Consider the following 111,288-nt stretch of genomic DNA (forward strand, 5'->3'; position numbering starts at 1 on the left):
CGACGCATTCCAGGTCGCCGAGACCGGCGTCGACATCGTCGCGATCGACGGCACCCGTCGGGAGCGACCCGACGAGCGCACGCTCGCCGAGACCGTGCTGGGGATCAAGGAGCGCTTCCCCGAGATCCTCGTCATGGCCGATTGTGGTTCGCTCGGCGACGCGGAGGCCGCGATCGAGGCGGGCGTCGACATCCTCGGCACCACGCTTGCCGGCTACTCGGGCGAGCGCGAGAAGACCGAAGGCCCGGACTGGGAGGTCGTCGACCAGCTCGTGCGGCTCGATCGGCTCCCCGTCTTCGTCGAGGGCCGCGTCCACACCCCCGAGCAGGCGGCCGAGGCCATGCGCCGCGGCGCCTGGGCGGTCGTCGTCGGCACCGCAATCACGCACCCGACCAGCATCACCGGCTGGTTCGCGAAGGCTGTCGACGAGGCCAACTGATCTGGGGTCGGGTCCTGACTTGAGCACTTTTCCGGGTTCGTTGTGTCCAGACGGTCGTTTGCATGTTCCAGTCGGCAACGAGACCCGATAAGTGCTCAAGATGACACCTGACCAGCGCTGACATCCGGCGGTCCCGCTCCTGCGGGGCCGCCGTCGTCGCTCACTGGCACGACGCGCTCGCTCGGCGCGGGCCCGTCGGCCGGCTCAGCCGACCAGGGGGCCGAGCACCATGCTGGCCAGCTGATCGTTGGGGCGCTCCTGGTCGCTGTGCTGCCCCCGGAAGGCGGCGCTGGCGTCGGTGCCGCAGAGGCCGAGAATGCGATCCTCTCCGCCCGGGTGCAGCGCGATCCACTGGGTCAGGTCGTAGACGTTGCCGTCGACGGCGGCCCAGCAGCTCTCCCGCGTCGCATGCTGGGCGACGTCGTCCATCGTGTAACCGGTCGGCTGCGACGGCGTCGGGCTCGCCTGAGCAGAGGTTCCGGCCGTCGGCGTCGCCGTGGCGGCCGGGCTGTCTGCGGGGCTCGCGGCGGGTCCGGGCTCGGCTTCCTCGCTCGTCGTCGGCTGCGGTGTCTGGGTCGCCACCACGTCGGACCAGGCGGCGGTGGCGCCGGAGTGGCCGACCAGGCCGGTCAGCACGATGATCCCGACGGAGCCGAGGGCGACGACCCAGCCGAGTCCCTGCTGGGCGCCGGTCGGCTCCTCGGATTTCCGGGTCCACAACAGCCAGCCGCCCGCGACGACAAGGAACACAAGCGACGAGATCACGAGGCTCACGCCGTAGGTCTGGTGCGTCGCGGGGATTCCGACGCGCTCGCCGAGCGCGTTGCCCGACAGCATCGCGGCGACGGTGCCGAGGGAGCCGATCGCGAGCAGCACGAGCACCGGCATCGCGAACCGGCTGCGCCATGCGGGCCGGAACGCCAGCAGGATGAGTGCGACCGCGACGAGTGGCAGCAGCACGACGGGCGCATGCACCACGAGGGGATGGACGGGCAGGCCGAGGATCGTGTCGAACATGGCCCAAGCGTAGGTGAATATTCAAGCAAAACCCGGTGTCGGAGCGAATCGTGACTCAATCGTTGCCCTCGGAGCTGAGCCGATTTCCGGGTTCGTTGCACGTTGTGCTCGTTCATATCCGCCCGCGGCGCAACGAACCCGGAACAGTGCTCAAGGTCCCACGTTCGCCAAGCGGCGGAGCGGTCGGCAAGATGGACCCATGAGTTCCGAGTTCCGCCTGAACGGGCTGATCGTCTGCCTGCCCGACGCCGCCGTCGACGACTACGTGGGAGTGATCGAGACGCTGATCCAGGAGGGGCTGACGACCTTCGCGCTCCCAGCGACGGCGCAGGACTTCTCCGAGGTGCTCGGCATCTTCGGCGCCCGCGCCACCTTCGGGGCGTACCGGGTGAGCGCTGTCGACCAGGTGTCCACCGTGATCGACGCGGGGGCGCGGTTCGTGTTCGCCGATGTCGACGGCGACCCGGTCGACGCCGCCGTCGAGCGCGGCGTCGCCTGCTACGCCGCCGCCATGACGCCGACCGAGGTCCGTCGCGTGCTCGACGGTCGTGCCACAGGTGCGCTGCTGTGGCCCGCCGACGTCGTGGGCCATGCGATCGGCGCGCGCTTCGCCGAGATCGGACTAGCCGAACGGGTGATCCCGCTCGGCGGCATCGGCGCCTACGCGGCGGGGGAGTGGCTGAAGTCGGGCTCCCCTGCCGTCTGCATCGACACGACGCTGATCGGGGACGCCTTCACCGGCGGATCGCTCGTCCAACTGCGCGACCGGTGCGGCTCGTTCGTGACCGTGCGGGACAAGCACGCCGCAGGGTGAGCCTGGAGCGCCCGCGCGACCCGGGCCCCGGGGCAGCGTCCCGCAGAGGTCGCGCCTTGGCCCGGTCGGGGCGATGTGCGCGGCGAGCTCAGTCGGTCGCAGTAGTGCCCGTCATGACGGCGTCTCGAGCAGTTGGCCGGTCGGCCGGGCTCGCGCCCGGGGTGAGTCGTGCCCGGCGTGACGCGGGCCTCCGGGGCAGTGCCCGCCGGGGTCGAGCGTCGGCACGTCTGTGCGATGGTGTGGTGAGCGGCAGGCTCAATCGGCGGAAGTCGTACCCTTCATGACGGCGTCCCGAGCGATGGGCCCGCCGGGGGAGTCGCATCGTGGCCGGTCTCGAACCGGTCAGTCGGCGGGAAGTCCGCGTCGCGGTCTCGGTGGGGCCTCGAACGGTGCGGGATCGTCCTGCGCAGGGGCCTCGCCCCTGGCCCACTCGCTGTACGTGCGCGACGGCCCCGACCCGGCGGGCGGCGTCGGCTCGGAGGGGACGTCTGTCGTTGCATCGACGGGTGCGTCAGGTCGGCGGAGCCACTCGTCGTCGACGCTGTAGGACTCGGTGGGTTGGGCGAGCTCCAACTCCTCCTCCTCCACCGGCTCGTAGCGCTGCGTGGGCTCGTCGCCGTCCTCTGGGCCCACGATCAGTTCCTCATCGTCGAGGATCGCCAGCGCAACGGAGGAGCCGCGACGGCGGCGACCGAACACGGCGCGGGCGACCATCACCGTGAGCACGACAACGGCAACGGCCGAGACCCCGATCAGGGCGGCGAAGAACACGGTCATGGGCCCGGCGCCTGCCTGCGCCTCCACCGTTCCCGAGGCCGCAGGGGCCTCGGCCTCCTCGGTCGACGAGCGGCTGGCGGCTGGCGCCTGTGGCTCGGAGCCCGCGGTCGGCGTCGGTTCGGCCGACTCGGCGGGTGGCTCGGATGCCTGCTCCTCCTCGAGTTCCATGAAGGAGATCGGGATGCTCAGCCTGCTGCTCGCGTCGGACCCGTCGACCTGCACGGTCAACCGCAGCTCGCCGTCGGGCTGATCCTCTGGGATCGAGTACCAGGTGGAGAAGCCGCCCGAGTCGTTGGTGAGGGTGTAGGAGTCGGCGACCTCTCCGGACTCGTCTCCCACCGAGACGCCGACGCCCGCCGCGGGGTTGCCTTCGCCGTCGACGACCTTCCCGCTCAGTTCGACGACCTCGCCGTTGTGCGCGTCCTCAGGGCCGCCGACCGTGATCGTGAACGTGGGTGCCGGGGGAGCGGAGGTGGCAGGGGCTGCCGGGGTGCTGGACTCGTCGGCGACCGGAACCTCCGGCGCGGCCTGGGGGGCGTCGCCTTCGTCTCCACCGATAATGAAGTCCGAGGCGGTGGCGGCCGGGCCGGCCTGGCCGCGCCCGTTGAAGCGGACCATGACGGTGTGTCGCCCAGGAGCGAGCGGGGTGCCGAGGTTCGCGGAGATCGTGAAGGCGCCGTTGCCGCGGGTTCCGCTCCGCCCGACCTCAGCCCCGTCCACATGGGCGATGACCTCTTGCTGCTTGACCGGCTTGTCGCCGTCCATCAGCGTGCCGGTGACGGTCACCTGCGTGGCGGACGCGGAGACGCTGCCGATCTCAAGGCGCACATCATCAGCAGTCGCCACCGGGGCGAGCAACGCTGAGAGCGCAATGAGAAATGCCCCAAGAAAGCCGAGGCGAATCGAGCGTCGACGCATGATCTATCCGTCAGACCTTTCTATGCTGTGGGCAGAGACTAGCCCATGGCAACGGCCATGCGACAGGTACTCCCCGGGAGCGACGCGCGGGCGTTTGGTGATTGCCACCTGGCCGCGTACCCTGAGAGCACCTTAGATTTTCTCAGGAAGGTGTTCATGATGGCGGAAGCGAGGCGAGCAGCCCAGGTCGACGCGGAAACCGGCGAACAGGTGGCTGAACTCGGCACCGTCGCCCCCGCGCGTCGTGCAACCGGCGGCGTCGTTGCCCCGAAGACCGCGCTCAGGTTCGTCCTGGCCCCACTGGCGATCGTCTCGGTCGTCGGGTTGGCTGCCGGTCTGATGTTCCTTCCCCCGAGCGACGCGGCCAGCGACCACACCGACCCGAGCGGCTTCTCCACCGCGGCCCTCGGAACCTCCCGTGACCTTGCCCGGCCGAAGCTGTCGCCCAGCCCGTCGCCGAGCGCCTCACCCTCGGCGAAGGCCAGCCCGTCCGTCAGCCCCAGTGCTGTCGCGTCGACCCCGGCCGCCACCCCTGCGACGGCGACGCCGACCCCCACCCCGTCGCCTGCCGCAGCCGCGCCTGCGGTCGAGGCCACCCCGACGCCCACGCCCACGCCAACCCCCACCGTCGACTACGACGAACTGGGCGATAGCGCAGGCACCCAGTACGCCACCGGCACCGTCAACGTGCGCACCGGGCCGGGAAGGGACTTCGACACCCTCACGACCCTCTCGGAGGACGACGACGTCGCGGTCACCGACCGCGAGATCGAGGGATGGCGTCAGGTCATCATCCGCAAGGAGTCCGGCTGGGTCAGGGCCACCTTCCTGACCAAGGAGGAGCCGGCCGAACCCGCCACCACCTCGCGGTCGTCCAGGTCCACCGGCACGTCCTCGAGCGACTCGTCGGCCAGCTCGGATGACAGCTCGGACAGTGGGTTCTCCAGCGCCTCGTGCCCCAAGGCGGGCAACCTCGAGTCCAACGTCACGGCGCGCACTGCCAAGGTGCTGCGCGCGGTGTGCGCCAAGTTCGACGGTGTCAGCAGCTACGGCGGGTACCGGCCCGGCTCCGGCTCCTACCACGGCTCCGGCCGCGCCATCGACGTAATGGTCTCCGGTGAGTACGGCTGGGAGATCGCACGCTGGGCCCGCGCCAACGCCTCCGAGCTCGGCATCATCGAGGTCATCTACCAGCAGAAGATCTGGACCACCCAGCGCTCCGGCGACGGCTGGCGCAGCATGTCCGACCGTGGCAGCACCTCGGCGAACCACTACGACCACGTGCACCTGAGCATCGGCGGCTGACGCCCCGGGGTCCGGCGCCGACGTCCCGAGGCTGAGCGACGCCGACGCCGACGCCGACCGACCGCGCTTCTGCCAACCCGCTGACCCATCAACCCCTGTTCATCGAGGTTGCCTGGGCGTGCCGCGTGGGCGAGCCCTAGTCTTGGGGGCATGAACACTCCGGTTGATCCCACCACCACCGAAGCCTGGGCTGATCTGCAGACCCTGAAGGATGCGCTCGTCCCCGACCTGCGCGGCTGGTTCGAGGCCGACCCCCATCGGGCGGAAGAGCTGACCTTCGACCTCGCCGACCTGCGCGTCGACCTGTCCAAGAACCTGATCAACGAGGACGTCGTGGCCGCGCTGCTCCGCCTCGCCGATCAGGTCGGCCTGCCGGGACGCCGCGAGGCGATGTTCTCGGGCGAGAGGATCAACACCACCGAGAACCGGGCCGTGCTGCACACCGCGCTGCGGCTCCCCTCCGACGCCGAGCTGGTCGTCGACGGTCAGGACGTGGTCGCCGACGTGCACGCCGTCCAGGACAAGATGTTCGCCTTCGCGGAAAAGGTCCGCTCCGGGGAGTGGAAGGGCGTCACCGGAAAGCCCATCTCCACCGTGGTCAACATCGGCATCGGCGGTTCTGACCTCGGACCGGCCATGGTCTATGAGGCGCTGCTTCCGTACAAGCAGGACGGCCTGACCTGCCGCTTCGTATCCAACATCGATCCGAGCGACATCGCGGAGAAGGTCGCCGACCTCGACCCGACCACGACGCTGTTCATCGTCGCCTCCAAGACCTTCACCACGCTCGAGACTCTCACCAACGCCCGGATCGCGCGCGACTGGCTGCTGAATGCGCTCGTCGATGCCGGAGCGATCGAGGACACCGACGAGGCCCGCAAGGCGGCCATCGCCAAGCACTTCGTGGCCGTCTCGACGGCGTTGGACAAGGTAGCCGACTTCGGCATCGATCCGGACAACGCTTTCGGCTTCTGGGACTGGGTCGGGGGCCGCTACTCCGTCGCCTCCGCGGTCGGCCTGCCGGTCGTGATCGCGATCGGCCCCGACGGCTTCCGCGACCTCCTCTCCGGCTTCCACGCCGTCGACGAGCACTTCCGCACGGTCGCTCCCGAGGGCAACGTCCCGCTGCTGATGGGCATGCTCAACATCTGGTACGTCAACTTCTGGAACGCGCACAGCCATGCGGTGCTGCCTTACGCGCAGTACCTGCACCGCTTCCCTGCCTACCTGCAGCAGCTCACCATGGAGTCCAACGGCAAGTCGGTGCGCTGGGACGGCTCGAAGGTCACCACGGACACGGGCGAGATCTACTGGGGCGAGCCGGGAACCAACGGCCAGCACGCCTTCTACCAGCTGATCCACCAGGGCACCCGGCTGATCCCGGCCGACTTCATCGGCGTGGTCAACCCGGCGCACCCGATCAAGGACGGCGACACCGACGTGCACGGCCTCTTCATGGCCAACTTCTTCGCCCAGACGGCCGCGCTCGCGTTCGGCAAGACGGCTGACGAGGTGCGCGCCGAGGGCACCGACGAGGCTATCGTCCCTGCCCGGGTGTTCGCGGGCAACAAGCCGACCACGTCGATCCTCGCTCCGGTGCTTTCGCCGTCGGTGGTCGGCCAGCTGATCGCCCTGTATGAGCACATCACGTTCGTGGAGGGCATCGTCTGGGGTCTGGACTCGTTCGACCAGTGGGGCGTCGAGCTCGGCAAGAAGCTCGCCCTCGAGATCGCGCCCGCCGTCTTCGGTGACGCGGAGGCGCTCGCCAAGCAGGACCCGTCGACCCAGTCGCTCGTGAGCTGGTACCTCGAGAAGCGTGACTGACGGCCGCTCACGGCGACGCCGGTGGCTCAAGGCCGTCGGTGTCGCCGCGGCGGTGGCGCTGATTCCGGTCGCCGCCAGCTGGATCCATCTCGCCTCCGTGTCCGCGGGGCGCACGCACAGCGCGGACGACGTGCCGCAGCGCGGGGTCGGGATGGTGCTCGGTGCCAAGACCCATCCGGAGCGACCGTCGGCGTTCCTCGCCGCGCGCCTCGACGTGGCGCTCGAGCTGTTCAAGGCGGGCAAGATCAGGGCGATCCTCGTCACCGGCGACGGGCTGGAGCGGTCGAACTTCGAGACGAAGGTGATGCGCGAGTACCTCGTCGAGCGGGGAGTGCCGCCCGAGCAGATCGTCGAGGACCCCGCCGGGTTCGACACCTACGACTCGTGCGTGCGCGCCCGCGACGTCTTCGGGGTCACGGAGCTGACCGTGATCACGCAGGACTACCACGTGGGACGGGCGATCGCGATCTGCGAACTGGTCGGCGTTGACGCCGTCGGGGTCGGGGACACCACCATGCTCGGTCGCTTCCCGTACAACTGGGTCAAGGGCGCCAGTCGGGAGTGGGCGGCGAACCTGAAGGTCGAGTGGGACACCCTGACGAAGCGGCAGCCGCAACAGGATTCGTACGACCCGTCGCTGCTGGAGGCGGCCGGTCGCTGAGCCTCGACGGGGTCGCCGGGCCGGCAAGGAGACGGGCCTGCCAGCTTCCGGACGTGGGATGGCGCGGAGGCAATGCCTGCATCTATGAGCGCACCTTCGCGCTGACCTGCGGGGGTGGTCGTCGTGCCGCTGCTTGACGCCGTCGCGGATCGCCTGCGACTTGAGAGGAGCGAGGTCCTCGACGTCGGCTCCGGAACCGGGCGGCTGGCCGCTGCCGCGCCCGTCGTGGTGCGGTCGTCACGGCGGTCCCGATCCGGCGATGATCCGGGAGGCACAACGGCTCCGACCTGACGCGGCCTCGCGCTGGCTCGTGGCGGGGGCGCCGACGCTTCCCTTCCCCGACGGGGGCTTCGACGTGGTCACCCTCGCCTTCATCTTCAACCACGTCCCGTCGCCCGAGTCCACGCTTCGTGACTGCGCGAGGGTGCTGCGACCAGGTGGCGTGTTGGCGATTGCGGTCTGGGGCGACTCGGGTCTCGTCGAGGCGTGGGACGCCGTCCTCGGGGTACCCGGGGCGGTCCGCCTGCCCACCCCGCAGCTGCCGCCGGAGGAGGACTTCGCGCGCACCGCCGAAGGGCTCGCCGAGCTGTGCGGGCGCGCAGGCCTGAGGGTGCTCGGTCGGTCGCAGCCCGCGTGGACGGTGCGGATCTCCGTGGACGAACTCTGGCAGGCCCCGCTCGCGGGGCTGGCGAGGATCGGGCGGCAGGTCGCCGCCCAGACGCCTGCCGTGCAGGCGGCGATGCTGCAGCGCTGCGGTCGCATGCCAAGCGTGCCGGGTCGTCGGAGTTCCTCACCGTTCGCCCGTCCGCCCCGGTCGTGCTCGCCCGCGCCAGCGGCTGATCGCGTCGTGGGGGCGGCGGATCCATGACACTCCAAGCCGGGTAGCCCCATCCTGACTATCATGCGCGGCAGGCGACACGAGGAGTCAACCGCATGCAGCACGACGACGCGCCACCACTGGCCGGGCACATCTCGGTGCGTGGGGCGACTGAGCACAACCTGCGCGACGTCAGCCTCGACATCCCTCGTGACAGGGTCGTTGCCTTCACCGGCATCTCAGGCTCGGGCAAGTCGTCGCTGGCCTTCGGGACCATCTACGCCCAGTCGAGGCAGCGCTACCTGGAGTCCGTCTCGCCCTATGCCCGGCGACTGATCGACCAGGGCTCCGCCCCCAAGGTGCGCCAGATCGTCGGCCTCCCACCGGCCGTGGCGCTGCGTCAGCAGCACAGCGCTGGCTCGGCTCGCTCGACCGTCGGCACCGTAAGCCGCGTCTCCAACGTGCTGCGCATGCTGTACTCCCGCGCAGGCGACTATCCGCCCGGCTACCGGCCTGCCGATCTGGCAGGCAGCTTCCCCCGCGACGCGGCACCGCTCGACTCGGACAGCTTCTCGCCCAACACCGCCGTCGGGGCCTGCCGGACCTGCTCGGGGATCGGCAGGCTGCTCCAGGTCGACGAGGACCTCCTCGTCGGAGACCCCGACCTCAGCATCCAGGACGGAGCCATCGCCGCCTGGCCCGGGGCCTTCGGCGGCGCCAACTACCGCCGCATCCTCGCCATCCTCGGGATCGACATCCACGTGCCGTTCCGCACCCTCCCCGCGGACACGAGGCGGTGGGTGCTCCTCACCGACGAGCAGCCCACCGTTGACGTCGAGGAGTTCCACTACAAGGGCACCTACATGAGCCCGAAGCGATGGGTCGAGCACACCTTCCACGACTCGCAGTCGGCGCGGATGCGGGCGAAGGCCGCCGAGTTCATGACCGAGCGGTTGTGCCCCTCGTGCCACGGTAAGCGGCTCAACCCCGAGGCGCTCGCGGTCACCATCGCGGGCCGGGACATCGCGCACGCCACCGCGCTCCAGCTCACCGGGCTGCGCGACTTCCTGCACGAGGCCCTCACCCATCCCGACACCCTCGCCCTCCCGGCGGAACGCAGGCAGGCGGCCCACGCGCTGATCGACGTCCTGGACGACCAACTGCGCACCCTGATCGATCTCGGGCTCGGCTACCTCGCGACCGCGCGCCCGACCACCACGCTGTCGGGTGGCGAACTGCAGCGGCTGCACCTGGCGACACAGCTGCGCAGCGGCCTCTTCGGCGTGCTCTACGTCCTCGACGAGCCCTCCGCCGGCCTGCATCCGTCTGACACCGAGGTGCTGCTCGGCGCGTTGCACCGGCTCCGTGACGAGGGGAACACGCTGTTCGTCGTCGAACACAACCCGCTCGTCATCTCGGCCGCCGACTGGATCGTCGACCTCGGGCCAGGCGCCGGTCGCTACGGCGGCGAGGTGTTGTTCAACGGGCAGGCGGCGGAGCTTCCAGGCGTCGAGGGATCGGCCACCGCCCGCTATCTCGGGGGGGGGAACCGCCGGCGGCCCCCTCCCCGCCGCGTCCCCGCCCCACGGGCAACTTCCTGCGCCTGGGTGGCGTCCGTGGACACAACCTGCGCGGCGTCGACGCGGCCATCCCGCTCGGCTGCCTCACAGCGGTCACCGGGGTGTCGGGAGCAGGGAAGTCGACGCTGCTGCAGGCGCTCGCCGACACCGTCCGAGCGCATCTGCACCCGGACCTGTCCCCGGAGGTGACGGAGGAGGGTGAGGAACTCGTCGAGGGTGTGCCGGTGTGGGACGTCGAGGCCGACCGCGTCACCGTCGCAACGGTGGCACGCATCGACGGTGTCGACCGGCTCGTCGTGGTCGACCAGAAACCGATCGGCCGCACCTCGCGCTCCAACCTGGCCACCTACACCGGCTTGTTCGCGACCGTGCGGCGGCTCTTCGCCGCCCAGCCCGAGGCGAAGCGGCGCGGCTTCGGCGCCAGCCGGTTCTCGTTCAATCTCCCGGCCGGCCGTTGCCCGCACTGCCTCGGTGACGGCGAGGTGAGCATCGAACTGCTGTTCATGCCGACCGAGACGGTGCCGTGTCCCGTCTGCCTCGGCTCGAGGTACAACCCGGAGACGCTCGAGGTGCACTACCGCGGCCACACGGTCGCCGACGTGCTCGCGATGAGCGTCGACGAGGCACTCGGGTTCCTCGGCGACGTGCCGACAGCAGGCCGGATCCTCGACCTGCTCTCCGGGATCGGGCTGGGCTACCTGTCGCTCGGGCAGAGCGCGACCACCCTGTCCGGAGGCGAGGCGCAGCGGATCAAGCTGGTGAGCGAGCTGCACCGCGCCCCGGCCGGGCACAGCCTCTATCTGCTCGACGAGCCGACCAACGGCCTCCACCCCGCGGACATCGACCTGCTCGTCGGGCGGCTGCAGGCGCTGGTCGATGCGGGCAACACGGTGGTGATCGCCGACCACGACGTGCGCACCATCGCCGTGGCGGACTGGGTGATCGACATGGGGCCGGGGGCAGGCGGTGACGGCGGGCGGATCGTCGCGGAGGGCAGGCCAGGCGAGGTGGCGGACGCGCAGGGCAGCCGCACGGGTGCCCACCTGCGTCGATGGATCGGGAGCTGAGAAGGTGTCGGCCCCGCCCGGACGAACCGGACCGGGCCGCAGGGCCTTGGGGGTCAGCCCTTCTCCGCGCCCTCCGTCGTCGACATGATGCGCCTCTGGAAGATGAAGAACACCCACGGCGACGGGGATGGTCATCAACACCGCGGCGGCCAGCTTCAGGGGGAACTGGTTGCCGGACCCGAGCTGACCCGAGACGAGCGCGCCGACACCGGTGGTGAGGGTGTGCAGTTCGGGACTCTGCCTGGAGATGATGAAGATTCCCGCCGCGTCCACGAGCAGGGCAGGATCATGCCGAAGTAGGTGTCGAACATGCCCAGTTCCGTGATCACGAGGAAGCGGGGAATCATCAGCACCACCGACGGAACGGTCATGACGGCGATGAACAGCCCGAACACCACCGAGCGGCCGCGGAACGGCAGCCTGGAGAGGGCGTAGCCGGCGAGCGAGTTGAAGAACACGCGCGAGATGGTCACGACTACGGCGATGACCGGCTGAGCCGGAGTGACGGTCAGCGGCAGCGGACCTCACTCGGCGGGCTGGTAGCGGTACTGCAGGTCGGCGTAGTCGGGGTGCTTGACGATCCAGGCCTTGATGAACGGGCAGATCGGCAGCACCTTCCGGGTTCCCTGTCCGCGGATGTCGTCGAGTGCGAACCGGGCGAGCGCCCCGCCGACTCCGCGTCCTTCGAAGGCCCGGTCGACCTCGGTGTGCGTCATCACGACGAGCTCGTCGGTCAGTTGGTACTCGGCGAATCCGGCGAGCGCACCGTCGACGGTGGCCTCGTAACGGTTCTCCTGTGGGTTGTTCGTGACGGTCACGTCGCTCATGGTGCCTCCCTGCCTCGGCTGTCTCGAGCCTAGCCGCGTCGGCGTCACCAGATGCTGACCCCGCGGCCCATCCCGTAGTAGTTCCAGCCCGCGTCCGACCAGCGCTTCGGGTCGAGCACGTTGCGACCGTCGATGATGTTCGGCGCGGCCACCAGGTCGCGGATCGACGTGGGGTCGAGGTCGACGAAGTCGCGCCACTGGGTCAGGATCATCACGGCGTCTGCGTCGGTGACCGCCTCCTCGAGCGTCTCCGGGACGCGGAGGTCGGGACGGCGCTCGCGCAGCTTGTCTCCAGCCGCCGGGTCGACGATCGCCAGATCGGCCCCCGCCGCCCACAGCTTGCTCGCGATGTCGAGGGCAGGGGAGTCGCGCAGGTCGTCGGTGTCGGGCTTGAACGTGATCCCCAGCACGGCGATCTTCTTGCCGGAGAGGCTTCCTCCCACGACCTCCTCCGCGAGGCGGACGGCGTGGTCGCGGCGGCGCAGGTTGATCGTGTCGACCTCGCGCAGGAACGTCAGAGCTTCGTCGACGCCGAGCTCTCCCGCGCGGGCCATGAACGCGCGGATGTCCTTCGGCAGGCACCCGCCGCCGAAGCCGATGCCCGCCTGCAGGAATTTCGGACCGATCCGGTCGTCGTAGCCGATCGCCTCGGCGAGCCGGGTCACGTCTCCGCCGGTGGCGTCGCACAAGTCGGCCATGGCATTGATGAAAGAGATCTTGGTTGCCAGGAAGGAGTTCGCCGCGACCTTGACCAGCTCGGCGGTCGGGTAGTTGGCCACCACCAGCGGGGTCTCCGCCTCGAGCATCGTGGCGTAGCACTGGTTGAGCACCTCGCGCGCCGCCTCGCCCTTCGCGACATCGTCGGGCAGGCCGTAGACGATCCGGTCGGGATGCAGGGTGTCCTTGACGGCGTAGCCCTCGCGCAGGAACTCGGGGTTCCAGGCGAGGACGAGGTTCTTGCCTGAGCCGTCGAACTCGTCGGAGATCAGCTGGGCGGTTCCGACCGGGACCGTCGACTTGCCCGCGACCAGCACCGGACGCTCCGTGCCGGGTTCCGCGTGTTCGATGATCGTGCGGACGGCCTGCGCCACGTAGCTCATGTCGGCCCCGAGGCGTCCGGACAGCTGTGGGGTGCCGACGGCGATGAAATGGATCTCTGCGTCGGCGATGGCCGCCGGGTCGGTGGTGAAGCCAAGTCGCCCCGACTCGACGCCGCGCTTGAGCACCGCGTCGAAGCCCGGCTCGTGGAACGGGGCCACCCCGGCCGCGAGCTTGGCGATCTTGTCTTCGTCGACGTCGAGACCGACGACGTCGTGGCCCAGCTCGGCCATGCAGGCGGCGTGGACGGCACCGAGGTAGCCGCAGCCGATCACGGAGATACGCATGGGGCCAAGCGTAGTGGGGAGTCGTCAGGGGCCGCCGAGACAATGCAGCGGATCGACGCAAAGGGGCTTCGGCAACCCCGGCATGTACTTATCGCCCTCGGCAGGCAAGAATGGGGCCACACCGATTTGGAGGTCAACGTGGATCACGACACCACAGCCAGTGAAGCAATTGTGAACGGTCACACTGCCTTGGGTATCGAGTTCGGCTCGACCCGCATCAAGGCGGTGCTGATCGGCCCGGACCAGCAGCCCCTCGCCACCGGCGGCCACGACTGGAAGGCCAAGTTCGAGGACAATGTGTGGACCTACGACCTGGATGCGGTCTGGGCCGGGGTGCAGGCCGCATATGCCGACCTGGCCGCGAACGTGGAGCAGGCCCACGGCCTGCCGCTCGAGCGCGTCGGAGCGCTCGGCGTCTCGGCCATGATGCACGGCTACATGGCCTTCAATGCCGAGGGCGAACTGATGGTGCCCTTCCGCACCTGGCAGAACACCATGACGTCGGAGGCCGCGGGGGAGCTGACCCAGCTGTTCCAGCACAACATCCCGCAGCGCTGGAGCATCGCCCACCTCTACCAGGCCATCCTGCGCGGCGAGGAGCACGTCGCGGACATCGACTTCCTCGCCACCCTCGCCGCCTACGTGCACTGGCGCCTGAGCGGCGAGCGCCTGCTCGGCATCGGTGATGCGAGCGGCATGTTCCCGATCGACGTGGCCACCGGCACCTACGACACCGCGATGCTCGCGCAGTTCGACGAGCTCGTCGCCGAGCGCGGCTACCCGTGGAAGCTCGAGGCGATCCTGCCGAAGGTGCTCAAGGCAGGCGAACAGGCGGGCAGCCTGACCGAGGAGGGTGCGCGGCTGCTAGACCCGTCCGGCACGCTCCAGGCAGGAGCGCCGCTCGCTCCTGCCGAGGGCGACGCCGGCACCGGAATGGTCGCCACCAACTCCGTTGCCCGTCGCACGGCCAACGTCTCCGCAGGTACGTCAATCTTCGCCATGGTGGTCCTCGAGGGCCCGCTGAAGCGGCTGCACGAGGAGATCGACCTCGTCACCACCCCGGCGGGCGATCTCGTCGCGATGGCCCACTGCAACAACGGCACCATCGACCTGAGCGCCTGGGTCAACCTGTTCGGCGAGGTCGGCAAGGCCCTCTGCGCCCAGTTCGACACCAAGCAGCTCTTCGAGACGCTGTACCGCTCCGCCCTCGAGGCGGCGCCCGACGGCGGCGGCATGTTGGCCTACAACTACCTCGCGGGCGAGCACGTCACCGGGCTCGAGGCCGGTCGCCCGCTTTTCGTGCGCACCCCCTCCAGCGAGTTCACGCTCGCCAACTTCATGCGCACCAACCTGTTCGCCTCGCTCGGCGCGCTGCGCGTCGGCATGGACGTCCTGCTCCGCGACGAGGGCGTCCAGCTCGACTCGATGTTCGCCCACGGTGGTCTGTTCAAGACGAAGGGCGTCGCGCAGGGCTTCCTGGCCGCGGCCATGAACACCCCGGTCTCGGTCGGTGAGGTCGCGGGCGAGGGCGGCGCGTGGGGCATGGCGCTGCTCGCAGGCTTCCTGCAGGCCGACGGCGCCTCGCTCACCGACTGGCTCGCGACCGAGGTCTTCGCCGACGCGGAGATCGAGACGGCCGAGCCGGTCAAGGCCGACGTCGACGGCTTCGACCAGTTCATGGAGCGCTACCGCAATGGCCTCGTGATCGAGAAGACCGCGGTCGAGGCGCTCTGACCCCGTTTGGCGCGGGTTATTTCGTTGACGCCTGGCGCGACTTCGTAGGCCGAGGCTGCTCAAGGAACGGGGGCGCGGCTCCGCCGCCAGACTGCTCAACGAACGCCGGACGTGGGGTTTCGCGCCTACAGTCTGTGTAGGAGAGGAGCCGAGAGATGCGTGACTGGGTGTCCTACCTGCTGTGGCTGCTCGTCGGCGCCGGGGCTCGTCGGCATCGCGTCCATCGGGGTCTTCGTGCTCCCGGCCACGGTGGTGGTCTTGTCGTCGCGATCCTCTACTCGAAGGGCCGAGGGGCCGCCGGGCTGTTGCTCGGCGCGGGCCTCGTCCTAATGTACGTCGCCTTCCTGCACCGCCAGGGCCCTGGCGAGGTGTGCACGTCCGACGCCGTCAGCACCACGTGTGTGGACCAGTTGAACCCGTGGCCCTTCCTCGCCGTCGGTGCCATCTTGGCTCTGCTCGGAATCGGCCTGCAGGCGCTGGCGCGTCGCCGATCCGCCACCTGAGGGCTGCTGAGCTCCTGGCCGGGCCGGCCCGGGCTCCCGAACCGCATCGACCGCGCCGCGGCGTCGACCGTCGCTAGGTTCCCCCGAGCCGGGAAGCTACGATGGAATCGTCACATCAGGGTTCGCGCGTGACGGGAGGCTGGGACGTCGCGCAGGTCGCCTCGGCGACCCGACCTGAGGAACCCCATGACCACCACCGTCAATGACGCTGCCGTCGCGCCCGCTGAGACCCCCGGGCCGGCCGGCTTCCGTCGCCTCGTCTCCGTGATGGGCTGGCCCTACTTCGTGGCCTCGGCCCTCGCCAGGTTGCCCCAGTCCATGCTCACCATCGGAGCCCTGACCTACGTCGCGGCCGGTGCCGACGACTTCACCACGCCCGGCGCGGTCGCCGCCATCTCCGGCGTCGGCGTCGGCCTCGGCGCCCCGATCATGGGCGCGGCCTCCGACCGCTGGGGCCAGCGGAAGGTACTGCTCGTCTCGACCGTCGCCTACGTGCTCGCCCTCGTCGGGCTGCTGTGGGCCGGCTCGCCGCGCGACGGCGCCGTGCACCTCGACCTGCCGCTCGGCGCGTTCGCCGTGCTCGCGGGCATGGTGGTGCCGCAGATCGGGCCCATGACGCGCGTGCGCTGGATGCGCCGCCTCACCGGCGCGCGGGACCGCTCGAGCGTCGACCTGGCGATGGGCTACGAGAGCACCGTCGACGAGATGGGCTACGTGTTCGGCCCGGCGCTCGTCGGCATCGTCGCGGCCGCCGCGGGAGCCCCGATCCCGCTCGTCATCGCGGGCGTGCTCGCCATGCTGGCCGTCCCAGCCTTCGCCTTCGACCGCAGCTCGGCGGCGGGCGCCCCGCTGCGGCACGAGGAGGCCACGGGCGTGGCCGGTCCGACCCGCATGTCCTTGGGCTTCATGGCGCTGGGCATCGCAGGCATGCTCGGCATCGGCACGGTCTTCGGCTCCCTCGCCACGACGATGACGGTGTTCGCCGACGAGACCGGCCACCCCGGCACCGGAGGCCTGATCTACGCGGCGATGGGCATCACATCAGGACTCGCGGCGCTGACGGTGTCGCGCTGGCCCGCCAGGTGGGGCGCCGCCTTCCGCTGGGTGCTCTGCGCCGCCCTCGCCGTCCCCGCGACCGCGCTGCTCCTGCTGCCGACCGAGCCGTGGCAGATGGCACTGGGCATGCTCGCCGTCGGCGCACCCATCGGTCCGATCCTCGTCACGATCTTCGCAGCCTCCGGCCCCCGCACCCCTCCGGCGCGGCTCGGCCTCGCGATGACGCTGCTCCCGGCGGCTATCACGCTCGGCACCTCCGTCGGCAACCTCCTCGGCGGCACCGTCGCTGACGGGGCCGGCCACCGCGCAGCGCTCGGCGTGACCGTCTCCGCGGCGGGCGTGCTGCTGGTCGTCGGGCTGCTCTTCGCGCTCTACGTGCGAAGGGAGAACAGCCGCCGCTGAACCCGAGGCTGTGCGATCGGTGCGACGCGAGGCCCCGGGGCGGGGCTGAGGGGCGTCGATTGAGGGGAACTGACTGCTGGTGAGACAATGTTGACCATGCAATCGCTCCCCGCGCTACTAGACGCACGCCTGCGGGCTGTCACCGGCGTCGACCCTGAGATGCGCCCCGCCACCAAGCCCCAGTTCGGTCACTTCCAGTCCAACGTGGCCCTCCGCCTGGCGAAGCAGGAAGGTCGACCCCCGCGCGAGGTGGCCGCCGACATCATCGAGCGCCTGGACGTCGCCGACCTGTGCGAGACCCCCGAGATCGCGGGCCCCGGCTTCATCAACTTCCGGATGCGTTCCGACGTGCTGGCCGACTCCGTCACCAGCCTGCTCGAGGATCCCGACGGCGGAGTCAACGTCACGGCCTACCCGCAGCGCGTCGTCATCGACTACTCGGCCCCCAACGTCGCAAAGCAGATGCACGTCGGCCACCTGCGCACCACGATCATCGGCGACTGCTTCAACCGCGTGCTGACCCGGATCGGCCACACCGTCATCCCACAGAACCACATCGGCGACTGGGGCACCCAGTTCGGCATGCTGATCGAAGAGGTGCTCGACGAGAACCTCGACGTCACGGCGCTGACCCTCGACGAGGCTGACGCCCTCTACAAGCGGGCCGCGGCACGGTTCCGCGACGACGAGGAGTTCGCCACCCGTGCCCGAGCCCGCGTCGCCACCTTCCAGGGCGGCGACGAGCAGTCGCTTGCCATCTGGCAGCAGCTCGTCGACATCTCGAAGCCGGCGTTCAACCGGGCCTACGAGCGGCTCAACGTGCTGCTCACCGACGACGACCTCGCCGGGGAGAGCACCTACAACGACGACCTGCCCGTGCTGGTCAAGGAGCTCGAGGAGTCGGGCGTCGCCGTCTGGGACCAGGGCGCGCTCTGCATCTTCGTCGAGGGCTTCGATGCGCCCCTGATCGTGCAGAAGTCCGACGGCGGCTACGGCTACGCGACCACCGACCTCGCCGCGATCCGCCGCCGCGTGCGGGAACTGCACGCCGACCGGATCATCTACGTCACCGACGCCCGCCAGGCTGGCCACTTCGCCCAGGTCTTCGCGGCGGCGCGGATGGCCGGGTTCCTGCCCGACGACGTGATCGCCCAGCACGTCGGCTACGGCATGGTGCTCGGCCCGGACGGCAAGCCGTTCAAGACCCGCGACGGAAAGGCCGCCACCCTCGACTCGCTGCTCGACGCGGCCGAGCAGCAGGCGGCTCCCAACATCGCGCTGGCCGCGATCAAGTACGCCGACCTGTCGAGCGGGCTGCAGAAGGACTACACCTTCGACGTCGAGCGCATGGTGCAGACCACCGGCAACACCGGCCCCTACCTCCAGTACGCCCACGCCCGTGCAGGCCAGATCCTGCGCAAGGCGGAGGCCGAGGGCATCCACTTCGCGTCCGTCACCGTCCTCGACCAGCCGATCGAGCAGCAGCTCGCGCTGACCCTCAGCGGCTTCGGTGACGTGGTCGACGACGTGGCCCAGCAGCTCACCCCGCACAAGCTGTGCGGCTACCTCTACGACCTGGCCTCCACGATGGCCTCGTTCTACGAGGAGTGCCCCGTGCTGAAGTCCGAGGGCGACGTCCGCGCCTCACGGCTCGCGCTGTGCGCGGCCACGAAGCAGGTGCTCGCCACAGGGCTCAACCTCCTGGGGATTGACGCGCCGGAGCGCATGTGAGCCGGATCCGCAACATCGCGGTCGGGCTCCCGGTCAGGGACGGGCATGTGCTCGCCCTGCTGGGGTCCGACCCCGTGCGCGGGGCGGGAGATAGTTGGCGCTACTCTTTCCCGCATGAGCATTTTCCTGGGTATCGACGTCGGCGGGTCCGGCATCAAGGGCGCACCGGTTGATCTTGAGACCGGCGAGTTCATCGGCGACCGGCTGCGCATCCCCACCCCCGCCAAGTCGACCCCGGACAACGTCGCCGCGGTGGTCAAGGAGATCATCGAGGAGTTCGCCCCGGTGATCGGCGACGCCCCCGTCGGCCTCACCATCCCCGCCCCGGTCGTGCACGGCGTCGTGCCGTTCATCGCCAACCTCGACAAGTTGTGGACCGGAATCAACGCCGACAAACTCTTCGAGGAGAAGCTCGGACGCCAGATCCACCTGGTCAACGACGCGGACGCCGCCGGCCTCGCCGAGGTGCACTTCGGCGCAGCCAAGGGCAACGACGGTCTCGTCATCCTCACCACGCTCGGCACCGGCATCGGCTCGGCCCTGATCTACCGCGGGACGCTCGTGCCGAACGTCGAGCTCGGCCATCTTGAGCTCGACGGCCACGACGCCGAGACCCGCGCCGCCTCGTCGATCAAGGACAAGGAGTCGCTTTCCTACAAGAAGTGGACCACCGAGCGCCTGCAGCCCTACTACTCGCACGTCGAGATGCTGTTCTCGCCCGACCTGTTCGTCGTCGGCGGAGGCGTTTCGAAGGACTGGGACAAGTTCGGCCCGCTGCTCGAGCTGCGCACCCCCATCGTGCCTGCCACCATGCGCAACCGCGCGGGCATCGTCGGCGCCGCCCTGTTCGCGAAGGACCTGGCAGAGCACCCCGATCCGCTGATCGAACAGGCCTGAGCCTCACGCAAGGAGCCGCCCGCGACGAGCTCGTCGAGCAGAGCGCGACGCCGCCCTCACCGGGCGGACCTTCGTCTGACCGGCCGCGAAAGGCGCGGGTGCGGCTAGTCGGCCGACTCGCGGGCCCGCTTCGCGCGGGCAAGCTGGTCCTCGAACACCGACCGGGCGAGCGTGGCGTCGAGGTGGTACATCCGCAGCGTGACCGGGCCGTCGGTGGTGTGCACGTAGATCTGGGCTAGATCCAGCCTCCGCTGCAGCGGACCCTGCTCGATGCTGGCCGACTGCATCCGACGGTGGGGGACGATGGAGCGGACCTGGTTGATCAGGCCGTGCTGGGCGATCACCACGTCGTCCCCGATGCCCCACGTGTGGGTGGAGAAGGTCAACGGTGTGAGCCAGCGCGCCCGGTCGGGCTGGCCGTGCACCTCGATCGCGGCGAGCTCGAGCCCGGGCCAGATCACGTGCAGGACCCGCAGCACGTCGTCCCAGGTGCCGTAGGGAAGCACGATCGCGTTGCTGGCCTTGTCCTCGTCGGTGAGCGGGTTGCCGTAGCCGAGCACTGTGACGCTCATCCGGTAGAGGCCGGTGGTGCGCTGCAGGAGGTCCTGTTGGATCGCGACAGCCTGGATCCTGCCCGTTCGGAGCCCCTGCGCCGAGGTGCTGAGCAGGCCCCGCCGCAGCCGCAGGGTGTCGCCGCGGCGCGTCATCACGAAGCCCCAGTTGGCCCCGGTCTGCGCCCAGATCCAGCCGACGACGGCGACCGCGCTCGCGATCAGCGTGACGGGCGATCCGGACAGGATCGTGATCACCACGAAGAAGGCGGCGGCGACCAGTGCCCCGAGCGCCCCGGTCGACACGAGGGAGCCGAGGATCAGGTTGCGCGGCGGCACCTTGACCACGATCTCCTCGGACTCGGGGGCAACCAACGCGCCGTCGGTCGTTCCTTGGCCGGGTGTGCCATCGCCGAGGCTCGCGCCGCCCTCGACGGCTGTGGGGGCCACGCCCGAGACGATCCGCGCCCGCTGCATGTGCTCGAGCAGGTGTTCGCGCAGCGACTCCGCCCGCGCCTTCGTCAGGAACTCGAGGTCGACGCCTCCGGCCCCTCCGACGTCGATGTGGACCTTCGCCAAGCCGAGCAGGCGGGCGATGAACGGCTGCGAGATGTCGATCGACTGCACCTTCGTGTAGTCGACCCGCGTCGACGTCTTCGACAGGAAATTGCGCTCGACCCGGAACTCGTCGTCGTCGGCGATGAAGGTCGTGGTCTTCCACGTGACGATGCCGCTCAGCCCGGCGATGACGGCGATGCCGAGCGCGATCAGGCCGAGGATCGGGACGCCCTCGAAGTCGGCGCCATTCTCGAGGAACTCGCGGCCGACGATGATGATGGCGATGCCGACGGCGATGCCTCCGCGGGCGATGCCGGTCAGCGGACTCGGATGCTCGACCACCTTCTCCGGGACCGGAACCGGCACGGGCGGCGGGGCTGCGGCCTCGGGATGCTCATCGCAGGTCATCAGATGCCGGCCTGCTGCTGCTCTCCTCGCGCGATGAGACGGTCGCGCAGGGCGGCCGCATCAGCGGACGCGAGACCGGGAATGTTGACCGTGCCCGCCGTCGAAGCGGTGATCATCTGGACGCTTGAGATGCCGAAGCGCTGCTCGAGCGGGCCCGACTGCACCTCGACCAGCTGCATCCGGCCGTAGGGCACGCACTGCAGCGACCTGCTGAACAGGCCTGAGGTGACGTAGACGTCCTCGTCGCGCTCGGCGTAGCCCCAGCGGCGGAAGACGCGCGGGGCGCGCAGCATCCGCCAGGCGATCCACACGACGGCGACGCCGAGCAGGATCCACAGCGTCCAGCGCGGGGCGAAGAGGAACAGCGGCACTCCGGGCACGACGAAGAACAGCGTCCAGTTGATCGGGATCAACAAGAGCTTCAGCTTCAGATAGCTCGGGGACAGCCGTTGCCACGGCGTCCCGGGTGGCGCAAAGAGGTCGTCCAGGCTCACTTCACAAACTTCTCGTACTTGGTCTTCTTGGTGTCCGGTCCGCAGACCTTCACCTCTCCCATGACCACAGTACCCACCAGGTTGATCCGGATGCCGTCGGGCCGCGGGCTGGTGCCCTCGACCTTGGTGTCGCCCATCACCGTCGACAGCCCCGAGACGTTGACGTCGACGCCGGCGGGCACGCGGATCCGCACCTCGCCCATCAGGCCGCCGACGTTGATCGTGGTCTCGCGGTCGGCGAAGGTGGCGTCGACCAGGTCGAGCCGCACCTCTCCGAGCCACGCGTTGACGGTGACCTCAGGGGCGACGGTGTCGATGCGTCCCGGCTTCAGCGTCGAGAGCACCGCGTTGCCTCCGGTGTACTGGCCTGGGGCCGCGGGGACCCTTGCGGCCGCTGCTGGGGCGACGGCGGCCGAGGGGGCCGGCCGTGGACGTGGGACGGCGACCAGGTCGCCGGTCAGCTCGTTGAGGTCGCCGAAGGTGAGGGCGTCGTAGGCCTTTGCGATCCGCTCGGCGTGCTCCTCGAAGGTGATCCGCCCTTCGGCGTAGGCGTTGTTGAGGACCTGGGCGACCAGCTCGCGGTCCTGGTCGGCACAGCGGAGGGACTCGAGACGGGGCGCTTCGGGAGACATGACATGAGTCTAGGCTGAGCGGCCCCGATCGGACCCTGCGGGGAGGGGCATCTGGGTGTCCTCTCGGGGGCGGATCAGGGAAGACCCTGGACGGTGATCGTGAAACCGTGTCCGGGCACCGTCGCGCGGCAATAGGGTGAAGCAAACGAGGAGGATCGATGACCAAGCGAGTGGGAATTCTCACGGCCGGCGGCGACTCGCCGGGCCTCAACGCCGCGATCCGCGGCTTCGGCAAGGCCGCGATCGGCCAGCACGGCATGGAGCTGATCGGGTTCCGCGACGGCCTGCGCGGCCTCGTCGAGGACCGCTGGCAGGACCTGGACGGGGAGGCCCTCGCAGGCATCCTGACGATCGGAGGAACCATCCTCGGCACCTCCCGGGACAAGCCGCACAAGATGGTCGTCGACGGTGAGGTCCGCGACATGGTGCCCACCATCGTCGAGAACTACGAGCGCAACAAGCTCGACGCGATCGTCTGCATCGGCGGTGGCGGGACCGCGAAGAACGCCAACCGGCTCGCCCAGGCGGGCCTCGACGTCATCCACCTGCCGAAGACCATCGACAACGACATCGCCCACACCGACACCAGCTTCGGGTTCTCCACCGCGCTGGGGATCGCCACCGAGGCCGTCGACCGCCTGCACTCGACGGCGCACTCGCATCACCGCGTGATCGTGGTCGAGATCATGGGCCACAAGGCGGGCTGGCTTGCGCTGGGCGCAGGCATCGCGGGCGGGGCGGACATCATCCTCATCCCCGAGATCCCGTACTCGATCGAGTCGGTCGCCGACTCGGTGAAGGCAAGGGCCGCCTCCGGCCGCAACTTCTCCGTGATCGCACTCGCCGAGGGGGCGCGCAACCAGGAGGACGCGGCCGACCTGGCCGCGGCGACCGCGCTGGTGAAGGGTGCGGGGACCCCTGAGGCGAAGGCCGCTGCGAGCAAGCACAAGGCATCGGTCGAGGCCGCCCACCGGGACAACCCGTTCAAGGTGGCCTCGGCCCTCGAGGAGGCGACGGGGCTCGAATCGCGCGTGACCATCCTCGGCTACGTGCAGCGCGGCGGAACGCCCGACGCGAACGACCGCCTGCTCGGCACCCTCCTCGGCTCCGCCGGGGCCGACCTGATCGCCGAGGGCGTCTCGGGTGTGACGGTGGCGTCGCAGGCGGGCCGTGCGGTCCCCGTCCCCCTCGCCGACGTCGCGGGCAACCTCAAGACGGTGCCGCTCGACGATCCGTGGATCGCCGCGGCGCGCGGTGTGGGCACCGGCCTGGGCGACTGACGAAGATCGAGCGCGTCAGCCCTCCCGGTAGCCGTACAGGTCGCTCTGACGCTCGTTGACCCACAGTTCGACGCCGCCGTCGGGATCGTCGATGCGCAGCGAGCGGCCGTAGGCCTCGTCGATGACCCGGGAGTCGAAGCCGCGTGACTTCAGGACCTCGGAGAGGCGGTCGACGTCGCCGTCCCATTCGAAGGACAGGACGACCTCGGCCTCGCCGCCGTGCACCGCCATCAGGCCGTCGGTGAGAGTGAAGTCGACCCAGTCGCCCGAGTCGCTCGACAGCCTGCGCTCCGCCCCGATGGCGAGCATCGCCGCGGTGGCCGCCTCGACGTCCGGGGTCATCCAGAGGGGCAGCACCGCGAGCCGGACGTCTGCGCCCTCAACGTTCCCTTCGCCGTACTGCCATGCGTCGAAACCGAGCGTCACGCCGTCGGGCATCGTCGCCATCCAGAAGTTCTGCTCCTTACCGTCGGCGACCTTCTCCTCGATCCTGCCGCCGGTGGCTTCTGCGGCGGCGCGGTGGTCGTCCGACTGGAACCAGGCCTCGCTGCGTGGCTCATCGGCGGCGTGCAGGCAGAACACGCCGCGGCCGGCGCGGGCGACCTTCCAGCCCGGCTGGTCTGCGACGAAGGTGCAGCCGAGCGCGAGCAGCAACTGTTCCCAGCGCTCGATGTGGGGGGTGAAGCGGATGGGTGCGGTGCGGATCATCGTTCCTCCTTTGGTGCGCGGTCCAGGTATTCGGTGAGCGCCTTCTCCACGAGCGCGGAGAGGCTGAGCCCTTCGTCGATCGAGCGGTGCTTGATGTCTCGGACGAGTTCCGGTGGCAGATACACGTTGCATTGCTGCTTTGTTGTCATGCTAGCAATCTAGATAGCGATGTCGTGACTGTCAACCCTCCAGTTCGCGCGGGACCTCCAGTAGCCTCGACCCATGCACAGTCGCCGCCGCTGGCCAATCGTCCTAGCGATCATCCTCGTCGTGCTGATCGCCGCGGGGATCGGCGGCTACTGGTATCTGCGTCCTCTGCTTCGCACAGGGACCGGCTACGCGGCGCACAACCTCTGCGCGATCACCCAACTCGTCGGCCGCGACGACGCCGAGGCCGACCTGCCGCCCAACCCGCTCGCTGACTACCTGACGCCCTGGAACGACCCTGCCTCGGGCCATTCGCGGGTGGCCGTTGCCGGCTTCCTCGCCGGACAGGACGCCTGGTACACGGAGGGCTTCGGCTGCACGGTCGGTGACGAACGGCAGGAGTTCCCCGCGCCGGTCGAAGCGACCCCGGCCGTCGAGTTCCCGACCGCGGAGCTGAGTCCCGCCATCGAGGAGGCGATCGACAGGGCCTTCGGTGAGGACCTAGACGACACCGAGCGCCTGGCGCTTGGCACCCGCGCCGTCGTGATCGTCCGCGACGGGGTCGTGATCGGTGAGCGGTACGCCGACGGCTTCACCCCGGACACCCGGCAGCTGGGCTGGTCGATGACCAAGTCGGTCACCAACCTGCTGACCGGTCGGCTTGTCCAGCAGGGCAAGGTCGATCTCGACGACCGCAACCTGCGCACCGAGTGGGACGACGAGCGGGCCGACATCACCGTCGACGACCTGCTGCGGATGACGAGCGGACTCGAATGGGACGAGACCTACGACCTCGGCACCCCCATCACCCAGATGCTCTACGCCGAGCCCGACATGGCGGGCTTCGTCGCGGCGCAGCCGGCAGCTCACGCGCCCGGCACGTTCCAGCAGTACTCGAGCGGGTCGACGACTCTGCTGTGTTCCGTGCTGAACGCGAAGGCCGGGCTCGGGCCGAACCTTCCGCGCGAGCAGCTCTTCGCACCGCTCGGCCTCGGCTCCGCCGTCCTCGAACCGGACGTGACCGGAACGCCGGTGTGCGGGAGCTACCTGTGGGCCACGCCGAGGGACTGGGCCCGGATCGGGCAGTTCGCCCTGGACGACGGCGTGGTCGACGGGCAACGACTGCTCCCCGAGGGATGGATGGACGAGTCCACGACCGTCGAACCGGTCGCCGAGAGCGACGCGAAGGGGATGGCCGCCTCCTGGTGGGTCAACGACCTCGGTGGCGGGGAGATCCTCAACCCGGAGCTTCCGGAAGACGCCTACTGGGCCAGCGGCCACGATGGTCAGAACCTGTTCGTGGTCCCGAGCGAGAACCTCGTCGTCGTGCGGATGGGCTTCACGCCGGTGGTGGACGACAACCGGGCCGCTGCGCTGGTCGCCGATGTGATCGCCGCGGGCTGAACGCTCAGCGGGTCGCCTGCTCCAGCAGTTCGAGGATGTGGCGGTACGGCTGGCCGGTCGCCTGGGTCATGCCGATCTCGCAGGTGCGGTTCACCGAGGCGTAGCCGTCGTAGTGGTGCCGGTTGATCTCGGCGGCCATGTCCTGGGTGGCGCTGGCCGTCAGTTCGGGGTGCAGCAGTCCGCGGTCGCCCGCGAACCCGCAGCACGACCAGGAGAGCGGCACCGAGACGTCGTCGCTGATAAACTGTGCGACCTCCATCAGGTCCTCGTTGATCCCGAGCCGCGTCGATGCGCAGGTCGGGTGCACCATGACCGAGTCGAGCGGCCGGGTGACGGTGAGCCGGGGGAGCAGTTCGTCGGCGGCGAACTCGATCACGTCGAGCACGGGCACGCGCCAGTGCCGGACCATCTCGGCCAGCGACTGGGTGCAGCTGCTCGCATCGGTGATGATCGGCAACTGGTCGCGCATCACCACCTGGTCGCGCACCTTGCGGCGCATCACCTCGTAGCCCTCGCCGATGCCCTTTGCCGACCAGGGTGCCCCGCAGCACAGGTCCTCGACGTCCAGCATCGTCACCCGGATCTCGGCGCGCAGGCACAGCTCGCGGAAGGCCGCGAAGACGCCCTCGCCGGTCGTGCCGAACATCGTCTGGAGGCAGGAGGGGAAGTAGGCGGCGACCCCGGCGTGGCCCTTGTCGCGACGGCGGGGGCGACGGTGCACGTTCGATCCGCGAGGCAGTCGGGCGTCGTAGCGGGGGACCACCTCGGAGCCGAGGCGCCGACGGCCGAGGTCGGTGGCGGCGTTGGCGAGCGGTGCGGCCGCCTTCGCGAGCGTGAGCGCTGCCGAGCCCATCCGGGTGACGAGGCCCCAGGTGCGCGCCGCCTGGTTCCAGCCTGCCTTCTCGACGGCGCTGATGTTGTCGGAGCGCTGCCTGCGCACGAGCGTTCCGGTGTCGATCCCGAGGGGGCACGCGACCGAACACATGCCGTCGACGGCGCACGTCTCGACCGCCTCGTACTCGTAGCTCTCGGCGATCTGCCTGAGCAGGTCGTGGTCGTCGCGGCGGGCGGCGATCTCGCGACGCAGCACGATCCGCTGGCGCGGCGTCAGCGTCAGGTCGCGGGAGGGGCAGCCAGCCTCGCAGTAGCCGCACTCGATGCACGCGTCGACCTCGGGTTCGACGGTCGGCATCAGCTTGAGGTTGAGCAGGTGCTCGTCGGGGTCGTCGGTGATGACGACGCCGGGGTTGAGCACGCCTCTCGGATCGAACAGGAACTTGATGGCGCGCATCACCTCGTACAGCTCGTCGCCGTACTGGGCCCGGACGAACGGCGCCATGGCCCTGCCTGTGCCGTGCTCCGCCTTCAGCACGCCGCCGCGGCGCAGCACCTGACGCACCAGGTCGCGGGTGAACTTGCGGTACCGCAGCAGGCCCTCCGGCTCGTCGAACCGCTCGCTGAGCAGGAAGTGAATGTTGCCGTCGCGGGCGTGGGCGAACAGCGGCACGTTCAGCACGCCGTAGTCGTGCTTGGCGAACAGGTCGTCGAGCGCCTGGCACATCTCGGCGAACCGGTCAAGGGGAACGCAGATGTCCTCGAGCAGCGTCGTGGTCCCCGACGCGCGGGCACCCGCGACCAGCGCATAGAGACCCCGGCGCAGCTCGATCAGCGAATTGCGCCGGTCGCGGTCGGTCGTCATGGCGATCAGGTCGATCACGTCGAGCCCGGCCAGCCTCTGCTCGGCCTCGGCGAGCCTCGCCTGCAGGGTCGCCTCATCGGTGTCGTGGAGTTCGACGAGCAGCGCCGCCTGCGTGGTCAGGTTGAGGGAGCGTAGCTGGGCGGGCGCCGTCGGCTGCCGCACGACGACGCGCAGGGACGCCACGTCCATCAGTTCGACCGACTCGAAGCCGCCCTCAACGAGCTCCGGTGCGGCCTTCGCGGCAGACGGCAGGTCGGGGAAGATGGCGAGCGCCGCGGCCGTGTGCCGGGCGAGGGGGACCGTGCGGAAGGTGGCCTCGGAGATGAAGCCGAGCGTCCCTTCGCTGCCGATCAGCAGGTGGGAGATGATGTCGACCGGCCGGTGGAAGTCGAGCAGGGCGTTGATGCCGTAGCCCATCGTGTTCTTGATCGAGAACAGGCGGCGGATCTCGGCCATGGCGTCGGGGTTGGTCCGCAGCCGCTTGCGCAGCATGTGCAGGCCGCCGGAGAGTTCCGGCTCGTCGAGGCGCAGCGTGATGTCTGCCGACGGGTCGGCGGTGTCGATGATCCGTCCGCTCGGCAGCACGAAGACCATCGACTCGACGGTGTGGTAGCTGCTCTGCTCGATGCCCGAGAGCATGCCGCTGGAGTTGTTGGCGAGGATCCCGCCGATGGTGCAGGCGATCGCGCTCGTGGGATCGGGGCCGAGGCGCCGGCCGTACCTGGCGAGTCGGGCGTTGACTGCAGCGAGCGTCACGCCGACTCCTACCCGGACGCGTTCGCCGTCGTCGAGCACCTCGAGCGTGCGGAAGTTGCTGCGGGTGTCGACCAGCGTCGAGTCGGTGACGCCCTGCCCGCACAGGGAGGTGCCTCCTGAGCGGAAGGTCATCGGCTTGCGCCGCCGCCCAGCCTCACGCATCAGCGTCGCGACATCTTCGGCGGTTCCGGGAGTGACGACCTCGGCCGGGGTGAGCAGGAAGTGGGAGGCGTCGTGGGCCATGGCGAGGCGCCTGATGGCGCGGTCGTCGCGCACGATGGAGTTCTGCGCGCTGCCCATGGGGAAAGCCTACTCAGCGTCGGGCGCGAAGAGTGCCTCGTCACAGCGGGCGGACAGCGTCCCACTCGGGCGGGCAGGCTGTATCCCTCGGCGGCGTGCTGCCGGTCCCGTCCCGTGACCTGTCGGCTTCTCGACGGGTGGACGCGCGGGGAGGGGAGGCGCGACGTCGCCCAACCCTGCTAACCTGTGTTCCACGCGGGCGTAGCTCAATGGCAGAGCGCTAGCTTCCCAAGCTCGATACGCGGGTTCGATTCCCGTCGCCCGCTCGACTGGCCTGACAAGGCCGAACGGCCCTCGACTAGGCCTAGTCGGTGATCCCGTGGAAGGCCAGACGTCCAATAGGGGTCCGTAGCGACCGTTTCATTCGTTGCACCGCACGCCCTGCGGGCCGCGTCGATGACGCAGTAGTGGCCGCGCCCGCTGGGCCGCGGGGCTACTCTCGTCGGCGGTGGGCACTCGCGCGCTACATGGTCCTGCCGGATCCGCCACCGTCTACCGACTAGTTGCCGCCACCTCGCAGGCTTGCTCCTTACCATGCGCGTGTAGTTCCTCGTGCGGAGCCTTCTGGAGTACCCATCGCGGGGCGATACAGGTGCCCATGAGGTGATGCTCGGCAGCCAACGCTGAGGGTACTCAAACTGTCAGGCGTGCACTCTATGCTTGTGTGATGATCTCCGATGTGTCCGACCAACTCGTACCATGCGCTGTTGTCGTCGACCACCGAAACCTTGTGGGGCAGGCTAGGCGTGTGTTCGGTCGCCCTCATACCCTCAGCCTGCCTGGACTGGGCGTGGCGCTTGCCCGATATGGCCTCAGGCCGGTCGACGTGCGCGTCGGGATGGCGACGAGGGTGCTGCAAGAGAAATGCTCCAATCAGGTGCACTCCATGCTTGGGAGGAACCGAGAGCTAGCCGAGCAGTACCGCCAAGGTGGAGCGCAGGTACTCGAGGGGTATCTGGTTGAGCGGGCAAAGGGACCCGAGGAGAAGCAAGTCGACGTTCTGTGCGCTCTGGCCGTGGCCGACATCGCTGACCGCATTCAGGACGGGAGTGCTGAAGCGCGCTGCATCGTAACCCTCTCGGAGGATGCGGACTTTGTGCCCTCCTACGACTTCGCCGCGACCCGAGGGGTTTCGGTCTACGCGGCCTCAGTCGACCGCGTGCATGAGAGGTCCCTGACTTCGTGGATCCTCTTGGACGAAGTGGCCATGGCTGACATCACGCCGCCTGGTGGGAGATTCCGTGGCAAGGAGTTGCGCGCGTGGATCGCCAAGGTATCGCTAGAAGGGTCTCAGATCGCTGGGCAGTGGGCAGCAGGCTACCGCTCAGGGGCCGCTGTCGAGATGGTGCGAAACAACGGCGCCGTAGGAAGCTGGGTACCTGGCAGGGCTGTTAACCGTGGCGAGAAGGTGAGCCTCTACGCGAATGGAGTCCGTCCAGATCCCACGAACGAGTCGTTCCCTAACCTGGTCCTGGCCGAGGAGCCAGTCGACGGTACCTTCCCGGGTGTCGTGGAGGGAACGGTGAGCTACTGGACCCATCAGACACGCGTCCGAGTGGAGTTGGAGGGCGGTCAGGTTTTCGCCTCCTGGGCGCCGCCTGGCAGTTACTTGCCTGGACAGCGCGTTGCGGTGCAGACGTCGGGCTCAAGACCCTTCCTTGTCGGCGAACTCGAGAAGCCCGCGGTCCCGACCTCCTGGCAAGGGTCTAGGAGTCTGCGCACTCTCGTTCAGGTCGTGCGCTCAGCTGGTCCGGCCTGGGTAATTGGGAGAGACCTTGCCTCAGGCCAGGAAGTTGCGCTGGCGCGCAAGAACTATGAGCCAGCAGTCGGTGACATTGTGTACGCCGTGCTCGTCGGCGAGCATCCAACATGGGAGCTACCGACTCTGTTCCCACTCACGACATCGCTTCAACAAAAACTGAGTATCTGATTATCTCTTCGAGTTGAAAACTGAGCCTGTTTGCATGCAAGATAGTTGTGCGCACGGAAACGTGACGCAACTAGCTGCACCGGACGTATGGGCCGGGAAGCAACGGGCCAGCCTACGGCTGGCCTGTTGTCATTTCTGACACGCCGACGCAGCCCCGCGATGAGCTATGACGTTGTGCGAGCCAGGCCTTCCCAAGCCGTGGTTCCCAAGCTCGATGGGCGGGTTCGTCGCCCGCTCCACTGATCCCCGGATCGACGCCCCGTGGCCCGCCTGCGGGACGTTCTTGTTTGTCGGGAGGCCTTCGGCCAGCGGCGAACCAACTTTGGTATCCGATCACCCCCGAGGCCTTTTGCCCTCGATGGGCGCGTGGAAGAATCGCTCCAACCGTCGAGGGGAGCCGTCATGGGCCTGTTGGATTCGCTGCTGATCAGCATCTCGGTCGTCGGGGTCGCCACCCTGATCGCCATCCCCAAGCGACGCTCGGCCCGGGTCATCGCCACCCTGCTCACCCTGGCCTCGTTCCTCGCTGCGATGCGCTGGGAGGCGACGCTCGACGAGGCGGTGCCCCAGTTGACCAGTTTCGCCGTCGCCGCCGTCGCGCTCGGGCAACTGGCCCAGCTGTGCGTCGAGGTCTACAACAGGTTCGCGGTGAGACCCCTCGAGCAGGCCGAGGGGGAGCGCTCTCCAGACGTGGAAACCGTCTGACAAGGGGCTTCGGAAACTACATCGGAGAAGTCTCGAGAAGGGCTTCCGGACGCGCGCCCGCGCCCGCTAGCATCGTTTCGTCCAGCAGCGTCCTTGGAGGGAGACGGGAACCGCATGAACGTGAATCCGTTGGTCCTGCACCGTGTGGGCACGCTCATGGTCCTACTCCTGATCGGCCTCACCGCCATCCTGTTCATCGCGGGCTCCGACTACTCGTGGCTCGGCATGGGCGCCACAGGGCTCGCGCTGCTGGCCTGGGCCCTCGTCGACCTGGAGTTCGGCTCCCGACGGCGCGCGGTCATGGCAGCGCTCGGGGTCGCCCTCTCACTGTTCGGTCTGCTTCCCTGGTTCGATCTGCTCAGCGCCCACGCAGCCTGATCGCCGCCCGTTGCTAGGGTGAGGCCCAAGCGCCGAGCGAGGGGGGCAGATGGCGGGCTACGACCTGTCGAACCGACTGGTGATCGGCATCGCCTCCAGCGCGCTGTTCAACCTTGACGAGTCGGGGCGTGTGTTCAACGAGCAGGGCCCGGCCGCCTACCTCGCCTACCAGCGCGAGCATCTCGACGACACCCTCCGGCCAGGCGTTGCCTACCCGTTCGTGCGACGGCTGCTCAGCCTCAACGACCTCAGCGCCGACCCGGACGATCCGCTCGTCGAGGTGATCGTCCTGTCCCGCAACAGCCCCGAGACCGGCCTGCGCGTGATGCGCTCCATCGCAGCCCATGAGTTGCCGATCACCCGGGCGATCTTCACGGAGGGCCGCGCACCGTTTCCGTACATGGAGCCGCTCAACATGGCGCTGTTCCTCTCCGCGGACGCCGCCGACGTGAGGCAGGCCGTCGAGAACGGGCTGCCCGCCGGCCATGTGCAGGAGTCACCGGGCCTCGATGACGACCCGCTCGACCGCGGGCTCCGGGTGGCCTTCGACTTCGACTCCGTGCTCGCCGACGACGCCTCCGAGCAGGTCTACGCCTCGGGTGGACTGCACCGCTTCCAGGAGCACGAACTCGCAAACCAGAACCTCGCCCACGAGCCGGGTCCGCTGCGGGAACTGCTGCGCAGGCTCAACCAGATCCAGGCGGAGGAGGAGAGGCGCCGCGAAGATCTGCCGGGCTACCGGATGCGCCTGCGCGTCTCGGTGGTCACCGCGCGCAGCGCGCCGGCCCATGAACGCGCGCTGTGGTCGCTGCGGGAGTGGGGGCTGCGCGTGAACGACGCCTTCTTTCTTGGCGGGATCGCCAAGGGGCCCATCCTCGAGACGCTGCGCCCCCACATCTTCTTCGACGATCAGCAGCTGCACCTGACCTCCGAGTCGGTGCCAAGCGTCCACATCCCCTTCGGCGTGCGCAACGCCGAGCCCAGGCCAGGCCGAGGCGGGCCGCCGACGTCGAGGACTCCGCCGCCGTCTGACACCACGATGCAACACACTTGGCTCCCATGAGCGACTACCACGACGAGGCCGTCCCCCGCAGCTTCTTCCGCAGCGAGTACGCCCAGGACGAACTGGTGCGCCAGACGGTCAACGACCAGGCCCGCGCGCTGAGCGCCATGGGCCGCGACGCGTCCCGGATGCGCAAGCAGCTCGAGAACATCACCGGTAACGTCGAGCGGCGCCTCGGCAACCTGACGAGGGCCTTCTACGCCTTCGTCGAACTCGACGCCATCCGTGCCCAGTTGGCAGCCTTCCCCGACAACGCGAAGGCGCGCCGCTTCGCCGCGCTCGACCTCGAGGAACTGATGGCAGGCCGACGGCCAGAGCCCCGGCCCGACGTTCCCGGCTACTGGCTGCCCGCGGCCGTCGCCGCGCTCGGCCCCGACGGCGAGGTCGATCCTGAGAGGGCGGCCATCGCCATGGAGCGGGGCGACGACGCCGAGATCTTTCTGGTCGCGGCCCAGGCGCTGCTCGGGCACCGCGCCGACCTCGTCCCGCGCCTGCTCCCGCTGCTCGACAGCCCCCGGTGGAGACCTGTCCAGGCGAAGCTGTGGACCGCCGTCCTCCAGGGTGCGTTCGGTCAGGACGCGCTCGCCCGGCTCGAGCCGATCCTGCGCAGCCGCCTGGCGCAGACCGACACCGACGCCTGGAAGGCCTGGGTGGGTGCACAGTCCACCGTGGCACGGCGTCAGGAGAACGCCGTCATGCTCGAGTGGGTGGAGGGACAGCTCTCGCCGCTGACCGCCGACCCCGCGGGTCCCGACCATGCGGCCTGGGGACTTGCCATGCGAGAGTCGGCTGACGAGGACGCCGCCCCCGCCGTCACCTACAGCACCGACGACCCAGCAAGGGCCGACGCCGTCCAACGCGCGACGCTCGGCGAGATCATCTCGCTGAGCATCGAGAGTGGAGACCGCGGCGAGCGGGACCTGCTGGAACGCGCAGAGCAGCTGCGCAGACAGATCGCCGATCCGGATGCGCCGGCACCCGAGGCGACGGACGAGGTCGAGGAGGGGCTGGACCCCCTTCAGCTGATCCGCGCCTCTGCGATGGACCCCACCGTCAGCCTGCGCGACCGGCGCCTGCTGTGGAAGGTGATGCTCGATCAGCTGCGTCCGTGGCTCGACGAACTGACCGCCTCGGCCGAGCCGAGTGCCAAGGAGGTCGCCGTCGTCGGCATTTCCGGCCTCACCGCCACAGCCGACGGCCTCGACGAGGCGCAGGTCAGGGCAAAGGCACGCGAGATCTCCCGCGAGGCGGAGCAGGACCTGGACAAGTCGACCTACGCCAAGCCGGTCATGATCGCAGGCATCGCGCTCGTGGTGGCAGGCTTCGCGCTCTCGGCGGCGTCGGCCTGGTTCCTGGCGCTCGTCGTGCTCGGCTTCGTCCTTGGCTACTGGGGCTACATGCTGCTGACGACCCGCAAGGAGGTCAAGGCGAGGCAGGAGCGCCAGCTCGCAGATCTCGACCGCAACGTCGCGTCGGCGATCGACCAGTCCAAGCGCGACCTCGACCGGGAGGTCAAGCACTGGAGCGAGACACAGGAGGGGCTCACCCGAGTGGAGGCGGCCATCGCCCAGGCTGGGATCTGACCGAGGCCCCGACCGGCTCCGGCCCGGGGTGATCCGGCGCAGCGAAGCCCGTCATGACGGCCCGGGACGAATGGGGGAGCAGCCCGGCTGGAGACGGCCATCGGCGGTTGGGCAGGTGAAGCTCTTGGGCGGTTGGGTGCGCCCGGCCGCGGCTCCGACCGACGGCCGGGGACGGCCTCCGCAGAGGGGTCGGGTCGCGATAGGTGCCCGAGCCGAGGGATGCCCGACGATCAGACCGTGGTCTTCGACCGTGCCGTCACCTTGGAGGTGAGGTGCCCGGCTGCGTAGGGTGGTCCCGGTTGACCAACGAACGAGACGAGCACCGCATGGCCGAGCCGACAGCCCCCGCTGAGGACATTGAGACCGACGTCACCCGACCCGATTCGGTCGGACGCTGGTTCGCGCGGCTGCTCAAGGGCATCGCTGTAGGCGTCGGCGCGATCCTTCCCGGCCTCTCGGGCGGAGTGCTCGCCGTCATCTTCAAGCTGTACGACCCGCTGATCCGGTTCCTGGCGAACCTGCGTCGCAACTTCGTGCAGAACGTGCTCTTCTTCATCCCCGTCGGCATCGGCGTTGGCGCAGGCATCGTGTTGTTCTCCGTCGTGGTCGAGGCGGCGTTCGGTAGGTACGCGGCACAGTTCATCTGCCTGTTCATCGGCTTCGTGATCGGCACCTTCCCCTCGCTGTTCCGGCAGGCGGGCAAGCATGGGCGCAGCACGCTGGACTGGGTGATCATGGCCATCGCCGCCGTCGCCATCTTCGCGCTGATGTACCTGGGTGGCGAGAGCACCTGGCTGCAGGTCGAGCCGAACATCCCCGTCTGGTTCGGCTCCGGGGCGCTGATCGGCCTCGGCCTGATCGTGCCGGGCCTGAGCCCATCGAACTTCCTGATCTACTTCGGCCTCTACGACAAGATGGCAAGCGGCATCAAGAACTTCGACATGTCAGTGATCATCCCGCTGGCGCTCGGACTGATCGCCTGCGTCCTGCTGCTCGCCAAGGCCGCGGAGTGGGCGTTCCGCAAGTACCACTCGCAGATGTACCACCTCATCCTCGGCATGGTGGTCGGCTCGTCGATCGCGATCTTCCCGACCGTCGTGTTCCCCGCGTTCACCGAGCAGGGGCTCGCCGCCTCCGGGCTCAGCCTGGGTGGGGCGATCGCGTTCGCCCTTGCCATGCTTGTCGTCGGCACGATCGCCTCGTTCCTGTTCAGCAGGGTCGAGGACCGCGTGTCCGAACAGCGCGAGGAGATCGACGCCGCGGCCAAGGCGAAGCCGACGCAGTAGCGGGCCGCCTCGCGTCCTGCCGGCGGTCGGCTCGGGTGCTCCGGGCTCTCGTGCCGCCCACCGTCGAGCCTGCGCTCGATGGAGAGCCGGGCGGTGGGTCGAGTCCCACTCCCAGGTCGGGAAATCGTCTGCCGTGACCCGGATCGGGATCGTCGGATCGGTTGTCAGCGCCCCCTGCGTGTGACAGGGTTTTCACCATGATGAGGTAGAGCCACTGGCCAGCCGGAGCGTCGCCACCGACGGCGACCCGCTCGTCCACGCCCAGACACACCCTCCAAGGAACCAGCATGCTCGAGATCATCCATTTCCCCCTGCCTGAACGCCACGACGACCGGGTGTGGCTCGACTACCAGGAACTGGCCCGCACGCTCGACCACGAGCTGGTTGGCGGCCCCGGGCTCAGCGTCAGCCCCGAATCGGCCTGGGAGACCGCGAGGCGAGTGACCGAGACGCGCCTGGAACGCCTGATCGCGTATGCCGACGGCACCCCCGTCGGCTACGCCAGCCTGCGCATCGAGCTCGTCGATGAGCCCACCAGTGGCAGCGTCTACGCCTATGTCCTGCCCGCGCACCGTCGGCGCGGCATCGGTTCGGCGCTCGCCGGGCGGATGAGGGAGATCATCGCTGAGGCGGGCCTCACCAAGCTCACCGCCTGGGCCATGGTGCATCCCGAAGGGGAGCGGCGCCTCGTGCCCGCCTCGGGCGTCGGGTCGGTGCCCGCCGACGACCCTGGCATCCGCTTCGCCGTCGTCAACGGCTTCACGCTCGAGCAGGTGGAGCGGGTGAGCCGCTACGACTTCGACGCCCCGCTCGTCGACCCGATGGAGGCCATGACGCAGGCGCGGCGCGCAGACAACTCCGACTACGAACTGCTGACCTTCGAGGGCTTCGCCCCCGCAGACATCGTCGGAGACCTCGCCGTCATGCGCGAACGGATGATCACCGATCCGCCGTCGGGCGGGATGGAGGTCGTCGAGCAGAAGTGGGACGCGGAGCGGCTCAACAAGCGCGACGAGCGGCTGCTGGTCACCAACTGGTTCTGGCGCGCCGTCGTCCGCCACGTCCCGTCCGGACAGTTCGTCGCGCTGAGCGAGATCCTGCGCAACCGGACCAACCCGGACGCGTTCCTCGAGCAGTGGGACACCATCGTCCTCCCGGAGCACCGTGGACGCAGGCTCGGCATGCTCGTGAAGGCAGCCAACCTGATCCAGGTGCACCGGGCGGCCCCCGACGCCACGTCGATCCTCACCTGGAACGCCGAGGAGAACCGTTACATGCTCGACGTGAACGAGGCGCTCGGCTTCCGCCAGGTCCTGGTCGAGGCCGCCTTCCAGCGCAGGCTGTAGCGCGCGTCATGAGCACTTCTCCGGACTCGTTTCGTCCGCGAGAGGCCGCTGCGATCCAGCGCGAGGACATCGACGCCTGGGCCGCCTCCAACGACATCGTCACGACCCACGGCGAGGCCACCGAGACCGGCGCGCGACGCCGACGTCGCGCGGCCCGTTGGGCGGCGCGGACTCGGCATCAAGGGCGCTGAGCCTGCGATCGGGTGATCCGCGTGCGCCCGCCGGTGCCCTGGGGCGCGCCGTCCCAATAGGCTGTCGGGCATGAGTGACTACCTTGACGTCAACCGGGCCAACTGGGATGCGCGGGCCGAGGTCCACGTCGGGCCCGGCGGCTACGCCGTCGATGAGGTCGTCGATCCCGAGTGGATCTCCGGAGTCGTCCGCTTCGACCAGCCGCTGCTCGGAGACCTCACGGGCCTCGACGGAGTCCATCTCCAGTGCCACATCGGTACCGACACGATCAGCCTTGCGCGGCTCGGGGCGAAGATGACCGGAGTCGACCTGTCGCCCGGGTCGCTGCATCAGGCACGCAGGATCGCCGAGCGGGCCGGCATCGGGGTCGACTACTTCGAGTCAGACGTCTACAACGCTCCCGAGGCCCTCGGCGGTCAGCGTTTCGACCTCGTCTACACCGGCATCGGCGCGCTCTGCTGGCTGCCGGACATCAGGCTGTGGGCGAAGACGGTCGCCGAACTGCTCCGCCCGGGAGGCCGGCTCTTCGTCCGTGACGGGCATCCCGTCCTCAACTCGCTGCTGCCCGTCACCGTCGGCGAGGTGCAGCCCGATTCCGACCAGCAGGAATGGCTCACCGGCGTCGGCGCGCTGACTCCCGCGCTGGAGCTGCCCTACTGGGAGCAGCCGGAGCCGATGGTCTGGAACGACGCCGTGAGCTACGCGGGGACCGAGAAGGTGACCTCGCCCGAGTCCGTCGAGTGGAACCACGCCATCTCGCAGATCGTGATGGCGGTCCTCGACGCCGGGCTGAGCCTCGAACTCCTGGTCGAACACGACAGCGTTCCGTGGGAGGCCCTCCCCGGGATGATGATCCAGGACGAGACTGGCGAGTTCCGGCTCAAGGACCGCCCCGAGCGGCTGCCTGCCTCCTTCACCCTGATCGCGCGCGCCGCCGGCTGATTCCCGGACCCCGGGCGGTCGGCCGATCCCGCAATCCGCGACCGTGGAGCACCGGGGTGAGACCAAGGGGAGACGCGATCTTCAGCCTCGGCGCCTAGATTCGAGACATGGCACCGCGTTCCCGACTCCGCATCCTCGCGCTGATCCCGCTCGTCGTGGTCGCCGGCCTGCTCGGCCGGAAGCTGCCCGCGTTCGCGGGTGACTTCGCGGGTGCACTGCTCTACGCGGTGCTGATCTACCTCGTCCTCGCCCTGTTCGCCCCGAAGGCGTCGGCGGTCGCGCTCGCGTTCTGGACGGGCGCCGTCGGCATTCTGATCGAGGTGCTCCAGGCCACCGGCCTGCCGGCCTTCCTCGCCGACCGTTGGGAACCGTCGAGGTATCTCCTCGGCTCGACCTTCGTGCCGCTCGACCTCGTGCTTGCCCTGCTCGGTGCCGGTCTGGCGACCATGACCGACCGGCTGACCCGGCCCGCCAGGCGCAGCCACACCTACTAGCGGCCGGGTCGCCTCGTCAGTCGCCGGAGGTGTGCTTCGCGCGCCGCACGATCAACGGATCGGGCGCGTAGACGACCGAGTCGTCGCGTCCCTCGTAGTCGAACTGGTACAGGAAGGAGCGCATCGCGTTGATCCGGGCCCGCTTCTTGTCGTTCGACTTCACCGTCGTCCACGGGGCGTACTTCTTGTCGGTGCGCAGCAGCATCTGCTCCTTCGCCTCGGTGTAGGCGTCCCAGCGGTCGAGGCTCTCGAGGTCCATGGGGGAGAGTTTCCATCTGCGGACCGGGTCGAGCTGGCGGAGCGCGAACCGGGTGCGCTGCTCGTCCTGGGTCACCGAGAACCAGAACTTCGTCAGGCTGATCCCCGAGTCCACGAGCATCCGCTCGAACTGCGGCGCCTGGACCATGAACGTCTCGTACTCCTCGTCGGTGCAGAAGCCCATCACCCGCTCGACGCCTGCCCGGTTGTACCAGGAGCGGTCGAACAGCACCATCTCGCCGGAGGTGGGCAGGTGCTCGACGTAGCGCTGGAAGTACCACTGGCCCCGCTCGGTGTTCGAGGGGGCAGACAGCGCCACGACTCGGGCGGCCCGCGGGTTCAGATGCTCGTTGAACCGCTTGATCGTGCTGCCCTTGCCTGCGGCGTCGCGTCCCTCGAAGACGAGCACGTGCTTGGCGCCGGTGTCCTGGGACCAGTACTGGAACTTCAGCAGCTCGACCTGGAGCAGGTACTTCTCGCGTTCATACTGCGCCCGGTCCATCAGCTCGTCGTACGGGTACCCGCCGTCCAGCCACGTGTGGACCGCCTTGCCGTCGGGAGCGATCAGCTCCGGGTCGACCCCCTCCGCGCCCTCGACGTGATACCCCTCGTCCTTGAGGTGGTCGATGTACTCGCGCAACGACATGTTCTGGGTCATGCGCCCATGCATACCGCGTCAAGGTGTCCTGCGGGTGAACGGGTCCAGATCTGGGCGTCCGTGCGTTGACGCGACGACCCGGCGCAAGGAGACCCGCCGGGAGGCGATCCGACCACCTGGCCCTGGACGCGGCGCGACAGTTCCAAGCCGTCGCCCTTCAAGACTGCCCGACGTGCCGCGTGCATCTCGGTGCCGCCTGGGATGGCTCAGATCGTCGGGCCCACGAGACGGGCGGTGACCTCGTCTGCGGAGTCGACGACGATCTCTGCCCCGGCCGCCAGCAGGGCCTCGCGGGGCGAGGCGCCCGTCGTGATCCCCATGGCGCGGGTGCCAGCGGCCATCGCCATCTCCATGTCCGAGGCCGCATCACCGACGTACCAGGCCCCCTCCAGCGGGGCGTCGAGCAGCCGCAGACCGAGCAGGACGGAGTCCGGGGCCGGCTTGCCATTTGCCACCTGGTCGTTGCCCACCACCACCTCGACGACGTCGCGGATGCCGATCCGCTCGAGCAGGTGCACCGCCTCGGGGGTGGTCTTCGCGGTCACCACGGCGATCCGCCAGCCGTCCTCCCGCAGCGCCGTCAGCATACAGTGGACCCCGGGCAGGAGCAGTTCGTCGCCCTGCTCGTTGATCGCCCTGCGCCAACTCTCGTGATAACCCGTGACCATGTGGCCGATCCGCTCGTCGACGGCGCCGAAGCCACTCAGCTCGGCCAGCGCGAACTCGAGCGGCCGCCCGATGTAGGGCACCACGGAGATCGGCTCCACCGCAACGCCGAAGGAGGTGATCGTCGCCGCGATGTGCTCCGAGATGAGAGGGACGGTGTCGGCGAGGGTGCCGTCGAGGTCGAACAGGACTGCCTTTGTGCTCACCATTTCACCCTAGCCAGCGATGTCTGCGGTTCCGCCTCCGGCTCCGAACCTGGGCAGATGCCCACGTGGCTGTGCACAACCTTGAGCACTTATCGGGACTCGTTGCGCGACACGCCGGGTGAAGGGGTTGCAAGGCGCAACGAACCAGGAATTGTGCTCAAGTCTCCACAGGCACTCAGGCCGATCGACGCGCGACGGCGGGGCGACCCGATCGGTCGCCCCGCCGCCGGGGATCAGCGCAAGGGAAGGCTCAGCAGGTCACTCCCGCGGGCTTGACCGCGGTCGCGCCGTTGTTGCGGCACAGGCCGACCCCCTTGTTGGCGAGGCCGTCCTTCATCTGCCGCACTGCCGAGGCGTTGAAGCCGTTCCACTGCATGTGCATCAGGACGGTGTCGCCGCCCTTGACGTTGTTGACCACGTAGCTGACCAGCTGCGAGCTCGACTTGCCCCGCCAGTCGTTGGTGTCGACGGTCCACGTCCAGATCCGCATGCCGACGGCCGCGTAGGCCTCGCGCACGGTCGAGTTGTAGGCGCCGTAGGGCGGGCGACCGTAGGTCGTCACCACACCGGGCGAGCCGAGCTGACGGATCACGGCCGACTTGCTCAGGTCGGTGAGCTGTGGGTGGCTGACTGAGTGGTTGAACACGTAGTGGCCGAGCGACCTGGCGTACGACGCGTCGAAGCGGCCGGCGGTGATGCAGTCACCCGTCGGGAACAGGGCGACGCTGATCCCCATGTCGGCGAACGCCTTGACCGTCGTCTTGAAGGAACTCAGCGACTTCGGGCAGTCGTCGAAGGTGAGGATCGCGCGGTTCGAGGTGTTCGGCCCGCGGGTGATCGAGTAGCTGCCCGACGGCGGGGGAGTCGGCTTCGGATCCGCCGGCGGGCGGTACCTGTACAGCGACTTCAGGTCGGAGCGGATGGCGCCGAACTGGACCAGGTTGTTGAAGACGTAGTTGCCGCGCCCCGTCGAGTCGATGTACGAGCGGCAGCCGTTGCGGCCGGTGCGTGCGGTGTCGCACTCGGTGAACCACTTTCGCCCGGCGACCGTGTGGTAGCCGGGGGTCGCCAGCGGGTTGCCCTTCCACAGGGTCCTCGGCGACGGGAGGTAGGTGAGGTTGTTGAAGGTCCACACGCCCGCGACCTTGATCTGCGTCGTGCAGCGCGCGGTGCGCGAGTACGGCTCGCACCAGGTGCGCCACTGGCGGCCGTTGATCGTGTGCTCGCCGGGTGTGGTGTAGACGTTGATCTCCGCATTGGCGGCCGGCGCCGTGACGCCCATGCCCACGAGCAGGGCAAGGGTCGAGAAGGCGCCGGTGATGATCCGTGAGATTCGCATGCTTCCCCCAGGGGTGTCGGTTCGCCTCGACTCTAAACCCGGTGAAGTGCGTAGAGAACCTACTTTCGGACACGAAAAAGGGCCGCCACGCCGATGCGTGACGGCCCCTTCCGGACCTAGGGTGTCGGATCAGCCGGGGATCACGTCGCCCGAGGGCCACTCCGTCTTGATGAACTCGGCGACCTCGTCGGAGTGCAGGAGTTCATCGAGCTTCTTGATCGAGGCGTTGCCGTCGTCCGCGGTGCGCCACACGAGCATGTTGGCGTAGGGGTTGCCCTCGACCTTCTCGATGGCGATCGCGTCCTCGGCCTTCAGGCCTGCATTGAGGATGAAGTTGCCGTTGATCAACGCGGCCGCCACCTTCGGATCCTCGAGCTGCTGGACGACGACCTCGGGCTGCGACTCCTCGAAGGTGAGCTTCTTCGGGTTCTGCTCATCGGTCAGCGTCAGCACGGTGGTGTCCTCCGCGATGTCGTTGAGCAGGCCGTTCTCTTCGAGCAGCTTCAGGCCGCGGTACTGGTTCGACGGATCGTTGGTGATCGCGACGACGCCGCCCTCGGGGATGGCGTCGGCGGAGTCGAACTCGTTCGAGAACAGCGCGAAGGGCTCGATGTGGATGCCCTCACCGTGCGAGAACTCGTAGCCCTTCTCCGCGATCTGGTTCTCCAGGTAGGGAAGGTGCTGGAAGTAGTTCGCGTCGAGTTCCTCGTTCGCGAGCGCCTCGTTCGGCAGCACGTAGTCGTCGAACTCCTGGATCTCGATCTCCAGTCCCGCGTCGGCGGCGAGGTTGTCGCGCACGAACTCGAGGATCTTGGCGTGCGGAACGGGGCTCGCGCCGACGACCAGCTTTGTGGTGCCGCCGGAGGCGGGGGCCGAGCCGTCGCCGGGGGCGGACGACGGCGTGGCGTCACCCGAACCGCAGGCGGTCAGGGCCATGGTGGCTGCCAACGAGGCAGCGACTGCAGTCAGAATCTTTCGCATAGGGTTTCCTCCTTGCTCTGGGCCAACAACAAGTTGGCCGCCTGGGTGGCCTTGTGGCCGTCCCGCCGAGGCGGGAAGTAGGTGGGGCTCAGCGATGGTCGATCGCCTTGGACACTGCGTCGCCGATCCACTGGATCAGCTGGACGAGGACGACAAGCAGCACGACCGTCATGATCATCACGTCGATCTGGTAGCGCTGGAAGCCGTAGTTGTAGGCGAGCCGGCCGAGGCCGCCGCCGCCGATCAGGCCGGCCATCGCCGAGTAGCCGACCAGCGTCACGACCGTCGTCGTGAAGGAGGCGACAAGCGAGGGCATCGCCTCGGGGATCAGCACCTTCGTGATGGACTGCAGCTTCGTCGAGCCCATCGCGTGGGCCGCGTCGAGCTTGCCTGAATGGACCTCGCGCAGCGACGTCTCGACGAGGCGCGCGAAGAACGGGATCGAGGCGATCGCCAGCGAGACCGAGGCCGCGATCGGGCCGAGCGAGGTGCCGACCAGCCAGCGCGTGAACGGGATCAGGGCAAGCATCAGCACGGCGTAGGGGATCGAGCGCGTGATGTTGACCACGACGCTCGACAGGATGAAGTTCAGCGGCCGGTTGGCGCTCATCGCGCCCGGGCGCGTGATGTAGAGCAGCACTCCGAGCGGGAGCCCGATGACAAGCGTGACGAGGGCGGAGATGCCCACCATCTGCAGCGTCTCGCCGAGCGCCGGGAGCAGCGCCTTCTGGATGGCTGGGTTGGCGAACCAGGTGTTCTCGAGCGGGATCATGCGAGGTCCTCCACCTGGGAGAGCGAGTCGGTCAGGGCCGCGTCGGCCCCGAGGGCGCGCAGCTCGTCGATCACGCGCTGCGGATCCACTCCGTCCGGGACGGAGAGCCGCAGGTGCGAGAACGTGGTGCCCGCGAGGTGTTCGACGCTTCCGGCGAGGATCGCGATCTCCGCTCCGACGGCGTTCGACACGTGCGCCACGACCGGCTGCAGTGCCTTCGGACCGGAGGACAACACATCGACCTGCGTTCCGTCGCCTCCTAGATCGGCGTGGGGCGGGATGCCGAGCAGCGCCTGGCTCAGCCGGCCGTCCAGGCGGTTCACCACGTCGGTCAGGGCGCCCGACTCGACGATCCGGCCGCCCTCGAGCAGCGAGACCGAGTCGCAGATGCGCTTGACGACGTGCATCTCGTGCGTGATCACGAGCACGGCAAGCTCGGCGTGCGTGCGCAGGGACTGGATCAGGTCGAGGATCTCGTCGGTGGTGCGGGGATCGAGCGCCGAGGTCGGCTCGTCGAACAGGAGCACGTCCGGATCGGTAGCGAGCGCGCGGGCGATGCCGACCCGCTGCCGCATGCCGCCCGAGAGCTGCGACGGATATGCCTGCCCGGCGTCGGTGAGGCCGACCAGCCCGAGCAGTTCGTCCACCTTCGCCTTCGTGCGTGCCTTGTCCGCGCCGATGATCTCCAGGGGGTAGGCGACGTTTGCCGCGATGGTGCGCGAGTCGAAGAGGTTGGCCTGCTGGAAGACGAGACCGATCCGTCGGCGTGCGGTACGCAGCGCATCGGAACGGGCGGCGGTCAGGTCGACGCCGTTGATCTCCACGGTGCCCGAGGTGGGCCGGTCCAGCATGGTGAGGCAGCGCACGAGGGTCGATTTGCCAGCTCCCGAGTGGCCGATGATCCCGTGGATCGAACCGGCGGGAACGGTGAGGGAGACTCCGTCGAGGGCGCGCACCTGGCGCTTGCCCTGCAGGTAGACCTTCGTGAGGTCCGACACGGTGATCATGGTGCGGCTCCTGTTCTGCCGGACAATATTCAAGCAGCCGGGATGGTGTTCAACGAATTGCCGGGCCCTGTGTCCAGCCCGCGTTCACCGATGGCGAAAGGCCGGTCCTAGGCTTGGCACATGCCAGCACCCGTCGTGTTCGTCCATGGCCTCCGCACGTCGTCGAGCATGTGGGATCCACAACTGCGGATCCTGGGCGACCGTGGCTGGAGGTGCGTCGCACCCGACCTGCCGGGGCACGGCGACCGTCGCGGCGAGGCATTCACGGTCGAGGCGGCGCTGGCCACCATCGACGAGGCGATCGCAGGTTGGGGGGAGCCCGTCCACCTCGTCGGATGCTCGCTCGGCGGCATGTTCGCCCTCCACGCCGCCGCCCTCACCGACCGCCGTCTCCTCTCGGTCGTCGCGGCTGGCTGCACCACGCAGCCATCCGTCAGGTCGGCACGGGCCTACGGTCGCGTGATCGGACTCGTCGACGTGGTCGGCGGCGAGGGTGCCGTGCGCCGGGCGATGGGGGAGGAGGCAGCCGCCCACTTCCTGCGGAAGGGAAGGGCCGACCTCGCAACCGTCGACGCGACGGTTGTCACCGTCGGAGGCTTCGACCTCCTCGACGACGTCGCACGTATCGACGCGCCGGTCACCTTCCTCAACGGCCACCTCGACCAGTTCCGCGGCGAGGAGCGGCGCTTCCTCCGCGCCGCCCGGCGGGGACGCCTCGTCGTGCTCCCGTTCGGCACCCACATGGTGAACCTCACCGACCCCGGGCGCTACACGACGGTCCTCGAGTCGCTGCTGCTCGATGCGGAGTCGCTCAGCTGACGACGAGGCGCCGGTCGATCAGGCCGAGGGCCCGCGCCGTGGCCGCCTCCCGGTGGTCCGGGTTCGCGGTGACCACGCCGTGGACCATGTGCAGCACGAGGATCAGATCATCGGTCGTCCACGAAGGATCGGCGAGCCCAGCCGCCGCCGCTTCCCGCAAGGGCCGCTCGATGAGCCGGGTCAGCCGTTCGCTCGCCACATCGTCCGGGAGTTTTTCCCGGGCATCGATGACCATGTCGACGAACGCCGTCGACTCGACCGTGTAGCCGATCAGCATCCGCCACAAACCGGCGAAGGCGTCCGGCCCCTTGAGGGTGGCGGCCGCCTCCTCCAGTGCGGCGAAGTTCTCGTCGAAGACGGCGTAGGCGAGCTCGAGCCGGGTGGGGAAGTGGCGGTACAGCACCCCCTGCCGGAGATTCGCGCGAGGAGGCGCTGCGCTATCTGGACGAGACCGTCGGTGACGTCGGACGCGCGACCTCGCGGGAGCGCAAGGAGGCCTTCGTCGACGGGGTGAGCGGTTTCGTCGACCTGGCCGAACGGCACGGCGTCCGCTTCGCGAGGGCGGCCGATTACCCCGACTACTACCCGGAGTGGCCAGGAGGCAAGATCGGAAGGGCGCTCGAGGTCGAGCCCTTCGACGTGAAGCGGATCGGACCGTGGTGGGAGTCCGCGCGCGGCCAGGACGGCGTCCCTGCGCCGGTCAAGACCGACGACTTCTGGCTGCTGTCGCGCGCCTGGTCGACCGCGGGTGGTTTCGTCCGCGGCGCACGGGTCGTCTTCCGCACGATCGGGAGCCTCGCCCGTGGCCGCAAGGCGGTCGGCATGGGAGCCGCGCTCGCCGCGTCTCTGCTCGAGGTGGCCACGAAGCTTGGCGTCGAGATCTGGCTGTCCAGCCCAGCGACGGCACTGGTCGTCGACGGCGAGCGGGTCGTCGGGGTGCGCACCGACCACGAGGGAAGGTCGCTGACCATCCGCGCCACCCCGCGGCGTCGTGCTCGGCGGTGGCGGCTTCGACCACAACCGGCAGTGGCGCGAGCGCTACCAGGGCGTGGACGGCACCGCCTCGTCCGGATCGAAGGGCAACGTGGGCTCCGCCATCTCCATCGCAGAAGACATCGGCGCCGCGACCGAACTGATGGACGACGCCTGGTGGGGTGGCTCGGTGCCGCCCGTCAACGGTGGAGCTGCCGCGTTCCTCGTCAGCGAGCGTGCCATGCCGTACAGCATCATCGTCGATGCGCTCGGCGAGCGTTTCGCCAAACGAGTCCGAGTCGTATGTCGACCTCGGTCACCACATGCTCGAGCACTCGACGCGGGTGCCCGGCCGCTACTGGATGATCGGCGACGTGCGGCACGGCCGCCGCTACCTGCGCTCCTATGCGCTGGACCCGAAGGTGAACAAGGCGCGGATCGAGGCGGGCATCCAGGTCACGGCCGACACGATCCAGGAACTCGCCGGGAGGCTCGGCATGGAACCGGCGACGCTGCAGGGCACCGTCGAACGGTTCAACGGCTTTGCGCGCTCTGGGGTCGACCAAGACTTCGGCCGCGGCAACTCCGCCTACGACCGGTACTACAGCGATCCGCTCGTGCGGCCGAACCCGAACCGCGGGCCGCTGGAGAAGGGGCCGTTCACGGCCATCCAGATCGTCCCGGGCGACCTCGGCACGAAGGGTGGGGTGCTGACCGACGAAGTGGGCCGCGCCCTCCGCGGCGACGGGACCTTGATCGAGGGCCTCTCCGCAGCAGGCAACAACTCGGCCTCGGTGATGGGCAACACCTATCCGGGGCCGGGCGCGACGCTCGGTCCGGCCGCGGTGTTCGGCTACCTCGCGGGCAGGCACATGGCCGCCATGTGAGAGGCGCCGTCCGGTCGGCAGCACGTCGCGGTCGGTCGGACGGTCAGCCCTCGACGGCGGCGACCGCCTCGATCTCGACCAACTGGTCGTCGTAGCCGAGCACAGTCACCCCGAAGAGGGTGCTCGGGACGTCATGCGAGCCGAACCTGCCTCGCACGACCTCCCAGGCCGTGACGAGGTCGGCCTGGCGGGAGGAGACGACCAGCACCCGGGTGTGGATCACGTCCTCGAGGCCCGCTCCGGCAGCCTCGAGCGCTCCGACCAGGTTGTCGAGGCAGGACGCCGCCTGGCCTGCGTAATCCCCGACGGCCGCGGTGGTGCCGTCGGCATTGAGTGGGCAGGCTCCGGCCAGGAAGATGAACCGCGAGCCGGCCGGAGCGGTCGCGGCGCAGGCGTACTCGGCGGTGTCGGACAGCGCCTCGGCCCTGATCAGGCGTACGGCCATGAAGTTCCTCCTCAGTAGTGGCGCAGGACCTCACGCGCGACGTCGCGGAAGATCTCCTCCTCGAGGATGGCGCCGATCCGTCGCACGGTGTCCGGGTCGATCCGGATGATCCGGTTGACCCTCGCCTCGCTGGGCCGACCCTGCGAGTCCCAGGCGCCTCTTCCGATGTCGATCCAGTACCGCCCGGCGCGGGCCTCCTGATCGCGGTCGCGATCGTGGTCCTGCGAGGTGACCTGCAGCCCCAGCAGCCAGGAGCCGTCGCGGGCGATCAGCAGGACGGGGCGGTCCTCCCCCTGCTGGTGGTCTTCCTCGTAGGGAACCCAGGTCCACACGACCTCGCCCGGGTCGGGACGGTCGTCGTGTGACGGCTGGTAGACGATCACGGGCGTGCCCGTGAAGTCGCCGGGGTAGCCGCCGGCGCTCGGGCGACTGGTGTCTTTGCGACGGGTGTCCTCGTCACGCGCGGAGCGGGTGCGACCGGAGCCAGACGACGACTGCGTGGGCTTCGGACGCTGCCGGGTGGCCGAGCGCTTCGACTCTGGGCGGGTCGCGCGGTCGAGCGCCCGGTTGGCCACCTGGCGCAGAACGCGCAGCGCGCCGTCGAGGAGGGGGTTTTTGCCTGCCATGCAGCGGAGTTTAGTGGGCCGTGCGCGGCGTGGTGCTCAGCGGAAGCGGGGAAGCCGACCGTAGAAGATCCACCCTGGGCGTCGGTAGGCCTCGGGACGTTCCGCGCGAACCTGCGCCCAGCGACGGAAGTACGTGGTCATCGGAGGCAGCCAGACCAGGACGGCCGTGACGAGCGAGAGACCGAGCGCGATGTAGGCGGGATCGGTCGTGATTGCGGCGTAACCGCCCATCAGCAGCAGGCCGACCAGGCCCGCCCAGCGCGACCACTTCCAGCCGTTCCAGGCCTGGAATCCTGCGACGGCGACGGCTCCGGCCGCCAGCACCGATGCGGCCGCCAGCACGCCCTCGAGCGTGAGCGACAGCCATTTGCCCGGTTCGGGTGCCACCCATTCGATCAGCCTGGCCGAGGTGGCGTAACTGTCGGGGTTGGCTGCCCGCCACCAATGCAGCGCGTAGACGCCCATCACGACGGCCACAGCGGCATAGCTTGCGACGGCGGCGACGACGGCCACGATCGGGCGCTGCGGCTCCCCGGTGCGGGTGCTGAGCGGCGTGCTCCGATGCAGTTCCTCGATGGGAGGCAGCGTCTGGATCTGCTTGGGCTGGCTCACCCGGACAGCCTACGACACCGCGCAATCAGCGCCGCGGAACCGCAGACCCAGAAGCTGACCACAGTGGTCGCACAGCGGACGCACAGAGCGGGCCGACAGTTCGACTCCGACCACCGCCGAGTCGAGCGATACGACCTCGAGCGCACCCGTCGAGTCCACCGAGCCGAGCACCGAGCCGTCGGAGGACGTCACCGCCTAGCCTTCCGAGGCTGTCTCGGAGCCGACGGAGAGCGCCAGCGCTCCCGAAGAGGCTGGCAAGGCCGACCCGGACGAGATCGCCACCCAGGCGGAGGAGGCGCTCGAGGCGCAGGTCGGCAAGCGTCCCGACATCGACTGCGGAACCGAGCCGGTCGAGGTCGTCCCGGGCGGAACGCATGTCTGCGCCCTGACCGACGCCGGTTCCAACGAGCCGGTCTACGACGTCACGATGACCTTCACGGAGGTCGACGGTGACGCGTTCAAGTTCGACATCCAGGTCGCCGAGACGCCGCGTCCGTGAGGTTCAGGCCCCCACGTCGTGGGTGTGGTGGGCCAACTCGTGCAGCAGATAGAGGCCAAGCGTCGACGCGGTGAACTCCACCCCGTCGCCGCGACGGCCCCGCAGCTGCCACTGATCGCCCGAGGGGGCGGCGAAGGAGTTCGCCGAGGCGCGCCAGTACTCCCTCTCGACCGAGGCGGCCTCGCCGTCCCACGAATCGAACTCGGCAAGGCCGTCGGCCTCGAGGATCGCGTCGAGCCGCTGGGCCATGACCTCGCACACATCGGCGAGATGCTGGCCGTACTCGATCGCAGACCAGACCTGCGGGGAGGGGCGCTCCTCGGCGTCTGGCAGGTCGAGGACCACCCGGAAGCGCTCGCTCAGTGTCGTGATCTGTTCGGGATAGGCCTCGGGCGTCACGGCCGCCGGGTCGAACCCGCACTCGGTGCAGGCGCGCTGGGTCACCCAGGTCCAGTCCTTGTCATCGGCCTGTGGCTGCTCGGGAGGGATCGTTGCGCTCATGGCGTGAGCCTACTGCCGAGGGTGAGCAGGGCCGCGGTGGCCGCGTCGACGGGGCGGACATCCGGACGAAGGGCGCGCAGCACCGGCTGGCGCATGAGACCGCTGGTGGAGATGGACAGGTAGCGGACCTGGACGCAGATCATCGGCTCCACCCAGCTGGTGCGCTTGAGCTCCGAGCCGGTCGGGAACGGCTCGAACGGGGCGGCGTCGATCTCGATGCCACGCAGCACCGTGAGCAGCATGTCGCGCTCCGAGTGGGACAGGCCCGAGCCGACCCGGCCGAGCGGGTACAGCACCGCAGCGGTGTCGAAGGTCGCCTCGTCCGTCGCGTGGCCGACCCACACCGAGCCGAGCCGACGGGGGTCTCCGGTCTCCGGGACCCAGCCGCCGATCACGGCGACCAGTTCCGTGCGGTGCGGCGTCTTCAGCCAGTCAGGGCTGCGCGCGCCCGGTTGGTAGGTCGACGTGAGGCGCTTGCTCATCACCCCCTCAAGGCCTGCCCCGCGGGTCAGCTCTGTGATGATGCCCGGATCGTCGTAGGTGACCGACAGCTGCCAGGCTGGGCGGTCGAGATCGAGCTGCTCAAGCAGTGCCCGTCGCTCGGAGAGCGGAAGGCGCGTGATGTCGTGCCCGTCGATGCGCATCACGTCGAACACGACGAGGGTCGCGGGGCGCTCCGAGGCGAGCCGCCGGGCGCGGTCTGGGTCGCGCACGTGGATGCGCGGGGCGATTCCCTGCAGGGTCGGCACCCCTGAGGCGGGGTCGATCGCGATGATCTCGGCGTCGAGCAGCAGCCCGTCGGGAAGCCCGACCGCTCCGGCGACGATCTCGGGGTAGGCGGCGGTGATCTCGCCTTCGTTGCGGTTGTAGAGATGCAGCGTGGAGCCGCGGGTCTCCGCGAGGGCGCGCACCCCGTCCCACTTCACCTCGTGGAGCCATTCGGCGCCCTGCGGGGGCACCCCAGGGGTGGGCGTCGGTGTGGCCAGCATCGGTCGCATGACGACATTGTGCCCGGCTCCGACGAAATCTCCCGACGACACCGTCAACCAGGAGTGCGCGAGCGCCTGAGCCTGGTGACCAGATGCCGGAATGGCGTTGACTCGCGCCCGACGCCTACACGCACAAATAGTTAAGCACGTTGCTTAATTACTGACGGGAGACGTTGATGTCCGCTGCGACGCGACCTGCACACCTTGCAAAGGTCTTCGAACTTCTCCGCTCAGGGCGACGACGGCCCGTGACCTCGTCGCAGGAACCGGGCTGTCCAGGCCGACCGTGATCGCCTCGCGCTCGATGCGATCAACGCGCAGCAGCTGTATCCCTCGTCACATTTCACTGTGCTGCGAGGAACCCTAGCCAGGACGAACCGCTGCTCGATGCGGGCAACACGGTCGTCGCCGCGGAGCTGGACATGCGCGCTGTCGCGGTGGCCGATCACGTGATCGATCTTGGACCCGGTGCGGGCGACGCCGGCGGGACCGTGGTTGCAGCTGGTACGCCCGCCCACGTCGCGGACAAGGGCGTCGGTGCTTCCGCGGGCTACCTCACCGCCGCGCTGCAGGCAGCCACCAACGTGACCCCAATGTGACGCGTGTGTGTCGGCCAGAATCGCGGGTCACCCCCCGCGATTGGGAGACACGCCCTAGGAGGGCGCTGAACAAGGTGTGATCTGAGGCGGGTATGGCGTGAGGGGGGCGGGCGGAGCGCCGCCAAGGCCGTCTTTGCGGCAGTGAGGTCAGCACCCTGGGGTGCGACAGTCGGGGTCGTTCCGCCCGCCTGAGGCCATCCTGCGCTCGATCGGGGCGGCGTGGCAAGGGCCCAGCGGCCCCCGGTCCCACCCTCAGGCGATGGCCCAGGTCCCGTCCTGGACGGTGAGCCCGAGGTTGAGGAGGCGTCGCAGGTTGAGACCGGCGGCGCGGTGGTGCAGCCAGGCGTCGTTCTTGGCCACGCCCCGGTAGGGCACGCGGCGTGCTCCGCGCGTGAGCCAGGCGATGGAGCGTTCGACCATCGGCCGGTGCCGTCGGTAGACGGCCTGGAAGTCCGGGTCGGTGGCTCGTTCGCGGTGCTGTCGTTGGAGCTGGTGGTGCTCACCCAGGGTGACCTTGCGGCCACGTTCGGCGGTGGTGCACCGCTGCCGCAGCGGACAGCCGGCGCACGCGGCGCCGAAGGTCACCTTGCCCTTGGCACTGACGCCGCGGGTGAGCCCGGCCGGGCAGGTCAACGTCCCGGCGACCGGGTCGTGGATGAAGTCGTCCAGGGTGAACCCGCCCTCGACAGCCGGCCGCAGCGGCCAGGGTTTGAGGACCGGTTCCCACTTGCGGGCATCGAGCGTGGCCAGCATGTCACCGGAGGCGTAGGCGGAGTCGCCGAGCACCTGCACCGGCGCGTCAGGGGTGGCGGTGAGGGTGGAGTCGGTGGTGACCAGGTCGGCACCCACCGCGGCGTCGGAGTGCTCGGCCCCGTTGGTCTTCGTCAGCTTCACCATCGTCATCAGCCCGGTGTCCGGCTCGACGACGACATGGGCCTTGAACCCGTCCTGACGCCGTTCGCGGGTCTTGTGCGCGTGCCGGGCATCGGGGTCGACGGTGGAGATCATCCGGTCCGGCGCGGTCTTGCGGGCGATGCGCCACCGCCCGTCGGTGCCGTCGGAACCCTCCGCCGGCTCGACGTCCTGCCCGGCGACCAACGCCAGCAGCGCGAGGGCCTCGGCCGGTTTCCCACCCGCCTCGGACAGCAGCGCCAGGCCGTCCGGGTCGCCGTGCTCGTCGTGGTGGGCGGCGTCGAGAGCGGCCAGCAGGGCCAGGGCGTCGCCCACCAGTGCGCTCACCAGCTCGGTCCGGGCGGCCTCGTCCTCCCAGGCGATCCGCGGCTTGCCAGCGACCGTGTAGTCACCGCCGGTGACCTCGGCCAACCGGGTGCACTCCTGGACCACCAGTGCGTGCGCGCCCGGCACGTCGCGGCCGACCCGGCGGATCGAGGCGATCAGCTGGGTGACCGTGTCCTGCCGGGCGACCGCGTCGTCGAGCACCGTGGAGTCCAACGCCCGCCGCGTCTTGCCCGACAGGACACCGGTAGCCATGACGACCTCGCGGACCGCCTCGAAGATCCGGTCCGGACGTTCGCTGGCGGCCAGCCGCTTACGCCAGTACGTCAACGTCGAAGGGTGGAACCCGGCCCCGTCGACCGCGTACCCGCACGCGGCCTTCCAGCGCAGGTCGAACGTGAGCGCCTCGACCGCTTCCCTGTCAGAGTGCCCGTACAAGGACTGCAGCACCAGCACCGAGGCGATGACCTCTGGCGGGATCGAGGGCCGACCCCGCCCCGAGGGAAACAGGTCGGCGAACAGCTCCGGCGGGAACAACCGCAACCGGTGCTCGGCCAGGAACGCGAACACGCTCCCCGGCACCAACAGATGTCCCGCCAACGCCTCCACGTCCAACAGCTCCCGCTGCCGATCAGCCTCACCCTGCATGAAACAAGGATCGCAAGCCCACCCCGATCAGCACCCCGCGACGCGCGGGTTATTCAGCACCGTCCTAGGCCGAAACCTCGTCCCTCGCCGCGACGAAGGCGGCGATCGCCGTGTCGAGGTCGTCGCGCGTCAGTGCCGCCGACAACTGCGTACGGATCCGCGCCTTGCCCTTCGGCACGACCGGATAGCTGAACGCGCGGACGTAGACGCCGCGAGCCAGGATCGCGTCGGCCATCCGGGCGGCCAGCACGGCGTCGCCGAGCATCACCGGGACGATCGGATGGTCCGACTCCGGCACCTCGAAGCCCTCCTCGACGATGCGGCGGCGGACGTAGGCGGTGTTCTCGCGCAGCCGGTCGAGCAGCTCGGGCTGGTTCGCGATCAGGTCGAGCACCGCCATCGAGGTGGCCGTGATCGACGGGGCGAGCGAGTTGCTGAACAGGTACGGGCGCGAGCGCTGGCGCAGCAGTTCGACCATCGGGGCCCGCGCGCAGGTGAAGCCGCCGGAGGCGCCGCCGAGCGCCTTGCCGAGGGTCCCGGTCAGGATGTCGACGCGGTCGGTGACGCCGAAGAGCTCCGGCGTGCCTGCGCCCGTCTTGCCGACGAACCCCACGGCGTGGGAGTCGTCGACCATGACGAGGGCGCCGTACTCGTCTGCGAGCGCGCAGATCTCGTCGAGCGGGGCGACGTAGCCGTCCATCGAGAAGACGCCGTCGGTGGCGATCAGCGTGTGCCGCGCCCCGGCGGCCGCCTCGAGCTGGGCCCGCAGGTCGTCGAGGTCGCGGTTGCGGTAGCGGAAGCGCTTCGCCTTCGACAGCCGCACCCCGTCGATGATCGACGCGTGATTCAGCTCGTCGGAGATGATCGCGTCCTCGGGGCCGAGCAGCGTCTCGAACAGGCCGCCGTTTGCGTCGAAGCACGACGAGTAGAGGATGGTGTCGAACCCGTCGGCACCGGGCCGCAGGAACGACGTCAGCGCAGCCTCGAGGTCCTTGTGCTGGGTCTGGGTCCCGCAGATGAACCGCACGGAGGCCATGCCGAAGCCCCAGCGGTCGAGCGCCTCCTTCGCGGCCTCGATCAGGACGGGCGAGTCGGCGAGCCCGAGATAGTTGTTCGCGCAGAGGTTGATCACCTCACCCTCGGGCGTTCCGACGTGGGCGGCCTGCGCCGTCGTCAGCGGGGCCTCCTCCTTGTAGAGGCCCTCCTCGCGCAGCTGGGCCAACTCGGCGTTGATCTGGTCGAGGATGTTCATGGGATTTCTCCTGTCGGTTGCTTCGGGGGACGCTCAGTCCCAGGACATGATGACCTTGCCGGACCTGCCGTCGCCGGCCACGGCGAACGCCTGCTCGAACTCCGCGGCAGGGAAGCGGTGCGTGATCACGCCGGAGATGTCGAGGCCGGAGCGCAGCAGCGAACTCATGGCGTACCAGGTCTCGAAGATCTGCCTACCCGTGACGCCCTGGATGGTGAGCATGTTGAAGATGATGGTCGAGAAGTCGACCGTCAGTTCCTTCGTGGGGGTGCCGAGCAGAGCGATCCGCCCGCCGTGGGTCATGTTGTTGATCATCGACGTGAGCGCCGCGCCCGAGCCGGACATCTCCAGCCCGATGTCGAAGCCCTCCTTCATCGAGAACCGCTCGTAGACGTCCTCGAGCCGTTCCTGCGCCACGTTGACCGTCGACGAGAGGCCGAGCGAGCGCGCCAGTTCGAGCCGTTCGGCGCTCAGGTCGGTGATCACCACGTTGCGGGCGCCCTGGAACTGGGCCACGAGCGCGGCCATGATGCCGATGGGCCCTGCGCCGCTGACCAGCACGTCCTCGGCGAGGGCCGGAAACTGCAGCGCGGCGTGGACCGCATTGCCGAAGGGGTCGAAGATCGCGGCGACGTCCGGGTCGGCGTCTGAGGGGTGCACCCACACGTTGACGGCAGGCATCGCGAAGTACTGAGCGAAGGCGCCGTCGACGTGGTAGCCGATGCCCTGGGTGTTGCGACACAGGTGCCGTTTGCCTGCCAGGCAGGCGCGGCAGCGTCCGCACACGTAGTGCCCCTCACCGGAGACGAACTGCCCGACCTCGAGGCCCGTCACCGACGAGCCCATCTCGACGATGTGGCCGCAGAACTCGTGGCCGAGGACCCGTGGCGTCGCCACCGTCTTGGACGCCCAGCCGTCCCAGGAGGCGATGTGCAGGTCAGTGCCGCAGATGCCGGTGCGGGTGACCCTGATCAGGACCTCCGTGGGGCCGGGGATGGGCTTCGGGATGTCGATCAGCTCCAGTCCCGGACCGGGACGCGTCTTCGCGAGGGCCAGCATGGTCTACATGGTGGCACGTCACCCGCGGCGGGGGAGAGTCAGGGGGCAGTCGAGGTGCCCACATCGGGCTGCGGAGGCAGGCCAGCCTGGTCCACGAGGCGCTTGGGGGCGAGCACGCAGAACGACTCGATGACCAACTCGCGGACCTCCTCCCAATCGGTGGAGTCGTCAAGGATCAGGCCGATCACGTCTGCTCCCCATCCGGCGCGGAAGTAGGGATGGCCGAGGTGTTCGAACGCGGCGACGTCGCCGCTCTGACCGTGCAGGACGATCCGGAACTGCTGATCCTCCCCGCCGAAGAGGTGCGCGACGGTGGCGCCGCCGACCCTCCAGCGCAGACCGACCCAGGCGTCCTCCTCGTAGACCTCGGGCAGCGTGTCGGTGATGGCGCGCACCCGCTCCACCATCTGCTCCGGCACCTCGGGGCGCTCACGCTTGGCCATGGGGCAGAGCCTGCCACACCCGTGCGACAACTCCCGCCCTCCGGGGCATCGGCACGGGCCCCGCTGGGAGGGTCAGTAGCTGAGGCCGTCCCCGAAGGACAGGTACACACCCCCGCCGGGCTTCGGCACGTCGACCGGGAGCCGGCCCTGCGGGTTCACCCGGCCGGTGATCACCCGCGCGACCGCGCCGGCGATCACAGGTGAGTACGAGTAGGTGCACAGCTCTGCGTTCGCCTCGTAGTAGGCGACGTCGTACGGGTTGCGCACCGCGACCGTCACCACGGGGGTCCCCGAGCCGGTGAGGGCCTTGACGAGGTTGACCTGCGACGCGGAGGTGGCCACGTTGTTGGTTAGCACGACCACGAGGTCGCTGCTCCTCGCCGCGGTCACCGCAGCGGTGATCTGCGCGGCGGTGGGGGCGTTCGAGGTCTGCCTCGTCGTCGTCGCCCCGAGCCGCGCAAGGGCATCCGCGACGGCGGTGGTGGTGGTCGCGCCCCAGCCGCAGACGAGTACCCGTCTGTCCGTCACGTCCACCGGGAGGGTCCCGTCGTTGCTGACCAGGGTGACCGTGCGGTCGGTGACCTCGTCGGCCGCCTCGAGGTGTTGGGGGATCCCGACGATCCGGTCGACCAGCGCAGGCTCGCACAGCGGCCGCTCCACGATGCCGCGGCGGTACTTCATGGTCAGCACGCGCGCGACCTTCTCGTCGAGCTGCGCCTCGGTGAGCCGGCCCGTGCGCACCGCCTCGAGGACGGCGTCGCGCGCGGCGAGCGGGGCGGGCGACATCAGCAGCAGGTCGACGCCCGCCTCCATCGCGCGCACAGCCACCTCCGCGTCGCCGTACTTCTGCCTGACGCCCGCCATGTCGAGCGCGTCGGTGACGATGACACCGTCGAAGCCGAGCTGGTCGCGCAGCACTCCGGTGAGGATCGGCCTGCTCACGCTCGCCGGATCGCCGGAGGGATCAAGGGCTGGGACGAGCAGGTGCGCCGTCATGATCATGTCGACACCCGCCCGGATGGCCGCCTCGAACGGCGGCGCGTCGAGCGCCTTCCATTCCTCGGGCGTGTGGGTGATCTCCGGCAGCCCGTAGTGCGAGTCGGTCGCCGTGTCGCCGTGGCCCGGGAAGTGCTTGGCCGAGGCGCAGACCTTTCCGTCGATCTGGTAGCCGACGACCTGGGCCGCCACCATGTCGGCCACGAGATCGGGTCGCGAGCTGAACGACCGGACGCCGATCACCGGGTTGTCCGGGTTGACGTTGACGTCGGCGTCGGGGGCGAAGTCGACGTTGATGCCGACGGCGCGCAACTCCTTGCCTGTGATCGCCGCGGCGGTGCGCGCGTCCTTCGTCGAGCGGCCCGCGCCGAGCGCCATGGACCCCGGGAACTGGGTCGCGGGTGGACCGAAGCGGGTGACGATGCCCTGCTCCTGGTCGGTGGCGATCAGCAGCGGGACGGCCACCTTCGTGCCGACCGGTCGATCCGGCCTTCCCTTCGGTCGGGTCTCGAGCGACGCCTCCTGCAGTGCGTTGCTCGCCGCGGCGACGCCGTCTGGCCCGTTGTCGTAGGTGTTGGTCCATGCGAAGTAGATGACCCCGCCCAGATGGAGGTCACGGACGACGTCGACTCCCTTGGCCGTGCCGTACTTGCTCAGGTTGCGCGAGTCGTCGACCGTCGGGTCGACCCCGTACACCTCCTGCACCATCAGCTGACCGACCTTCTCCGGCAGGCTCATCCGCGCGATCGTCGACTGGACGTATCCCTTGACGCCCGCACTGGCAGGCAGCGCTCCGACAACGGCCGATGCAGCGAGTGCCCCAGCGCCCATGCCGATCAGGTGACGACGGCTCAGGGTGATCATGGTTTCTCCCTCCGGTGCGTCCCGCGCAGGGACGGACAGTCCAGCCTGACACGCGGTCGTCGTGCCCGCCGGAGAAACGGGAAATCGCGTGCGCCGGAAGCTGGGCCTCGACGACCTCAGTGGTCGCCGACCTCGCCCGCGCTGAAGCGGCCGTCGGGTCCCGCCGACGCCCGAGGTGAACCTCACCCCGCCGCGAGAAGGAACTGGTTCAGTGGCTGACCCACGCGCTCACGAACCGCCAGATCGGCAGGAACATGGGGCTCTCGGAGGGGTCGGTGAAGCAGTACCTCTCGCACGTGGGAGACAAGCTGGGCGTCACCTCCCGCACCCAGATCCTGATCCGCGCCATCCAGCTGCGCCTGGTCGATCCCCCCGCCCTTTCACCCCTGCGCCGGGCCGCTGACGGCTCAAGGGCGTACAGGGTCGCGAATCGGCTGCGTCCAGTGGCCGGAAACGGCCCCGGCGACGCCTCGTGCATCTACCGTGTGAAGTGGGTCGGCGGTGCCCTGAACGGGGAATATCCAGGCTCGAATGAGGTTGAGTTAGGTAGACTCAATTTTACAAACGGATCCTGATCGAGAAAGACGTAGAACACCATGAACACTGAAAGGCTGACGACCAAGTCGCGCGACGCCCTCACGGCGGCCATACGCCAGGCCCTGACGAAGGGCAACCCCAACACCGAACCCGAGCACCTGCTCCACGGCCTTCTGCTGACGCCGGACAACACCGTCGGCGCGCTGCTGACAAAGGTCGGCGCAGACCCGGCCGTCGTCGACAATGCGGCCGTGCTCGCCATCGACAAGCTCCCTACGACGAGCGGATCGTCGGTGAGCCAGCCCGCGATCAGCGGCTCGCTCGCCCGGGTGCTCGCCCAGGCGGAGACGCTCGCCGACGAGCTCGGTGACAGCTTCGTCGCGACGGAGCACCTGCTCATCGCGCTGGCCCAGGTGCAGTCCGAGGCGCAGAAGATCCTGGCCAAGAACGGCGTCGATCCGGAGCGGCTGAAGGAGGCCTTCGAGGCCTCCCGCGGAGGCAAGCGCGTCACCTCCGCCGAGTCCGAGGGCGGCGAGTCCGCGCTCGAGAAGTACTCCGTGGACCTGACGGAGGCCGCCCGCGAGGGCAAGCTCGACCCCGTGATCGGCCGCGACTCCGAGATCCGGCGCGTGATCCAGGTGCTGGCCCGCCGCACCAAGAACAACCCCGTGCTGATCGGCGAGCCTGGCGTCGGCAAGACGGCAGTCGTCGAGGGCCTCGCCCAGCGCCTCGTCGCGGGCGACGTGCCCGACTCGCTGAAGAACCGCCGCCTCATCGCGCTCGACCTCGCCTCGATGGTCGCAGGCGCGAAGTACCGCGGCGAGTTCGAGGAGCGGCTCAAGGCCGTCCTGAACGAGATCAAGGAATCCGCCGGAGAGGTGATCACCTTCATCGATGAGCTGCACACGGTCGTCGGGGCGGGCGCCTCCGGCGAGGGGGCGATGGACGCGGGCAACATGCTCAAGCCGATGCTCGCCCGAGGCGAGCTGCGCTTGATCGGCGCCACCACGCTCGACGAGTACCGCGAGCGGATCGAGAAGGACCCGGCGCTCGAGCGCCGCTTCCAGCCGGTCTTCATCGGCGAGCCGAGCGTTGAAGACACCGTCGCGATCCTCCGCGGCCTGCGCGAGCGCTACGAGGCGCACCACAAGGCGCGCATCACCGACTCGGCGCTCGTCGCCGCGGCGACGCTCTCGAACCGTTACATCACGAACCGTCAGCTGCCGGACAAGGCGATCGACCTGGTCGACGAGGCAGCGTCGCGGCTGCGGATGGAGATCGACTCCTCCCCGGAGGCCATCGACATGTTGCGCCGCGAGGTGGACAGGCAGACGATGGAGAAGTTCGCCCTCGAGAAGGAGACCGACGACGCGTCGCGCGAGCGGCTCGCCCATCTCACCTCCGAGTTGGCGGACAACGAGGAGAAGCTGCGCGGCTTGGAGTCGCGCTGGGAGGCCGAGAAGTCGGCCCTGAACCGGGTCGGCGACCTCAAGAAGAAGATGGACGAGCTGCGCGGCGAGGCCGAGAAGGCCCAGCGCGAGGGCGACCTGACGCGCGCCTCGACGATCCTCTACGGCGACATTCCGAAGGTCGAGGCGGAGATCGCCGAAGCCGAGCAGACCGACAACGCCCCCTCCATGGTCTCTGAGGAGGTCGGAGCGAGCGACATCGCCGAGGTCGTCTCGGCCTGGACGGGCGTGCCCGTCGGACGCCTGCTGCAGGGCGAGTCCGAGAAGCTGCTCGACATGGAGGAGCGCATCGGCGCCCGCCTGGTCGGTCAGCGCGAGGCGGTCAAGGCCGTCTCCGACGCCGTGCGGCGCAGCCGTGCGGGGATCTCCGACCCGAACCGTCCGATCGGCTCGTTCCTCTTCCTCGGCCCGACCGGCGTCGGCAAGACCGAGCTCGCGAAGGCGCTCGCCGACTTCCTCTTCGACGACGAGACCGCGCTGATCCGCATCGACATGAGCGAGTACTCGGAGAAGCACTCCGTCGCCCGGCTCGTCGGTGCGCCTCCCGGCTACGTCGGCTACGAGGAGGGCGGCCAGCTCACGGAGGCCGTGCGGCGCCGTCCGTACTCGGTGATCCTGCTCGACGAGGTCGAGAAGGCGCACCCGGACCTGTTCAACATCCTGCTCCAGGTGCTCGACGACGGACGGCTGACCGACGGCCAGGGCCGCACGGTCGACTTCCGCAACACCCTGCTGATCCTGACGTCGAACCTCGGAAGCCAGTTCTTGGCCGATCCGCTGCTCGACGCGCAGAGCAAGAAGGACTCCGTCATGGCGGTGGTGCGCCAGGCGTTCCGGCCCGAGTTCCTCAACCGGCTCGACGACATCGTGCTGTTCGAGCCGCTCTCCCCGGAGGATCTCGGCAAGATCGTTGAGATCCAGATCGACAAGCTCAACCGCCGACTCGCCGACCGCCGGATCACGCTCGTCGTGACCGAGGCCGCCAAGAAGTGGCTGGCTGAGGTCGGCTTCGACCCCGTCTACGGTGCGCGACCGCTGCGCCGCCTCGTGCAGAACACCATCGAGGACCAGCTCGCCCGCGCGATGCTGGCAGGCGAGGTGCACGAGGGTCAGACGGTGACCTTCGACAAGGTGGGCGACACCATCAAGATGGTCTGACGCAGAGCGTCACGCGGGCCGCAGGGGACACCCCCTGCGGCCCTTTCGCGTGCCGAGCCGCTTCTCCGATCCGCCGCCATGCCGGGCACGGGTGCGTCAGTACACCTCGCCTGATGCCCTCGGCGGGTCTTTGGGTAGGCTTGGTCCATGGCTGGCGACGACAACATGCGCATCGGAGACGCTGAGCGGGAGCGCGCCGTCTCCAGGCTGCAGGAGCATCACGCGGCCGGCCGGCTCAGCACCGAGGAGTTCAACGACCGGATGGGCAAGGCCCTCGAGGCGCGCACCGGCTCCGATCTGCGCGGCCTGTTCGTCGACCTGCCGGGCGGAGACACCCGCTACGAACCGGGTCAGCCTCCGACCTATGGAGCCTCGCCGTACTCGACCTCCTCGGGGCCTTACGACGATCCGTACGGGCTGCAGGACAGCAGCCTCGGGATGGGCAGCGAGCCCGCCCCCTACTACGGTCAGCCCGCCTCGAGCGAGGTCGACGAGAACAGCGGTCACTTCGCCAAGCCTTGGTACGCGCAGTGGTGGATCCTGCTCGTCGCCATTTTCGTCTCCGGCATCGCCGACGGAAGGCTGTGGTTCCTGGTGCCCGCGGCCGCCATCTGGATCTGGGTGGTCTACCCCAACCTGCACCGGCGTCAGCAGCCGCCGCCGCAGGTCAGCGCGCCGCCACGTCCGATGACCTATCTCGAACGTGACGAGGTGATCCTGGCCCTGCAGACGGGCGGAGAGGTCGAGGCCATCCGCCGCTACCGCGAGATGACCGGCGCCGACCTGTACACGGCCACCCAGACGGTGCGCGCGATCAACCGCGAGCTCGGCGCCTGAGGCTCACGGGAAGAACAGGCGCAGCTCGTCTGCGTTGGGATTGAAGAAGCCGACGGAGTCCTTGCCTGCGAGGGAGCGCGCACTGTCGGCTTGCCCAGCTCGACCGGGACCGTCGCCCTCGTGATGGTCGGGCCGAACTCGTAACAGGTGTTCCCGTCATGTGCGTCCGCATAGGGACCGTTCGCCGCCGGGAAGTCCGAGGAGAAGTCGGAGTACCAGTTGCGCATCGCGACGGTCCCGACGTCGGGGTCGTCCGACGGCGTGGTCTGCCTCGTGTACCACCCGACGAACGCGTCGTCGTCGGCGGGGGCGGCCTTCGCGTCGAAGATGACGATCTCGTAGCTCATGGGTGTTCCTCCTTGTTGGTGCGAAGTTACCGCGCCCCGCTGCCCCGCGCGGGCGAACCGGTGGTTTGATGGGCCAATGGGTTCCCTCCATGACATCCGGCGCGACTACGCGGGCGACCCGCTCCCAGGCGACCCGATGGCGATCGATCCGTGGCGCTTCTTCGCGGCCTGGGTGAGCCAGGCCGTCCAGGCAGGCGAACCCGAGGCGACGGCCATGACGCTGGCGACCATCGGCGGCGACCTGCGCCCGTCGTCGCGGATCGTGCTGCTCAAGGAGTACTCGCCGCGGGGGCTGGTCTTCTTCTCCGACTACGACTCCCACAAGGGACGCGACCTGACTGCCAACCCCGTGGCCGCCGCGTCCTTCTGGTGGCCGGGCACCATGCGCCAGGTCAGGGCCGTCGGGCCGGTGAGCCGGCTCCCTCGGCCCGAGTCGGAGGCATACTTCGCGAAACGGCCGAGGGCGAGCCAGCTCGAGGCGTGGGCATCGAGGCAGTCCGAGCCGCTGCGTCGCCGTGCCGACCTTCGCGACGCCGTCGGCGCCGCGCAGGAACGGTTCAAGGGCGCTCAGGTGCCCTGCCGTCCGTCGTGGGGCGGTTATGTGATCGACGTGGACACGTTCGAGTTCTGGCAGGGCCTCCCCGGCCGCCTGCACGACAGGATCGTGTGCAGGCTGACCGAACACGGCTGGCGCAACGAGCGGCTGCAGCCCTAGTCGCAGCCGTCGATGAACTCGACGCCGGGCACGAGGCGCTCCCATTCCTGATCGGTCAGCGGGTCGCCGAAGGTTGCGCACATGGCGTCGCGGGCCGTTGCCGGGTCGTCCTCCCAGGCGACGGTGCGTCCGTCGTCCATCGACATCACGATCTCGCCCTCGTAGGCCTCGACGCCCATCACGTTGTCCTGGCCGGGCCGCAGCGTCAGGTACAGCGACCAGCCCTTGCCCTCCCGGCTCCACACCCACACCGTCCCCGCGCGTGAGGCGGCGATCAGCTGCTCTCCGGCGTCGTCGAACTGCAGCTGGGAGAGGGAGGCGCGGGCATCTCCGAGCAGGAAGGAGGCGTGGGGCGCCGCCGGGTCGGACATGTCGTAGAGGGTGACCTCACCCTCGTCGTTGCCCAGCGCGAGCGTGCCGTCCGGAGCGAAGGCGAAGCGGATCGGCACCGCTGCGTCCGTCGTCCTGCGTTCGGCCAGCCGGGTCGCACCGTCGCCGCTCACCCTCCACACGTTGAAGCCCTTGCCGTCGAGCGTCATCCCGACGAACAGCGAGCTGTCCGCGCTGAAGGCCGCCGAACTCGGCCAGCCGTCGAGGGTGGCCACCTTCGACCAACCGCGATCATCGGCGCGGAAGAGTTTGAAGTCGGCCTTGTTGCGGTAGCCGAGGGTGAGCAGCGTGTCGTCCGGTGACATCTGCAGGTCGATCAGTCCGGTGGGGAGGGGCTGGGCGTGCGCCACCCGGTAGCCCTCGCCGTCGAAGGCGAGAGTGACGAGCTGGCCGCCCTCGCTCTGGTTGACCAGCGTCGAACCGTCGGCGCTGATCGCGTGGTAGGGGTTGTAGCTGGTGCCGTCAGGGGCGGGGTCGATGGGACGTGGCACCCACCCGTCCCCTCTCGCGGCTCATCACGACGGCACCCTCCGCGGTCCCGATCAGGAGGCCGACGTCGCTGCGGGGCACGTCGAAGTGCGGTGTGCCGGAGTCGGTCTGCAGCACGAGCCTTCCCGGGGCTGGTGCCCAGTGGTTGACCTCGCCGTCGCTGGAGCCGACCACCAGCGAGTCACCACTGCCTGCGACCCCCGTGACGATGCTGCGTCCGGGGTAGCGGTGCAGGGACGCGCCGTCGGGGGAGTAGATGTCGACGGTGCCGAACGACCCGGCGACGATCAGCCGGTCCCCGAGGTGCGCGACGGCGTTGACCCCCGAGGAGGTGGCGATCGTCTTCAGCACCCAGCCCAGGGGGATCATTCGGGGCGAAGCTCCAGCAGGGCAGCGGAGTCGCCGTCGCGCAGCAGCCAGATCGCTCCGTCGGGTCCCTCCTCGACCTCGCGGATCCGCGCGTCCATCGGCCACGTGTCCGCGAGGGCGGCTGTGTCGCCCGCGAGGTTGACCCGGATGAGGGCCTCCCCTGAAAGGGCTCCGATGAACGCGTCGCCCTTCCAGGCGGGGAACAGGTCACCCTGGTAGATCATCAGCGAGCCGGGCGAGACGCTGGGGTTCCACGACACCTTCGGCGGCTCGAAGCCGTCGCCTCCTGTGTGGTCGGGGATGTCGGAGCCGTCATAGTTCGAGCCGTTCGAGGCCTCGGGCCAGCCGTAGTTGAGGCCGGGCCTGATGAGGTTGACCTCATCGCCGCCCTTCGGACCCATCTCGCTCGACCAGAGCCGCCCGTCGGCATCGAAGGCGAGGCCGAGCGGGTTGCGGTGTCCGATGCTCCAGAACTGCTGTGCGATCGGCGCGTCCTCCTGGAAGGGGTTGTCGGCGGCGGGCTGGCCGTCGAGGGTCAGGCGGAGGATCTTGCCGAGGGTCGAGTCGATCTCCTGGGCAGGCGTGAACTGGCGCCGGTCGCCCGAGCTGACGAACAGGTACTCGCCCTGGATGGCGAGGCGGTGCGAGTAGTGGCCGCCGCCGTCGATCTTCGGGCTCTGCTCCCAGATCTTCGTCACGTCACTCAGCGCCGCGCCGTCGACGTCGAGTTTCGCGGTGCCGACGACTGCGCCGGTTCCGCCCTCCCCGGACTCGACCCAGCTGAGGTAGACGGTGCCGTCCTGCTCGAAGGTGGGGCCTGCGATGATGTCGCCGAGGCCGCCCTGTTGCGTGACGGTGACCTCCGGGACCCCGCTGACCTCCCGCACCCCGCTGGCATCGCGGAGCTTGAGGGCGCCGCCGCGCTCGGTGACGGCGAGCACGTCCGTGCCGGGCAGGAACGTCATGGCCCACGGCTCGTCGAACGTCTCGTGCTCGGCGACCGTGAAGGTGTGCGAGGTGGGGGTGGGGCTCGGGGCCGCGCTCGTGGCCTCCGCGCTCGGGGCCGGGCTCGTGGACGCGACCGACGGGTCGCTCGAGGCCTGCGGGTTCGCGACAGGTGTGCTCTGCGCGGGCGTTCCGGAGGGCGCGGTGGGGGTCTCCCCCGGCGACGAGCAGGCCGCGGCGAGCCCGGCGAGCGCGGTGAGGGTGGCGATTCTCAGAGCTCTCATGTGTCGACGCTACCCGTCGGGGCGTGAGAACCGGGGCGGTCGCGGAGATCGGCGTGGGTCACGTGTTGTCGTCGACGACGAGCCACCCGTCGCCTCGTGCGCGCAGGCCGAGGGTCACGGCCCGTGCGCCCATGAAGCCGACGGTGAAGGCGAACCAGAGCCACAGCAGGGCGGGGACGCCGCTCGGCAGGAGCAGGGCGACGAGGGCAAGGGGCGCGTAGACGGCCAGGTTGATCGCGCCGGCCTTTGCCAGGTAGGGACCGTCCCCGGCCCCGATCAGCACGCCGTCGAGCAGGTACACGTAGCCGGCGAGGCCGAGGGTCGCGCCCGCGACCAGCAACAGATATCCGATGATGCGGCGAACGTCCGCATCGGTGCTGAAGGCGGCGGCGATCGGGGCGCGCAGCGCGATGGCCGCCAGGCCGAGGATCACCCCGGCGCCGATCGACCAGCGGATCATCTTCGACGTGAACAGGCGCGCCTCGGCCTTGTTCCCGGCGCCGAGCGATGTCGCGATGATCGTCTGCCCCGCGATCGCCAGCGCGTCGAGTGCGTAGGCCAGCAGGTTCCACACGTTCATGGCGATGTGGTGGGCGGCAAGGGCCGAGGCGCCCTGGGCGGCGGCGACGTAGGTGGTCAGCAGCAGGGCGGCGCGCAGGAGGAGGGTGCGCAGCCACAGCGGGAAGCCGACGGTGAGGCTGTGCATCATGTCGGCCCAGACCGGGGCGAGCCGGGCCCCGACCCGTCGTGCCTTCACCGCGACGAGGGCGGCCGCCGTGAGGCCGAGGGCGGTCTCGGCGACCGCGGTACCGAGCGCTGCACCCGAGATGCCCATGCCGAGGCCGAACACGAAGGCCAGGTTGAGCAGCAGGTTCAAGGTGGCTGCGGCGACCGAGAGCACAAGCGGGGTGCGGGCGTCCGAGAGTCCGCGGAAGGTTCCCGTCGCGCCGAGCATGACCAGCATCCCCGGCAGGCCGGGCAGCGACCAGCGCAGGTAGTCGACGGCGTACGGGGCCACGTCGGGGCCGGCGCCCATCGCGCTGGCGAGCCATGGCGCGAGCGGCCACATCACCAGGGCGATCAGCGCCCCCATCGCCGCGGCGACCCACATCGCCTGGACGCCCATCTCCAGGCCACGGCGCTGACGGCCCGCGCCGACGAAGCGCGCGACGACCGCCGTCGATCCGTAGGCGAGGAAGATCGACAGGCCGACGACCGTGAGCAGCAGGCCGCTGCCGATGCTCAGCCCCGCCAGTTCGACGGTGCCGAGCCGGCCGACGATCCACGTGTCGGCCAGCAGCATCAGCGGGTGCGCAAGCAGCGCCGCGAAGGCGGGAACGGCGAGGGAGAGGATGCGTCTGGTCAGGCTCATGTCCCGCGACAGCCTATGCCCGCACGGCCGGTTCGGCTCAGCCGGCCAGGCCAGGCAGCAGCGCCTTGACGCCGGCGGCGATCATCGAGACGCCGATCGCGGTCAGGATCATGCCCATCAGCCTCGTCATGATGGTGCGCAGCGTCTGCGACAGATGCTTTCCGATGAACCCGGCGCAGAACAGCACGACCGTCAGCGCCACGAGGATGACGAGCAGTGCTGCGCCCACGGCCACCCAGTCGGCCGGCCCGTCGGCGTGACCGGCGAGCAGCACGAGCGTGGTGATGGTGCCCGGGCCGGCCAGCATGGGGAAGGTCATCGGGTAGAACGAGATGTCCCCGCTTTTCGCATGCTCCGTCTGGTGCGCCTGCTCGGAGGCGGTGCCGTCGTGCACGGTGCTTTCCCCATGCAGCATCCCGATGCCGATGATCGCGAGCACGAGGCCACCTGCGACGCGAAAGTCGTCCACGCTGATCCCGAACACCTTCAGCAGCAGCGAGCCGGTGGCGAGGACCACGGCGCAGAAGATGGTCGTGTACAACCCGACCCTCAGCGCCGAGCGCTTCTGCCTTGCGGGAGAGTAGCTGGCCGTCAACGACAGGAACATGGGCAGCGAGACCAGCGGGTTCATGATCGCGAACAGCGACCCGAGGGCGCCGAGGAACATGCCGAGATTCATCAAATCCTCCTGACTGCCCCCTCACCTTACGGCCCTTCGTGCGTCGCAACGGTGTGGATAGGCTCGGGGTGTCAGAAGGAGGAGACCATGTCGGTCGTCAAGATCAACGCCATCGAGGTGCCAGACGGTGCCGGGGCAGAACTCGAGGCCCGGTTCGCCGCACGGAAGCACGCCGTCGACCAGTCGCCGGGGTTCGAGGGCTTCCAGTTGCTGCGCCCCGTCGCGGGTGAGACGCGCTACTTCGTGGTGACCACCTGGGCGAGCGAGGAGGACTTCCAGGCCTGGCGCGACGGCGGGGCACGCGCCGCCCACGCGCCGAGCGACCGGAAGCCCGTCGCGAGCGGCGCCTCGCTGCTCGAGTTCGAAGTCGTCGACCTCTGAGCGCAGACGCGACTCGCTAGGCTCCTGGGATGAGTGAGCGGCTGTTTCCCGACCGGGACGTCCCTGGCGCCTTCTGGGTGCGGTTCGGGCCGACGTCGCAGTCGTGGGTCGATCCGTCCCGGCCCGACTTCCTCGCCTTCGAGTACGTCCAGCACATCGCCATGGTGCTCGACCACACCGTCCTCGACACCGAGCCTGAGCGCAGGCTACGGGTCGTGCACCTCGGGGGTGCAGGCATGTCCCTTCCCCGCTGGGTGGCGTGGCGCCGCCCGGGGACGGCGCAGGTGGTCTGCGAGCCCGACGTCGAGCTGACCGCCGAGGTGCGGCGCAAGATCCCGCTTCCTCCCCGCTCGGGCATCAAGGTGCGAGACGTCGACGGCCGCACGGGCCTTGCCGCGATGGCAGACGAGTGGGCCGACGTGATCATCATCGACGCGTTCGACGGGGCGCAGGTGCCGGGCGAGCTGGCCACCCAGGAGGCGCTCGACCAGGTGCGCAGGGTGGTGCGTGGCGATGCCGTGGCCGTGTTCAACATCACCGACCGTTCCCCCTTCGCCTGGGCAAAGCGGCTCGCGGGCGGTCTGCAGCAACGATGGCGGCACCTGCTGATCGGCATGGAGCCGGTCGTCGCGAAGGGGAAGCGCTTCGGCAACCTCGTGCTCGTCGCCAGCGACGTCAAGCCGGATCTCGCGGGGATCGAACGTGAGTCGGCGAAGCTGACCATCGGGTACCGCTGGATCGCTGGCCAGCAGGCGCGGGGCTGGCACGGGGGAGCCGAACCCATGACAGACGATGCGCACGAGCCCTCGCCGGGGCCGGCCGGGCGCGGCTGGTGACCAGCGGTGACCTGCAACAATGGGTGACGTGTTGGCCATGTGTGCGGCTCGAAGGACCGTCTCCCCACTCCTGGTGCTGCTGATCGTCGTGCTTGTCGCGCTGGTCGGCCTCGGGGGATACCTGGGATGGCAGTTCTGGGGGACCAATGTGCTGGCCGCCGGCCCGGCCACCGACGAGGTGACCGCCCTGCGCGACGCGTGGAAGGCAGCTCCAGCGCCCACGCAGGAGGAGGGCGAGCCGGTCGTCGTCGAGGAGCCGACCCTGCACGAGCCGGCCTGGGTGCTGCGCATCCCGACCCTGGACCTCCAGTACCCGGTCATCGCGGGCGTCGACCCGGACGATCTGACGCGCGGGGTCGGCTGGTATCCGGGCACCGCGCTTCCCGGGCAGCTCGGCAACGCGGCCTTCGCGGGCAACCGCACCACCCACGGAAAGCCCTTCGCCCGGCTGCTCGAGCTGAAGGTGGGCGACGAGGTGGTCATCGAGACCGCCGGGGCCGTCTTCACCTACACCGTCGTCTCCGCCCCGGGCGAGCTCACAGTCAACAAGGACGAGAGCTGGGTCATCGACCCCGTGCCCGGCCGCCCGGACGAGGTCCCGACGCAGGCCTACCTGACCCTGACCACAGCCGAGGACCTGGTCGCCACAGACGACCGCGCCGTCGGCTTCGCAACCCTCACCACCACGGAGACCCGATGAGCGACCGCAGCGACCTGATCAAGCACATTTCCGACCTCGCCGTCGTGCACGGCAAGGTGACCCTTGCCTCCGGGAAGGAGGCCGACTACTACGTCGACATGCGGCGCGTGACCCTCGACGGCGCGGCCTCGCCCGTCGTCGGCCGCGCGATGAACGCCCTGGTCTCCGACCTCGACTTCGACGCCGTCGGGGGGCTCACCCTCGGCGCCGACCCGGTCGCCACCGCCATGCTGCACGCCAGCGCCGCCGCAGGCGGACGGCTCGACGCCTTCGTCGTGCGCAAGGAGTCGAAGGCCCACGGCATGCAGCGCAGGATCGAGGGGACCGAGGTCGCCGGGCGCCGCGTACTGGTCGTCGAGGACACCTCGACCACCGGCGGATCGGCGCTGACCGCCGTCGAGGCGGTGCGGGAGGCCGGGGGAGAGGTCGTCGCCGTCGCCGTGGTGGTGGACCGTGGCACCGGCGCCGCGGAGGCGGTCGCGGCTGAGGGGCTCGAGTACCGCTACGCGGTGGAGCTTTCCGACCTCGGTCTGTGACGTAGAACCCTCCCGTTCGGACCGCCCCGTCCGCTACCGTGATTCCTAACGTAAGGAGACCACCGTGCCCACATTCGTGATCGTGCTCATCATCCTGCTCGTCGTCATCCTCGCGGTGGTCGGCTGGGCAGTGAGCGCCTACAACGGCTTCGTGCGCAGCCGCAACGTCATTCAGGAGTCCTGGCGTCAGATCGACGTCGAGCTGAACCGACGCTACGAACTGATCCCGAACCTGGTCGAGACGGTCCGCGGCTACGCGGCCCACGAGCGCAACACGCTCGAACAGATCACCGCGCTGCGCAACCAGGCCCGCGCCCTCGCCGGCCAGAGCGGCGGCCAGCCGACCGAACAGCGCTCCGCGATCGAGGCCGAGCTGTCCCAGGCGGTCAGCAACCTGCTGGTCACCGTCGAGGCCTACCCCGAGCTGAAGTCGAACACCAACTTCGTGGAGCTGCAGCGCGAGCTGACCAGCACGGAGGACCGGATCGCCGCGGCCCGCCGCTTCTACAACGCCAACGTGCGCGACTACAACACAAAGGTCGAGTCGGTGCCGAGCAACATGATCGCCAACTTCGCCAAGTTCGAGAAGGCGACCTACTTCGAGCTGAACGACCCGATCGCCCGCCAGGCGCCCGACGTGAACTTCGGCGAGATCTCCCAGCGTCCGGGTGGGCAGCCGGAGGGCGCGCCCCAGATCTCCCCGCAGGACGCGCAGAACCCCGTCCAGCCGCCGCAGACCCAGCAGGCACCCCAGGCGCAGCAGGCTGAGCGCCCGCCGTTCCAGGGCTGAGCCGACTTCTCCGTCGCCCCCGTCTCCGCAAGGAGGCGGGGGCGTCGTCACGCTCAGGGAGAACAGGAAATCGCGCAGACCGGCCGAACCCGGCGCCTCGATTTGGCAGGCTGGAGGCTCCGACAAGCGTCGCCTCCCGTTGGCGGCCACCCCCCTCAGCGAATCAAGGGGAGTCCGACTCCACTTGTAGTTGAAGGATAAACCAGAAGTCGCTAATGTTGGTTGCACCGACAAGAAAAAGGACTTGAAACATGAAACTCAACGAGCTCAAGGGCACCTACGTCCTCGACCCCACCCACACCACCCTCTCCTTCATCGCCCGCCACGCGATGGTGACCAAGGTCCGCGGTTCCTTCGAGGAGTTCGAGGGCAAGGCCGTCGTCGACGGGGCCAACCCCGAGGCCACCAAGCTCGAGGTCAAGATCAAGACCGCCTCGGTGAACACCCGCAACGCCGACCGCGACGCCCACCTCCGCTCGGCCGACTTCTTCGACGTCGAGCGGTTCCCCTACATGACGTTCGTGGGCACCTCCACCGTCATCGAGGGCGACGTCGTCAAGGTGACCGGTGACCTCACCATCAGGGACGTCACCAACTCCGTCACCTTCCCGCTCGAGTACGCCGGCTCCGCAAAGGACCCCTTCGGCAACACCCGCGTCGGCTTCGAGGGCTCTGCCCAGGTCCTCCGCTCCGACTTCGGCCTGACCTGGAACGCCGCCCTCGAGACCGGTGGCTTCCTCGTCTCCGACAAGGTCACCCTCGAGGTCGAGATCTCGGCCATCCAGCAGGTCGAGGCCGTCGCCTGATCTGACTCGTCGAGCGGGTCCCACGCCCTGCGTCGGTTGATCCACCACTCGCTCCCGAGCCGGCCCTCGCGGGCCGCAGTAAGCCCCGACCATCTGGTCGGGGCTTCACCCTTTCCATGCCGACCTCGTCTCGGTTGCGCCGCGCGGGCGCAGGCGGATTGCGTCACGTGCCCGACCTGCGGCACGCTCGTGCCGTGACCGACGAACCCCAGGACCCGACCGCGCCGACGGTCGGCGTCGGCCCCCACCCCCTTCCCTGGCCCGACGACGAGCGACTCGACCCCGAACTGCTGCGCGACGGCGACCGCCGCAACGTCGTCGACCGGTACCGCTACTGGCGACTCGACGCCATCGTCGCCGCCCTCGACCGCAGCCGCAGCCGACTGCACGTCGCCATCCAGAACTGGGAACACGACTTCAACATCGGCTCCATGGTGCGCACCGCCAATGCCTTCAACGTCGCCGCCGTGCACATCGTCGGCCGCCGCCGCTGGAACCGCCGCGGAGCGATGGTCACCGACCGCTACCTCCACGTCCACCACCACGAGGACGAGGCCGCCCTCCTCGCGCACCTGGCCGAGGCAGGCGTCACGCCGGTCGGCGTCGACAACCTCCCCGGCTCCGTCCCGCTCGAGACGACCGAACTGCCGGCAGACTGCTGCCTGATCTTCGGCTCCGAGGGGCCAGGCCTCACCGACGCGATGGTCGCAGGCTGCGAGCGACTCGTCGCCATCACCCAGACCGGATCCACCCGCTCCATGAACGCAGGCGCCGCCGCCGCGATCGCCATGTACCACTGGAGCCTGCAGCACCGCTGAGCCGGCTGCGGGACACGGGCCGAGGGCCGGAGCCAACGCTCGATCCGGCGACGGAACCGGGCCTGCCGCTAGAGTGACGCGCATGCAGCAGCCATCGCGATTCGTCGCGGGTCTCACGCCCCTTCCCACGGCCGCCCGCGTGACAAGACAGCGCGGAGCCCTGCGCATGCGCATCATCACCTCGATCATCTCGCTGGTGATCCTCGTCGTGTTCATCCTCATCTTCGGCAAGACCTGGAACACCGGCTGGACCATCACCATCGTCGTGCTCTGGGTGCTCTCGACCGCCTTCTGGTTCCTCGTCACCGTCGACGCCCTCCGGCGGGCCAAGCGCGACCTCGGACTCATCCCCGAGGGCGACGCGTTCTACCTCGACCCCGAAGGCATCGAGTTCGTCTTCCCCAAGCCCGTCCGCGTGCGCTGGTCAGAGGTCACCGGATTCAAGCTCACCGGGCGCAACTTCGGCGCAGGCCCCGCCCTCACCGTCGACGCCGACGGGCAGGAGGTCGCGCGGATCCCCGTCAGCTTCCTCGATGCCACCCCCGCCGTGATCGATTCCGCCGCCCAGGCCTACTCCCTCGGCCGGGTCCGCCTCGACACCGGAGCCCTCGACAGGATCCTGTGACACCCACGGGGTCACCGTCTTCCACAGCGGGCCCCGCTCTCGCCTGCCACTGGCAACGCGATAGGCTAGGGTCGAAACGACTCATCGAGAAAAGAGGCTTCCATGCCAGTCGCAACTCCCGAGGTCTACGCGGAGATGATCGATCGCGCCAAGGCAGGCAAGTTCGCCTACCCGGCCATCAATGTCTCCTCGTCGCAGACCATCAACGCCGCGCTCCAGGGCTTCGCCGAGGCTGGCTCGGACGGCATCCTGCAGATCTCGACCGGTGGCGCGGAGTACGCGTCCGGCCCGACCATCAAGGACAAGGTCACCGGCGCCGCGGCATTCGCCGCCTACACGCAGGTAGTTGCCAAGAACTACCCGATCAACGTCGCGCTGCACACCGACCACTGCCCGAAGGACAAGCTGGACAGCTTCGTCCTTCCGCTGCTTGCCATCTCGGAGGAGCGCGTCGCCCGCGGCGAGCTGCCCCTTTTCCAGTCCCACATGTGGGACGGCTCCGCCGTTCCCATGGAGGAGAACCTGCAGATCGCTGACGAGCTCCTCGCCCGCACCTCGAAGGCCAACATCATCCTCGAGATCGAGGTCGGCGTCGTCGGTGGTGAAGAGGACGGCGTCTCCGCCGAGATCAATGACAAGCTCTACACCACCGTCCAAGACGGCCTCCGCACCATCGAGGTCCTCGGACTCGGCGAGAAGGGCCGCTACATGACGGCGCTCACCTTCGGCAACGTGCACGGCGTGTACAAGCCGGGTGCCGTGAAGCTGCGCCCCGAGGTGCTGAAGGAGATCCAGGACGCCGTCGGCGAGAAGTACGGCAAGGAGAAGCCGTTCGACCTCGTCTTCCACGGTGGCTCCGGCTCGACCGCCCAGGAGATCTCCGACGCTGTCGACTACGGCGTCATCAAGATGAACATCGACACCGACACCCAGTACGCCTTCACCCGCCCCGTCGCCGACCACATGTTCCGCAACTACGACGGCGTGCTGAAGGTCGACGGTGAGGTCGGCAACAAGAAGGCCTACGACCCCCGTGCGTGGGGCAAGGTGGCGGAAGCCGGCATGGCCGCGCGTGTCGTCGAGGCCTGCCAGCAGCTGCGTTCGGCTGGTACGTCGCTCGGTAAGTGAGCATCTGACTGACTCGATGTCGGCCGGTCCCTTCGGGGGCCGGCCTTCGTCGTTTCTTGGGCCGTCTGGGGGTTCCGGTCAACGGGTCGTTCCTGTCGTTTCGTCGCCGGGTCCTGTGCCGGTTCTCGACACCGTGGCTGGGTCTTTTTGCGGGCCAGCCTCGGTCAGCTGCCCGTGCGGCGTTGTCGTCGGGTCTGCTTGTCGGGTGCTGGTCGTGTTCGGTGCGGGTGGTTGAGGCCGCCCGGTCAGCTGCCCATGAAGAACTGGGCTGGCGCGGTGTTTTCGGACAGCGGAGTTGATTGGTTTCTCTTACGCTGCCAGTGCTGGCTGTTGGTAACTGTAGTGGACCTCGTTGGGCCTGTGGTAGCCGAGGGCGGAGTGCCGGCGGCGGCTGTTGTAGAAACCCTCGATGTAGGCGATGACATCACGCGTGGCACGTTCTTTCGTCGCGTAGACGGTGCGGTGGACCCGCTCGTTCTTCAACGCGGAGAAGAACGATTCGGCCATCGCGTTATCCCAGCAAACGCCCGTGCGTCCCATCGAGGAGGGCATGCCCAGCCCTGCCACCAGTGCCCGGTAGCCGGCCGAGGTGTAGACGCTGCCGCGGTCGCAGTGGAAGATCGCGTCAGGCTCGATCACTGCCGTCGCGGCCGCGTTACGCAGCGCGGTCTCGACGAGTCCGGTGCGCATGTGATCAGCGATCGACCAGCCGACGACCTTCTTCGAGTAACAGTCGATCACAGTGGCCAGGTAGATGAAACCCTGCCAGGTATGGATGTAGGTGATGTCGCCGACGAACTTCACCCCGGGCCGCTCGGCAGTGAAGTCCCGTTTCACCAAGTCAGGCGTGCATGCCGCAGCTTCCGCGTCTGCTTGGGTTGTGACCCGGAACGGGCGCGGCTGGCAGGGCACGAGGTGTTCCTGCCGCATGATCTGGCGCACCAGCTCCGGTGAACACTCCACGCCCTCAGCCGCAAGGTCTGCGTGGATGCGTCGATAGCCGTAGGTGCCGTCAGAGGCCGTGAAGAAGTGCCGGACCCGTGCAGCCAGTGCTTCCCGGCGCGCGGCAGTGGCTGACTGCGGGCGCTTGAGCCAGTCGTAGAACCCCGAAGTTGACACCGCCAACCACAGACACATCTTCCACACCGGGCTCGTCTCGGTCGGGTCGTTTCGGAGGGAATCGATGTACTCGTACTTGCCCACTACCGCGGTTCCCTCGCGAAGTAGGCCGCGGCTTTTTTTAGGAACGCCGTCTCCGCACGGAGCTCCTGATTCTCCCGCTCGAGCTCCTTCAACCGAGCACGCTCGGTGACCGTCAGCTCCGTCTCGGTGCCCCCGTGCGCGTCGCGGTACTTGATCAGCCAGTTACGCAGCGTCTCCGGGCCGACACCGTAGGCCTCAGCGACCTCCCGGATCGGTTTCGAGGTCGAGATCACCTCCTGACACAGCTCGTCCTTGAACTCTTGGCTGAATCGCCGTCGTGATGCAGTCATCCTGCCGATCTCTCTTTCAGTAGCGCCCTCAGCATAAGAGGGCCCACCGTCCGAAATCCCTAGGCCCCCCAGATCGGCGTGGCCGTGCCGTCCGAGTCACTTGTAACGGGTGCGCTGACTGGACAAGTGCAGTGTGCGGGTCCAGTTGCCGTGGCGCCGTGGTACCAGGTGGGTGGATGCCGTGGGGAGCGGCCCGTCTGGTCACTTGTACCCCCTTGCCTTGGCGTTCGCTGGGTTTCTGTGGGTCGGGCACTCCGCGCCGGCCAAGTTTCAGTGGCGGTGCCCGGCGCCGGGGCGGCCGTGCATGAGCAGCATCATGCCTGCGCAGAGGAGGCCGCCGATCAGCGCGCCTGCGCCGCCTCCGCTGAACAGCGACCACAGGCCGAACCCGATCAACGGTAGGCACATCAGGAGCATGTGCCACATGTGGCCACCGTGGCCCTGGTGCTGTTGGGCGGGTCCGGTGGCCGCGGGTGGGGTGTCGGGGCCGGTGTCGGTGGGGCGGTGTTGGCTGTGGAGGCGCATGAGCCGGGTTCCTCTCGTTCGGGTGCTGCTTCCACTGTGCGGGGTCCGGATTCAGATCCGATCCGCGGCCGGTCAACCTCTGATCAAGAACGGTTCAGCTGCGGACGAGGCGGGCGATGGCTGTGGAGGCCTCGGCGACCTTGGCGTCGCGGTAGGCGGGGTCTGGGGAGTGGATGGCCTGGGTGAGGCAGTGACGGTGCTCAGCGATTTTCCCCAGAGTTGCTCGTCGAAGTTCCTCAGGTCGCGGGGTTAGGTTAGCGCAGGTTGGTGCCGGTTGTGGCGCGGCGTAGTTCGTCGGCTGCGGCGTGGTGGTTGCGGAGTCGGTAGGAGGGGCCGTCGAGGGTGATGACGACGGAGCGGTGGAGGAGCCGGTCGAGCATGGCGGCGGCGACGGTGGTGTCGCCGAGGATCTCGCCCCAGGCTCCGACCGGCCGGTTCGTGGTGATCACGATCGAGGTCTTCAGGTAGCGCTGGTTGATGACCTGGAACAAGGCTGAGGCGGCCTCGCCGGGCAGCGGGAGGTAGCCAAGCTCGTCGATGATGAGCAGGGTCGGACCGGCGAAGAAACGCATCATGGTGGACCACTTGCCTTCGATCGCGGCGCGGTGGCAGCGGGCGGCGAGGTCGGCGGCGGAGGTGAAGTAGACGCGGTAGCCGGCGGTGACGGCGGCGTGCCCGAGGCCGGTGGCGATGTGGGTCTTCCCGACGCCGGGTGAGCCGATGAGGAGGATGTTGGTGGCGGTGTCGAGGTAGCGGCAGGTGCCGAGTTCGGTGAGCAGGTTTCGGTCGATGCCGGAGGCGTGGTCGAGGTCGAAGTCGTCGAGGGTGGCGCCGGTGGGGAGGTTCGCGAAACGGAACCGGCCGGCGAGGCGTCGGGCTTCGGTGGCGGTGACCTCGATGCGCAGTAGGTGCTCGAGGGTGTGGGTGAGGCTCCAGCCCTCGGTTTGGGCTTGGTCGAGCACCTTCGGGAGGGCGTCGGCGGCGTCGGCGAGTTTCAGGTCGGTGAGGTGGTTGCGCAGCTGTTGGTAGACGCTGGCGGCGGTGTTCGTGGTGGTGGTCATGGGAGGGTGTTCCTGTTCTTCGCGGCCTGCTCGTAGGCGGCCAGGCTGATCACGGTCGAGAGCGGTTCCGCGGCGCCGGTGAGCACGGCGGCGGCGCGCAGGGCGGTGGCGCCGGGTGGGATGCGTTCCTTGCGGCGGTGGGAGCGTCCCGGCGGTGCCGAGGCGAGGGCGATCGTTTCGAGGGCGGTGACGTGTCCGGTGTCGCGGATCGTGACCCCCAGGCCCGGTTCGGCGACTCGGTGTCGGGCGAGGACCGCGCCGGAGAGGGTGGCGATGTCGATGGTGTCGCTGCCGTGGCGGTGATGGACGACGACCTTCCCGGCAGCGAGTTCGGGTGGGACGGAATACCGGTTGCCGCGCCAGTCGATCAGCGCCTGCCGGGTGGCGGTGCGTTCCTCGGTGAGGATCACCGGGAACACCGTCGGTGGCAACGCTCGGAGCCGTTCGGCGGCGAACATCGCCTTCGCGGTGCTCCACCCGGACACGTCTTCCCGGCGTCGCTGGTCTTGTCGGCGGGCGAACGCCTCGACACCGGCCTGGGCCTGCTCGAGGGTGAGTTCGTCGGGCAGAGTCCGCCACCAGCGTTGCGCGGCGGTGTGGTTATTCTTCTCGACCACGCCCTTGCGGTTGCCGGAGCGGGGCCGGCAGGCGACCACCTGGACGCCGTGGTGCTTCGCGAACCCGGCGAACATCGCCGTCAGATCCCCCGTGACCGGGTCCAGCACGGTGCGCATCCGATCGAAGCGCCACACGCGAGTGAGCCCACCCAGCAGACGCAGCAAGGTGCTCATCGCGGCCAACAGGTGCGGCAGATCCATCGACGGGGCGAGCACCGCCCGCCAAACCCCCGAGTGGGCCAGCGAGCCGACCAGCAGGAACGCCTTCTTCGTCGGGAACCCCCAGTGCGTGGGCGCATCGGGCAGCTCGAGCCAGTCGAACTGGGTCTCCTCACCCGGCGGATGCTCGATGACCGCGTTCGGACGCTTCGTGACGTGCGCGCAGGCGGCGCAGGCCGGCCGCAGCCCGCGGTCACGGATCTGTCGGGTCAACGTCGGATACGACCCCGCGTAGCCCAGCGGGCGCAGCTCGTCGAGCAACGTCGCCGCCCACAAATGCGGGTCCTCCGATAGGCGCGCGCTCACGTAGTCGACGAACGCCTCGAACGAGTCCGGCACGGCGCGTTGCCGCCGCCCCGGGACCCGGTCCCCGTTCAAGTACGCGCGGATCGTCTTGCGGTCATGGTTGGTGCGGCGGGCGATCTCGCTGATCGTCATCCCCTGCCGTTTCAGAGCGTGGATATACACGCTGCTCCTTTCTGAGAGCATAAGAACAAGGGCCTTCCTCGAGGTGGTGTGTGGTCAGAGACCACCAGTCTCGGGGAGGGCCCGCCTCATGCGGCGGAGCGACCCAGGGTGAGGAATTTCGATGAGCAGAACTGGGGAATTTCAGTGAGCGCCGTCAGCAGTGCTGGAGGTGGTTGTCGACCAGGTCCAGGGCGACTGAGCGCAGCGAGCCGGTGACTGCTGAGGTCTGCGTGAGGATCTCGATGCAGTTGGCGTCCTGATAGACCATGCGGGCGATGCCGCGGATATGGCCTTCGATCACGGCGAGTTGGCCGATGAGTTCCGGACGCTGTGGGTTGCCGGTCATGTGTCCTGGACCTGGTCTGGTTCGGCGGCTAGTGGTGGTGCGGTGCGGGGGTGTGAGCCTCGGGTTGGTGCTCGGCCGCGATCTGGGGGTGTCCGTAGCGGGCGGGGTCCGCGTCGAAGGCTTCGGCGCAGTGGGTGGAGCAGAAGTAGATCGTGGTCTCGCTGCGGGTGCGGGTGGCGGCCGCGGTGGCGGGCTTGACCTTCATTCCGCAGACGGGATCGATGTGGGTGGTGGCGGTGGTCTTCTTGCCGAACATGGGGGTGTCCTTTCCTGTGGTGTGGTGCTGGGTGGTGGGGGTCTCGCCGCCGATTTCGACGACGGGGGTGACGGGGGAGCCGGTGGTGGGGGACTCGTGGATGGGGTGTGGTGCCCAGCGGCGGAGCCGGTTGGCGTTGGTGACCACCGACAGTGAGGACAGGGCCATGGCTGCGGCGGCGACGATGGGGCTGAGCAGGATCCCGAAGACGGGGTAGAGCAAACCTGCGGCGATGGGGATGCCGAGGGTGTTGTACAGGAACGCGAACACCAGGTTCTGTTTGATGTTGCGCATAGTGGCCCGCGACAGGTCAACGGCGGTGACCACCCCTGACAGGGCGCCGGAGATCAGGGTGATGTCGGAGGATTCGATGGCCACGTCGGTGCCGGTGCCGATCGCGAAGCCGACGTCTGCCTGCGCGAGGGCGGGGGCGTCGTTGATGCCGTCGCCGACCATTCCGACGATCTTGCCTTCGTCCTGGAGGCGTCGGACCTCGGCGGCCTTGTGGGCGGGCATCACTTCGGCGACCACGCGACGGATCCCGACCTGGGAGGCGATCGCGGCGGCGGTTGCCCGGTTGTCGCCAGTCATCATGATGACCTCGATGCCGCGTGCCTGGAGGGCCGCGACCGCGGCCGGGGAGCCGTCCTTGATGGTGTCGGCGACCGCCACGATTCCCGCGGGGAGCCCGTCGACGGCCACCAGCATCGGCGTCTTGCCCCCTGCTGCGAGCGCGTCATGCAGCGGCCGCAGCGTGTCGGTACTGATGCCATTTTCGTCGAGAAGTCGCCGGTTGCCGACCAGGACGTCGTGGCCGTCGACGTGGCCGCGGACGCCTTGCCCGGTGACCGAGTCGAAGTCAGTGACCTCGCCCAGGGTGAGACCGCGGTCGGTGGCGCCGGTCACGATCGCCGCCGCCAGGGGGTGCTCGGAGCTGTTCTCGATCGCGGCGACCCAGCCGAGGAGCTGGTTCTCATCGAACGCTGCTACGGTGGCGACGTCGGTGAGGGTCGGTACACCCTTGGTGATGGTGCCGGTCTTGTCGAGGATGATCGCGTCAAGCTTGTGCGCGGTTTCCAGCGCTTCAGCGGAGCGGATCAGGATGCCGTGTTCGGCTCCCTTGCCGGTGCCCACGGTGATCGACATCGGGGTCGCGAGCCCCAAGGCGCAGGGGCAGGCGATGATCAGGACCGAGACGGCGGCGACGAGCGCAAACACGAACACCGGCGGGGGACCCACCAGCAGCCAGATCGCCAGCGTCCACACCGCGATGATGATCACGACCGGGACGAAGTAGCTCGAGACCTTGTCCACCAGCCGTTGGATGGGGGCCTTCGAGCCCTGGGCCTCACGGACCAGTTTGATGATCTGGGCGAGCAAGGTATCGGAGCCGACCTTGGTGGCGACATAGCACAGTGCCCCGGTGGCGTTGATGGTTGCGCCGATGATGGTGTCACCGACCGTCTTGGCCGCAGGGATCGACTCCCCGGTCACCATCGACTCGTCGACCGCGGAGGATCCGTGAATCACCTCACCATCAACGGGCATCTTCTCCCCGGGGCGGATCACGATCACATCCCCGACCACGACGTCCTCGACCGGGATCTCCAGCTCCACATCTTCGCGTAGGACGCGGGCGGTGCGGGGCTGCAGGCCGATCAGTTTGCGGATCGCCTCACCGGTGCCGGCCTTGGCTTTGGTTTCCAGGAGCCGGCCGAGCAGGATCAACGTGATGATCACCCCGACGGCTTCGAAGTACACCTGCCGCAGCTCCTCAGGCAGTAGTCCGGGGGCGAAGGTCACCACCAGGCTGTAACCGAACGCCGCGACGGTGCCGAGCGTGATCAGCGAGTTCATGTCTGCGGTGCGGTGCGACAGTGCACGCCACCCCACGCGGTGGATCGGCCAGCCCGACCACAGCATCACCGGCGCAATCAGCGCCAGCTGCAACCAGGGACTCATCAAGATCTCAGGCACCCAGGTGGCGCCGAACAGCTCGACGGCCATCACCGCGATCAGCACCGGGGCGGTGAGGATGGCGCCGATGATCACCCGCCGGGTCAGGTCCCGGATCTCCGCAGCCCGCTCTGCCTCATCATCGGCGCCGTCGGTCGCAAGACCGGCCACTGCCGGGGAGGCGGCCACCTGCGCGTGGTGATGATCCGATGCTGTGGTGGGGGTGGGTGCGGTGTGGGGGTCGCCGGTGACGCGGATCAGACCGGAGACCATGTTCATGCCGCATGCGAAGCGGAACTCGCCGGCCTCAGTCGGGGTGAACTCGACGGCCGTGGTCCGGTACGCGGGAAGGCTCGCGTTGACCTTGAAGTCCGGCATCACCACCCGCGAGGTGCACTCGCCACCCTCTCGGCGGTCGAACATGATCCGCACCGGCATCCCCGGACGCACCCCGTCGATCACCCCCGGGTTGTAGCCGCCGTCGACAGTCACCTCCACCACCTGAACACCATCTTCGATGCGGACCTTCCCTGCCCGTTTCGGGCCGAAGAAGAACCACAGCAGCAACCCGGTCAGGACCACCGCCCCACCTATGACCAGCCAGAGCATCACAATCTCCACTTCCACTCGACTCCCACCCAATACCCTGGGGGGGTATGTATCCAGGGTAGGCCCGCGCAGGTCCGGACGACCCCGATGGGGTCAGGCTTCGGTCAAGATTTCCCGGCCGTCGTCCACAGGGGCTGTGGTGAGGGCATGTCGGAGCCGGCTGGGTCGGGGCCGGCGCCGATGTCGGGTCACTTCGAATCCGGAGCGGTCGAGGGTGGCCCGGACCTGGGCGCTGGTCACGGCGCCGGCCGGTGCCAGCGTCAACAGCGACTCGCCGTGCGGCTCCAAATCCATCCCGACGGTATGCACCCCGGGCAAGGCCCGGACCGCGTCCACAGCGCTGATCATGCAGCGCCAACAGCTGAGCCCGCGCACCCCGTAGGTGGCCTGTGTCATCGTCGTCACGTCGAATCACCCTCTCTTCCTGGTCGGTTTCGCGTGTTCATGTTCGATGGTGCCCCCCGCGGTGTCGGGAACCGGTCTGGGTGGGGTCAAGATCCCGACAAGACCCGGCCAGGTGGGCGGATCTTCACCGCACCCACACCACCGGTCACATGAACAACGAGTAGGACCCGGACAGGTACCAGTAGCAGGTCACCGGTGACGACTTCGGAGGTTGGGACCTCCACGGGCTGACCGTCCCGGAGCACGACTGCCTGGGAGGGCGCGAGTTCGAGCAGCGTGCGCACAGCGTCGGTCGCGCCGCCACGAGCCCGCATCTCCAGCCAGTGCCCGAGCAGGACGAAGGTGGTCAGGACCGTGGCGGCTTCGTAGAAGACCTCACCCCCGCCGGTGAACGTGACCACCACGCTGTACAACCAGCCCGCCCCGACCCCGACCGCCACCAGGACCATCATGTCCAGCGTTCTCGCGCGGAGCGCCCGGAAGGCCCCGTCGAAGAAGATGATCCACGCCGAGTAGAACACCACCGGAAGGGACAAGATCAGCGAGAAGACGTCGTCGCGCAGCCCGAAGGGTGCCGGCACGGTGAACCCCAGGACCTCTCGCCCGATCGGCGACCAGAACAAGATGACCACCGACAGGACCGCGGCGACCAGGAGCCGGTTGCGCATGTCGCGCACCATGTCCACCATCGACCCACCGTGCCCGCCGTGGCCCATCACCGCCTGCGCGGACCCGCCATCCTCATCCTCACCGCCTCGTGGCCGGTGTGCCGCTCGTGGCCGATGTGGGGGTCGGTCGAGACCGGTTCCGCCATGGTGTGGCTAGGTACCGACTGCCGGTGCAGTGGTAGCCGCAGTCATTGACCCAGCCGACCAGTTGGGCGACCGACGTCTGGTTCGGGTCATATGTGACCGTCGCGGTCTGGGAGACGGCGCTGGCCTCGACGGCCAGCACGCCGGGTACCCCAAGTAGCGTTCTCTCGATCACTGATTCCGAGGTGGCCCAGTGCAGGCCACCGGCCTCCAGGACCGTGGTTTGACTCTTCATGATCGGGTCTTCCTCTCCGACCGCTTGGCCGACAGGTCGTGCGCCGACGGGCTCGGCGGATGCCTGCCCGTCCGTCCGGTCTCAGGCCGTCGTGGCCCTGACCGGGGCGGGAAAGAACTCGCTGGTCACGGCCCCGGCCGGGGGCAACAGCGACTCCACCGGCGGCTCCAGATCCAGGTCGACGCAGTGGACGCCAGATTCTGGAGATCGCGGTGCCCCGCGAGCACCACATCCGCTCGGACGCCATCTGAAGAGCTGCCGCTTGAACCCATCTCGACCACCAGCCATTGAATCTCGAGTTTGGCACGCACCCGCCACGGAGCTTCGACCTACGCCGAAGAGCCCTTTCCTCAACTTCCGAGCCGACACGGGGGACCCGTGGTATCGACGCCGCCACCACACCCCAAAGGGGTATGTCATCAGGGTAGGCAGGGTGCAATCCAAAAAGTCACGGTCAGGTGGTCAGGCTTCGCTCAAGATCCGCATTACTGTGTGGCGTTACCTCGTCCAGGCACGTGGACGGGGATCTTGACCAAACCTTGTCCGGGTCCTGCTCGTTGCTTGAGGTGACCGGTTGAGACTGGCAGTGAGGCCCCGCGGTCACGTCGCGCGCCTGGAACAGTTTCGACGATGGGAGTGGGCTGTGTGGCCTGAGGTGTTCTCGATTTTTGGTGTGGGGATCCAGAGCTATGGGCTGAGTAAGGCGCTGGCGCTGCTGGTCGGCGCGTTCCTGTTGGGTCGCGCGTTCACGCGGATCGGTTACGACAAGGAACTGGCGCACTCGATCGCGTTGTGGGCGACGGTGTGGGGGTTCGTCGGCGCGAAGGTGTACTACCTGATCGCGAACTGGGACAACTTCAGTTGGCACCTGTTCGGCGGGTCCGGGTTCGTCTGGTACGGGGGATTGATCGCCGGGTCGATCGCGGTGATCGTGATGACTCGACGCCACGATCTGCCCCTTGGACGGGTGGCGGGCGCGATGGCGGCGCCGCTGTCGGTGGCCTACGGCATCGGCCGGATCGGCTGCTTCCTTGCCGGTGACGGCACGTACGGCACACCCACCGACCTGCCCTGGGGGATGGCGTTCCCCAACGGGGTGGTGCCGGTGAACGTGCCGGTGCATCCCGTCCAGCTGTATGAGGCCGCCGGCGCCTTCCTGATCGCCGGCATCCTGTGGGCGCTGGGTCGCAGGCTGCGACCGCTGGCCGTGTTCGGGTCCTACCTGCTGCTCAGCGGCGCGGCACGCCTGCTCGCCGAGGTCGTCCGGATCAACCCGCACGTCCTGTTGGGCCTCACCGAGGCGCAGCTGATCGGCATCGTCAGTATCATTCTGGGCGTCGCCCTGATCCTGCGAGACGCCTTCCACCCCGCAGTTGCGCCCTCAGATGCTCCTGTCGGCTCCGAATCGGCCGTCCTTAGCTCTCACCCGGTCGGGAGGTGAGCGGCGCCATGGACACGATCACCGAGCCGGCCACAGCCGTGAGGGGTGGTCGCGGGTTCTGGGGTGCGCTGTGGGCCGGGACCAGGGCCACCGTCGGCGCCCTGATGGGACTGGCGCCGCACGTGATGCATCACATCGGCTTCCTGGCCGGGGCCGCGTTCCTGACCGGGTTCCTCGGCAACTCGCTCCTCTATGTGGTCGGGTTGCTGCTGAGCATCCCGCTGCTGCGACGGCTGCGTCGCCGATTCGGCACCCGGAAGGCCCCCGCGATCGGGGTCGCGGTGTTCACCGCCCTGTTCGCCCTGTCCGCGTTCGTGATCGGGCCACTGTTCAACCCCGCCACCCCCAACCAACCAGACACGCCGTCACCGGCGGCCTCCGCCAGCGCGTCCGGCACCGAGGACCACGAGGGGCACCACAGCGCCTCGCCCACCCCATGATCAACACCACAATGAAATGAAAGGAAACCAAGCACATGTGCAATCACGAGCATGGACACCAGCACGGGAACCAGCAGGAGGCAGGCTGCTGCGGCGGTCACGCCGGCGGCGGTCAGGGTGGGGGCCATCACTGTCAACATGACGTGGTGGCGGGCCCAGGCGACGAGCTGGTCACCTGCACGGTCCGCGGGACCAGCACGCTGAAGTCCACCGCCGAGGCGGCGGGACTGTTCCGCGACGTCGAAGGCCAGCGGTTCTACTTCTGCTGCCGACGTTGCCAGGACCTCTTCGACGCCGAGCATCTCGCCAGCAACCCAGCCGCCTAACCCCGCCAGGTACGGCGTTCGCGCCAACCAGGGCAACCGACGAAGCGCCCGCCCAGCCACAACGGCTGGACGGGCGCCTCATCGCTTGCACGCCTGGGTTGGTCAGAGGCTGGTGAGCATCTCCTGCATCTCGGTGATCTCAGTCTGCTGGTCGGCGATGATCTTCTCCGCCAACATGAGAGCATCCGGGTTCTGCCCCTCGGCCAACTGCTGCTCGGACATCCCGATCGCACCCTCGTGGTGGGCGATCATGGCCTCGAGGAACGCCTGATCAAAGTCGGCGCCGGACATGCCGTCGAGTTGGGTCATCATCTCCTCCTGGCTCATTCCGTTCATGTCCATGCCGCCCATGTCCATGCCGCCATGCCCACCGGGGGAGACATCTTCACCCCAGGCGCTGAGCCAGGCGGTCATCTCCTCGATCTCCGGGCCCTGGGCCTCGGCGATCCGCTCCGCGAGGGCCACGACCTCGGGGGATTCGGCGCGTTCGATCGCCAGCTGAGACATCTCGATGGCGCCCTCGTGATGGATGATCATCATCTGCGCGAACGTGGTGTCCTGGTCGTTGTGGTCGGCGGACACCTCAGATGAGGCGCTCGCCGACGCCGACTCGGACTCAGTGGCCGTGGCGGAGGTGCTGCCTGTCGGGGAGGTGGTCGCCGCCGGGGGAGTGGCGCCCTGGTCCGCGCAGGCCGCCAGGGTGGCCGTCAGGACCAGCCCCGCCAAAGTGGCAGTGATCCGCTTAGTGCGTGTCATGAAAGATGCTCCATTCCTGGCCGACGGGGGCCGCCGGTCCTAACGTCGAGGCTATGAACGATCAGCTCAAGAGCCAACCCGTGTAAGGTCAAGAATCGATCAAGACCCGCTCAGGTGCTGGCGCGGTGGGCAGGTGCAGGGTGAAGATCGAGCCGTGTCCGGGGCCGGGGCTGGCGGCTGTCAGTGAGCCGCCGTGAGCCAGGGCGAGGCTGCGGGCGATGGTCAGCCCGATCCCGGAACCGCCGGCGTCGCGGGCCCTGGCCGTGTCGGCGCGGTAGAACCGTTCGAACACCTTCGAGAGCTGCTCCGGGGTGAGGCCATCGCCGGTGTCGGTGACCGTGATCACCACCTCGTCCCTGGACTCGCGTGCACTGATGTGCACGATCCCGCTGGGTGGGGTGTGCCGCAGCGCATTGTCGAGGAGGTTGCCCAGGATCTCACCCACCCGCTGCGGATCGGCTGCGACGAGGCCCGGGTCGGAGTCCGCGGACAAGACGACTCCCTTGGCCTCGTATCGGGTGGTGACGGAGGCGACGGCGGGTTCGATGAGGTCCCAGACCGGCTGTGTCTGGGTGTCGAGGGTGAATCGGCCTTCCTCGGCGCGGGACACGTCGTCGAGGTCGGCGGCGATCTTCTTGAGCCGGGCGGCCTGGAGGGTGAGCAGTTGTTGGCTGTCGTGGTCCCAGGGGACCACGTCGTCGATGACGGCCTCCAGCTCAGCGGTCAGGGTGGCCAGGGGGGTGCGGAGCTCGTGTGCCACGTCGGAGAGAAGCCGCCGTCGGCTGGTCTCGGTGGAGTCCAGGCGGCTGGCCATGTCGTTGAACGCGTCGGCGACGGCCGTGAACTCGGGACTTGTTCCACTCTGGGGGACGCGGGCGGTGTAGTCGCCTGCCTCGAGCTGGGCGGCGGCTGCGGTCAGTTGTTCCAGTGGGCGGCGCAGCCGCCTGGTCTCGATCCAGGCCAGGCCGATAGCCAGCGTGAGCGCCACCACCAGTCCGATGCCCAACGATCTGACGCCAGCGTCGAGGAACGCCTGCTCCACATGCCCCATCTCGGCAGTTCCGACAGAGTACCCGAGTTGTTGCAGGTGTTCGTGGAACAGTGGGGGCCCGACCACCACAGCGACCAGGGCGGCGGTGATCACGCCGACCGCCACCACCAGGGCCTGGGTGAGGAAGGTGCGGGTTCCCCACCGCATCCGGCCCACGAGACCGCGCAGCCTGGTCATGCTCCTGGTCCCATCCGGTAGCCGACTCCGCGGACGGTGAGGATGTAGCACGGTTCCGCGGGCGGGTCGTCGAGCTTCTTGCGGAGATTTGCCACATGCACGTCGACGACGTGATCGTCGCCGACCCAGCCCGGGCCCCACACCGAGTCGATAATCTGCCGCCTGCTCAGCGCCACGTTGGGTCGGGCTGAGAGTGCGTCGAGGATGTCGAACTCGGTGCGGGTGAGCCCCACCTGCTGGTCGTCGACCCACACGTCGCGGCCTTCCGCGTCCACCCGCAGCCGCCCGAACTCGCGCGGCGCGGTCAGTTGTGTGCCGTGGGTCTGGCGGCGCGGGCGTCTCAGCACGGTGTTGACGCGGGCGATGAGCTCGCGGGGGCTGAACGGCTTGGTCAGGTAGTCGTCGGCGCCCACCGACAAGCCGATCAGTTTGTCGACCTCGTCGGCGCGGGCGGTCAGCATCAGGATGTAGCAGTCGGAGAACAGCCGGATCTGGCGGCACACCTCGATGCCGTCGATGCCGGGTAGGCCCAGGTCAAGGATGATGACGTCGGGGTCCAGGTCTTGCGCCGAGGAGACGCCGTCCGGGCCGGTGTAGGCCAGGGCGGTGTCGAAGCCTGCCTTGTTGAGGTAGGAGGCGACGATCCCTGCCAGCGGGCGCTCGTCGTCGATCACCAACACACTCGACCTGCGGGGCTCAGCCATACAGCCATTATTGACACTCCCCGCCCGCCACCCCACCCCCTCACGGTGCTGAGGGAGTGTTCTTGGCCGAATCTTGACCCGGGCTGAACCGTTCCCTGATCTGGAGGGTTGAGGCTGGGATCGTGAACGAGATTCCGGCATCAGCACCGCCGACCGCCCCGACCGAGGTGGTCAACGTCACCTTGGTGACCACCCCCGCCTGTCACTTCTGCGACGACGCCCATCAACGCCTCCACGCTCTGGAACGTGCAGGATTGTTGCGGCTGACGGCAGTGCCGGCGGAGTCACCGCAAGGTGAGGCGCTGATCGCCGAGCACCGCCCTGGGAGTTTCCCGCTGACCCTGGTGGCGGGCAGGTACTTCCACGCCGGCCGCATTCCGCGAGGCAAGCTGGCGCGGCTCGTCGACCGCCTCGGTGCCCGCTGATGGGTGCCGACTTGCTCAGCGCGGGAGGGATCCTGGCGGCGTTCCTCGCCGGCGGCGTCGCGCTGTTCGCCCCGTGCTGCATCGTCTTCCTCGCCCCCAGCTATCTGGCCGCGGCGGCGAAGAACCGCCGTTGGCGCCTGATCCCGCTGACCTTCGTGTTCGCCGCCGGCCTGGCAGCGGTCCTGGTCCCGATCACCATGGGGGTCAGCCTGATCGCCGGCGCCATTGCCAAGTACCACGTGGTTCTCTACTGGGCCGGCGGCCTGTTGATGATCGGACTCGGCCTGTTGGCGTTGTCGGGGGCGATGTGGTCGATGCCGTCGTTCCTCCGGGCGCCTGACACCGCACGCGGGGACACTGCCACCTTCTTCAGCCTCGGCGTGTTTTCCGGCATCGCCTCCAGTTGCTGCGCGCCGGTCCTGGCGGGCGTGATGACCCTGTCGGCGCTGTCCGGCTCGCCCGTCGGTGGGCTGGTGCTCGGTCTGACCTACGTGTTCGGGATGGTGATCCCGTTGTTCGTGATGGCACTGCTGTGGGACAAGCGACCCGAGCGGATGCGCAGCCTCCGCGCCAAGCCCATCCGGATCAACCTGGGCCGCTTCACGCTGGCCACCAACACCGTCAACCTGCTGGTCGCCGTCGGGTTCGTGATCATGGGCATCCTCGTGATCGGCCAAGCCGGCGCCACCGAGATGACCGGCGCCGACGCCCCGCTGGTCGGCATGGGCGCCTGGCTCTCCGAGGTCTTCGCCTGGCTGATCGCGATCACCGCCCCTATCCCCGAGGCCGTCCTCGGACTGGCACTGCTCGCGCTGGTGGCCGTGTTCGTCATCGCCACCCTTCGCGACCGCCGACACGCCAAGCCCACCGCCGCCGTCCATGACTGCTGCGACACCCAACCAACACCGACCCCCGCGCCCGAAGGAGCCAGCGCTCCGACGACACTCTCCCAGGAGCCACGATGACCACCACGAACCCCGCACCCTCACGGCGCGAGCAACTCAAAGCCCGCCAGGAGGCCGAGACGCGCCGCGACACGAAGCGCCGCACGTGGAGCCGGATCATCGGCGGAGTAGTGACCCTGATCGTCGTCGTCGTCGGCTACGGGCTGTGGACCGCCATCCCAGAACAAGGCGACACCCAGCGCCTCGCCCCCGACTTCACCCTCACCACCACAGCCGGCGCCACGGTCACCCTCAGCGACCTACGACCCAGCCCGGTGCTCATCTACTTCAACGAAGGCGCCGGCTGCGCCTCCTGCACCATGCAGATGGCCGAGATCGAGAAGAACCCCGGCTTCGCCGAGGCCGGCATCCAGGTTTTGCCAATCGTCATGAACAGCGCCGAGCAGATCCTGCCCGACATGCAGCAATTCGGCGTCACCACCCCTTACCTCCTCGACGACGGCACCGTGTCCAAGGCCTACGACGTCCTCGACAAGGGCATGCACCCCGGGATGCCCGGACACGGCTTCGTCCTCATCGACGGCGAGGGCGTCCAGCGCTGGTACGGCAACTACCCCTCCATGTGGCTCGACCCCCAGGAACTCCTCGACGAAGTCACTACACGACTGCGGTGAAGTCATTGCGGGGGACGTGTCGTTCGGTCCGAGTGCCCCGCGGCGGCTTCGACTCACTGGTACCGCTTGAGGATCTCCTTCATCTGGGCGATCTCCCTTTCCTGCGCCTCGACGATCTCGCTGCAGAGCTGTTCGATCTCAGGATCGGTGATGCTGGCCTCCTGGCACACCAGGATGGCGCGTGAATGGTGCGGAATCATGGAGGTGAGGAATCCCTCGTCGCCTACCCCCACCTCGTTGCGGCCCATGAAGAACTGGGCTGGCGCGGTGTTTCCGGACAGCGGAGTTGATTGGTTTCTCTTACGCTGCCAGTGCTGGCTGTTGGTAACTGTAGTGGACCTCGTTGGGCCTGCGGTAGCCGAGGGCGGAGTGCCGGCGGCGGCTGTTGTAGAAACCCTCGATGTAGGCGATGACATCACGCCTGGCACGTTCTTTCGTCGCGTAGACGGTGCGGTAGACCCGCTCGTTCTTCAACGCGGAGAAGAACGATTCGGCCATCGCGTTATCCCAGCAAACGCCCGTGCGCCCCATCGAGGAGGGCATGCCCAGCCCTGCCACCAGTGCCCGGTAGCCGGCCGAGGTGTAGACGCTGCCGCGGTCGCAGTGGAAGATCGCGTCAGGCTCGATCACGGCCGTCACGGCCGCGTTACGCAGCGCGGTCTCGACGAGTTCGGTGCGCATGTGATCAGCGATCGACCAGCCGATGACCTTCTTCGAGTAACAGTCGATCACAGTGGCCAGGTAGATGAAACCCTGCCAGGTGTGGATGTAGGTGATGTCGCCGACGAACTTCACCCCGGGCCGCTCGGCAGTGAAGTCCCGTTTCACCAAGTCAGGCATGCATGCCGCAGCTTCCGCGTCTGCTTGGGTTGTGACCCGGAACGGGCGCGGTTGGCAAGGCACCAGGTGTTCCTGCCGCATGATCTGGCGCACCAGCTCCGGTGAACACTCCACGCCCTCAGCCGCAAGGTCGGCGTGGATGCGTCGATAGCCGTAGGTGCCGTCAGAGGCCGTGAAGAAGTGCCGGACCCGTGCAGCCAGGGCCTCCCGGCGCGCGGCAGTCGCCGACTGCGGGCGCTTGAGCCAGTCGTAGAACCCCGAGGTTGACACCGCCAACCACAGACACATCTTCCACACCGGGGTCGTCTCGGTCGGGTCGTTTCGGAGGGAATCGATGTACTCGTACTTGCCCACTACCGCGGTTCCCTCGCGAAGTAGGCCGCGGCTTTTTTTAGGAACGCCGTCTCCGCACGGAGCTCCTGATTCTCCCGCTCGAGCTCCTTCAACCGAGCACGCTCGGTGACCGTCAGCTCCGTCTCGGTGCCCCCGTGCGCGTCGCGGTACTTGATCAGCCAGTTACGCAGCGTCTCCGGGCCGACACCGTAGGCCTCAGCGACCTCCCGGATCGGTTTCGAGGTCGAGATCACCTCCTGACACAGCTCGTCCTTGAACTCCTGGCTGAATCGCCGTCGTGATGCAGTCATCCTGCCGATCTCTCTTTCAGTAGCGCCCTGAGCTTAAGAGGGCCCACCGTCCGAAATCTCTAGGCCGCCCAGGGGCCCTGCGGTCGGCTGCCGGTCCTGCTCGGTGTCGGTTCTTTCCCCTGCCGGTGTTTGCTCGTCAACGTGAGCTGGGCCACTGTCGCAGCCGTGGTCGGCGTTGTTGCCTCCCAGTTTCCGTCCGCCGGCCTTCGTCGCTTCTTGGGTCGTCCGGCGGTTCCTTGATCGTCGGTCGTCTGTTGCCGGCCAGCCTCGGTCAGCTGCCCGTGCGGCGTTGTCGGTGGGTCTGCTTGTCGGGTGCTGGTCGTGTTCGGTGCGGGTGGTTGAGGCCGCCCGGTCAGCTGCCCGTGTCTGTCCTGCAGGGGTTGCGGGTGCTGCTGGCAGGGCGGGCGCGCGCGGCTGCGGGCCGTGGCCCTGGGTCGCCCTCGTTGGTCGGGGTGGTGACCGCTTGTGGTCGCTCCTGACGAGGGCGGATAGGGTGCAGGTCATGAGGGCATTTTTGAGGGGTGCGGCGACGCTCGGGGCGCTGATCGTCCTGGCGGGTTGCACCGTGCAGTTCGACCCGCTTTCGCGACCGACCGTCACCGTCACCGCGGCCGAGCCGACCGGGGCCAGCCAGGCTGGCTCGATCCCACCGTCGGCGGAACCGAGCCAGACCCCGGTGGCCGCGAGCGAGACCGCGCAGGCGTCGACGCCGGCGGCCGCCGGATGCGTCGACCCGACGATCAAGCTGCCGTGGTTCGTCTCGCCCGAGGCGTGCCAGGCCGTCGAGATGGCGCCCTACGCGGCGCAGGACTTCCGCACCCCGTCGGGCAACATCTCCTGCCAGATGGAGAACGGCCAGGTGTGGTGTGCGGCGATCGAGACCCAGATGATCGCCGACACCCACAACCCCGAGGGCGACGGCATCTGCGACGGCTACGTCCTCAACGACGCCGCCCGCCTCGCCTGCCACAGCATTCCGAACGAAGAGGTCGATGGGCCGACCGTCGCCTACGGGGAACGGGTCGGGGTCGGGGAGTTCGCCTGCACCGTGGAGGACATCGGCGTCACCTGCTGGAACGGGCTCACCGGGCACGGGTTCTTCCTGTCAAAGGCCAGGTACGCGTCCTGGTGAGCCCGCGACGGCCCGACGCCCATCTGAACCGCCGTTGGGTCTAGTCGACCGCGGTGCCCTCGAGCTCGACGACCTGGCCCGGGATCGCGAGGCGGGTGACGCCGAGCATCGTCGTCGTCGGCGCAACCCCGGCCTCGGCGAGCCTGCCCGCGAGCACGCCGTAGTGGGGGAACAGGGCGTCGACATCGGTGGTGTACACGTTGAGCCGGACCAGGTTCGCCAGCGACATCCCCGCCGCGGCGAGCACCGACTCCAGATTCTCGACTGCCAGCGTCAGTTGCGCTGCGACGTCCCCCTCGTGGAGCGGGCGACCCTCGGCGCTCATCGCGGTCTGGCCCGAGATGTACAGCGTGCGTTGCGCTCCGCGGACGAGTTCGCCCTGGTTGAAGCCCAGGTCGAGCGACCACGGGGCCGGGTTCACGGCTGAACGTTCCATGTCTTCTCCTATCGTCGGGCCGCGGCCGGGTGCCGCGGCGCCTGCAGACCACCTTTCCCATCAATCACGACATCTTGTGGCGTGATTTCCGGGAAGATTCGGGGCATGCGCGCCGACCGACTCGTGTCCCTCGTTCTGCTACTGCGGCAGCGCGGCAGGATGACCGCCGACCAGCTGGCGGGCGCGCTGGAGGTCTCGACCAGGACCGTGCTGCGCGACATCGACGCGCTCTCGGTGGCGGGGGTGCCCGTCTATGCCGAACGCGGACGACACGGCGGCTTCGCACTCCTTCCGGGGTTCCGCACCGAACTGACCGGACTGAACGACGACGAGGCGCTCGCACTTCTCACCGCCGGACGAGGCGACGGCGCCTTCGGGCTCGGAGGCCAGCTCGTCTCGGCCATGCGCAAGGTCGTCGACGCACTGCCAGAGGCGCAGCGACCCTCGCTCGACGATGCGTCGAGCCGGCTGCTGATCGAGCCGGAACGCGACCTGCTCTCTCGGCGTCGGGCGCCGGAGGAACTGGCCGACGGCGTCATGACGGTGGTCCGCCGCGCCGTGCTCGCCGGTCGCCGGCTCCGGTTCCGCCATGCGCGGCCCGGCGAAGAGCCGAAGGTGCACGCCGTCGACCCCGTGGGCCTCGTGACCGTCCGCGGCCGCTCCTACCTGCTGGCGCTCAAGGGGGACGAGGACCGCACGTACCGGTTGTCGCGGATGCTCTCTGCGGAGGTGCTCGCAGACCCGGCGCAGAGGCCAAGGCAGACCGACCTCGAGCGGATCTGGGCAGAACGTGGCGCCGCCTTCCTGTCCGAGTCGCGACTCGCGGTCACCGTCCGGGTGCGTGGCGATCGTCGCGACGAGCTGCTCGACCACGCAAGAGTTGTCCGCTCCGCGGAGGATGAGACCGATGGATGGGTGCGGCTCGAGGTCGACTTCGAGGACCTGCGCCACGCCGTCTGGGCCGTCTGGCAGCTCGACACGGGGGCCGAGGCGCTGGCGCCCGAGTCGTTGCGCTCCGCGCTGCGCGCACGTGCGGTCGCCGTCGCTGAGAGACACGCGGAGGCGGTAGATCCGCGGAGAAGTTGAACACTCCACTAAATCGGGAATCTTCCGTCGGCTGCGACCGTTGTACCAGGCATGAGAGCTTTCGGATTCCTGTCCTTCGGGCACTACGCGCCCATGCCCGGGTCGCAGACCCGTACCGCGGCGGACATGCTCAAGCAGACGGTCGACCTGGCGGTCGGCGCCGACGAGATCGGTGTCAACGGGGCGTACGTCCGCGTCCACCACTTCGCGCGGCAGGCCGCGTCCCCGATGCCGCTGCTGACGGCGATGGCTGCGCGCACGAAGCGGATCGAGGTCGGCACCGGTGTCATCGACATGCGCTAGCGCATGTCGCGGTTGCAACACTCGCCTTATCGGTCGCTCTCGCCGCCTTGCATGCGGTCGCGCAACGCCTCATCGATCTGTGTTGCCGCCGGTGCGCCGGCGAAACCGTTCTCAGCCACATAGACACGGCACGCCAGTGAGTGAACGAGTGTTGTCGGGAACAGGTCGATGCCGTCGACGAGAATCGTAGGCGAGCCTCCGAACCCAGTGTTCGCCGCTTCGGCCTCGGTCCCGATCGTCACCAGCTCGACAGGCACGGCCCCGAGTCCGAGAGCGTCCAGCGCTGCCCGTGCGTTGGCTTCGGCGATTCCCGTGTTCGGGCAGTCGGCGATGTGCAGCAGTTCCACCTTCATGAAGCTTCTTCCGTTCGTTCACCCTCAGCTGTCGTGCGAGGGGTCTGCGTGAGGAGGTTCAGACATACCAGGCCGACACCGGCGACGACGAAGACGTCGGCGACGTTCCCGACGAACAGGTCGCCGTAGGCGAGGAAGTCCGTGACGTGCCCCTGCCCGAACGCGGGCGAGTTCACGAGCCGGTCGACGAGGTTGCCGACCGCGCCGCCGAGGACCAGCCCCAGCGCGACGCCCCACCGCGCCCCGCGCATCCGTGCGGCAAACACGACCACCGCCACGGCGGCGAGGAGGCCGCTGATCGTGAAGATCCAGGTGGCCCCGGAACCGATCGAGAACGCGGCTCCGGGGTTGTAGACCAGCGACAGCCCGAACAGGTCGCCGACCAGCGGGATCCGCTCGCCCTGGGTCAGCTGCGCCGCGGCGAGGACCTTCGAGCCTTGATCGATCGCCAGAGCGAGCGCCGCGACGACGAGGGCGACGACGAGCGCCTGCCTGCTCCTCGTGGATGCCCCGCCCGTCGACTCGACGACAACGGCGTCCTGCGCAGTCACGCGGCGCTCTTCCGGGTCCGGGCAGCCCGCAGGCCGTTGAGGATCACGACGACCTCGGCGATCTCGTGCACGAGCACCACGGCCGCGAGCCCCAGGACGCCGAAGAGGGCGAGCGGGAGCAGGGCGGTGATGATCAGCAGCGAAAGGATGATGTTCTGGTTGATGATGTGCCGTCCGCGGCGGGCGTGGTCGAACGCACGCGGCAGCAGGCGCAGGTCGTGGCCGGTGAACGCGACGTCGGCGGACTCAATCGCGGCATCCGAGCCGGTCGCGCCCATCGCGATGCCGATGTCGGCAGCGGCGAGGGCGGGAGCGTCGTTGATGCCGTCGCCGATCATCGCCACAGCCCCCTTCTCGCCGAGTTCTGCGATCGCGGCGGCCTTGTCCTCCGGGCGCAGCTCGGCACGCACGTCGCCGATCCCGGCTTGGGCGGCGAGGGCGCGGGCGGTGCGAGCATTGTCGCCGGTGAGCATGGTGACCCCGATGCCCTGTGCGGCGAGGGTGCGGACGACCTCGGGGACCTCGGGACGCAGCTCGTCGCGGACGCCAATCGCGGCGACCGGCGTGCCGTCGCGGTGCACGATCACGACCGTCATGCCCTGCTCCTCCAGCCCAGCAACCTGCTCGCCGAGCGTCCCGGCGTCGAGCCAGCGCGGGCTGCCGACCGTGATCCGCGCACCGTCGAGGGTTCCCTCGATGCCGTGCCCGGCCTGCTCGGTCACACCGTCAGCCGCGGGGGCCCCGGGGGCCGCGGCGGTGATCGCGGCCGCAAGGGGGTGGGTGCTGTGCTGCTCGAGCGCGGCGGCCCAGGCCAGCGCCTGCTTCTCGGTCACGCCCTCGGCGGTGAGGACGGCGGTGACGGCGGGCTCGTTGCGGGTCAGGGTGCCGGTCTTGTCGACGGCGACGTGGCGGATCACGCCGAACCGTTCGAACACGGCCCCGGACTTGATGATCACGCCGAACTTGCTCGCCGACCCGATCGCGGCCACCACGGTCAGCGGCACCGAGATCGCCAGCGCGCAGGGAGATGCCGCCACGAGCACGACGAGGGCGCGGGTGATCCACAGCTCCGGGTCGCCGAGCAGCGACCCGATGATCGCGACGAGGGCGGCGAGGATCAGCACGCCCGGGACGAGGGGCCGGGCGATGCGGTCGGCGAGGCGGGCGCGGTCGCCCTTCTCTGCCTGCGCCTTCTCCACCAGGTCGACGATCGTGGTCAGCGAGTTGTCGGTGCCCGCCGCGGTCGTCTCGACCTCGAGCGCCCCAGCGGTGTTGATCGCGCCCGCGGAGACGGTGTCGCCGGGTTCGACTTCGACCGGGATCGACTCGCCAGTGATCGCGGACGTATCCAGGCTGGAGCGTCCCGTGCGGACGATGCCGTCGGTCGCGATCCGCTCACCCGGCCGCACCAGCATCAGCTGACCGACAGCCAGGTCCTTCGCCGGGACCTCGACCGATGCTCCGTCGCGGCGGATGGTCGCGGTCTCCGGGACGAGCTTGAGCAGCGCCCGCAGCCCGCCGCGGGCACGGTCCATGGCCTTGTCCTCCAGCGCCTCAGCGATCGAGTACAGGAACGCCAGGGCGGCGGCCTCCTCGACATACCCGAGGATCACCGCGCCGACCGCGCTGATCGTCATCAGCAGGCCGATGCCGAGCTTGCCCTTGAACAGCTTCCGGATCGCGCCCGGGGTGAAGGTCGACGCGCCCAACAGCAGACCGATCCAGAACAGCACCAGCGCCGGGACCTCCAGCCCCGCCCACTCCAGCACCAGGCCGGTCAGGAACGCGACGCCGGAGAAGACCGGGACCATGATCCCGCGGTCCCGCCACCAGGGACGCGCCGCCTCCTCGGCTTCCTCTCCCGAAGTGGTCTCAGGCTCGTCGTGCTCGCAGCCGCACGCCGCGCTCACTCGCCCGCCCCCGTCCCGCAGCAACCCGGCACTGTGCACGAAGAGTCCACGCAGGGCGCGTGCTCGTCGACAGCGAGCGTCACGTCCACCAGTGCGGTGAGCGCCGCCGCCAGATGCGGGTCGGCGATCTCGTAGCGCGTCTGCCGCCCCTCCGGCTCGGCGACGACGATGCCGCAGTCGCGCAGACAGGTCAGGTGGTTGGAGACGTTCGAGCGAGTCAGCTCCAGCTCGCGCGAGAGCACGGCCGGGTAGCTCGGGCCGTCGAGCAGGGTCATCAGAATCCGGGAGCGCGTCGGGTCCGCCATGGCCCGGCCGAGCCGGTTCATGACGTCGAGACGAGAAGCAACAGTCAGCATGCACTGAACTATACAGTGTTGGCTGACTTATTGTCGACTCGCCAGGGCTGCCGCACGCGCTCCGCGCGCTTGCCCTCGGGAACCCTGGTCGCCTACTTTCGCCAGCGCGGCCACTTCGGCAGCCCGCGGTCCTTCCAGGTCTCCACGAGGCCAGCGACCCAGCGGACGGACGCGAAGAGCCCGTAGCTGGCCCCGGCGAGGCCCACACCGACCACGAGCCAGCGCCCGATTCCGAGCCACACGCTCCCGTTTACGTCCAGCGCCCACTGAGCGCCCGTGATGAGCCCGGCGATGCCCATCCAGAGCCCAGCGATGACCACGACCACCGGCAGGAGTGCGAGGCACATCGCGGCGGCAGCCGACCAGAGCTGACGGGTCTCCAGCTTCGCCGTGGCGGCGATGATCCGCTCGGCCCGCTCGTTCGACGCGTCGAGGTTTGCCGTCATCGTCGCCGAGGCCTCCCCGGTGACCTGCTCGACGGCCTTCTCGACCCGCTCCTCGGTGCGCTTCTCGATCCGCTGCACGGCTCCGCCGACCTGGCTCACGAGCTTCTGGTTCGCTGCGGCCTGCGCCTTGAGCCCCTCAATCGCCGAGGCCGTAGCCGCGTGATTCTTCTGCGCCTCCGCGACCAAGCTCCGCGACGCGGCGTTCAAGCTCTCGCCGTTGAGACTCCGCGCGAACTCGCCGAGCGTGCTCGCGATCTCGTTCTGCCTGCTCTCGATACTCGCGATCCTCGCGGACACGTCGCTGGAGGGCGAGGAGGTCGACGCCGGGGCCGCGATCCTCTCCAGCCGCCTCGTCGTCTCCTCGTCCATGACCTTCACGAACCCCGCGAGCTTCTTCTGCTGCTCGGCCAGCCGGTCGAGCCTCGCGTTCTGCGCCTCGACGGCGGTGAGGATCGAGGTCAACACCTCCATCGTCGCCGGACTGCCGAGCTGCTGCGGCGGCTGCTCGTGCGCGTTCTGCTGCTTCAGCCTGTCGAGCGCTGCGCTCATGTTCCTGCTCCTTCTGCTGCTGGTGGTAGTCGAAGAACGCGGCTGCGCCCTCCGGTGTGAAATCCGCCGAGAGCGCACTCGTGCGCTTGCGGCGCTCAGCGCGCCCGGACTCGCCGCGGCGGTCCTCGATGTAGAGCGTCCAGGTCTCCTGACCGGCGCGCTTGCCCTTCTTGCTGACTGGGCTGTGCAGCCGCATCCGCGGCACCCGATCCCCGTCATCACCGAGCTGCTGGTTCTGCTCCTCGATCACCGAGACCAGACCGGCCTTGTCCACCGCGCGGGGATCGGCCAGCGCCGCACTCATCCGGTCGCCCATCTCGCGGTCGAGCGACCCCTCGGCGAAGTCTTCGCGGCGCAGCTCCCAGTCCTTCGGCGCGTGCTCCAGCCGCTTCACGACCGAGAGCCCGTGCTCGCGCATCAGCTCGTCGTTCGCCGACTGCACGCCCTTCTGATTCCCGGCCTTGCGGTCGTGGAACGTGCGATAGTCCGAGAGCGCCTTTCCCGTGCGGTTGTTGTGATTGAGAACCAAAATATGGTTGTGCGGCTTCTTTCCCCGCCCATCCACATGACTGACGACGAGGCAGTCGGAATCCGGGTGCATCTTCTTGGCGAGCTGGTAGCCCAGGTCGTTCACCCGCTGCACGTGTTCGGGGTTCTTCGGGTCGAACTCCTCGTCGCTGAACGACTGGCGGTAGTGCAGCGCCTCGACCTCGCGCGTCGTGTTCTGCGTGAGCGCCCGAGCGCGCGCCGAGAACGCGCCGGGGCCTCCCGGCACATCGCACGTGATCGCGACGCCACGCTCGTCCTCCTTGCCCCGGATATAGCGCTCCGTGTCGGCGGCGCTGGCGCTCGGGCTGTAGTGCGTCGTGCTCACGAGGCCGTCCGATCACCGAGCAGGGCGCGGACCTCGCGCAGCAGCTCGATCAGCTCGGGCACCTCCGACGACAGCGCAACCGCCTCACCGGCACGTGCTCGGTGGTCCAGGTCGTTGACGTTGATCGCCAGCGGGCGGATCTGCGCGGCCAGCTCGCGCGCGTCCGCCGACACCTGCGCGCGCGCCTCGACGCCGAGCAGGTGCGCGGCCACGGCGGCGTCCAGCTCCTCGCTCCGAGAGGCGTGGAGGGCATCTCGGACGACGGCCCGCACCCACGTGCCCGGAGCCAGCCCGAGCCGCTTCGCACGAGTGCGAAGCGCCGCGAGCGTGGCCTCTCCGAAGTCGGTATCGAGCTTCGCGCGGCCCCCACGACGACGCTTCGCGCCGCCGTGACTCTGCCGCACAGCCTCCGCATCAGCCCGACCGGTTTTCACCTGGGAGTCGGCCTGCTGCTCCACCTGTACGCCAGAGTGGCAAGCAGTAGGCCTGTCGGACACATCGCTGACGCTCGTGTCCTCCAGCCCTGCTTGCGAGGGGGCTCCGCCCCCTTCGATCCCCTGGAAGAGCGGGTGCTGATCGGCGCTCATGCCGCACCTCCGATCAGCGCCAGCGGCACGTCCGGGCTGCGCACCGCGAGCCCGCTCAGCAGTTCGACAACCGCGCTCTCGGCGTCGTGCTCCGCGGAGGTCTCCGGACCGTAGGTGAGCTCGCGCGACGGAGCCACCTGCTGGTGGTACGAGTTGCCGTTGACGCCCGGCGTGTGCGCGGCCGCCGGAAGGCTGCACTGATGCCACTCGTAGGGCTCGATCTTCCCGATGTGCTGCACGAGGTAGCGGTTGATATCGTCGGCGCGGAACACCTTCACGACCGATGCCAGGCGACGGATGAACTGGTCCAGCGCCTCGTCCACGTTGCCCTTCTGGCGGGCGTAGAAGAAGAACTCGACCGGCTCGATGGTGGCCGTGATGACGATCAGTCGCGGAGCCACCTCGCCCTTGTTCTTGTAACGCGCCTTCGCCGGGGAGGCGTTGTACGGATCGAGCAGCAACAGCCAGTCGTTCGCATCCATCGCCGAAGCCCGCAGATCGTCGAGCAGCAGAACCTCCTCCCCGCGCCAGTCATCGAGCGGGTTGCCCGTCGCGGCCCGGTAGACCTGCCACCGCTCGCCGTTCGCGTTCGCCGCGTCAATCGCCGCCATGATGAAGTCCGTTGCGAACCGCGTCTTGCCGATCCCGGCATCCCCGTGGACGAACACCACATGCGTTGAGAAATCACCGGCGCGGAGCTTCGCTGCCGCCCGATACGCGCGGCGCTGACCATAGGCCGACAGTGCGTCGTCGATCTCCCGCTGATGCCGCGAGTAGATGTCGAACAGGCCATCGGTGAGCATGATCTGATCGCGCGTGATCTCGCCCTGGAGCACCCGCTCGCGCATGTCCTCGAAGTTCTCGGCGACGACCTTCTTCTTCACGTGGGCGCGGCCCTTGAGCCACGTCTCCCGGCGCAGGGCGTCGATGCCGAGGTAGTCCGGCCCGCGCACCGTGGCGACCTCCGAAGGGGCGTACTGGTGCTTGTCCGCGTACTTCACGTGCGTCAGGTACGACAGCATGTTGTCGAAGGCGTAGCGTCCGCGACCGGGCTTCTCGACGTACTGCGGCTCGACGCCGATGCCGAACGCGAGCCGATCCAGCGGCGCGCTCTTCGAACGACTGGCGAACTTGATCACCGCGTGCAGGTGATCCGGCTTCGGCTCGACCACGAGTGCCTTCTCCGTGTCGCTCCAGACCTCGCGCTCGTCCTTGTCGTGCACGATGCCGTAGGCCTCGACGACTTCGCAGCCGACCGCCTCGAGCCGCTGCACGATGTAGGTGAGGATCGGCCCGGCCCCCTGCTGGAGCAGCGCGGCCCCGTTCGCATCCTCGGCAGCCCAGGTCCAGTACGACGGATCGAGGTATTGCGTGAGTCCGATGCTCGTGGGGTTGTTCTCCTGCTTAGCCACGGCGACCACCGCCCGCGACATCGTAAGGAGCGTGCGGCGCCTTAAATGACCCCCTATTGACCCCCAAATGAGACCCCAAATGATCCCGCGAGGTCACGCGGCGGTGCGAGGGCGGAACCGGCTCCTGACCAGGCATGTTGGTGCATGGCGCGGCAATCGACAAGCCCTTGCCGCGCCCGTAGGAACGAATGAAGCTCCCGAAACTCTTGGAGTGCGGAACACGGCTTCCGGCGGTCATCACGACGACGGGCAGCCCGCCTCCGGCGGGTGCCAGGGCAGGCCCTCCGGGCGGGGTCAGGTCGGCGGACACGAGGGCGCTGGTGCAGTCGGTGGTGCTCATCGGGCACCGCCCTTGCGGTAGCGCTTGATGACGGCCTGATGCGTGACGCCGAGGGCATCGCCGATCCTCGCCCAGGTCACCCCATCGGCGCGGGCGTCGGCGACGGCGATCTCGACGGCTTCTTCCAGCACGGAGCGGAGCACGCCGAGGTCGTAGAGATGCGCTTCCGCGTCGGCGAGAGTGGGATCGCCCAGACGCCAGCGGAAGCCGTTCACGTGGTCGAAGGCAGCGGAGTTGGCGCTCATCAGCGACCACCACCCATCACGGCGGCGACGGCGGCGCGCTGGCGCGGGGTCAGCGGCGTGCTGGTCAGGCGCTCACCGGCACGACGACCGGCGGCGAGGGCAACGGCGATGACGGGATCGAGCCCATCAGCTTGCGAAACGGGGATCAGGTCCTGGTCGAGCCCAGGACGGTCCAGCGCGGAGGCGCGGGGAGCGTCGATAACGACAGACATCGGAAGTCCTCAAACATGAGTGTGCTTCCGGTTCCCCGCCACGGTAGTTGGGCTGTTTGACCGGCTACTCATCCGGGAGTAGAACCCGCGCTTCTAAGTCGCGGCCCCGGTGGGATCTTCTTGTCTGCAACCATTCTCCCATGACTCGACTCACCAGTCCACTGACGAGTCGACTCGCGTGTCAGTCGCGACGCGGCTCTATTCGAATGAGGTCGGGGTCGAACTTCACGTGACCCGGCGCGATGGGTTCGATGGTCACCGTTACCAGCTCGTCCACGAGCATCCGGCGGCGGTCCATGTCCAAGGCCTTCCACTTCGACTCGACGACCTCCCGGCGCTCCATGGTGCCGAGCGACTCGTCCACGTCCCCCAGCAGCTTCGCCGCCACCGACACCGAGCGGTCGAGTATCTCCGCGTCGATCTGGTCGATGCGGGCCTTTCCGCCCCTGATCGCCTCCGTGATCTCCAGGACGGGCTGGCGCACGTCCAGCAGCAGCGGGCTCAGCTCCTTGACGCGCTCGACCAGAGCGTTCCGCTCGGAGCAGCGCCTCGCGGTCCGGCCCGTCGTCCTCCTGCGGCATCACGAGGTCGTGCACGTCCACCGACGACAGGCGGGTGAGCACCGCCTCGGTGACCATCGCATCGACGGGCTCGCGCTGGCGGGTGAGGTGGAACTGCTCGCCGCAGCGGTACGTCGGCTGCTTGCGGCTGTTGGTCCCCGAGACGAGCGTCGCGCCGCACTTCCCGCACAGGCCAATCGTGGACAGGAGGTACTTCGGCTGGTTGCCCTGCCTCGCCGACCTCCGCACGTTGTCCTCCAGCTTTGCCACCGCGGCCCGCCACGTCTGCTCGCCAACGATGGGCGGGAACGCGTCGCCCTGCACCGGGTACAGCTCGCCCGAGGCGTAGTGCTTGATGTAGCCAGCGTAGAGCGGGTTCGCCAGCAGGTACCGCACGGCATCGACGGAGAACGCCGACCCGCGCGCGGTCAGATGACCGGCGCTGTTCAGGTCCTCGCGGATGCGACGGATCGACAGCGACGGCTCGCCGAGGAACGCATCGAAGGCCCGCCGTACGGCGTCGGCCTCCGCCTCGATCAGCTCACCCTCCCTCGTCCAGCCGAACGCCTTCCAGGAGGACGCCGGGATGCCCTCGGCGCGGCGGCGCTCGTTCGACCTGATCTGACGCTCCGCCTTGCGGCGCGCCTCGAACCGCGCGAGAGCGGCGAGCATCGTCGCCCGGAACTCGCCGTCCGCCGTCGAGAGGTCGATCTCGCCGTCCACGGTGACGACGCGCAGGCCGAGGTCGATCAGCGTGTTCAGGTCCTTCGTGCTGCGCAGGAGGCGGTCCATGTCCACGGCGACGACCATCGAGAACCTGCCCGCGCGGGCGTCGTCCAGCATCTCGGCCCACCGGGTGCCAGCGCGGCGCTTCTTCGTCGCCGACACAGCGTTGTCGTCGTAGACCTCGACGACCTCCCAGTCCTTGGCCTCGGCGAGAGCCCTGATCTTCCGCAACTGGGTCTCGACCGTCCACCGGTCGCCCTTGCGATCCATCGAGGCGCGGACGTACGCGGCGACCTCGTTCGTCTTCCTCAGCGATACCAGTTCAACCATGCAACCAAGCTTACGTGAACGAGTGTTGCAACCGCGATATACGCTATGAGAACCCCCTCTACCTCGCCGAGGAGGCCGGTGCGCTAGACCTGCTCTCCGACGGAAGGCTCGCGCTGGGTGTGAGCCGGGGATCGCCGGAGACGGCGCTGCGCGGCTACGAGGCCTTCGGTTACACCGGGTCAAGCGACCCGAGGGGCGCCGATCTCGCCCGCGACAAGTTCGACCTCTTCTGGCAGGCGATCAACGGCCAGAAGCTCGTCGACGGTGATCCGCGCATGACGCCGCAGGGCAGCCGGCTCGCGATCGAACCGCTCTCCGAGTCGCTCCCGGAGCACGTCTGGTGGGGAAGCGGCACCCGCAGCACGGCCGAATGGGCCGGGCGGATGGGCCTCAACCTGATGAGCTCCACCCTGCTCACCGAGACCACCGGCCAGCCGTTCCATGAGCTGCAGGCCGAGCAGATCGAGGCGTTCCGGCAGGCCTACCGCGAGGCCGGACACACCGGCTCGCCGCGGGTCTCGGTCAGCAGGAGCATCTTCCCGCTGACGAACGAGATCGACCGCCGCTACTTCGGCGACGGGCGCGACGAGGGATCCGACCAGGTGGGCATCATCGACGGCTTCCAGTCGACGTTCGGCAAGACCTACGCCGCCGAACCCGACCAGTTGATCGAACAGCTCAAGGCCGACTCGGCCGTCCAGGCCGCCGACACGGTGATGCTGACGGTGCCGAACCAGCTCGGCGTCGCCTACAACCTGCACGTGCTGGAGTCCTTCGCCAAGCACGTCGCCCCGGCGCTCGGCTGGAAGCCGAACACCGAGGGCCCGGTCCTCGGCGACCCGGTCGCCTGAGTTCCGCCCGCCGCGGTCTGTCCCGCGGCGGGCGTCTCCATCCCCAAGACTGGCGGTGGCGACGACCCCCTGAAGCGCCCCTCGCCCAAGCTGCCACCATGTCTCAGTCCGAACCAACGCCGGCGAACGCAGCGCATTGTCCCCCGCCTGACAGGACTGGTCGGGATCCTCAGCGGGCTGTTGATCCTCTTCGGTGGGATCACCCTGCGCTCCACGCCGACCTCCTGCGCCGCTGACGCGGACCGAAGTCTCCTGAGCGCAGAGGTGCCCGCCCCATGTGGGACGGGCACCTCTGTGTCTTCTGGCAGGTCAGGAGTTCTTGAACCTCACGATGTTGTTGAGGATCTCCTTCCTCTCCCACCGGTAGGCGTAGGTTCCATCGGCCTTCCTGGAGGCCGCGATCACGTCCGCCGTGATGTAGGAGCGGCAGCCGCCTCGACCGGTGGCCGCGGTGTCGCACTCGGTGCGCCACTTGCGTCCGTCGGCCGCCGTCCAGCTGGTGTTGTTGGCGAGCGGGTTCGAGCCCCACTGCTGGCGGGTCATGCCCGGCAGGTAGGTGAGGTTGTTGAACACCCAGCCGTTGCTGACGACGAACTTGCCGTCGACGTCATCGACGGTGGTGGCCCAGATCTGGGTGCGGCAGCGGGTGGTCTGCGAGTACTTCTCACAGGTGGTCAGCCACTTGCGCCCGTTGACCGTGTGGTAGCCCGGCGTGTTGTACACGTCCGGCACGATTGGCTTCTGGGTCGGCACCGGCTTGGTCGGAACCGGCTTGGTCGGCGTGGGCTTCACGCTCGGCGGCGGGGGAGCGGCACGCAGCTGGAAGACCTTCGAGGTCCACGACTGGGTGCCGCCGTCGCCGTCAGGCTCCTCGGCCGTGAAGCGCAGGACGTACTGGCCTGCCGGGGCGTCCGCCATGAGGCCCTTGTCGTTCTTCAGACGACCGTCCCACGAGTACAGGTCGAGGTCAGCGGTGCGGCCCTTGTAGTCCATCGTGAAGACCTCGCGGGCACCCGACTCGACCGGCTTGCCTGCCTTGACGGGGATGGCCTCGAGCTTCAGCGACCTGACCGGGTACGCCAGGTGCAGGAGGACGCTCGGATTGTCGCCGTTGCCCTTGTAGACCTGCATGTTCTTGGCCAGGTCGAAGTCGACCGAGCTGTCGACGCACTGCTGTTCCTCCCAGGCGTCGCACTCGTTGATCACGGCGAGGGCCGGGATGGGCAGGCTCTCGTCGGCCGAGAGGGGGAAGGCGGAGGCGAACAGCTTCATGTTGCCGTAGTCGCCCGTCATGCCCGCGAACGGGACGTCGACGGTGGTGCCCTCGGAGTCGGTCAGCACGACGAAGCCGCTGTACTGTGTTCCCTCGAGCGAGTCGGCTGCGGGCTGGACGGTGACGTCCACAGTCGCCGTTCCGCCGGCGGGGACCGTGACGGTGGGCGCCGAGAAGGTGACCCTCGACTCCTCGAACACGAGCTCACCGTAGTTCTGCAGCGTCGCGGAGTCGTTGTAGGTCGACAGAGCATCCTCGTGCGAGAGCGTCCAGGTGACGGCCTCTCCGGTGGCGTTGCTGATGGTCAGCTTCTGCGTGAACGGCCCGTCGGCGGACTCGCCCGCGGAGATCTTTGAGGGGGTCACCAGCGAGTCGGCGAGGATCGCCTTGTCTACCTGGATCAGACCCGCGCCCTGGCGGTGCGCCGCATCGAGCCGTTCGCTCGGCTGCTGCAGAGCGAGCCGCTCGGGGTTGAGGCTCGGCGCAGCGGTGTTCTGCAGCCGCGTGAGCACCTCTGCCGGCGTGAGGTCAGGGTTCTCCTGCAGCATCAGCGCCACGGCTCCGGCCACGTGCGGTGCGGCCATCGAGGTGCCGGAGTTGCTGAGGTGGCCGCCCTTCTCGAGCGGGTAGGTCGAGTAGATCGAGCCGCCGGGGGCGCCCAGGTCGGGCTTCAGCGTCAGGTCTGCCGAGAGACCCCAGGACGAGAAGTCGGAGATCCTGCCGCCGAGCGGGTTGGGGGTCTGGACCTCTTCGCCGGTCAGGGCGCCGGTGATTCCGCCGGGAAGGGCCGCCACGATGGCCGCTCCTTCGCTCTGTCCGATGGTCACGACGGGGATGGTGATCTGAGTTGCGCCCTCGACGGTTGCGTTGATGAATCCGGGGACGTTGTTGTAGATGACGAGCGCCTTCGCGCCGGACGCCTGCGCAGCGACGGCCTTCTCGTGGAAGGAGCAGGTGCCGCGCGAGACGATCGCGATCTTGCCGGTGACGTCGCCGCCGGCCGTGCAGCCGAACGGATCGGTCATGGCCGACACCGCGGTGCCGTTGATGGCGTCGGTGATGTCGGGCGAGCCCGTCGACGTCAGGTAGCCGGCCGAGATCGGCTCCCCGGTCGCGGGCGTGAACAGCATCTCGCTCATGCGGACCGAGACGTTGTCGTAGGAGGCGACGCCGATGGCATCGCGCGCGACGCCCGGGGCGCCGACGGCCTGGGTGAAGTAGTCGCCCTCATTGCCCGCCGCGTTGACCACGACGATGCCGTTGCGGACGAGGCGGTCGGAGGCGGTGCCGGTCGGGTACTCCTGCCACGACTCGAACGCAGCGCCGAGGCTCATGTTGACGACGTCCATGCCATCGGCCTCCGCGCGCTCGAGGGCGGCGAGGATGATGTCGGTGTCGGTCGAGCCGTCGCAGCCGAAGACGCGGTAGGCGCCCAGCGTGACGTCGGGAGCGACGCCGGTGATCTTGCCGTTGCCGCCGACGATGCCGGCCACGTGGGTGCCGTGACCCTGGCAGTCGTCAGGCATCGCATCCGGCTTGGGCACCGGGTTGAAGTTCGCGTCGTTGGGGTCGGCGTTGTACGCGTCACCGACGAAGTCGTAGCCGTAGGCGACGCGCGCGGTCGGGAAGGTCGTCGTCCCGTTCTTGCCGCTGCCTCCGAAGTCGGGGTGGTCGTAGTCGATGCCGCTGTCGATGACGCCGACCTTGATGCCCTCACCGGTCAGGCCAAGCTCGCCGCGGGCGATGTCGACGCCGGTCATGGTGCCCGCCGTGAACATGGCGGGGTCGGAGTTCTGGGACTCGGGGACCGCGACCGGGATGACCGGGAAGATCGCCTTGACCTCGGGCAGTTCTGCGAGCGCCTGGGCGGTGTCGGCGTCAGCTTCGACGGTGGCGCCGTTGAACAGCGAGTCGAACTTGCGCGTGACGGTGGCTCCCTCGCGCTTCGCGTCGGCCTCGAGCTGCTTGTGCCCGCGGTCGATCTTGGCCCGGTTGCCACCGGTGGAGGTCGGCTCCCCTTCGAGCTCGACGAACCACTTGGTGGTGTTGACGAAGCCTGCCGTCACCTCGCGGGCGATTTCCTTCTTGTTCGGGATCGTGACCCGGTCACCGTCACCGGGGGCGCCGAATGCGGTGCCTGGTGTCAGGACGAGGGCTGCGGCGACAGCCGCCACAGCCCCGCGCCGGAAACGTCTGGATGTTGCCATCTTTGGCCTTCCTCTAGCGTGGACTGACTCAACCTAGCTGCGACGTGTGTCAGTTGTGTGCCAATCCCACGGGCGGTCGCAACGAGTTCGACGGCGTGTCCGTTGAGTGTCTGCCCACACCAGATGCGCATCCTGGGCGGCCGGGGACATGAAATGACCGGAGGACGATCTCTCGTCCCCCGGTCATCCCCCCAAGAAGTGGTCGTCTGGCTAGACGCGGAACCCGCGGTGTCGACGCGTCAGCCGCACGGCCATCGCGACGGTCTGGATTGCCGCGAGGACCGCGAGCGCGGGCCAGGCGAACACAAGGCGATCTCCTTGACCAGCAGCGGAAGCGCCAGCCAGGTGAGCACCAGCACGGTGAAGGTCACCGCGAGATAGGCGAGCGGCTGGACGAAGGCGTTGTCGCCCTTTCCTCCCTCCGCTGCGGCCTGGGCGCCCCAGTTGTCGACGTCGCGACGACCGAGGAACTTCGCCCAGGACCGGAGGAAGTGGCCGAGTTTGAGCCACAGTGTACAGCTCGCCGGGCAGGAAGAGCAGCGCGAACGCGATGTCCTTCGCCGTCCGGTCGTGCATCGAAAGGGCGGTGCGCACGTTGAGCGCGATCGCGACCAGCGGTGGCAGCAGTCACCAAGGCGAGAAGCGCGCCGATGCTCATCGATGCGGCAAGAAGAAGCACGAAGCCGATCCGCACGAGGAGGTTGAACAGCATCGACCAGTTCTCGAGCCAGCGGAGCCGCAGGTTCGGGTGGAACGGCTGGCCGGAGGTGTCTCCCCACTGCCCGGGCCACATGAGGTCGATCGCGCCGTAGTTCCACTTCACCTGCTGGGCGTCCAGCGACTTCAGCGTGACCATGGGGCCGACCTCGGCCCGGGCGCTCGCGGAGATCTTCGTCGAGAAGCCGCACCGCTTCAGTTGCAGCGAGAGCAGCGAGTCCTCGACCTCGGAGTCGGAGCCCCACGGCCCGTGTTGACGGTGTGCGTCACGCACCGTCTTCAGCGCGGCGACGGAGAAGATCGAGCACTGACCGCCGAGCACGGCCATGTTGCGTCCGCGCAGGAGGTTCTGCAGGTTGAAACTGGCGAACTGCTGACGCTGCCCGGCGATGAGGAACTTCTCGCCGCCGTTGCGTCCCTCGGCGTAGTCGATCGAGTAGATGGCGCTGATGCCGCCGATGCGCGAGTCGGAGCTGATCTCCGCCAGGAGGTTGGCCACCGCATCCCGGGCAAGCACGGTGTCACCGTCGACGCCGAGCAGATAGTCGCAGTCCTCCACGAGCTTGAAGCCGATGTTGAGCGCACCGACCTTCCGTTCGGGGAGCCGACCGACGTCGTGCACGCGGATGTCGCAGACCATCTTTTCGTCGCGGTAGTTCCGCTCGTGGCGGCCGGCCAGTTCGCGGGCCACCCAGAAGGTGTCGTCGGTGGTGTTGTTGATGATGACGTGGATCACATCGGGGATCCGGGTCTGGTTCAGCAGCGCTTTGGAGCACGGACTCGATCGAGGCTTCCTCGTTGCAGGCGGGAACCACGCAGCCGACCCGCGGGCGCTCCGGCTGTTCCGGAACGTAGGCCCCGGCGAACACCTCCACCTCAGCACCGGTCGTCGCCGATGCCGTGAAGGCGTCGACCTCCTCGTCGGCCAACTCGATCACGCTCATGTCCCCCCTGGATGCGTTTCCTTGACGATTCAATCCTGACCGCCCGCACGGCCGGACACCAGCGTGCAGACCACCAGTTTCGGGCCCCGTAGTACCGGGTTTTCCGCGCCCCGTACCAGGCCCGTTTTCCTGGGGTTGCCGGGGGCCCCTTCTGAGGGGAGGCTTCGTTGCGACAGCGACCCTGGAAGGCGACGACGTGCGAAGAGGACTGATCATGGCCAGTGTCACGGCTTGCCTCGTGGTGAGCGGGTGCTCGGCGCCGCCCTGGGAGGCGGCGAATGCGGCCGAGGTGCCCACTGCTTCGGCCGCAGCAGCTGTGCCTCGATGTCCGAGGAGCAGACGCCAGCCAAGGTGCCCGAGCCGCAACCGTCGACCGAGCCGTCGGAGGAGCCCTCCGCCCCGCCCATGGTGGTCGACGACCTGGCCGACGGCGCGGTCCGACACCAGTTCACCGCGGGTGGCCTCGTGGTCACGGCCGACTACTGGACGACGCGCGACAAGCGCGACTGGACGGCACCCTCGGTCAAGCCGGTCACGCTCAACCTGTCAGCGGAGGGAGCCGACGAGGTGAGCCTCACGGCCATCCAGGTGCAGGTCGAACGGCTGACCGGATGCCGGATGGGTGGCGGTCCCAGCGGTGAGCATCACCCAGCCGGTCCTGGCCGGAGCCCCCGTCGTCGTGTCGCCATCAACCGCGAGCGCCGCCGTGCTGGTCAACGCGGTCGAGGTCGACTCGCACGCGCTGCGCTACACGCTCGTCTACACCTTGACCGTCGCCGGACGTGAGGGGCCGGTGCAGGTCGTCGCTGACGACACCCTCGTCGTGGCCCTCGCGCCCTAGGACGCGGCCATGGCCTCCTGCAGTTGACTGCGTGAGGTCATGTTCATCTTCGTCAGCGCGTTGTGCACGTGATACTCCGCCGTGCGTACCGTGACGAACAGGCGGGTGGCTATCTCGCGGTTGGTCAGGCCCTCCGCGACGAGGAGGGCGACCTCACGCTCGCGCGACGTCAGCTCGGCCAGCCTGACCGTCACCGACGACTCGTCGATGAACTCGTCCTGGGTCAGCGCCGTGTGGTCGAAGGCGGCCAGCCGGTCGCGCCAGGCCGGGGCGCCGTTGGCGTTGAGCAGGGCGACGCCCTCCTGGAGCAGCTCGAGGCCGCCTCCGGCGAGCTCGATCCCTGTGTCGGCCGCGGCGCGGGCCCAGTCCTCGGCAAGCACGATGCCGTACAGCCGCAGCGTCGCGCCGGGGTTGGCCTCGCCGTGTTGACGCAGCAGCCAGGCCGCCTCGGTGAAGTGCTCGTCGAACGGCTCCCCGGCACGGGCGGCGAGCAGGCCCTCAGCGTGC

The 111,288-nt window shown here is 68.8% G+C and carries 116 protein-coding genes and 1 tRNA gene (2 of these 117 only partly in view); 54 read left to right on the top strand and 63 right to left on the bottom strand.

From position 1 onward, the window contains the following. Positions 1–439 carry the 3' portion of an N-acetylmannosamine-6-phosphate 2-epimerase gene (locus BW733_RS10040; protein ID WP_077350161.1) on the top strand. Its footprint begins 245 nt before the window's first position, so the window shows 439 of its 684 coding nt (coding positions 246–684); its start codon lies off the left edge, out of view; the stop codon is at positions 437–439. A gap of 204 nt (positions 440–643) precedes the next feature. Here BW733_RS10040 and BW733_RS10045 read toward each other — a convergent pair whose 3' ends face one another. Next, positions 644–1,456, bottom strand: coding sequence for a DUF2231 domain-containing protein (locus BW733_RS10045; RefSeq protein ID WP_077350163.1), 813 nt, complete (start codon positions 1,454–1,456; stop codon positions 644–646). A 199-nt stretch (positions 1,457–1,655) separates the two neighbouring features. Here BW733_RS10045 and BW733_RS10050 point away from each other — a divergent pair, with 199 nt between their 5' ends. Beyond that, complete coding sequence (locus BW733_RS10050) at positions 1,656–2,270, top strand: beta/alpha barrel domain-containing protein (RefSeq protein WP_077350165.1); 615 nt, start codon at positions 1,656–1,658, stop codon at positions 2,268–2,270. Between the two features lie 342 nt (positions 2,271–2,612). Here BW733_RS10050 and BW733_RS10055 read toward each other — a convergent pair whose 3' ends face one another. Further along, positions 2,613–3,893, bottom strand: a complete 1,281-nt coding sequence (locus BW733_RS10055) for a carboxypeptidase-like regulatory domain-containing protein (protein ID WP_152024653.1) — start codon at positions 3,891–3,893, stop codon at positions 2,613–2,615. Between the two features lie 231 nt (positions 3,894–4,124). Here BW733_RS10055 and BW733_RS10060 point away from each other — a divergent pair, with 231 nt between their 5' ends. The 6 genes from BW733_RS10060 to BW733_RS19420 all read left to right on the top strand — a co-directional run bounded on the left by BW733_RS10060 (position 4,125) and on the right by BW733_RS19420 (position 11,219). After that, entirely contained in the window at positions 4,125–5,270 is a 1,146-nt protein-coding gene (locus BW733_RS10060; RefSeq protein WP_152024654.1) for an SH3 domain-containing protein, read from the top strand. 150 nt (positions 5,271–5,420) lie between these two features. Continuing rightward, on the top strand, positions 5,421–7,094 hold the full coding sequence (pgi, locus tag BW733_RS10065) for a glucose-6-phosphate isomerase (RefSeq protein ID WP_077350171.1): 1,674 nt from the start codon (positions 5,421–5,423) through the stop codon (positions 7,092–7,094). Then, complete coding sequence (locus BW733_RS10070; RefSeq protein ID WP_077350173.1) at positions 7,087–7,755, top strand: SanA/YdcF family protein; 669 nt, start codon at positions 7,087–7,089, stop codon at positions 7,753–7,755. The genes pgi and BW733_RS10070 overlap by 8 nt, the downstream gene beginning before the upstream one ends. Positions 7,756–8,014: 259 nt before the next feature. Beyond that, positions 8,015–8,623, top strand: coding sequence for a class I SAM-dependent methyltransferase (locus tag BW733_RS10075; protein ID WP_077350175.1), 609 nt, complete (start codon positions 8,015–8,017; stop codon positions 8,621–8,623). A 65-nt stretch (positions 8,624–8,688) separates the two neighbouring features. Beyond that, positions 8,689–10,341: an excinuclease ABC subunit UvrA gene (locus BW733_RS10080; protein WP_237268151.1), complete on the top strand. Its 1,653-nt coding sequence runs from the start codon at positions 8,689–8,691 to the stop codon at positions 10,339–10,341. Further along, entirely contained in the window at positions 10,254–11,219 is a 966-nt protein-coding gene (locus BW733_RS19420; protein WP_237268152.1) for an excinuclease ABC subunit UvrA, read from the top strand. The genes BW733_RS10080 and BW733_RS19420 overlap by 88 nt, the downstream gene beginning before the upstream one ends. A 155-nt stretch (positions 11,220–11,374) precedes the next feature. Here BW733_RS19420 and BW733_RS18275 read toward each other — a convergent pair whose 3' ends face one another. The 3 genes from BW733_RS18275 to BW733_RS10095 are packed head-to-tail and all read right to left on the bottom strand — an operon-like array spanning position 11,375 to position 13,431. Then, entirely contained in the window at positions 11,375–11,692 is a 318-nt protein-coding gene (locus BW733_RS18275; RefSeq protein ID WP_161490204.1) for an ABC transporter permease family protein, read from the bottom strand. Positions 11,693–11,743: 51 nt separating this feature from the next. Next, a complete protein-coding gene (locus BW733_RS10090) occupies positions 11,744–12,046 on the bottom strand; it encodes a GNAT family N-acetyltransferase (protein WP_077350178.1) in 303 nt (100 codons plus the stop codon). Positions 12,047–12,090: 44 nt separating this feature from the next. Beyond that, the gene (locus tag BW733_RS10095; RefSeq protein ID WP_077350180.1) at positions 12,091–13,431 is read right to left on the bottom strand and encodes a UDP-glucose dehydrogenase family protein; all 1,341 of its coding nucleotides are present in this window, start codon (positions 13,429–13,431) and stop codon (positions 12,091–12,093) included. A 189-nt stretch (positions 13,432–13,620) separates the two neighbouring features. Between BW733_RS10095 and BW733_RS10100 the strand changes: the two genes are divergently transcribed. The 5 genes from BW733_RS10100 (at position 13,621) to ppgK (ending at position 19,754) form a co-directional block, all read left to right on the top strand. Then, positions 13,621–15,165: a xylulokinase gene (locus BW733_RS10100; protein WP_237268153.1), complete on the top strand. Its 1,545-nt coding sequence runs from the start codon at positions 13,621–13,623 to the stop codon at positions 15,163–15,165. A 155-nt stretch (positions 15,166–15,320) separates the two neighbouring features. After that, positions 15,321–15,668 (top strand): hypothetical protein, encoded by a 348-nt coding sequence (locus BW733_RS10105; RefSeq protein ID WP_077350184.1) that lies wholly within the window; start codon positions 15,321–15,323, stop codon positions 15,666–15,668. Positions 15,669–15,854: 186 nt separating this feature from the next. Next, on the top strand, positions 15,855–17,126 hold the full coding sequence (locus BW733_RS10110; RefSeq protein WP_077350186.1) for an MFS transporter: 1,272 nt from the start codon (positions 15,855–15,857) through the stop codon (positions 17,124–17,126). Between the two features lie 96 nt (positions 17,127–17,222). After that, positions 17,223–18,857 (top strand): arginine--tRNA ligase, encoded by a 1,635-nt coding sequence (gene argS, locus BW733_RS10115; protein WP_077350188.1) that lies wholly within the window; start codon positions 17,223–17,225, stop codon positions 18,855–18,857. A 45-nt stretch (positions 18,858–18,902) separates the two neighbouring features. Then, on the top strand, positions 18,903–19,754 hold the full coding sequence (gene ppgK / locus BW733_RS10120) for a polyphosphate--glucose phosphotransferase (RefSeq protein ID WP_418361317.1): 852 nt from the start codon (positions 18,903–18,905) through the stop codon (positions 19,752–19,754). 104 nt (positions 19,755–19,858) lie between these two features. Here ppgK and BW733_RS10125 read toward each other — a convergent pair whose 3' ends face one another. Genes BW733_RS10125 through BW733_RS10135 form a run of 3 tightly spaced genes read right to left on the bottom strand, consistent with a single transcriptional unit; the run spans position 19,859 to position 22,397 of the window. Continuing rightward, a complete protein-coding gene (locus BW733_RS10125) occupies positions 19,859–21,271 on the bottom strand; it encodes a PH domain-containing protein (RefSeq protein ID WP_077350192.1) in 1,413 nt (470 codons plus the stop codon). Next, on the bottom strand, positions 21,271–21,765 hold the full coding sequence (locus BW733_RS10130; protein WP_077350194.1) for a PH domain-containing protein: 495 nt from the start codon (positions 21,763–21,765) through the stop codon (positions 21,271–21,273). Before BW733_RS10130 ends, BW733_RS10125 begins: the two co-directional genes overlap by 1 nt. Continuing rightward, entirely contained in the window at positions 21,762–22,397 is a 636-nt protein-coding gene (locus tag BW733_RS10135) for a DUF1707 SHOCT-like domain-containing protein (protein WP_077350196.1), read from the bottom strand. Before BW733_RS10135 ends, BW733_RS10130 begins: the two co-directional genes overlap by 4 nt. A gap of 158 nt (positions 22,398–22,555) precedes the next feature. On the opposite strand from BW733_RS10135, the gene BW733_RS10140 reads away from it, so the two are divergent. After that, positions 22,556–23,677: a 6-phosphofructokinase gene (locus tag BW733_RS10140; RefSeq protein ID WP_077350198.1), complete on the top strand. Its 1,122-nt coding sequence runs from the start codon at positions 22,556–22,558 to the stop codon at positions 23,675–23,677. A gap of 15 nt (positions 23,678–23,692) precedes the next feature. On the opposite strand, the gene BW733_RS10145 is transcribed toward BW733_RS10140, so the two are convergent. Together BW733_RS10145 and BW733_RS10150 are read right to left on the bottom strand one after the other, a co-directional pair. Further along, positions 23,693–24,385: a hypothetical protein gene (locus BW733_RS10145; RefSeq protein WP_077350200.1), complete on the bottom strand. Its 693-nt coding sequence runs from the start codon at positions 24,383–24,385 to the stop codon at positions 23,693–23,695. Then, the gene (locus BW733_RS10150; RefSeq protein WP_077350202.1) at positions 24,382–24,534 is read right to left on the bottom strand and encodes a ribbon-helix-helix domain-containing protein; all 153 of its coding nucleotides are present in this window, start codon (positions 24,532–24,534) and stop codon (positions 24,382–24,384) included. Before BW733_RS10150 ends, BW733_RS10145 begins: the two co-directional genes overlap by 4 nt. A 73-nt stretch (positions 24,535–24,607) precedes the next feature. Between BW733_RS10150 and BW733_RS10155 the strand changes: the two genes are divergently transcribed. Further along, positions 24,608–25,936, top strand: coding sequence for a serine hydrolase domain-containing protein (locus tag BW733_RS10155; RefSeq protein WP_077350204.1), 1,329 nt, complete (start codon positions 24,608–24,610; stop codon positions 25,934–25,936). A gap of 4 nt (positions 25,937–25,940) precedes the next feature. Here the strand turns inward: BW733_RS10155 and BW733_RS10160 are convergent, their stop codons facing one another. Next, positions 25,941–28,691: an FAD-binding and (Fe-S)-binding domain-containing protein gene (locus BW733_RS10160; RefSeq protein WP_077350206.1), complete on the bottom strand. Its 2,751-nt coding sequence runs from the start codon at positions 28,689–28,691 to the stop codon at positions 25,941–25,943. Between the two features lie 195 nt (positions 28,692–28,886). Here BW733_RS10160 and BW733_RS10165 point away from each other — a divergent pair. The 11 genes from BW733_RS10165 to BW733_RS10215 all read left to right on the top strand — a co-directional run bounded on the left by BW733_RS10165 (position 28,887) and on the right by BW733_RS10215 (position 38,610). After that, positions 28,887–28,957 (top strand) — tRNA-Gly (locus BW733_RS10165). Positions 28,958–29,358: 401 nt separating this feature from the next. Next, entirely contained in the window at positions 29,359–30,621 is a 1,263-nt protein-coding gene (locus tag BW733_RS10170) for a PIN domain-containing protein (protein ID WP_152024655.1), read from the top strand. Positions 30,622–31,023: 402 nt separating this feature from the next. Further along, positions 31,024–31,326, top strand: a complete 303-nt coding sequence (locus BW733_RS10175; protein ID WP_077350210.1) for a hypothetical protein — start codon at positions 31,024–31,026, stop codon at positions 31,324–31,326. 114 nt (positions 31,327–31,440) lie between these two features. Further along, complete coding sequence (locus BW733_RS10180; RefSeq protein WP_077350212.1) at positions 31,441–31,704, top strand: hypothetical protein; 264 nt, start codon at positions 31,441–31,443, stop codon at positions 31,702–31,704. Between the two features lie 49 nt (positions 31,705–31,753). Continuing rightward, positions 31,754–32,767, top strand: coding sequence for a 5'-nucleotidase (locus BW733_RS10185; protein ID WP_077350214.1), 1,014 nt, complete (start codon positions 31,754–31,756; stop codon positions 32,765–32,767). Further along, positions 32,764–34,350, top strand: a complete 1,587-nt coding sequence (locus BW733_RS10190) for a hypothetical protein (RefSeq protein ID WP_077350216.1) — start codon at positions 32,764–32,766, stop codon at positions 34,348–34,350. The genes BW733_RS10185 and BW733_RS10190 overlap by 4 nt, the downstream gene beginning before the upstream one ends. Positions 34,351–34,649: 299 nt before the next feature. Next, positions 34,650–35,636 (top strand): DUF368 domain-containing protein, encoded by a 987-nt coding sequence (locus BW733_RS10195; protein WP_237268154.1) that lies wholly within the window; start codon positions 34,650–34,652, stop codon positions 35,634–35,636. Positions 35,637–35,923: 287 nt separating this feature from the next. After that, positions 35,924–36,982, top strand: a complete 1,059-nt coding sequence (locus tag BW733_RS10200) for a GNAT family N-acetyltransferase (RefSeq protein WP_077350218.1) — start codon at positions 35,924–35,926, stop codon at positions 36,980–36,982. An 8-nt stretch (positions 36,983–36,990) separates the two neighbouring features. Next, positions 36,991–37,173 carry a hypothetical protein gene (locus BW733_RS10205; RefSeq protein WP_077350220.1) on the top strand — a complete coding sequence of 61 codons (183 nt, stop codon included), beginning with the start codon at positions 36,991–36,993 and terminating at the stop codon, positions 37,171–37,173. 70 nt (positions 37,174–37,243) lie between these two features. Continuing rightward, the gene (locus BW733_RS10210) at positions 37,244–38,116 is read left to right on the top strand and encodes a class I SAM-dependent methyltransferase (RefSeq protein ID WP_077350222.1); all 873 of its coding nucleotides are present in this window, start codon (positions 37,244–37,246) and stop codon (positions 38,114–38,116) included. A gap of 107 nt (positions 38,117–38,223) precedes the next feature. Then, positions 38,224–38,610: a ribosomal maturation YjgA family protein gene (locus BW733_RS10215; protein WP_077350224.1), complete on the top strand. Its 387-nt coding sequence runs from the start codon at positions 38,224–38,226 to the stop codon at positions 38,608–38,610. Positions 38,611–38,626: 16 nt separating this feature from the next. Here BW733_RS10215 and ppk2 read toward each other — a convergent pair whose 3' ends face one another. The 6 genes from ppk2 to BW733_RS10245 all read right to left on the bottom strand — a co-directional run bounded on the left by ppk2 (position 38,627) and on the right by BW733_RS10245 (position 44,497). After that, entirely contained in the window at positions 38,627–39,526 is a 900-nt protein-coding gene (gene ppk2 / locus BW733_RS10220; RefSeq protein ID WP_077350226.1) for a polyphosphate kinase 2, read from the bottom strand. Between the two features lie 206 nt (positions 39,527–39,732). After that, entirely contained in the window at positions 39,733–40,398 is a 666-nt protein-coding gene (locus tag BW733_RS10225) for an HAD family hydrolase (RefSeq protein WP_161490205.1), read from the bottom strand. Positions 40,399–40,648: 250 nt separating this feature from the next. Next, positions 40,649–41,737, bottom strand: a complete 1,089-nt coding sequence (locus BW733_RS10230) for a polysaccharide deacetylase family protein (RefSeq protein ID WP_077350230.1) — start codon at positions 41,735–41,737, stop codon at positions 40,649–40,651. A 129-nt stretch (positions 41,738–41,866) separates the two neighbouring features. Beyond that, the gene (locus BW733_RS10235; protein WP_077350232.1) at positions 41,867–42,718 is read right to left on the bottom strand and encodes a MetQ/NlpA family ABC transporter substrate-binding protein; all 852 of its coding nucleotides are present in this window, start codon (positions 42,716–42,718) and stop codon (positions 41,867–41,869) included. Between the two features lie 88 nt (positions 42,719–42,806). After that, positions 42,807–43,490, bottom strand: coding sequence for a methionine ABC transporter permease (locus tag BW733_RS10240; protein WP_077350235.1), 684 nt, complete (start codon positions 43,488–43,490; stop codon positions 42,807–42,809). After that, positions 43,487–44,497 (bottom strand): methionine ABC transporter ATP-binding protein, encoded by a 1,011-nt coding sequence (locus BW733_RS10245; protein WP_077350237.1) that lies wholly within the window; start codon positions 44,495–44,497, stop codon positions 43,487–43,489. The genes BW733_RS10240 and BW733_RS10245 overlap by 4 nt, the downstream gene beginning before the upstream one ends. Positions 44,498–44,617: 120 nt before the next feature. Here BW733_RS10245 and BW733_RS10250 point away from each other — a divergent pair, with 120 nt between their 5' ends. Further along, positions 44,618–45,316 carry an alpha/beta fold hydrolase gene (locus BW733_RS10250; RefSeq protein ID WP_077350239.1) on the top strand — a complete coding sequence of 233 codons (699 nt, stop codon included), beginning with the start codon at positions 44,618–44,620 and terminating at the stop codon, positions 45,314–45,316. Here the strand turns inward: BW733_RS10250 and BW733_RS10255 are convergent. Beyond that, on the bottom strand, positions 45,309–45,719 hold the full coding sequence (locus BW733_RS10255; protein WP_077350241.1) for a hypothetical protein: 411 nt from the start codon (positions 45,717–45,719) through the stop codon (positions 45,309–45,311). The two genes, BW733_RS10250 and BW733_RS10255, sit on opposite strands and share 8 nt — an antisense overlap. On the opposite strand from BW733_RS10255, the gene BW733_RS10260 reads away from it, so the two are divergent. Together BW733_RS10260 and BW733_RS19000 are read left to right on the top strand one after the other, a co-directional pair. After that, positions 45,650–46,654 carry an FAD-binding protein gene (locus BW733_RS10260; RefSeq protein ID WP_202970171.1) on the top strand — a complete coding sequence of 335 codons (1,005 nt, stop codon included), beginning with the start codon at positions 45,650–45,652 and terminating at the stop codon, positions 46,652–46,654. The genes BW733_RS10255 and BW733_RS10260 overlap by 70 nt on opposite strands. Further along, positions 46,552–47,175 (top strand): FAD-binding protein, encoded by a 624-nt coding sequence (locus tag BW733_RS19000; RefSeq protein WP_237268155.1) that lies wholly within the window; start codon positions 46,552–46,554, stop codon positions 47,173–47,175. The genes BW733_RS10260 and BW733_RS19000 overlap by 103 nt, the downstream gene beginning before the upstream one ends. A 43-nt stretch (positions 47,176–47,218) precedes the next feature. Here the strand turns inward: BW733_RS19000 and BW733_RS10265 are convergent, their stop codons facing one another. From BW733_RS10265 to BW733_RS10295, 6 genes are all read right to left on the bottom strand, one after another. Continuing rightward, positions 47,219–47,620, bottom strand: a complete 402-nt coding sequence (locus tag BW733_RS10265) for a RidA family protein (RefSeq protein WP_077350243.1) — start codon at positions 47,618–47,620, stop codon at positions 47,219–47,221. An 11-nt stretch (positions 47,621–47,631) separates the two neighbouring features. Next, positions 47,632–48,246 carry a type II toxin-antitoxin system PemK/MazF family toxin gene (locus BW733_RS10270; RefSeq protein WP_077350245.1) on the bottom strand — a complete coding sequence of 205 codons (615 nt, stop codon included), beginning with the start codon at positions 48,244–48,246 and terminating at the stop codon, positions 47,632–47,634. Between the two features lie 36 nt (positions 48,247–48,282). Then, positions 48,283–48,858: a hypothetical protein gene (locus tag BW733_RS10275; RefSeq protein WP_077350247.1), complete on the bottom strand. Its 576-nt coding sequence runs from the start codon at positions 48,856–48,858 to the stop codon at positions 48,283–48,285. A 9-nt stretch (positions 48,859–48,867) separates the two neighbouring features. Continuing rightward, positions 48,868–49,050: a hypothetical protein gene (locus BW733_RS10280; protein WP_077350249.1), complete on the bottom strand. Its 183-nt coding sequence runs from the start codon at positions 49,048–49,050 to the stop codon at positions 48,868–48,870. 310 nt (positions 49,051–49,360) lie between these two features. Continuing rightward, positions 49,361–49,858, bottom strand: coding sequence for a DinB family protein (locus tag BW733_RS10290; RefSeq protein WP_077350251.1), 498 nt, complete (start codon positions 49,856–49,858; stop codon positions 49,361–49,363). After that, a complete protein-coding gene (locus tag BW733_RS10295) occupies positions 49,855–50,856 on the bottom strand; it encodes an ATP-dependent DNA ligase (RefSeq protein WP_077350253.1) in 1,002 nt (333 codons plus the stop codon). Before BW733_RS10295 ends, BW733_RS10290 begins: the two co-directional genes overlap by 4 nt. A 413-nt stretch (positions 50,857–51,269) precedes the next feature. On the opposite strand from BW733_RS10295, the gene BW733_RS10300 reads away from it, so the two are divergent. Then, positions 51,270–51,446, top strand: coding sequence for a hypothetical protein (locus BW733_RS10300; protein WP_202970173.1), 177 nt, complete (start codon positions 51,270–51,272; stop codon positions 51,444–51,446). Between the two features lie 252 nt (positions 51,447–51,698). Here BW733_RS10300 and BW733_RS10305 read toward each other — a convergent pair whose 3' ends face one another. The 5 genes from BW733_RS10305 to BW733_RS10325 form a co-directional block, all read right to left on the bottom strand. Continuing rightward, the gene (locus BW733_RS10305) at positions 51,699–53,330 is read right to left on the bottom strand and encodes an IS1182 family transposase (protein ID WP_077348636.1); all 1,632 of its coding nucleotides are present in this window, start codon (positions 53,328–53,330) and stop codon (positions 51,699–51,701) included. A gap of 64 nt (positions 53,331–53,394) precedes the next feature. After that, complete coding sequence (locus BW733_RS10310) at positions 53,395–54,582, bottom strand: glycine C-acetyltransferase (RefSeq protein WP_077350255.1); 1,188 nt, start codon at positions 54,580–54,582, stop codon at positions 53,395–53,397. 33 nt (positions 54,583–54,615) lie between these two features. Further along, complete coding sequence (tdh, locus tag BW733_RS10315; protein WP_077350257.1) at positions 54,616–55,641, bottom strand: L-threonine 3-dehydrogenase; 1,026 nt, start codon at positions 55,639–55,641, stop codon at positions 54,616–54,618. A 38-nt stretch (positions 55,642–55,679) separates the two neighbouring features. Then, positions 55,680–56,084: an MmcQ/YjbR family DNA-binding protein gene (locus tag BW733_RS10320; RefSeq protein ID WP_077350259.1), complete on the bottom strand. Its 405-nt coding sequence runs from the start codon at positions 56,082–56,084 to the stop codon at positions 55,680–55,682. Positions 56,085–56,156: 72 nt separating this feature from the next. Then, the gene (locus tag BW733_RS10325; RefSeq protein WP_077350261.1) at positions 56,157–57,944 is read right to left on the bottom strand and encodes a glycoside hydrolase family 3 protein; all 1,788 of its coding nucleotides are present in this window, start codon (positions 57,942–57,944) and stop codon (positions 56,157–56,159) included. Positions 57,945–58,186: 242 nt separating this feature from the next. On the opposite strand from BW733_RS10325, the gene BW733_RS10330 reads away from it, so the two are divergent. The 3 genes from BW733_RS10330 to BW733_RS19005 all read left to right on the top strand — a co-directional run bounded on the left by BW733_RS10330 (position 58,187) and on the right by BW733_RS19005 (position 61,945). Beyond that, positions 58,187–58,519: a LuxR C-terminal-related transcriptional regulator gene (locus BW733_RS10330; protein WP_237268397.1), complete on the top strand. Its 333-nt coding sequence runs from the start codon at positions 58,187–58,189 to the stop codon at positions 58,517–58,519. Between the two features lie 21 nt (positions 58,520–58,540). Further along, positions 58,541–61,108, top strand: a complete 2,568-nt coding sequence (gene clpB, locus BW733_RS10335) for an ATP-dependent chaperone ClpB (RefSeq protein ID WP_077350265.1) — start codon at positions 58,541–58,543, stop codon at positions 61,106–61,108. A gap of 147 nt (positions 61,109–61,255) precedes the next feature. Further along, the gene (locus BW733_RS19005) at positions 61,256–61,945 is read left to right on the top strand and encodes a DUF1707 SHOCT-like domain-containing protein (protein WP_077350267.1); all 690 of its coding nucleotides are present in this window, start codon (positions 61,256–61,258) and stop codon (positions 61,943–61,945) included. Here the strand turns inward: BW733_RS19005 and BW733_RS10345 are convergent. Beyond that, complete coding sequence (locus BW733_RS10345) at positions 61,867–62,292, bottom strand: hypothetical protein (protein ID WP_077350269.1); 426 nt, start codon at positions 62,290–62,292, stop codon at positions 61,867–61,869. The two genes, BW733_RS19005 and BW733_RS10345, sit on opposite strands and share 79 nt — an antisense overlap. Positions 62,293–62,368: 76 nt before the next feature. Between BW733_RS10345 and pdxH the strand changes: the two genes are divergently transcribed. Then, entirely contained in the window at positions 62,369–63,007 is a 639-nt protein-coding gene (pdxH, locus tag BW733_RS10350) for a pyridoxamine 5'-phosphate oxidase (protein ID WP_161490206.1), read from the top strand. Here the strand turns inward: pdxH and BW733_RS10355 are convergent. Genes BW733_RS10355 through BW733_RS10375 form a run of 5 tightly spaced genes read right to left on the bottom strand, consistent with a single transcriptional unit; the run spans position 63,004 to position 67,535 of the window. After that, positions 63,004–63,888, bottom strand: a complete 885-nt coding sequence (locus tag BW733_RS10355; RefSeq protein ID WP_077350273.1) for a WD40 repeat domain-containing protein — start codon at positions 63,886–63,888, stop codon at positions 63,004–63,006. The two genes, pdxH and BW733_RS10355, sit on opposite strands and share 4 nt — an antisense overlap. Next, positions 63,860–64,255, bottom strand: coding sequence for a hypothetical protein (locus tag BW733_RS10360; protein WP_077350275.1), 396 nt, complete (start codon positions 64,253–64,255; stop codon positions 63,860–63,862). Before BW733_RS10360 ends, BW733_RS10355 begins: the two co-directional genes overlap by 29 nt. Next, complete coding sequence (locus BW733_RS10365) at positions 64,252–65,484, bottom strand: PQQ-dependent sugar dehydrogenase (RefSeq protein WP_077350277.1); 1,233 nt, start codon at positions 65,482–65,484, stop codon at positions 64,252–64,254. The genes BW733_RS10360 and BW733_RS10365 overlap by 4 nt, the downstream gene beginning before the upstream one ends. A 58-nt stretch (positions 65,485–65,542) precedes the next feature. Then, positions 65,543–66,856, bottom strand: a complete 1,314-nt coding sequence (locus tag BW733_RS10370; protein WP_077350279.1) for an MATE family efflux transporter — start codon at positions 66,854–66,856, stop codon at positions 65,543–65,545. A gap of 37 nt (positions 66,857–66,893) precedes the next feature. After that, complete coding sequence (locus tag BW733_RS10375) at positions 66,894–67,535, bottom strand: MarC family protein (protein WP_077350281.1); 642 nt, start codon at positions 67,533–67,535, stop codon at positions 66,894–66,896. An 87-nt stretch (positions 67,536–67,622) separates the two neighbouring features. On the opposite strand from BW733_RS10375, the gene BW733_RS10380 reads away from it, so the two are divergent. The 9 genes from BW733_RS10380 to fbaA all read left to right on the top strand — a co-directional run bounded on the left by BW733_RS10380 (position 67,623) and on the right by fbaA (position 74,155). Next, positions 67,623–67,916, top strand: a complete 294-nt coding sequence (locus BW733_RS10380; RefSeq protein ID WP_077350283.1) for an antibiotic biosynthesis monooxygenase family protein — start codon at positions 67,623–67,625, stop codon at positions 67,914–67,916. Positions 67,917–67,945: 29 nt separating this feature from the next. Continuing rightward, the gene (locus BW733_RS10385) at positions 67,946–68,752 is read left to right on the top strand and encodes a spermidine synthase (RefSeq protein WP_077350285.1); all 807 of its coding nucleotides are present in this window, start codon (positions 67,946–67,948) and stop codon (positions 68,750–68,752) included. 19 nt (positions 68,753–68,771) lie between these two features. Next, complete coding sequence (locus BW733_RS10390) at positions 68,772–69,452, top strand: class E sortase (RefSeq protein ID WP_077350287.1); 681 nt, start codon at positions 68,772–68,774, stop codon at positions 69,450–69,452. Continuing rightward, a complete protein-coding gene (pyrE, locus tag BW733_RS10395; protein WP_077350289.1) occupies positions 69,449–69,988 on the top strand; it encodes an orotate phosphoribosyltransferase in 540 nt (179 codons plus the stop codon). Before BW733_RS10390 ends, pyrE begins: the two co-directional genes overlap by 4 nt. A 64-nt stretch (positions 69,989–70,052) precedes the next feature. Then, on the top strand, positions 70,053–70,778 hold the full coding sequence (locus BW733_RS10400) for a LemA family protein (RefSeq protein WP_202970174.1): 726 nt from the start codon (positions 70,053–70,055) through the stop codon (positions 70,776–70,778). Between the two features lie 251 nt (positions 70,779–71,029). Further along, on the top strand, positions 71,030–71,584 hold the full coding sequence (locus BW733_RS10405; protein WP_077350291.1) for a YceI family protein: 555 nt from the start codon (positions 71,030–71,032) through the stop codon (positions 71,582–71,584). Between the two features lie 116 nt (positions 71,585–71,700). Further along, positions 71,701–72,402, top strand: coding sequence for a TrmH family RNA methyltransferase (locus BW733_RS10410; protein ID WP_077350293.1), 702 nt, complete (start codon positions 71,701–71,703; stop codon positions 72,400–72,402). Between the two features lie 82 nt (positions 72,403–72,484). Then, the gene (locus BW733_RS10415; RefSeq protein ID WP_152024656.1) at positions 72,485–73,027 is read left to right on the top strand and encodes a hypothetical protein; all 543 of its coding nucleotides are present in this window, start codon (positions 72,485–72,487) and stop codon (positions 73,025–73,027) included. Positions 73,028–73,129: 102 nt separating this feature from the next. After that, a complete protein-coding gene (gene fbaA / locus BW733_RS10420; RefSeq protein ID WP_077350297.1) occupies positions 73,130–74,155 on the top strand; it encodes a class II fructose-bisphosphate aldolase in 1,026 nt (341 codons plus the stop codon). Between the two features lie 309 nt (positions 74,156–74,464). Here the strand turns inward: fbaA and BW733_RS10425 are convergent. From BW733_RS10425 to BW733_RS19430, 8 genes are all read right to left on the bottom strand, one after another. Continuing rightward, positions 74,465–75,648, bottom strand: a protein-coding gene (locus tag BW733_RS10425; protein WP_152024657.1) for an IS3 family transposase whose coding sequence is annotated in 2 segments (ribosomal slippage) — positions 74,465–75,384 and positions 75,384–75,648 — 1,185 coding nt in all. Because the reading frame shifts where the segments join, the coding sequence is not laid out codon by codon here. A gap of 270 nt (positions 75,649–75,918) precedes the next feature. Further along, entirely contained in the window at positions 75,919–76,173 is a 255-nt protein-coding gene (locus BW733_RS10430) for a hypothetical protein (RefSeq protein WP_077350299.1), read from the bottom strand. A gap of 254 nt (positions 76,174–76,427) precedes the next feature. Continuing rightward, positions 76,428–77,234, bottom strand: a complete 807-nt coding sequence (gene istB / locus BW733_RS10435) for an IS21-like element helper ATPase IstB (protein WP_077348793.1) — start codon at positions 77,232–77,234, stop codon at positions 76,428–76,430. Beyond that, a complete protein-coding gene (gene istA / locus BW733_RS10440) occupies positions 77,231–78,538 on the bottom strand; it encodes an IS21 family transposase (RefSeq protein WP_202970175.1) in 1,308 nt (435 codons plus the stop codon). The genes istB and istA overlap by 4 nt, the downstream gene beginning before the upstream one ends. Positions 78,539–78,692: 154 nt before the next feature. Further along, positions 78,693–78,884, bottom strand: coding sequence for a metal-sensitive transcriptional regulator (locus tag BW733_RS10445; protein WP_077350303.1), 192 nt, complete (start codon positions 78,882–78,884; stop codon positions 78,693–78,695). A 28-nt stretch (positions 78,885–78,912) separates the two neighbouring features. Next, on the bottom strand, positions 78,913–81,705 hold the full coding sequence (locus BW733_RS10450; protein WP_077350305.1) for a heavy metal translocating P-type ATPase: 2,793 nt from the start codon (positions 81,703–81,705) through the stop codon (positions 78,913–78,915). Between the two features lie 491 nt (positions 81,706–82,196). Next, entirely contained in the window at positions 82,197–82,799 is a 603-nt protein-coding gene (locus tag BW733_RS19425; RefSeq protein ID WP_237268157.1) for a hypothetical protein, read from the bottom strand. A 58-nt stretch (positions 82,800–82,857) separates the two neighbouring features. Further along, positions 82,858–83,157, bottom strand: coding sequence for a heavy-metal-associated domain-containing protein (locus BW733_RS19430; protein ID WP_237268158.1), 300 nt, complete (start codon positions 83,155–83,157; stop codon positions 82,858–82,860). A gap of 643 nt (positions 83,158–83,800) precedes the next feature. Between BW733_RS19430 and BW733_RS10465 the strand changes: the two genes are divergently transcribed. The 3 genes from BW733_RS10465 to BW733_RS10475 all read left to right on the top strand — a co-directional run bounded on the left by BW733_RS10465 (position 83,801) and on the right by BW733_RS10475 (position 85,364). Further along, a complete protein-coding gene (locus BW733_RS10465) occupies positions 83,801–84,598 on the top strand; it encodes a prolipoprotein diacylglyceryl transferase (protein WP_077350309.1) in 798 nt (265 codons plus the stop codon). A gap of 8 nt (positions 84,599–84,606) precedes the next feature. Beyond that, entirely contained in the window at positions 84,607–85,038 is a 432-nt protein-coding gene (locus BW733_RS18610) for a hypothetical protein (protein WP_175558271.1), read from the top strand. Between the two features lie 146 nt (positions 85,039–85,184). After that, on the top strand, positions 85,185–85,364 hold the full coding sequence (locus tag BW733_RS10475; RefSeq protein ID WP_068752814.1) for a hypothetical protein: 180 nt from the start codon (positions 85,185–85,187) through the stop codon (positions 85,362–85,364). Between the two features lie 102 nt (positions 85,365–85,466). Here the strand turns inward: BW733_RS10475 and BW733_RS10480 are convergent, their stop codons facing one another. The 3 genes from BW733_RS10480 to BW733_RS10490 form a co-directional block, all read right to left on the bottom strand. Further along, positions 85,467–86,120, bottom strand: a complete 654-nt coding sequence (locus BW733_RS10480) for a DUF305 domain-containing protein (RefSeq protein WP_073186934.1) — start codon at positions 86,118–86,120, stop codon at positions 85,467–85,469. 88 nt (positions 86,121–86,208) lie between these two features. Continuing rightward, entirely contained in the window at positions 86,209–87,348 is a 1,140-nt protein-coding gene (locus BW733_RS10485; protein WP_077350311.1) for a sensor histidine kinase, read from the bottom strand. Then, positions 87,345–88,052 (bottom strand): response regulator transcription factor, encoded by a 708-nt coding sequence (locus tag BW733_RS10490; protein WP_077350313.1) that lies wholly within the window; start codon positions 88,050–88,052, stop codon positions 87,345–87,347. Before BW733_RS10490 ends, BW733_RS10485 begins: the two co-directional genes overlap by 4 nt. Before the next feature lie 122 nt (positions 88,053–88,174). Between BW733_RS10490 and BW733_RS10495 the strand changes: the two genes are divergently transcribed. The 3 genes from BW733_RS10495 to BW733_RS10505 are packed head-to-tail and all read left to right on the top strand — an operon-like array spanning position 88,175 to position 90,056. Continuing rightward, entirely contained in the window at positions 88,175–88,477 is a 303-nt protein-coding gene (locus BW733_RS10495) for a thioredoxin domain-containing protein (RefSeq protein ID WP_202970176.1), read from the top strand. Further along, positions 88,477–89,442 (top strand): cytochrome c biogenesis CcdA family protein, encoded by a 966-nt coding sequence (locus tag BW733_RS10500; protein WP_077350315.1) that lies wholly within the window; start codon positions 88,477–88,479, stop codon positions 89,440–89,442. Before BW733_RS10495 ends, BW733_RS10500 begins: the two co-directional genes overlap by 1 nt. Beyond that, entirely contained in the window at positions 89,439–90,056 is a 618-nt protein-coding gene (locus tag BW733_RS10505; RefSeq protein ID WP_077350317.1) for a peroxiredoxin family protein, read from the top strand. The genes BW733_RS10500 and BW733_RS10505 overlap by 4 nt, the downstream gene beginning before the upstream one ends. 53 nt (positions 90,057–90,109) lie before the next feature. Here BW733_RS10505 and BW733_RS20120 read toward each other — a convergent pair whose 3' ends face one another. Together BW733_RS20120 and BW733_RS10515 are read right to left on the bottom strand one after the other, a co-directional pair. Next, positions 90,110–90,304: a DUF305 domain-containing protein gene (locus BW733_RS20120; protein ID WP_418361318.1), complete on the bottom strand. Its 195-nt coding sequence runs from the start codon at positions 90,302–90,304 to the stop codon at positions 90,110–90,112. 52 nt (positions 90,305–90,356) lie between these two features. Further along, positions 90,357–91,540, bottom strand: a protein-coding gene (locus BW733_RS10515) for an IS3 family transposase (RefSeq protein WP_152024659.1) whose coding sequence is annotated in 2 segments (ribosomal slippage) — positions 90,357–91,276 and positions 91,276–91,540 — 1,185 coding nt in all. Because the reading frame shifts where the segments join, the coding sequence is not laid out codon by codon here. A gap of 502 nt (positions 91,541–92,042) precedes the next feature. Here BW733_RS10515 and BW733_RS10520 point away from each other — a divergent pair. Next, positions 92,043–92,672: a hypothetical protein gene (locus tag BW733_RS10520; protein WP_152024660.1), complete on the top strand. Its 630-nt coding sequence runs from the start codon at positions 92,043–92,045 to the stop codon at positions 92,670–92,672. Positions 92,673–92,712: 40 nt separating this feature from the next. Here the strand turns inward: BW733_RS10520 and BW733_RS10525 are convergent, their stop codons facing one another. Continuing rightward, entirely contained in the window at positions 92,713–93,108 is a 396-nt protein-coding gene (locus BW733_RS10525) for a RidA family protein (RefSeq protein ID WP_077350321.1), read from the bottom strand. Positions 93,109–93,213: 105 nt separating this feature from the next. Between BW733_RS10525 and BW733_RS10530 the strand changes: the two genes are divergently transcribed. Then, positions 93,214–94,194 carry a helix-turn-helix transcriptional regulator gene (locus tag BW733_RS10530; RefSeq protein WP_077350323.1) on the top strand — a complete coding sequence of 327 codons (981 nt, stop codon included), beginning with the start codon at positions 93,214–93,216 and terminating at the stop codon, positions 94,192–94,194. Between the two features lie 51 nt (positions 94,195–94,245). Continuing rightward, a complete protein-coding gene (locus tag BW733_RS10535) occupies positions 94,246–94,497 on the top strand; it encodes an LLM class flavin-dependent oxidoreductase (protein ID WP_077350325.1) in 252 nt (83 codons plus the stop codon). Positions 94,498–94,523: 26 nt separating this feature from the next. Here the strand turns inward: BW733_RS10535 and BW733_RS10540 are convergent, their stop codons facing one another. From BW733_RS10540 to BW733_RS10595, 11 genes are all read right to left on the bottom strand, one after another. Beyond that, positions 94,524–94,850: a hypothetical protein gene (locus BW733_RS10540; protein ID WP_077350327.1), complete on the bottom strand. Its 327-nt coding sequence runs from the start codon at positions 94,848–94,850 to the stop codon at positions 94,524–94,526. Next, positions 94,847–95,401, bottom strand: a complete 555-nt coding sequence (gene lspA, locus BW733_RS10545; RefSeq protein WP_077350329.1) for a signal peptidase II — start codon at positions 95,399–95,401, stop codon at positions 94,847–94,849. Before lspA ends, BW733_RS10540 begins: the two co-directional genes overlap by 4 nt. Further along, positions 95,398–97,311 (bottom strand): heavy metal translocating P-type ATPase, encoded by a 1,914-nt coding sequence (locus tag BW733_RS10550; protein WP_174718230.1) that lies wholly within the window; start codon positions 97,309–97,311, stop codon positions 95,398–95,400. The genes lspA and BW733_RS10550 overlap by 4 nt, the downstream gene beginning before the upstream one ends. Then, positions 97,308–97,667, bottom strand: coding sequence for a Cd(II)/Pb(II)-sensing metalloregulatory transcriptional regulator CmtR (cmtR, locus tag BW733_RS10555; RefSeq protein WP_077350333.1), 360 nt, complete (start codon positions 97,665–97,667; stop codon positions 97,308–97,310). Before cmtR ends, BW733_RS10550 begins: the two co-directional genes overlap by 4 nt. A gap of 92 nt (positions 97,668–97,759) precedes the next feature. Then, positions 97,760–98,212, bottom strand: a complete 453-nt coding sequence (locus tag BW733_RS10560) for a hypothetical protein (protein WP_077352894.1) — start codon at positions 98,210–98,212, stop codon at positions 97,760–97,762. Between the two features lie 37 nt (positions 98,213–98,249). Beyond that, positions 98,250–99,536 (bottom strand): relaxase/mobilization nuclease domain-containing protein, encoded by a 1,287-nt coding sequence (locus tag BW733_RS10565; protein WP_077350335.1) that lies wholly within the window; start codon positions 99,534–99,536, stop codon positions 98,250–98,252. Then, positions 99,533–100,123: a hypothetical protein gene (locus tag BW733_RS10570; RefSeq protein ID WP_077350337.1), complete on the bottom strand. Its 591-nt coding sequence runs from the start codon at positions 100,121–100,123 to the stop codon at positions 99,533–99,535. Before BW733_RS10570 ends, BW733_RS10565 begins: the two co-directional genes overlap by 4 nt. After that, positions 100,120–101,535 (bottom strand): Rep family protein, encoded by a 1,416-nt coding sequence (locus BW733_RS10575; protein ID WP_237268159.1) that lies wholly within the window; start codon positions 101,533–101,535, stop codon positions 100,120–100,122. Before BW733_RS10575 ends, BW733_RS10570 begins: the two co-directional genes overlap by 4 nt. Positions 101,536–101,871: 336 nt before the next feature. Then, the gene (locus tag BW733_RS10585; RefSeq protein WP_077350343.1) at positions 101,872–102,120 is read right to left on the bottom strand and encodes a hypothetical protein; all 249 of its coding nucleotides are present in this window, start codon (positions 102,118–102,120) and stop codon (positions 101,872–101,874) included. Continuing rightward, positions 102,120–102,332: a hypothetical protein gene (locus tag BW733_RS10590; protein WP_077350345.1), complete on the bottom strand. Its 213-nt coding sequence runs from the start codon at positions 102,330–102,332 to the stop codon at positions 102,120–102,122. Before BW733_RS10590 ends, BW733_RS10585 begins: the two co-directional genes overlap by 1 nt. Positions 102,333–102,400: 68 nt before the next feature. Continuing rightward, positions 102,401–103,948, bottom strand: coding sequence for a recombinase family protein (locus BW733_RS10595; protein WP_237268160.1), 1,548 nt, complete (start codon positions 103,946–103,948; stop codon positions 102,401–102,403). A 14-nt stretch (positions 103,949–103,962) separates the two neighbouring features. On the opposite strand from BW733_RS10595, the gene BW733_RS10600 reads away from it, so the two are divergent. Beyond that, positions 103,963–104,799 (top strand): LLM class flavin-dependent oxidoreductase, encoded by an 837-nt coding sequence (locus BW733_RS10600; RefSeq protein ID WP_237268161.1) that lies wholly within the window; start codon positions 103,963–103,965, stop codon positions 104,797–104,799. A gap of 309 nt (positions 104,800–105,108) precedes the next feature. Here the strand turns inward: BW733_RS10600 and BW733_RS19840 are convergent, their stop codons facing one another. Both BW733_RS19840 and BW733_RS10610 read right to left on the bottom strand, forming a co-directional pair. Continuing rightward, complete coding sequence (locus BW733_RS19840; RefSeq protein ID WP_077350347.1) at positions 105,109–108,279, bottom strand: S8 family serine peptidase; 3,171 nt, start codon at positions 108,277–108,279, stop codon at positions 105,109–105,111. A 367-nt stretch (positions 108,280–108,646) separates the two neighbouring features. Further along, positions 108,647–109,732, bottom strand: a complete 1,086-nt coding sequence (locus BW733_RS10610; RefSeq protein WP_161490207.1) for a glycosyltransferase family 2 protein — start codon at positions 109,730–109,732, stop codon at positions 108,647–108,649. Between the two features lie 845 nt (positions 109,733–110,577). Between BW733_RS10610 and BW733_RS10615 the strand changes: the two genes are divergently transcribed. After that, positions 110,578–110,781 (top strand): hypothetical protein, encoded by a 204-nt coding sequence (locus tag BW733_RS10615; protein WP_077350349.1) that lies wholly within the window; start codon positions 110,578–110,580, stop codon positions 110,779–110,781. Here BW733_RS10615 and BW733_RS10620 read toward each other — a convergent pair. After that, positions 110,778–111,288: the end of a helix-turn-helix transcriptional regulator gene (locus tag BW733_RS10620; RefSeq protein WP_152024662.1), read on the bottom strand. It continues 1,178 nt past the right edge of the window; the window shows 511 of its 1,689 coding nt (coding positions 1,179–1,689); its start codon lies beyond the right edge, outside the window; the stop codon is at positions 110,778–110,780. The genes BW733_RS10615 and BW733_RS10620 overlap by 4 nt on opposite strands.

This window comes from Tessaracoccus flavescens (assembly GCF_001998865.1).
Taxonomy (GTDB): Bacteria; Actinomycetota; Actinomycetes; order Propionibacteriales; family Propionibacteriaceae; genus Arachnia; species Arachnia flavescens.

What these genes read in the sequence shown, in the direction of transcription:
- BW733_RS10590 (WP_077350345.1), bottom strand. Translation starts at nt 102,332, where the DNA reads ATGTCTGTCGTTATCGACGCTCCCCGCGCCTCCGCGCTGGACCGTCCT.
- BW733_RS10060 (WP_152024654.1), top strand. Translation starts at nt 4,125, where the DNA reads ATGGCGGAAGCGAGGCGAGCAGCCCAGGTCGACGCGGAAACCGGCGAA.
- istB (WP_077348793.1), bottom strand. Translation starts at nt 77,234, where the DNA reads ATGACCACCACCACGAACACCGCCGCCAGCGTCTACCAACAGCTGCGC.
- BW733_RS10250 (WP_077350239.1), top strand. Translation starts at nt 44,618, where the DNA reads ATGCCAGCACCCGTCGTGTTCGTCCATGGCCTCCGCACGTCGTCGAGC.
- BW733_RS10450 (WP_077350305.1), bottom strand. Translation starts at nt 81,705, where the DNA reads ATGCTCTGGCTGGTCATAGGTGGGGCGGTGGTCCTGACCGGGTTGCTG.
- BW733_RS10150 (WP_077350202.1), bottom strand. Translation starts at nt 24,534, where the DNA reads ATGACAACAAAGCAGCAATGCAACGTGTATCTGCCACCGGAACTCGTC.
- BW733_RS18610 (WP_175558271.1), top strand. Translation starts at nt 84,607, where the DNA reads ATGGACACGATCACCGAGCCGGCCACAGCCGTGAGGGGTGGTCGCGGG.
- BW733_RS10360 (WP_077350275.1), bottom strand. Translation starts at nt 64,255, where the DNA reads ATGATCCCCCTGGGCTGGGTGCTGAAGACGATCGCCACCTCCTCGGGG.
- BW733_RS10535 (WP_077350325.1), top strand. Translation starts at nt 94,246, where the DNA reads ATGAGAGCTTTCGGATTCCTGTCCTTCGGGCACTACGCGCCCATGCCC.
- pdxH (WP_161490206.1), top strand. Translation starts at nt 62,369, where the DNA reads ATGGGTTCCCTCCATGACATCCGGCGCGACTACGCGGGCGACCCGCTC.
- pyrE (WP_077350289.1), top strand. Translation starts at nt 69,449, where the DNA reads ATGAGCGACCGCAGCGACCTGATCAAGCACATTTCCGACCTCGCCGTC.
- BW733_RS10110 (WP_077350186.1), top strand. Translation starts at nt 15,855, where the DNA reads ATGACCACCACCGTCAATGACGCTGCCGTCGCGCCCGCTGAGACCCCC.
- BW733_RS10045 (WP_077350163.1), bottom strand. Translation starts at nt 1,456, where the DNA reads ATGTTCGACACGATCCTCGGCCTGCCCGTCCATCCCCTCGTGGTGCAT.
- BW733_RS10490 (WP_077350313.1), bottom strand. Translation starts at nt 88,052, where the DNA reads ATGGCTGAGCCCCGCAGGTCGAGTGTGTTGGTGATCGACGACGAGCGC.
- BW733_RS10305 (WP_077348636.1), bottom strand. Translation starts at nt 53,330, where the DNA reads ATGCAGGGTGAGGCTGATCGGCAGCGGGAGCTGTTGGACGTGGAGGCG.
- BW733_RS10365 (WP_077350277.1), bottom strand. Translation starts at nt 65,484, where the DNA reads ATGAGAGCTCTGAGAATCGCCACCCTCACCGCGCTCGCCGGGCTCGCC.
- BW733_RS10185 (WP_077350214.1), top strand. Translation starts at nt 31,754, where the DNA reads ATGGCGGGCTACGACCTGTCGAACCGACTGGTGATCGGCATCGCCTCC.
- BW733_RS10375 (WP_077350281.1), bottom strand. Translation starts at nt 67,535, where the DNA reads ATGAATCTCGGCATGTTCCTCGGCGCCCTCGGGTCGCTGTTCGCGATC.
- cmtR (WP_077350333.1), bottom strand. Translation starts at nt 97,667, where the DNA reads ATGCTGACTGTTGCTTCTCGTCTCGACGTCATGAACCGGCTCGGCCGG.
- BW733_RS10415 (WP_152024656.1), top strand. Translation starts at nt 72,485, where the DNA reads ATGCAGCAGCCATCGCGATTCGTCGCGGGTCTCACGCCCCTTCCCACG.
- BW733_RS10270 (WP_077350245.1), bottom strand. Translation starts at nt 48,246, where the DNA reads ATGGCAGGCAAAAACCCCCTCCTCGACGGCGCGCTGCGCGTTCTGCGC.
- BW733_RS10390 (WP_077350287.1), top strand. Translation starts at nt 68,772, where the DNA reads ATGGGTGACGTGTTGGCCATGTGTGCGGCTCGAAGGACCGTCTCCCCA.
- BW733_RS10125 (WP_077350192.1), bottom strand. Translation starts at nt 21,271, where the DNA reads ATGACCTGCGATGAGCATCCCGAGGCCGCAGCCCCGCCGCCCGTGCCG.
- BW733_RS10445 (WP_077350303.1), bottom strand. Translation starts at nt 78,884, where the DNA reads ATGACCGGCAACCCACAGCGTCCGGAACTCATCGGCCAACTCGCCGTG.
- BW733_RS10160 (WP_077350206.1), bottom strand. Translation starts at nt 28,691, where the DNA reads ATGGGCAGCGCGCAGAACTCCATCGTGCGCGACGACCGCGCCATCAGG.
- BW733_RS19425 (WP_237268157.1), bottom strand. Translation starts at nt 82,799, where the DNA reads ATGGTGGACATGGTGCGCGACATGCGCAACCGGCTCCTGGTCGCCGCG.
- pgi (WP_077350171.1), top strand. Translation starts at nt 5,421, where the DNA reads ATGAACACTCCGGTTGATCCCACCACCACCGAAGCCTGGGCTGATCTG.
- BW733_RS10170 (WP_152024655.1), top strand. Translation starts at nt 29,359, where the DNA reads ATGATCTCCGATGTGTCCGACCAACTCGTACCATGCGCTGTTGTCGTC.
- BW733_RS10520 (WP_152024660.1), top strand. Translation starts at nt 92,043, where the DNA reads ATGAGGGCATTTTTGAGGGGTGCGGCGACGCTCGGGGCGCTGATCGTC.
- BW733_RS10300 (WP_202970173.1), top strand. Translation starts at nt 51,270, where the DNA reads ATGCGCGCTGTCGCGGTGGCCGATCACGTGATCGATCTTGGACCCGGT.
- BW733_RS10430 (WP_077350299.1), bottom strand. Translation starts at nt 76,173, where the DNA reads ATGCGCCTCCACAGCCAACACCGCCCCACCGACACCGGCCCCGACACC.
- BW733_RS10320 (WP_077350259.1), bottom strand. Translation starts at nt 56,084, where the DNA reads ATGGCCAAGCGTGAGCGCCCCGAGGTGCCGGAGCAGATGGTGGAGCGG.
- BW733_RS10345 (WP_077350269.1), bottom strand. Translation starts at nt 62,292, where the DNA reads ATGAGCTACGAGATCGTCATCTTCGACGCGAAGGCCGCCCCCGCCGAC.
- BW733_RS10585 (WP_077350343.1), bottom strand. Translation starts at nt 102,120, where the DNA reads ATGAGCGCCAACTCCGCTGCCTTCGACCACGTGAACGGCTTCCGCTGG.
- BW733_RS19430 (WP_237268158.1), bottom strand. Translation starts at nt 83,157, where the DNA reads ATGAAGAGTCAAACCACGGTCCTGGAGGCCGGTGGCCTGCACTGGGCC.
- BW733_RS10385 (WP_077350285.1), top strand. Translation starts at nt 67,946, where the DNA reads ATGAGTGAGCGGCTGTTTCCCGACCGGGACGTCCCTGGCGCCTTCTGG.
- BW733_RS10080 (WP_237268151.1), top strand. Translation starts at nt 8,689, where the DNA reads ATGCAGCACGACGACGCGCCACCACTGGCCGGGCACATCTCGGTGCGT.
- BW733_RS10145 (WP_077350200.1), bottom strand. Translation starts at nt 24,385, where the DNA reads ATGATCCGCACCGCACCCATCCGCTTCACCCCCCACATCGAGCGCTGG.
- argS (WP_077350188.1), top strand. Translation starts at nt 17,223, where the DNA reads ATGCAATCGCTCCCCGCGCTACTAGACGCACGCCTGCGGGCTGTCACC.
- BW733_RS10310 (WP_077350255.1), bottom strand. Translation starts at nt 54,582, where the DNA reads ATGAACATCCTCGACCAGATCAACGCCGAGTTGGCCCAGCTGCGCGAG.
- BW733_RS10500 (WP_077350315.1), top strand. Translation starts at nt 88,477, where the DNA reads ATGGGTGCCGACTTGCTCAGCGCGGGAGGGATCCTGGCGGCGTTCCTC.
- BW733_RS10265 (WP_077350243.1), bottom strand. Translation starts at nt 47,620, where the DNA reads ATGGCCGTACGCCTGATCAGGGCCGAGGCGCTGTCCGACACCGCCGAG.
- BW733_RS10095 (WP_077350180.1), bottom strand. Translation starts at nt 13,431, where the DNA reads ATGCGTATCTCCGTGATCGGCTGCGGCTACCTCGGTGCCGTCCACGCC.
- BW733_RS19005 (WP_077350267.1), top strand. Translation starts at nt 61,256, where the DNA reads ATGGCTGGCGACGACAACATGCGCATCGGAGACGCTGAGCGGGAGCGC.
- BW733_RS10135 (WP_077350196.1), bottom strand. Translation starts at nt 22,397, where the DNA reads ATGTCTCCCGAAGCGCCCCGTCTCGAGTCCCTCCGCTGTGCCGACCAG.
- BW733_RS19840 (WP_077350347.1), bottom strand. Translation starts at nt 108,279, where the DNA reads ATGGCAACATCCAGACGTTTCCGGCGCGGGGCTGTGGCGGCTGTCGCC.
- BW733_RS10485 (WP_077350311.1), bottom strand. Translation starts at nt 87,348, where the DNA reads ATGACCAGGCTGCGCGGTCTCGTGGGCCGGATGCGGTGGGGAACCCGC.
- BW733_RS10290 (WP_077350251.1), bottom strand. Translation starts at nt 49,858, where the DNA reads ATGAGCGCAACGATCCCTCCCGAGCAGCCACAGGCCGATGACAAGGAC.
- BW733_RS10295 (WP_077350253.1), bottom strand. Translation starts at nt 50,856, where the DNA reads ATGCGACCGATGCTGGCCACACCGACGCCCACCCCTGGGGTGCCCCCG.
- BW733_RS10480 (WP_073186934.1), bottom strand. Translation starts at nt 86,120, where the DNA reads ATGACACGCACTAAGCGGATCACTGCCACTTTGGCGGGGCTGGTCCTG.
- BW733_RS10570 (WP_077350337.1), bottom strand. Translation starts at nt 100,123, where the DNA reads ATGAGCGCCGATCAGCACCCGCTCTTCCAGGGGATCGAAGGGGGCGGA.
- tdh (WP_077350257.1), bottom strand. Translation starts at nt 55,641, where the DNA reads ATGCTGGCCCTCGCGAAGACGCGTCCCGGTCCGGGACTGGAGCTGATC.
- ppgK (WP_418361317.1), top strand. Translation starts at nt 18,903, where the DNA reads ATGTGCTCGCCCTGCTGGGGTCCGACCCCGTGCGCGGGGCGGGAGATA.
- BW733_RS10405 (WP_077350291.1), top strand. Translation starts at nt 71,030, where the DNA reads ATGAAACTCAACGAGCTCAAGGGCACCTACGTCCTCGACCCCACCCAC.
- BW733_RS10410 (WP_077350293.1), top strand. Translation starts at nt 71,701, where the DNA reads ATGCCGACCTCGTCTCGGTTGCGCCGCGCGGGCGCAGGCGGATTGCGT.
- BW733_RS10325 (WP_077350261.1), bottom strand. Translation starts at nt 57,944, where the DNA reads ATGATCACCCTGAGCCGTCGTCACCTGATCGGCATGGGCGCTGGGGCA.
- BW733_RS10505 (WP_077350317.1), top strand. Translation starts at nt 89,439, where the DNA reads ATGACCACCACGAACCCCGCACCCTCACGGCGCGAGCAACTCAAAGCC.
- BW733_RS10530 (WP_077350323.1), top strand. Translation starts at nt 93,214, where the DNA reads ATGCGCGCCGACCGACTCGTGTCCCTCGTTCTGCTACTGCGGCAGCGC.
- BW733_RS10235 (WP_077350232.1), bottom strand. Translation starts at nt 42,718, where the DNA reads ATGCGAAAGATTCTGACTGCAGTCGCTGCCTCGTTGGCAGCCACCATG.
- BW733_RS19000 (WP_237268155.1), top strand. Translation starts at nt 46,552, where the DNA reads ATGCGCTCGGCGAGCGTTTCGCCAAACGAGTCCGAGTCGTATGTCGAC.
- BW733_RS10230 (WP_077350230.1), bottom strand. Translation starts at nt 41,737, where the DNA reads ATGCGAATCTCACGGATCATCACCGGCGCCTTCTCGACCCTTGCCCTG.
- BW733_RS10205 (WP_077350220.1), top strand. Translation starts at nt 36,991, where the DNA reads ATGAGCACTTCTCCGGACTCGTTTCGTCCGCGAGAGGCCGCTGCGATC.
- BW733_RS10090 (WP_077350178.1), bottom strand. Translation starts at nt 12,046, where the DNA reads ATGAGCGACGTGACCGTCACGAACAACCCACAGGAGAACCGTTACGAG.
- BW733_RS20120 (WP_418361318.1), bottom strand. Translation starts at nt 90,304, where the DNA reads ATGGGCCGCAACGAGGTGGGGGTAGGCGACGAGGGATTCCTCACCTCC.
- BW733_RS10155 (WP_077350204.1), top strand. Translation starts at nt 24,608, where the DNA reads ATGCACAGTCGCCGCCGCTGGCCAATCGTCCTAGCGATCATCCTCGTC.
- BW733_RS10180 (WP_077350212.1), top strand. Translation starts at nt 31,441, where the DNA reads ATGAACGTGAATCCGTTGGTCCTGCACCGTGTGGGCACGCTCATGGTC.
- BW733_RS10525 (WP_077350321.1), bottom strand. Translation starts at nt 93,108, where the DNA reads ATGGAACGTTCAGCCGTGAACCCGGCCCCGTGGTCGCTCGACCTGGGC.
- BW733_RS10190 (WP_077350216.1), top strand. Translation starts at nt 32,764, where the DNA reads ATGAGCGACTACCACGACGAGGCCGTCCCCCGCAGCTTCTTCCGCAGC.
- clpB (WP_077350265.1), top strand. Translation starts at nt 58,541, where the DNA reads ATGAACACTGAAAGGCTGACGACCAAGTCGCGCGACGCCCTCACGGCG.
- BW733_RS10540 (WP_077350327.1), bottom strand. Translation starts at nt 94,850, where the DNA reads ATGAAGGTGGAACTGCTGCACATCGCCGACTGCCCGAACACGGGAATC.
- BW733_RS10210 (WP_077350222.1), top strand. Translation starts at nt 37,244, where the DNA reads ATGAGTGACTACCTTGACGTCAACCGGGCCAACTGGGATGCGCGGGCC.
- BW733_RS10140 (WP_077350198.1), top strand. Translation starts at nt 22,556, where the DNA reads ATGACCAAGCGAGTGGGAATTCTCACGGCCGGCGGCGACTCGCCGGGC.
- ppk2 (WP_077350226.1), bottom strand. Translation starts at nt 39,526, where the DNA reads ATGACCCAGAACATGTCGTTGCGCGAGTACATCGACCACCTCAAGGAC.
- BW733_RS10370 (WP_077350279.1), bottom strand. Translation starts at nt 66,856, where the DNA reads ATGAGCCTGACCAGACGCATCCTCTCCCTCGCCGTTCCCGCCTTCGCG.
- BW733_RS10380 (WP_077350283.1), top strand. Translation starts at nt 67,623, where the DNA reads ATGTCGGTCGTCAAGATCAACGCCATCGAGGTGCCAGACGGTGCCGGG.
- BW733_RS10075 (WP_077350175.1), top strand. Translation starts at nt 8,015, where the DNA reads ATGATCCGGGAGGCACAACGGCTCCGACCTGACGCGGCCTCGCGCTGG.
- fbaA (WP_077350297.1), top strand. Translation starts at nt 73,130, where the DNA reads ATGCCAGTCGCAACTCCCGAGGTCTACGCGGAGATGATCGATCGCGCC.
- BW733_RS10105 (WP_077350184.1), top strand. Translation starts at nt 15,321, where the DNA reads ATGCGTGACTGGGTGTCCTACCTGCTGTGGCTGCTCGTCGGCGCCGGG.
- BW733_RS10245 (WP_077350237.1), bottom strand. Translation starts at nt 44,497, where the DNA reads ATGATCACCGTGTCGGACCTCACGAAGGTCTACCTGCAGGGCAAGCGC.
- BW733_RS10175 (WP_077350210.1), top strand. Translation starts at nt 31,024, where the DNA reads ATGGGCCTGTTGGATTCGCTGCTGATCAGCATCTCGGTCGTCGGGGTC.
- BW733_RS10240 (WP_077350235.1), bottom strand. Translation starts at nt 43,490, where the DNA reads ATGATCCCGCTCGAGAACACCTGGTTCGCCAACCCAGCCATCCAGAAG.
- BW733_RS10215 (WP_077350224.1), top strand. Translation starts at nt 38,224, where the DNA reads ATGGCACCGCGTTCCCGACTCCGCATCCTCGCGCTGATCCCGCTCGTC.
- BW733_RS10200 (WP_077350218.1), top strand. Translation starts at nt 35,924, where the DNA reads ATGCTCGAGATCATCCATTTCCCCCTGCCTGAACGCCACGACGACCGG.
- BW733_RS10595 (WP_237268160.1), bottom strand. Translation starts at nt 103,948, where the DNA reads ATGGTTGAACTGGTATCGCTGAGGAAGACGAACGAGGTCGCCGCGTAC.
- BW733_RS10050 (WP_077350165.1), top strand. Translation starts at nt 1,656, where the DNA reads ATGAGTTCCGAGTTCCGCCTGAACGGGCTGATCGTCTGCCTGCCCGAC.